Source organism: Microbacterium sp. Leaf288, from assembly GCF_001422925.1.
GTDB lineage: Bacteria > Actinomycetota > Actinomycetes > Actinomycetales > Microbacteriaceae > Microbacterium.
Genome location: NZ_LMNI01000011.1, coordinates 793,186 through 908,528 on the forward strand (window position 1 = coordinate 793,186; position 115,343 = coordinate 908,528).

At 68.1% G+C, this 115,343-nt stretch carries 95 protein-coding genes, 2 tRNA genes and 2 pseudogenes (1 of these 99 running past the window's edge); 44 read left to right on the top strand and 55 right to left on the bottom strand.

Annotation, left to right across the window (positions count from 1 at the left end):
- Positions 1-235 precede the first annotated feature (235 nt).
- Together ASF40_RS13000 and ASF40_RS13010 are read right to left on the bottom strand one after the other, a co-directional pair.
- Positions 236-724, bottom strand: a complete 489-nt coding sequence (locus ASF40_RS13000) for a GNAT family N-acetyltransferase (RefSeq protein WP_045298365.1) — start codon at positions 722-724, stop codon at positions 236-238.
- Between the two features lie 469 nt (positions 725-1,193).
- Positions 1,194-2,552, bottom strand: coding sequence for a cytochrome P450 (locus ASF40_RS13010; RefSeq protein ID WP_082497035.1), 1,359 nt, complete (start codon positions 2,550-2,552; stop codon positions 1,194-1,196).
- 162 nt (positions 2,553-2,714) lie between these two features.
- On the opposite strand from ASF40_RS13010, the gene ASF40_RS13015 reads away from it, so the two are divergent.
- Together ASF40_RS13015 and ASF40_RS13020 are read left to right on the top strand one after the other, a co-directional pair.
- Positions 2,715-3,170 carry an SRPBCC family protein gene (locus ASF40_RS13015; protein ID WP_056369975.1) on the top strand — a complete coding sequence of 152 codons (456 nt, stop codon included), beginning with the start codon at positions 2,715-2,717 and terminating at the stop codon, positions 3,168-3,170.
- Positions 3,171-3,197: 27 nt separating this feature from the next.
- On the top strand, positions 3,198-3,926 hold the full coding sequence (locus tag ASF40_RS13020) for a DUF72 domain-containing protein (RefSeq protein WP_056369628.1): 729 nt from the start codon (positions 3,198-3,200) through the stop codon (positions 3,924-3,926).
- A 173-nt stretch (positions 3,927-4,099) separates the two neighbouring features.
- Here ASF40_RS13020 and ASF40_RS21605 read toward each other — a convergent pair whose 3' ends face one another.
- On the bottom strand, positions 4,100-4,225 hold the full coding sequence (locus ASF40_RS21605; protein ID WP_268776129.1) for a hypothetical protein: 126 nt from the start codon (positions 4,223-4,225) through the stop codon (positions 4,100-4,102).
- 426 nt (positions 4,226-4,651) lie between these two features.
- On the opposite strand from ASF40_RS21605, the gene ASF40_RS13025 reads away from it, so the two are divergent.
- The gene (locus ASF40_RS13025; protein WP_056369631.1) at positions 4,652-5,257 is read left to right on the top strand and encodes a DUF998 domain-containing protein; all 606 of its coding nucleotides are present in this window, start codon (positions 4,652-4,654) and stop codon (positions 5,255-5,257) included.
- Between the two features lie 719 nt (positions 5,258-5,976).
- On the opposite strand, the gene ASF40_RS13030 is transcribed toward ASF40_RS13025, so the two are convergent.
- The gene (locus ASF40_RS13030; RefSeq protein ID WP_056369633.1) at positions 5,977-6,591 is read right to left on the bottom strand and encodes a hypothetical protein; all 615 of its coding nucleotides are present in this window, start codon (positions 6,589-6,591) and stop codon (positions 5,977-5,979) included.
- Positions 6,592-6,703: 112 nt separating this feature from the next.
- Between ASF40_RS13030 and ASF40_RS21260 the strand changes: the two genes are divergently transcribed.
- Positions 6,704-6,883: a helix-turn-helix domain-containing protein gene (locus ASF40_RS21260; RefSeq protein ID WP_056369635.1), complete on the top strand. Its 180-nt coding sequence runs from the start codon at positions 6,704-6,706 to the stop codon at positions 6,881-6,883.
- A gap of 75 nt (positions 6,884-6,958) precedes the next feature.
- Here ASF40_RS21260 and ASF40_RS21715 read toward each other — a convergent pair.
- Positions 6,959-7,063, bottom strand: a pseudogene (locus ASF40_RS21715) (helix-turn-helix domain-containing protein); the annotation flags it as partial.
- Between the two features lie 274 nt (positions 7,064-7,337).
- Between ASF40_RS21715 and ASF40_RS13040 the strand changes: the two are divergent.
- Positions 7,338-7,850, top strand: a complete 513-nt coding sequence (locus tag ASF40_RS13040; protein ID WP_157549652.1) for a hypothetical protein — start codon at positions 7,338-7,340, stop codon at positions 7,848-7,850.
- Between the two features lie 163 nt (positions 7,851-8,013).
- Here ASF40_RS13040 and ASF40_RS13045 read toward each other — a convergent pair whose 3' ends face one another.
- The 4 genes from ASF40_RS13045 to ASF40_RS13055 form a co-directional block, all read right to left on the bottom strand.
- Positions 8,014-8,328 (bottom strand): hypothetical protein, encoded by a 315-nt coding sequence (locus tag ASF40_RS13045; RefSeq protein ID WP_157549654.1) that lies wholly within the window; start codon positions 8,326-8,328, stop codon positions 8,014-8,016.
- Positions 8,329-8,618: 290 nt separating this feature from the next.
- Positions 8,619-9,920, bottom strand: coding sequence for a GmrSD restriction endonuclease domain-containing protein (locus ASF40_RS13050; protein ID WP_056369641.1), 1,302 nt, complete (start codon positions 9,918-9,920; stop codon positions 8,619-8,621).
- Positions 9,921-10,097: 177 nt separating this feature from the next.
- On the bottom strand, positions 10,098-10,439 hold the full coding sequence (locus ASF40_RS21135) for a hypothetical protein (RefSeq protein ID WP_157549656.1): 342 nt from the start codon (positions 10,437-10,439) through the stop codon (positions 10,098-10,100).
- Positions 10,440-10,563: 124 nt separating this feature from the next.
- Positions 10,564-10,941 carry a hypothetical protein gene (locus ASF40_RS13055; RefSeq protein WP_157549658.1) on the bottom strand — a complete coding sequence of 126 codons (378 nt, stop codon included), beginning with the start codon at positions 10,939-10,941 and terminating at the stop codon, positions 10,564-10,566.
- Positions 10,942-11,370: 429 nt separating this feature from the next.
- On the opposite strand from ASF40_RS13055, the gene ASF40_RS13060 reads away from it, so the two are divergent.
- From ASF40_RS13060 to ASF40_RS13080, 4 genes are all read left to right on the top strand, one after another.
- A complete protein-coding gene (locus ASF40_RS13060) occupies positions 11,371-11,655 on the top strand; it encodes a DUF1905 domain-containing protein (protein ID WP_056369644.1) in 285 nt (94 codons plus the stop codon).
- A 707-nt stretch (positions 11,656-12,362) separates the two neighbouring features.
- Positions 12,363-12,968: a hypothetical protein gene (locus ASF40_RS13070; protein ID WP_157549660.1), complete on the top strand. Its 606-nt coding sequence runs from the start codon at positions 12,363-12,365 to the stop codon at positions 12,966-12,968.
- Positions 12,969-13,287: 319 nt separating this feature from the next.
- On the top strand, positions 13,288-13,506 hold the full coding sequence (locus tag ASF40_RS13075) for a hypothetical protein (RefSeq protein ID WP_056369649.1): 219 nt from the start codon (positions 13,288-13,290) through the stop codon (positions 13,504-13,506).
- A 580-nt stretch (positions 13,507-14,086) separates the two neighbouring features.
- Positions 14,087-15,499, top strand: a complete 1,413-nt coding sequence (locus tag ASF40_RS13080) for a hypothetical protein (protein WP_200919489.1) — start codon at positions 14,087-14,089, stop codon at positions 15,497-15,499.
- A gap of 20 nt (positions 15,500-15,519) precedes the next feature.
- Here ASF40_RS13080 and ASF40_RS13085 read toward each other — a convergent pair whose 3' ends face one another.
- From ASF40_RS13085 to ASF40_RS13105, 5 genes are all read right to left on the bottom strand, one after another.
- Positions 15,520-16,914 (bottom strand): DUF6414 family protein, encoded by a 1,395-nt coding sequence (locus ASF40_RS13085; protein WP_056369653.1) that lies wholly within the window; start codon positions 16,912-16,914, stop codon positions 15,520-15,522.
- Positions 16,904-18,127, bottom strand: coding sequence for an ATP-binding protein (locus tag ASF40_RS13090; RefSeq protein ID WP_056369655.1), 1,224 nt, complete (start codon positions 18,125-18,127; stop codon positions 16,904-16,906). The genes ASF40_RS13085 and ASF40_RS13090 overlap by 11 nt, the downstream gene beginning before the upstream one ends.
- Before the next feature lie 275 nt (positions 18,128-18,402).
- Positions 18,403-19,065, bottom strand: a complete 663-nt coding sequence (locus ASF40_RS13095; protein WP_056369657.1) for a hypothetical protein — start codon at positions 19,063-19,065, stop codon at positions 18,403-18,405.
- Between the two features lie 246 nt (positions 19,066-19,311).
- The gene (locus ASF40_RS13100; RefSeq protein ID WP_157549662.1) at positions 19,312-19,962 is read right to left on the bottom strand and encodes a hypothetical protein; all 651 of its coding nucleotides are present in this window, start codon (positions 19,960-19,962) and stop codon (positions 19,312-19,314) included.
- 197 nt (positions 19,963-20,159) lie between these two features.
- Positions 20,160-22,898 (bottom strand): AAA family ATPase, encoded by a 2,739-nt coding sequence (locus ASF40_RS13105; RefSeq protein WP_056369661.1) that lies wholly within the window; start codon positions 22,896-22,898, stop codon positions 20,160-20,162.
- 367 nt (positions 22,899-23,265) lie between these two features.
- Between ASF40_RS13105 and ASF40_RS13115 the strand changes: the two genes are divergently transcribed.
- From ASF40_RS13115 to ASF40_RS13140, 6 genes are all read left to right on the top strand, one after another.
- Positions 23,266-28,050: a sacsin N-terminal ATP-binding-like domain-containing protein gene (locus ASF40_RS13115; RefSeq protein ID WP_082497037.1), complete on the top strand. Its 4,785-nt coding sequence runs from the start codon at positions 23,266-23,268 to the stop codon at positions 28,048-28,050.
- The gene (locus ASF40_RS13120) at positions 28,047-29,567 is read left to right on the top strand and encodes an NERD domain-containing protein (RefSeq protein WP_056369665.1); all 1,521 of its coding nucleotides are present in this window, start codon (positions 28,047-28,049) and stop codon (positions 29,565-29,567) included. Before ASF40_RS13115 ends, ASF40_RS13120 begins: the two co-directional genes overlap by 4 nt.
- Positions 29,568-29,647: 80 nt before the next feature.
- Entirely contained in the window at positions 29,648-32,752 is a 3,105-nt protein-coding gene (locus ASF40_RS13125) for a helicase-related protein (protein WP_082497038.1), read from the top strand.
- Complete coding sequence (gene drmB, locus ASF40_RS13130) at positions 32,733-34,541, top strand: DUF1998 domain-containing protein (RefSeq protein ID WP_056369669.1); 1,809 nt, start codon at positions 32,733-32,735, stop codon at positions 34,539-34,541. Before ASF40_RS13125 ends, drmB begins: the two co-directional genes overlap by 20 nt.
- 214 nt (positions 34,542-34,755) lie before the next feature.
- Positions 34,756-35,184, top strand: a complete 429-nt coding sequence (locus ASF40_RS13135; RefSeq protein WP_056369671.1) for a very short patch repair endonuclease — start codon at positions 34,756-34,758, stop codon at positions 35,182-35,184.
- Between the two features lie 10 nt (positions 35,185-35,194).
- Positions 35,195-36,157 (top strand): NaeI family type II restriction endonuclease, encoded by a 963-nt coding sequence (locus tag ASF40_RS13140; RefSeq protein ID WP_162239861.1) that lies wholly within the window; start codon positions 35,195-35,197, stop codon positions 36,155-36,157.
- On the opposite strand, the gene ASF40_RS13145 is transcribed toward ASF40_RS13140, so the two are convergent.
- Entirely contained in the window at positions 36,154-37,335 is a 1,182-nt protein-coding gene (locus ASF40_RS13145; protein WP_056369675.1) for a DNA cytosine methyltransferase, read from the bottom strand. The genes ASF40_RS13140 and ASF40_RS13145 overlap by 4 nt on opposite strands.
- A 215-nt stretch (positions 37,336-37,550) precedes the next feature.
- Between ASF40_RS13145 and ASF40_RS13150 the strand changes: the two genes are divergently transcribed.
- On the top strand, positions 37,551-37,880 hold the full coding sequence (locus ASF40_RS13150; RefSeq protein ID WP_026095586.1) for a hypothetical protein: 330 nt from the start codon (positions 37,551-37,553) through the stop codon (positions 37,878-37,880).
- Here ASF40_RS13150 and ASF40_RS20895 read toward each other — a convergent pair.
- A protein-coding gene (locus tag ASF40_RS20895) for an IS5 family transposase (protein WP_233449959.1) occupies positions 37,861-38,707 on the bottom strand; the annotation gives its coding sequence in 2 pieces (ribosomal slippage) (positions 37,861-38,400 and positions 38,402-38,707; 846 coding nt in all). The genes ASF40_RS13150 and ASF40_RS20895 overlap by 20 nt on opposite strands.
- Positions 38,708-39,012: 305 nt before the next feature.
- Between ASF40_RS20895 and ASF40_RS13165 the strand changes: the two genes are divergently transcribed.
- Entirely contained in the window at positions 39,013-39,678 is a 666-nt protein-coding gene (locus ASF40_RS13165) for a hypothetical protein (RefSeq protein ID WP_056369677.1), read from the top strand.
- Between the two features lie 37 nt (positions 39,679-39,715).
- On the top strand, positions 39,716-41,014 hold the full coding sequence (locus ASF40_RS13170) for a hypothetical protein (protein ID WP_056369678.1): 1,299 nt from the start codon (positions 39,716-39,718) through the stop codon (positions 41,012-41,014).
- Positions 41,015-41,300: 286 nt separating this feature from the next.
- Here ASF40_RS13170 and ASF40_RS13175 read toward each other — a convergent pair whose 3' ends face one another.
- Together ASF40_RS13175 and ASF40_RS13180 are read right to left on the bottom strand one after the other, a co-directional pair.
- Complete coding sequence (locus ASF40_RS13175) at positions 41,301-43,070, bottom strand: DUF2075 domain-containing protein (RefSeq protein ID WP_056369680.1); 1,770 nt, start codon at positions 43,068-43,070, stop codon at positions 41,301-41,303.
- A complete protein-coding gene (locus ASF40_RS13180) occupies positions 43,057-43,377 on the bottom strand; it encodes a nucleotide pyrophosphohydrolase (RefSeq protein WP_056369683.1) in 321 nt (106 codons plus the stop codon). Before ASF40_RS13180 ends, ASF40_RS13175 begins: the two co-directional genes overlap by 14 nt.
- Positions 43,378-43,697: 320 nt before the next feature.
- Here ASF40_RS13180 and ASF40_RS13185 point away from each other — a divergent pair, with 320 nt between their 5' ends.
- A complete protein-coding gene (locus tag ASF40_RS13185; RefSeq protein WP_056369685.1) occupies positions 43,698-44,828 on the top strand; it encodes a tyrosine-type recombinase/integrase in 1,131 nt (376 codons plus the stop codon).
- A 219-nt stretch (positions 44,829-45,047) separates the two neighbouring features.
- Here the strand turns inward: ASF40_RS13185 and ASF40_RS13190 are convergent.
- A tRNA-Arg gene (locus tag ASF40_RS13190) sits at positions 45,048-45,119 on the bottom strand.
- 135 nt (positions 45,120-45,254) lie between these two features.
- Between ASF40_RS13190 and ASF40_RS13195 the strand changes: the two genes are divergently transcribed.
- From ASF40_RS13195 to ASF40_RS13205, 3 genes are read left to right on the top strand one after another with little or no spacing between them, the layout of a single operon-like run.
- The gene (locus tag ASF40_RS13195; protein ID WP_056369687.1) at positions 45,255-46,058 is read left to right on the top strand and encodes an N-formylglutamate amidohydrolase; all 804 of its coding nucleotides are present in this window, start codon (positions 45,255-45,257) and stop codon (positions 46,056-46,058) included.
- Positions 46,055-47,269 carry a flavohemoglobin expression-modulating QEGLA motif protein gene (locus tag ASF40_RS13200; RefSeq protein WP_056369689.1) on the top strand — a complete coding sequence of 405 codons (1,215 nt, stop codon included), beginning with the start codon at positions 46,055-46,057 and terminating at the stop codon, positions 47,267-47,269. Before ASF40_RS13195 ends, ASF40_RS13200 begins: the two co-directional genes overlap by 4 nt.
- A 23-nt stretch (positions 47,270-47,292) precedes the next feature.
- Positions 47,293-48,336, top strand: a complete 1,044-nt coding sequence (locus ASF40_RS13205; RefSeq protein WP_056369691.1) for a glutathione synthetase — start codon at positions 47,293-47,295, stop codon at positions 48,334-48,336.
- 68 nt (positions 48,337-48,404) lie between these two features.
- On the opposite strand, the gene ASF40_RS13210 is transcribed toward ASF40_RS13205, so the two are convergent.
- From ASF40_RS13210 to ASF40_RS13235, 6 genes are all read right to left on the bottom strand, one after another.
- Entirely contained in the window at positions 48,405-48,686 is a 282-nt protein-coding gene (locus ASF40_RS13210) for a hypothetical protein (protein ID WP_056369693.1), read from the bottom strand.
- 152 nt (positions 48,687-48,838) lie between these two features.
- Positions 48,839-50,593 (bottom strand): carbohydrate-binding domain-containing protein, encoded by a 1,755-nt coding sequence (locus tag ASF40_RS13215; RefSeq protein ID WP_056369695.1) that lies wholly within the window; start codon positions 50,591-50,593, stop codon positions 48,839-48,841.
- On the bottom strand, positions 50,545-51,402 hold the full coding sequence (locus tag ASF40_RS13220; RefSeq protein ID WP_056369697.1) for a polyphosphate polymerase domain-containing protein: 858 nt from the start codon (positions 51,400-51,402) through the stop codon (positions 50,545-50,547). Before ASF40_RS13220 ends, ASF40_RS13215 begins: the two co-directional genes overlap by 49 nt.
- The gene (locus ASF40_RS13225; protein ID WP_082497040.1) at positions 51,399-52,022 is read right to left on the bottom strand and encodes a DUF4956 domain-containing protein; all 624 of its coding nucleotides are present in this window, start codon (positions 52,020-52,022) and stop codon (positions 51,399-51,401) included. Before ASF40_RS13225 ends, ASF40_RS13220 begins: the two co-directional genes overlap by 4 nt.
- Positions 52,019-53,173: a bifunctional glycosyltransferase family 2/GtrA family protein gene (locus ASF40_RS13230; RefSeq protein ID WP_082497041.1), complete on the bottom strand. Its 1,155-nt coding sequence runs from the start codon at positions 53,171-53,173 to the stop codon at positions 52,019-52,021. Before ASF40_RS13230 ends, ASF40_RS13225 begins: the two co-directional genes overlap by 4 nt.
- Before the next feature lie 4 nt (positions 53,174-53,177).
- A complete protein-coding gene (locus ASF40_RS13235) occupies positions 53,178-54,170 on the bottom strand; it encodes a phosphodiester glycosidase family protein (protein WP_056369698.1) in 993 nt (330 codons plus the stop codon).
- A gap of 286 nt (positions 54,171-54,456) precedes the next feature.
- Here ASF40_RS13235 and ASF40_RS13240 point away from each other — a divergent pair, with 286 nt between their 5' ends.
- Together ASF40_RS13240 and pntB are read left to right on the top strand one after the other, a co-directional pair.
- Positions 54,457-56,004, top strand: coding sequence for a Re/Si-specific NAD(P)(+) transhydrogenase subunit alpha (locus ASF40_RS13240; protein WP_056369701.1), 1,548 nt, complete (start codon positions 54,457-54,459; stop codon positions 56,002-56,004).
- Positions 56,001-57,416: a Re/Si-specific NAD(P)(+) transhydrogenase subunit beta gene (gene pntB, locus ASF40_RS13245; protein WP_056369703.1), complete on the top strand. Its 1,416-nt coding sequence runs from the start codon at positions 56,001-56,003 to the stop codon at positions 57,414-57,416. Before ASF40_RS13240 ends, pntB begins: the two co-directional genes overlap by 4 nt.
- Positions 57,417-57,461: 45 nt before the next feature.
- Here pntB and ASF40_RS13250 read toward each other — a convergent pair whose 3' ends face one another.
- The 3 genes from ASF40_RS13250 to ASF40_RS13260 form a co-directional block, all read right to left on the bottom strand.
- Positions 57,462-57,815, bottom strand: a complete 354-nt coding sequence (locus ASF40_RS13250; protein ID WP_056369705.1) for a histone-like nucleoid-structuring protein Lsr2 — start codon at positions 57,813-57,815, stop codon at positions 57,462-57,464.
- Between the two features lie 173 nt (positions 57,816-57,988).
- Positions 57,989-58,852 (bottom strand): LuxR C-terminal-related transcriptional regulator, encoded by an 864-nt coding sequence (locus ASF40_RS13255; protein ID WP_235560241.1) that lies wholly within the window; start codon positions 58,850-58,852, stop codon positions 57,989-57,991.
- A 253-nt stretch (positions 58,853-59,105) separates the two neighbouring features.
- Complete coding sequence (locus ASF40_RS13260; RefSeq protein ID WP_056369707.1) at positions 59,106-59,702, bottom strand: methylated-DNA--[protein]-cysteine S-methyltransferase; 597 nt, start codon at positions 59,700-59,702, stop codon at positions 59,106-59,108.
- Positions 59,703-59,913: 211 nt separating this feature from the next.
- Here ASF40_RS13260 and ASF40_RS13265 point away from each other — a divergent pair, with 211 nt between their 5' ends.
- Together ASF40_RS13265 and ASF40_RS13270 are read left to right on the top strand one after the other, a co-directional pair.
- Positions 59,914-63,660: an AAA family ATPase gene (locus ASF40_RS13265; RefSeq protein ID WP_442922702.1), complete on the top strand. Its 3,747-nt coding sequence runs from the start codon at positions 59,914-59,916 to the stop codon at positions 63,658-63,660.
- On the top strand, positions 63,647-63,862 hold the full coding sequence (locus ASF40_RS13270) for a hypothetical protein (protein WP_056369710.1): 216 nt from the start codon (positions 63,647-63,649) through the stop codon (positions 63,860-63,862). The genes ASF40_RS13265 and ASF40_RS13270 overlap by 14 nt, the downstream gene beginning before the upstream one ends.
- On the opposite strand, the gene mscL is transcribed toward ASF40_RS13270, so the two are convergent.
- Genes mscL through ASF40_RS13285 form a run of 3 tightly spaced genes read right to left on the bottom strand, consistent with a single transcriptional unit; the run spans position 63,856 to position 65,246 of the window.
- Complete coding sequence (gene mscL / locus ASF40_RS13275; protein WP_056369712.1) at positions 63,856-64,281, bottom strand: large conductance mechanosensitive channel protein MscL; 426 nt, start codon at positions 64,279-64,281, stop codon at positions 63,856-63,858. The genes ASF40_RS13270 and mscL overlap by 7 nt on opposite strands.
- A gap of 43 nt (positions 64,282-64,324) precedes the next feature.
- Entirely contained in the window at positions 64,325-64,630 is a 306-nt protein-coding gene (locus ASF40_RS13280) for an FmdB family zinc ribbon protein (RefSeq protein ID WP_056369715.1), read from the bottom strand.
- A 19-nt stretch (positions 64,631-64,649) separates the two neighbouring features.
- On the bottom strand, positions 64,650-65,246 hold the full coding sequence (locus tag ASF40_RS13285) for a 5-formyltetrahydrofolate cyclo-ligase (RefSeq protein WP_056369717.1): 597 nt from the start codon (positions 65,244-65,246) through the stop codon (positions 64,650-64,652).
- Between the two features lie 80 nt (positions 65,247-65,326).
- Here ASF40_RS13285 and galU point away from each other — a divergent pair, with 80 nt between their 5' ends.
- The 5 genes from galU to ASF40_RS13310 all read left to right on the top strand — a co-directional run bounded on the left by galU (position 65,327) and on the right by ASF40_RS13310 (position 69,344).
- Positions 65,327-66,214: a UTP--glucose-1-phosphate uridylyltransferase GalU gene (gene galU, locus ASF40_RS13290; protein ID WP_056369719.1), complete on the top strand. Its 888-nt coding sequence runs from the start codon at positions 65,327-65,329 to the stop codon at positions 66,212-66,214.
- A 23-nt stretch (positions 66,215-66,237) separates the two neighbouring features.
- Entirely contained in the window at positions 66,238-66,867 is a 630-nt protein-coding gene (locus ASF40_RS13295) for a GNAT family N-acetyltransferase (protein WP_056369721.1), read from the top strand.
- A 137-nt stretch (positions 66,868-67,004) separates the two neighbouring features.
- On the top strand, positions 67,005-68,030 hold the full coding sequence (locus ASF40_RS13300; protein ID WP_056369983.1) for a hypothetical protein: 1,026 nt from the start codon (positions 67,005-67,007) through the stop codon (positions 68,028-68,030).
- A gap of 66 nt (positions 68,031-68,096) precedes the next feature.
- A tRNA-Ala gene (locus tag ASF40_RS13305) sits at positions 68,097-68,169 on the top strand.
- An 83-nt stretch (positions 68,170-68,252) separates the two neighbouring features.
- Positions 68,253-69,344, top strand: coding sequence for a serine hydrolase domain-containing protein (locus ASF40_RS13310; protein ID WP_268776131.1), 1,092 nt, complete (start codon positions 68,253-68,255; stop codon positions 69,342-69,344).
- Positions 69,345-69,410: 66 nt separating this feature from the next.
- On the opposite strand, the gene hemL is transcribed toward ASF40_RS13310, so the two are convergent.
- From hemL to hemE, 6 genes are all read right to left on the bottom strand, one after another.
- Positions 69,411-70,745, bottom strand: a complete 1,335-nt coding sequence (hemL, locus tag ASF40_RS13315; RefSeq protein WP_056369725.1) for a glutamate-1-semialdehyde 2,1-aminomutase — start codon at positions 70,743-70,745, stop codon at positions 69,411-69,413.
- A complete protein-coding gene (gene hemB, locus ASF40_RS13320) occupies positions 70,742-71,719 on the bottom strand; it encodes a porphobilinogen synthase (RefSeq protein WP_082497043.1) in 978 nt (325 codons plus the stop codon). Before hemB ends, hemL begins: the two co-directional genes overlap by 4 nt.
- The gene (hemC, locus tag ASF40_RS13325) at positions 71,716-72,633 is read right to left on the bottom strand and encodes a hydroxymethylbilane synthase (RefSeq protein ID WP_056369727.1); all 918 of its coding nucleotides are present in this window, start codon (positions 72,631-72,633) and stop codon (positions 71,716-71,718) included. Before hemC ends, hemB begins: the two co-directional genes overlap by 4 nt.
- Positions 72,630-73,313, bottom strand: a complete 684-nt coding sequence (hemQ, locus tag ASF40_RS13330; RefSeq protein ID WP_056369730.1) for a hydrogen peroxide-dependent heme synthase — start codon at positions 73,311-73,313, stop codon at positions 72,630-72,632. The genes hemC and hemQ overlap by 4 nt, the downstream gene beginning before the upstream one ends.
- 427 nt (positions 73,314-73,740) lie before the next feature.
- Positions 73,741-74,946: a protoporphyrinogen/coproporphyrinogen oxidase gene (locus ASF40_RS13335; protein ID WP_056369732.1), complete on the bottom strand. Its 1,206-nt coding sequence runs from the start codon at positions 74,944-74,946 to the stop codon at positions 73,741-73,743.
- Positions 74,939-75,997 (bottom strand): uroporphyrinogen decarboxylase, encoded by a 1,059-nt coding sequence (gene hemE, locus ASF40_RS13340; protein WP_056369734.1) that lies wholly within the window; start codon positions 75,995-75,997, stop codon positions 74,939-74,941. Before hemE ends, ASF40_RS13335 begins: the two co-directional genes overlap by 8 nt.
- A 17-nt stretch (positions 75,998-76,014) precedes the next feature.
- Between hemE and ASF40_RS13345 the strand changes: the two genes are divergently transcribed.
- Positions 76,015-77,259, top strand: coding sequence for a glutamyl-tRNA reductase (locus tag ASF40_RS13345; protein ID WP_056369736.1), 1,245 nt, complete (start codon positions 76,015-76,017; stop codon positions 77,257-77,259).
- Positions 77,260-77,396: 137 nt separating this feature from the next.
- Here ASF40_RS13345 and ASF40_RS13350 read toward each other — a convergent pair whose 3' ends face one another.
- From ASF40_RS13350 to ASF40_RS13360, 3 genes are all read right to left on the bottom strand, one after another.
- Positions 77,397-78,209, bottom strand: a complete 813-nt coding sequence (locus tag ASF40_RS13350; protein WP_056369738.1) for a ZIP family metal transporter — start codon at positions 78,207-78,209, stop codon at positions 77,397-77,399.
- A 79-nt stretch (positions 78,210-78,288) separates the two neighbouring features.
- Positions 78,289-79,881, bottom strand: coding sequence for an AMP-binding protein (locus ASF40_RS13355; protein ID WP_056369740.1), 1,593 nt, complete (start codon positions 79,879-79,881; stop codon positions 78,289-78,291).
- Between the two features lie 176 nt (positions 79,882-80,057).
- On the bottom strand, positions 80,058-81,134 hold the full coding sequence (locus tag ASF40_RS13360) for a Glu/Leu/Phe/Val dehydrogenase family protein (protein ID WP_056369742.1): 1,077 nt from the start codon (positions 81,132-81,134) through the stop codon (positions 80,058-80,060).
- Positions 81,135-81,326: 192 nt separating this feature from the next.
- Between ASF40_RS13360 and ASF40_RS13365 the strand changes: the two genes are divergently transcribed.
- On the top strand, positions 81,327-82,124 hold the full coding sequence (locus ASF40_RS13365) for a methyltransferase domain-containing protein (RefSeq protein WP_056369745.1): 798 nt from the start codon (positions 81,327-81,329) through the stop codon (positions 82,122-82,124).
- 15 nt (positions 82,125-82,139) lie between these two features.
- Positions 82,140-82,616: a YbaK/EbsC family protein gene (locus ASF40_RS13370; RefSeq protein WP_056369987.1), complete on the top strand. Its 477-nt coding sequence runs from the start codon at positions 82,140-82,142 to the stop codon at positions 82,614-82,616.
- Positions 82,617-82,789: 173 nt separating this feature from the next.
- On the opposite strand, the gene ASF40_RS13375 is transcribed toward ASF40_RS13370, so the two are convergent.
- On the bottom strand, positions 82,790-83,542 hold the full coding sequence (locus ASF40_RS13375) for an IclR family transcriptional regulator (RefSeq protein WP_235560231.1): 753 nt from the start codon (positions 83,540-83,542) through the stop codon (positions 82,790-82,792).
- Positions 83,543-83,630: 88 nt separating this feature from the next.
- Between ASF40_RS13375 and hutH the strand changes: the two genes are divergently transcribed.
- From hutH to hutI, 3 genes are read left to right on the top strand one after another with little or no spacing between them, the layout of a single operon-like run.
- The gene (gene hutH, locus ASF40_RS13380; RefSeq protein ID WP_056369746.1) at positions 83,631-85,202 is read left to right on the top strand and encodes a histidine ammonia-lyase; all 1,572 of its coding nucleotides are present in this window, start codon (positions 83,631-83,633) and stop codon (positions 85,200-85,202) included.
- Positions 85,203-85,204: 2 nt separating this feature from the next.
- A complete protein-coding gene (locus tag ASF40_RS13385; RefSeq protein ID WP_056369748.1) occupies positions 85,205-86,938 on the top strand; it encodes a urocanate hydratase in 1,734 nt (577 codons plus the stop codon).
- A gap of 12 nt (positions 86,939-86,950) precedes the next feature.
- Positions 86,951-88,234 carry an imidazolonepropionase gene (gene hutI / locus ASF40_RS13390; RefSeq protein WP_056369751.1) on the top strand — a complete coding sequence of 428 codons (1,284 nt, stop codon included), beginning with the start codon at positions 86,951-86,953 and terminating at the stop codon, positions 88,232-88,234.
- A gap of 49 nt (positions 88,235-88,283) precedes the next feature.
- Here the strand turns inward: hutI and ASF40_RS13395 are convergent, their stop codons facing one another.
- From ASF40_RS13395 to ASF40_RS13425, 7 genes are all read right to left on the bottom strand, one after another.
- Entirely contained in the window at positions 88,284-90,662 is a 2,379-nt protein-coding gene (locus ASF40_RS13395) for a LamG-like jellyroll fold domain-containing protein (RefSeq protein WP_056369753.1), read from the bottom strand.
- A gap of 173 nt (positions 90,663-90,835) precedes the next feature.
- A complete protein-coding gene (locus ASF40_RS13400) occupies positions 90,836-91,306 on the bottom strand; it encodes a SixA phosphatase family protein (RefSeq protein WP_056369755.1) in 471 nt (156 codons plus the stop codon).
- Complete coding sequence (locus tag ASF40_RS13405; protein WP_056369757.1) at positions 91,303-92,199, bottom strand: agmatinase family protein; 897 nt, start codon at positions 92,197-92,199, stop codon at positions 91,303-91,305. Before ASF40_RS13405 ends, ASF40_RS13400 begins: the two co-directional genes overlap by 4 nt.
- Before the next feature lie 20 nt (positions 92,200-92,219).
- Entirely contained in the window at positions 92,220-92,570 is a 351-nt protein-coding gene (locus ASF40_RS13410; RefSeq protein ID WP_056369990.1) for a gamma-glutamylcyclotransferase family protein, read from the bottom strand.
- Positions 92,571-92,644: 74 nt separating this feature from the next.
- Complete coding sequence (locus tag ASF40_RS13415; protein WP_056369759.1) at positions 92,645-93,913, bottom strand: DUF445 domain-containing protein; 1,269 nt, start codon at positions 93,911-93,913, stop codon at positions 92,645-92,647.
- Between the two features lie 3 nt (positions 93,914-93,916).
- Positions 93,917-95,089, bottom strand: coding sequence for an acyl-CoA dehydrogenase family protein (locus ASF40_RS13420; RefSeq protein WP_056369760.1), 1,173 nt, complete (start codon positions 95,087-95,089; stop codon positions 93,917-93,919).
- Positions 95,090-95,131: 42 nt separating this feature from the next.
- The gene (locus ASF40_RS13425) at positions 95,132-95,890 is read right to left on the bottom strand and encodes an alpha/beta fold hydrolase (RefSeq protein WP_056369762.1); all 759 of its coding nucleotides are present in this window, start codon (positions 95,888-95,890) and stop codon (positions 95,132-95,134) included.
- Between the two features lie 67 nt (positions 95,891-95,957).
- Between ASF40_RS13425 and ASF40_RS13430 the strand changes: the two genes are divergently transcribed.
- Complete coding sequence (locus ASF40_RS13430) at positions 95,958-96,362, top strand: hypothetical protein (protein WP_056369763.1); 405 nt, start codon at positions 95,958-95,960, stop codon at positions 96,360-96,362.
- Positions 96,363-96,405: 43 nt separating this feature from the next.
- On the opposite strand, the gene ASF40_RS13435 is transcribed toward ASF40_RS13430, so the two are convergent.
- Positions 96,406-97,614: an MFS transporter gene (locus tag ASF40_RS13435; protein ID WP_056369765.1), complete on the bottom strand. Its 1,209-nt coding sequence runs from the start codon at positions 97,612-97,614 to the stop codon at positions 96,406-96,408.
- Between the two features lie 404 nt (positions 97,615-98,018).
- On the opposite strand from ASF40_RS13435, the gene nrdH reads away from it, so the two are divergent.
- The 6 genes from nrdH (at position 98,019) to ASF40_RS13465 (ending at position 103,982) form a co-directional block, all read left to right on the top strand.
- Complete coding sequence (nrdH, locus tag ASF40_RS13440) at positions 98,019-98,252, top strand: glutaredoxin-like protein NrdH (protein WP_045299982.1); 234 nt, start codon at positions 98,019-98,021, stop codon at positions 98,250-98,252.
- Position 98,253: 1 nt separating this feature from the next.
- Positions 98,254-98,700, top strand: coding sequence for a class Ib ribonucleoside-diphosphate reductase assembly flavoprotein NrdI (gene nrdI / locus ASF40_RS13445; RefSeq protein WP_082497045.1), 447 nt, complete (start codon positions 98,254-98,256; stop codon positions 98,698-98,700).
- Positions 98,701-98,738: 38 nt separating this feature from the next.
- The gene (nrdE, locus tag ASF40_RS13450; RefSeq protein WP_056369994.1) at positions 98,739-100,838 is read left to right on the top strand and encodes a class 1b ribonucleoside-diphosphate reductase subunit alpha; all 2,100 of its coding nucleotides are present in this window, start codon (positions 98,739-98,741) and stop codon (positions 100,836-100,838) included.
- 33 nt (positions 100,839-100,871) lie between these two features.
- A complete protein-coding gene (gene nrdF / locus ASF40_RS13455; RefSeq protein ID WP_045299980.1) occupies positions 100,872-101,846 on the top strand; it encodes a class 1b ribonucleoside-diphosphate reductase subunit beta in 975 nt (324 codons plus the stop codon).
- A 217-nt stretch (positions 101,847-102,063) separates the two neighbouring features.
- The gene (locus ASF40_RS13460) at positions 102,064-103,014 is read left to right on the top strand and encodes an alpha/beta hydrolase (protein ID WP_056369767.1); all 951 of its coding nucleotides are present in this window, start codon (positions 102,064-102,066) and stop codon (positions 103,012-103,014) included.
- 38 nt (positions 103,015-103,052) lie between these two features.
- On the top strand, positions 103,053-103,982 hold the full coding sequence (locus ASF40_RS13465) for an alpha/beta fold hydrolase (protein WP_056369769.1): 930 nt from the start codon (positions 103,053-103,055) through the stop codon (positions 103,980-103,982).
- Between the two features lie 48 nt (positions 103,983-104,030).
- Here the strand turns inward: ASF40_RS13465 and ASF40_RS21495 are convergent.
- The 6 genes and pseudogenes from ASF40_RS21495 to ASF40_RS13490 all read right to left on the bottom strand — a co-directional run.
- A pseudogene (locus tag ASF40_RS21495) lies at positions 104,031-104,276 on the bottom strand (substrate-binding domain-containing protein); the annotation flags it as partial.
- Positions 104,277-104,516: 240 nt separating this feature from the next.
- Positions 104,517-104,906 (bottom strand): hypothetical protein, encoded by a 390-nt coding sequence (locus ASF40_RS13470; RefSeq protein ID WP_056369771.1) that lies wholly within the window; start codon positions 104,904-104,906, stop codon positions 104,517-104,519.
- Positions 104,907-104,920: 14 nt separating this feature from the next.
- Positions 104,921-108,139 carry a DUF6519 domain-containing protein gene (locus tag ASF40_RS13475; protein ID WP_056369773.1) on the bottom strand — a complete coding sequence of 1,073 codons (3,219 nt, stop codon included), beginning with the start codon at positions 108,137-108,139 and terminating at the stop codon, positions 104,921-104,923.
- A gap of 21 nt (positions 108,140-108,160) precedes the next feature.
- Positions 108,161-110,341 carry a hypothetical protein gene (locus tag ASF40_RS13480; RefSeq protein ID WP_056369775.1) on the bottom strand — a complete coding sequence of 727 codons (2,181 nt, stop codon included), beginning with the start codon at positions 110,339-110,341 and terminating at the stop codon, positions 108,161-108,163.
- On the bottom strand, positions 110,338-112,887 hold the full coding sequence (locus ASF40_RS13485) for a baseplate J/gp47 family protein (protein ID WP_056369777.1): 2,550 nt from the start codon (positions 112,885-112,887) through the stop codon (positions 110,338-110,340). The genes ASF40_RS13480 and ASF40_RS13485 overlap by 4 nt, the downstream gene beginning before the upstream one ends.
- Positions 112,884-115,343: the 3' portion of a putative baseplate assembly protein gene (locus tag ASF40_RS13490; RefSeq protein WP_056369779.1), read on the bottom strand. Its footprint extends 264 nt past the window's final position; the window shows 2,460 of its 2,724 coding nt (coding positions 265-2,724); its start codon lies beyond the right edge, outside the window — the gene reads right to left on this strand; it ends in the stop codon at positions 112,884-112,886. The genes ASF40_RS13485 and ASF40_RS13490 overlap by 4 nt, the downstream gene beginning before the upstream one ends.

Consider the following 115,343-nt stretch of genomic DNA (forward strand, 5'->3'; position numbering starts at 1 on the left):
CACTCGTGATCATGATCCGACCTCCAGCGGGCGAGGGGCTGAGGCCCGTCTTGTCACTCGTGCCACGCGGGTTCCTCCTGATCATCGATGACGCTCTGCTCTCGGGCGAGCGTAGGTGGCCATCACGGCGGCGTCGCCGGCCTTGACACCGAGGGGCGCTGCATGCCAGGTTCATCGACCGCGGGGGACCGGGGAACCGCCCTGCCTCACCTGCGGATCGGCCGGGAAAGGGGGCCTAAGCCCCCGACGAGCCGGGGGAGGGGTCGTTGCGCAGCTGCTTGCGGAGGAAGATCTGAGCCGTACCGTCGCCCTGGTCGACCCGCTCCGTTTCGCGATACCCCCGCCTGGTGTAGAGCCGCACGTTGGCGTCGCTGTGCGAACCGGTGAAGAGCTCTGCCTCGCGGCATCCGACCGACCAGCCGCGCTCTTCGACCGCGTCGAGCAGCATCCCGCCGATTCCTTCGCCCTGCTGGTCGGGAGCGATCGCAATCCGCCCGATCAGCAGGAGGTCGCCGTCCGCGACAGCCCGAATGGCGCCGACGATCCGCTGTCGCCTTCCCGCCACGAATCCGAGGTTGTCAGCGAGCTCCGCTTCGAGTTCCTCGAGTGTCTGGGTGAGTGCGGGCATGTCAGGGTCGCGGTAGATCAGCGCCTCCTGGACGAACGCTGCTCGCTGCACGGTGAGCACTTCGCCCGCGTCGTCGGGGTGAATGGGACGGACCATCACCTCGTCCACGTCTCGGACCGGTTTCCCGGATCCCGCATTGCTCCGCAACGCGTCAGGAGCGTCAGTCATGATGACCGCCTTCCATACTCCGGCCACGGGCTGCACGGCATCTCCGACGGCCCGACGCGGAAGCATCATCGAAGCACGCTGGGGAAGGTTGTGGGCGGTGCTTGACAAACGGGCTCGACCCCATGCGCCGGTTGTCACCGGACATCTGGAGGACGGCGACGAGTGTGCCGGGCGCGAGGAAGATGGAGCAACTCCTCGTGGCTCACCTTCAGGACGTCGAACACGCCAGAGCCCGGAACGGATGCCGCCTACCTCGCGGACGGGTGGGTCGCTGTCATCGGCCTCGATCCGGTCTCCTCCGTGAAACTGGACTTCCTCGGCACCCGCGCCGCACTCCACCCGCGGTGAGCGCTGACACCCGACGAGGCGGGCGACGCCGGCGGCATGACGTTCCAGGCTAGTGAAAGGGACACCGCGACGCTGACGGCGCTGCACGGACGAGCCCTCCGGACCGCGGCTTGGTGGGCAGGCGTCGACGGTTCACACCCAGTCCGACTCCCGAGATCGAGATACGAGGGTCGCTGAGCGTTGCGATGGCGGTGGAGAGTCCGACGATCGCGAGCTTCTCGCCTGGGCACCGATGGCCGGTGCGGACCTCGGCTCCGCCGTGCGGAATGAACGCGGTGAGCGCTTCGTAATCGTCGACGCCGCGGAATCGCTCCGGATCGAACCGCTCCGCGCTCTCCCAAGACCGGTCATCCAGGTTCGTGCCGAGGATGTCCAGGACCACTCGGTCGCCCTTGGACAGCGTGACACCGTCCAGCTCGACGTCCTTCAGAGTCCAGCCGGGCAGCATCGGCACGAACGGTGCGGTGCGGCGCACTTCTTGCGCGAACATCGTGGCGGCCGGTCCCCCTTGCAATCGAGCTCGCTCGGACACCTCGGCCGCGATGCGCTCTCTCCACGCAGGGCGATCGTGCAGCTCCTTCGCCGCGAACGCCACGAACCTCGCAACGGCGATCATCGGTCGCATGGTGTTCTGCAGTTCCACCCCCGCGACGCGCGGCGGCAAGAGGTCGCCGTTCTCGTCGCGATGCCAAGCCCACAGGAACAGAGCCGTCTCTGCCCCAGGCGTAAGATCCCCCGCTCGCGTGGCCTCGACCAACTGCTGAGCGTGTCGATCCGACCACCAGCGGTTCACCATCGCCCTCGGAAACGCCGGCGAGTACGGCGCTCCGAATCCGTCGACGATCTGGGCGAGCCGTCGCGCCCACCGGGTCTGCGCATCCCGCGTTCCCGGCAGTGCCGCCCACCGCATGATGGCTCGTCCGAAGGCACCCACCGCAGCGTCGTATGCGCTGCGTCGTCCCCCTTCGAGCCAGTCGCCGAGCTCGCCCTCCCACTCGTGCTCGAGCAACGGCACGAGGCGTTCCACCTGCTCGTCCTCGTATGCGGCCTCGACGAACGTGCTCTTGCGGTGGAAGTGCGCCTCGCCATCGAGACTGTGCACGGAACCGTTGCCGAACAGCGTCTCCTGCACGATGGCCGGCATGGCGCCGTGGCGTGCGATCCGGTCCTGGTCGTAGAAAAGGTTCACCCCCTCCACCCCACGGACGAGCATCGCGTCCCCACCCAGCAGTCGCATGGGTGCGGCGCGCGCTCCACGCGCGACGCGACGCCAGACGTGAGCGCCAAAGCCGTAGCCGCGAAGAAGGACACCGGCCGCGTCATCCACCAGCCTCCCTTGCGTTTCGGCACGTGGCCGGCCTTCGGTGCGCGGGCTGTCGGACTGCGGTTCGGGCTCGGAGATCGCCATGCTTCACCCTCGCAACCGCCACCCAAAATGTGCAGGGGGAAGCGGTAGAGACGCGAGTGTGATAGCTGTCGCTCCACGACGTCCTTGTCAACCCCTGAGCACGGCCGAGCACGGTCCTGCCTAATAGGAGAACAGGATCCGACATCCAGCGAGGAGTACCCCATCGTGCAGATCATCGAGACGATCGACGTGGACGTTCCCGTCCGCACCGCCTATAACCAGTGGACCCAGTTCGAGACCTTCCCGAAGTTCCTCGACGAGGTCGAATCGATCACACAGACCAATGACACTCTGACCCACTGGACAGTGAAGGTGGGCGGCTTCACGCGCGAGTTCGATGCAGAGATCACGGAGCAGCACCCGGATGAGCGGGTCGCATGGACCAGCAAGGGCGGAGACACCGAACACGCCGGAGTGGTCACATTCCACAAGCTCACGGACACGACCAGTCGTGTCACCGTGCAGCTGGACTGGGCGCCCGAGGGCCTGGTCGAGAAACTGGGCGCCCTGGTGGGCGCGGGGGGCCATGCGGTGAAGAAGGATCTGAAGAACTTCAAGGAATTCATCGAGGCGCAGGGCAGCGCGAGCGGTGCGTGGCGCGGCGACGTCGACGCTTAGGCGACGACGCCCTTCAGCGGGCGTGCGATGACCATCCGGATCGGGACGTCCGGCTGGAGTTACGACCACTGGGAGGGCGTGCTCTATCCGGTCGGTCTTGCTTCCGGAGCGCGGCTCTCCACGTACGCGTCCGCGTTCGACACCGTGGAGCTCAACGCGAGTTTCTACCGCTGGCCGCCAGTCGGCGGCTTCCGCAGCTGGCGGCAACGGCTTCCTGACGGCTTCGCGATGTCGGTCAAGGCGCCCCGCGGCCTCACCCACGCGAAGAAGCTCTATTCCCCCGAGGTGTGGGTGCAGCGGATGTCGGAGGGCTGGCATGAGCTCGGCGACAAGCGGGCTGTGGTGCTGGTCCAGCTGCCGCCGACGCTGCCGCGCGACGACGCACGGTTGCGCCACTTCCTCGAACGAGTGCCCGACTGGATGCGGATCGCGGTGGAGCTGCGTCATCCGACCTGGGAGGTGGAGGAAGTGCTCCGGCTGCTCGAGGATCACGGCGCCGCGTACTGCGTGATGAGCGGTGCGGGCCTGTCGTGCATCCTGCGGGCGACGGCCGACTTCGTCTACATCCGGCTGCACGGCCCGCGCCATGACCATCTCTACCGTGGCTATTACTCCGACCAGGATCTGCAGTGGTGGGCGGAGCGCATCCGCGAATGGGATCGTTCGGGTCGGGACGTGTTCGCTTACTTCAACAACGACGGAGAGGGTAACGCCGTCCGCAACGCCCTCACCCTCAAACGCTTGCTCGGCGTCTAGAGGTCCGGGTTAGACGCTCGCGGGCCTATGAGGGAAGGCGAGGGATGGAGACCAGCCAGGTGGTGCCGGAGCTTAGGATCGGGCAATGCTCGTATCGCGAATGATCGATGCGAAGTTGACCACCGACTGGAGTCGGAAGTGCCGCCCGGCGAGGCGAATGCTGGGTTCGAGAATCACCAATCTTCGATCACCCCGGCATCGATCATCTCGGCGCGCAGTGCGTCCTCGAAGTCGTCGGCTTGATCACGCAGTTCGTCCTTGTCGAAGCCGTATCGGACGATGGGTCTGATCGTTCTCATCTTCTTGTGCCTCCACGCTGATCCAGCGAATAGATTCTGCTTCTGCGCGTGAGACCGACGATGGGGCTTGACAGCGGCCGGCCCTTCCGCCCCGAGCGCATCGCGTCACGCTCGGCCGTCACGCTGCCCCGGCGACGATGCGATCACCGACACGAAGGCGACCGCCGCCGTCACAGTCGATGACGAGTCCCGCGTTGGAGTTGGCCGCCAGCGCGAGCATCCCCTTCGGCGCGATATTCGTCGGCCTCGCCTTCTGGTCCTGACACCGACTCGAGGGCGCCGCCTTCTTTCGGACCGCCGGGGGATCGGGCGACCACTCACCCTAACGGGGGTGGTCCAGGCGGCTCAGCCGCGGATGGCGAGCTACGGTGGGGATAGAAAGCCGCGCAGGAGGATGCCCGTGGCCGCTACAGGTATGGCTGTCCGATGTTGAGCGCCACGGCCATCGCAGCCATGACTGCGCTCGTCGCCGGCGGCATCACGGCTGGGCTGATCGCGATCCTTCATGTCCTCAAGCCCGAATATGAGCCGTCTTGGCGGATGATCAGCGAGTACTCCGTCGGGCGATACGGGTGGGTCATGCGCCTCGCCTTCGTCACGATGGCCATCAGCCCTGCCGCGACGTGCGTCGCCTTGTGGCCGTTCGGCGGCGCGTGGACGATCGGACTTGCCGCCGTCGCGCTCGGCGCGCTCGGTGCAGCGTTCATCGACGCCGATCCGATCATGACTCCGCGTGCACAGGCCACGCCCGTGGGCAGGGCGCACACGGTCCTGGGCGGTGTGCTGCTGGCCGGCTTTCCGCCCGCGGCGCTGTTCGCAGGGGTTGGGGTGGCGAGCGCGCTCGGATGGGTGCTGGCAGTCGCTTCCGTTGTTCCGTTCGCCGGCCTGGTGTGGTTCCTCGTCGCCGCCGCCCCCGCGCACGGGAGGGGCGGCTCGCCTGGGATCCGAATCGGATGGCCGGACAGGTTCTGCTTTCTCGCCTACCTGGGATGGGTGGTGGTCGCCGCTACCGGTGTTCTGTCCGTCGTGTGATGCAGCAGCGCCGTCGCGAACGCGGGGGCGGCGTCAAGTGCTGCCTCGGCCGACACCTCCGCCGAACCTTCAGTGCCCTGTATGACGACGCACTTGAAGAAGGACTCGCCTCGGGCTTCACCCTCTCCGTCGCGGGGAGGGGATGACCTCGGCGCCACTCGGCCCGTTGTATCGATGGAAATCGAAGCTTCGAAAGCCGGAACGTGACCGGTTGCAATCGCGACGGGCTCGAGGGCTTGAACTACGCGGTCGGCCAGCAGACGGAGGCGGGGCCGCGGGCCATGGGCAGCGTGAACCCGTACGAGACGGCGAATGGCCGGCGCTACTGTGTCCGGCGAATGCCCGGGTCAGGCCTCCTAGCTCCGAAATAAACCCCTGGTCAAGAAGGTAAAGAATGGTGTTGCCCCTGGAGGGACTCGAACACGTTTTGAGCATTTTGCATAGCCACGTGAAACGACAACTTCCGCGGAATTACGCGGGTTCTCGAGTCTGGAGCGACATCCAGCTACGTCCGAAAACAGCCAGCAGCGAATGGAATGCGGCCAAAATGCGGGCAAGGCTTGCCAGTCCTGGAGCAGATCTCAGGCTCATCGCAGAACTGGGTGCGGGCAAGACGGTATTGGGTGCTAGCTGAAGTGCATGATTTTGGTCGCTCTGCTCGCGGATGCGCGTCTTGCTGTGCAAAGTGCTCAAATGCGGCTCAATGGATCCCGATGGTGTCAGCGACCGATCGAGGGCCCCGATGAACCTGGCCTGACCGAGGGGCTGGTGAGCTGCTCGCGGAGCTGCTGCTCGCGAGCCTGAACGAGGACCTCCCGACCGGTGGCCTCGTCGACAAGACCCGCAACGCGGGCGCGATTCATCATGCGCGTCGCGGTGCTGACACTGACGCCGAGCTGTTCGGAGACGAGCTTGAGTGGACCGTCGTTGATGACCGAGGCGAGCCGGTAGAGCCTGACCGCCTCGCGCAGGTTCTGATCCTCCGAGCGCGACTCGTCCGCCTTCAGCCGTGTCAGGTATTGTCCGTAGGTCTCCGGCTCAGACAGACCGCCGTCGATGCGGACGACGCGAGCTGCAGCCCACTTGACGATCGCCTGCACTCGGAGGTCGCGCAGCAGCGTGGTGGTCACCTCATCCCCCTGGCCGCTCCGATCCACTCGAATCGACTCAGCCGCTGCCCGCCGCAGCGTCGTGTCGTAAACGACGTGCGCACGCACGGCACCCGGAACGTCAGGAATGCCAGTAACGACGGCGACCCACGAGCGTGGAATGCGAATGCCGTCGCCGGCGTCGAGGATCTCGTCGTCGATCAGCTCGATCGAGAGTTCAGGCATGCTGCGAGTTTCTCAGTTTCGGGAGACGCGAGCAAGTGATGACATCGAGCACTCACGGGTGTAATGTGCGTGAGCAAGTGATGACATCAACCATCCAGCGAAGGAGAAAGTCATGAACTCATCGCCGAATTCGCTTGCCCTGACGATGAAGGATGCCGCGAAGCTTGTCGGCGTCGACTACCGCACGATCAAGCTCGGCATCGAGAGCGGGACGATCCCCACGGTCCAGCTCGGCCCGCGCCGGATGATCCCTCGCGTGCCGCTGTTGCGCGCGTTCGGCGTCGACGCCTGATAGCGGCGCGAGCGGGTCGAGCGGTGGCACGAACTTGACCGTGTCATCCTTCTGCCGCACCAGCCAGCCGCTCTTCCACCTGTTCCCCGACGACCGCGAGATGCCCAGCTTCGTGCACGCGCTGCGCACCGACCAACCTTGCGCGAGCAGCTCGAGAAGCTGCCGGCGCTTGTCCGTCATCGGGCGGCGACCCGGACCCTTCGGAACACGACGAGATGACAATTGAGAACCCCTTTCGGATGGTCCTCGTTGCGACCGTCACTGGAAACCACCACGTCGCAATGGCCTGCTTTTCGAGCGTCGTCGACAACCGCCGTGAACATCCGCGCAGCGTGTTCTGCGACGAGCACTTGGCGGCTGAAGAGAGTTCGCGATTTCGCAGCTCACGTCTACTGCCGATCAATCCACTCCAGCAGAATGAAGCCACGTGTGGAACGAGCGAGAGGCAACCGCGATGAACCCCGACGACGACGCGCGCACCTGGACCAAACGCCGCGGCGCTGCCGGTCCCGCCGAGGATGACTGGGCAGCTCGCGGCCTGCTCATCGAAGAGGTCTACCAGCTCGTCCAGATCAGTCCTGGAAAGACCGAGTCGCAGTGCTCGTCATGCGGGACGGGCAAGGAAGACAAGTGGTACCGCGCCGAAGACATCTCGGTCGTCTTCCACTGGCAGCCCAAGGCAGATGTCGCCGCACACGTATACGGCTGGTGGTACTGCCCCGACCATCTCGCGCGGACGAAACTGCCGTGGTCGCACTGGCAGGAAGCACCCGAGGCGCTCTGGGGCCCTCGACTTCGGTCGATCAAACACCCGGACTGCCAGCAGGCCATCGGCCTGGGGGCGTCGTGTGGTCAGCCTTACGCGGGTGTCCGCGACGGCCATCCAATGTGCGCTGAGCACATCGAACGCTTCGATACGGCCGAGCGACTATCCATCATGGAGCGTCGGTTGCTCGGCGACTCCTGATGTCGGCGGCGCGTGAACTCTAACTGTTTGGCGCCGCTCCTGACCAGTTCCGAGTACTGCCGACACCTGATCGCAAAGAAGCGCCGAGCGTCGCCGCCCGCTCTCGTCCCCTAAACGTTCAATGCTCGTGTGGGGATGGTTCGTGCAGCCGCTCGCTTACCGGCTAGCTCATGAATACATGCGTTCGGTGCCAGTCGAAGTAAACGGCAGCATCCGAATATCCGCTGGCGGTGCGGCCACGAATCTTGTCGATGTATCGCCCGATCGCGGTCTCCAGATCGACCGTCGTCGTTCCGATCACCGCTCCGTCCTTGACGCTGACGTATCCGTCTTCGAACAACGCATCGCACCCGAAAACGCATGCGAGCATCGCGATACGTGGAATGTCGCGTGCTTCACCATCGGCTGCAGCGGCTCGCTTCTTATATGGGAGGCCCAGAGGAACCGGCCGGGGCAGGTTTCTCCACAGAGCGCGCACGGAGCTTCTTCTCGGCCGCGAAGTAGCGCTACCCGGAGGCGCTGTTGTTCGCGCCGCTGCCTAACGGTGACCGGTCGATCCAGCGCACCTTGGAATGGGCCTGAGTCAACGTGGCACGCGGGCCACGCGCACATAAGAGGAGCTGCCCGACGATCTTTCCGCTGGGGCGCGTGGCGTGCCGGCCGGACTGCGTTCGATTGCCGGAGGTCAGTGTGCGTCGGCTGCGCGTTCGAGCGGAACACAACGCGCCCGCCGGGGTCCGGCGGGCGCGTTGAGCGTTGGGTCCGCTCTTACGTGTCGCAGCCGATTCCGTCGCCGTCGCGGTCCAGGTGTTTGCCGTAGCCGGGCTGGCCCTGCTGGATGGGGGCGGCTCCAGCGGCGCGGGCTGCGTCGCAGTTCTTGTAGTAGACCTCGACCGGTGCGGGGGCGGGTGCCGGTTGCGCAGGCGCGGGTGCCGGTTGGGCCGGAGCGGGCGCAGGTGCGGGGTTGACGGGAGTCGCGGGTGCGGGGGCAGGTTCCGGTGCAGTCTCGACGGGGACCGTGGCGTAGGTCGAGGTGACGGCCTTCTCGTCGGGGCACGCGCTCAGGATGTTCGCGATCGCGTCGTGCTCCGCCTGTGTCACCCACAGACCGTAGGTCGCCTTCACCGATACCTGCCGGGCGACGTACGCGCACCGGTAGGCCTTGTTCTTTGGCAGCCAGGTGGCGGCGTCCCCGTCGCCCTTCTGGGCGTTAGCGGAACCGTCGACTGCGAGGAGGTTCAGCGGGTCGTTCGCGAACGACGCTCGCTGGTTCGCGGTCAACTGCTGGGCACCCTTCTGCCAAGCGTCCGACAGCGCGACGACGTGGTCGATCTGCACCAGCTCGCTGGTGCCCTGGCCGCGGACGAAGTTGATCGTGGTCGCCGTGTACGGGTCGACGAGGACACCGGTGAGCACCTTGCACGGGCCGGACAGCGTCTCGTCGGTGAGGTCGCGGGCGAGGATGTCGTTGCGGGTGTCGCAGCCGTTGCGGTCCACGTCCAGCCACCGCTGGCCGAACTGGTCACGGTCGTATCCGGTCTTCGGGGCACGGCCTTTCACCTCGAGCGTGGCGAGCACGGCCAGTGCCGTCTGGTCGGCGGTGGCGCCGGCGCCCGCGGCCGTCTTGACCTCACCGGTGAACGGCTCCTGGGTGGCTTCCTCGTCGACCGACGGGGCAGTCGGCGTCGGAGTCGGCTGGGCGGCCACGGAAGGCTCGGCGGTGGGCAGGGCGGCTGCCTGCTGCGCTTCCCGACCGGAGGCGGCCGCGCTCGGGTAGACCACCGTCGTCATCAGACCCGCGGCGAAGAACACTACGGCGGAGATCGCGGTCGCCGTCATCGCGACCTTCGGGGTCCGGAACCGCAGCCATGTGCGTGTGTTCTTTGACAGCGCGACGATGCCGGTGATCAGGACGGTCAGTGCGATGAGCGCGATGATCGGGGCGAGGAAGACGAGTACGCCGAGTGCGACGATTCCGATGATCACCCACAGCCAGACGGGCAGTCGCTTCTGCTTCGGCGGCTCGAGTGCGGGTGCCGGTGGCGGCGTGAAAGAGGCGGTGGTCGCCATGTCGTGGAGCTCCTTGGCTGTGGGTGCAGTCGAGTAGGGCAGGTGGCTGCCGAGAGGATGGCCGCCCTACCCCAGAGGGCGACGATCTAAGTCTATGGGAGATCTATGAGGTACTTATGGGGCCTGTAATCGGTCATACAGTGACCTCACTGCGCGCTCTCAGCCACTGGCCGGCCGCTATGCGACGTCATCCCTGCCGCTGCACAGACGAACGTCGCTACGAACCCGAGATGTCGATCTGCGGCCACGTGGTACGGACAGATCTTCCTTCTGTGGTTTGTGCGTCCGCGCTTGTTTCCAAACCTGGAGGTCGAGGTCGTCCATTGCCGAGAAGTTCGGCGCACGGGCGTAGCCCTCACCGAGCACAACGAGGGATCGCACCGCGTCGGAGCCCTGACCGTGAATGGCGATCGCCTCGGCGAGAGACTGCTCGTACAGCTCGCGCTTCGGACCAAGTCGTCGTGCCTCCCACTCGATGAGCGCCTCAATCTGTTCCGGTGTGAGACCGTTGTTGCTCATGAAAGGACTCCGTTGCTAACACGCGTGTGAGTGGCTTCACCACGATGGCGATTCGTCGGCGCCCGCGCCCCCTACTTTCAGACGAGTAGGCTCGCGCGACCGAGCACCGCGGGCGCCGCAGTGGCTAGCGCCAATTGACCTCGATCGTGAGCTGGGGCGACCCGTCGAACGTCATTGGGGTGGGAATGTACGGCTCACCCAGCTCCCAGAGCTTCGCGTTTACCCCGTCGGGTCGATAGCGGATCGTTCGCGTATGCTCGCTGACCTTATCGAGGTGACACGTGATCGGGTGAACGTTGTACTGCAAGCCGCCGCGTGGAGATCGTGGGTGCGTGGCTTCGCCGGTGTAGGGGCGGACGGTCACCTCGATCAGGCGCGGCCACGGTCGGGGCACACGCCATTTGGGCACGTACAGTGAAAAATCGGTCCGACCGATCCGAGCGTCCCATCGAAGCTTGTTGTCGGTTTCCTTTGCTTCGGTCAGCATCACCATCTCGACCACGAGCGCCTCCATTCACGATCCGGCTTCGATCGCCTACTCCGCAGGATCGCGGGCGGGCTGAGGAGGTTCCGAAGATCCTCAAGGCACAGGCCCATCCGTACGACCGACCCCATGCAGGCTTGAAGCCAGCTCTCAGCGGAGGCTAACAGGTTCCTAAAGGAGCGTTATGGACGCTCTATTAAGATCGGCTCAGATCTTCGGCAAGCAACGTTACGTCCGGCCGCCGAACGTCAGTGGCGACGAGCGTCGCGATCGGCGCGCTGAGCGGTCGCTCCGCGAACGTTGAGATTGCCGCGAGGGGTGATCGCTGTCGATTGCGTGCACCATCGGTCGTCATCTCAATAAAGGCACATCATCACTCGAAGGAGACATCATGGCTAGGCCAGGTTCATCGGTGATCCCCCCGCATCGCGCAGGGAAGGACGCTTCATGAGTACGGTCGGCCCACTCGACATCACCTTCACCGCCACTCTCGGCCGGGTGAGAGCGGGTGACACGTGGATCTGCGCGCAGTTGCCGGACTCCGCGGCGATCTTCGGTACCCGTGGGCTGGTCAAGGTTTCGGGCACCGTGGATGATCACCCTTTCGACGGAGCATTCATGGCGCTCGGAGACGGAACTCACAAGCTGCCCATCTCCGCACAGATCCGCCGCGCGATCGGCAGGGATGAAGGCGACGATGTCACCATTCACCTCACCCACCGACGCAACTAGCACCACCCACTGACCGGTCGGCTACCGCACGCATGCCAGGTCCGTGATTGAAGCGGCGCGGATCGCGCGTCGTTGGACGGTAACCGTTACCCGGAACTGCGATCCCTTGACTGCGGTGACCTCAACATTGATTGGCCTATCGCCCGACTCGTCGGTATAGGTGCACATGACCTGCGTGCCCAACGCGACCTGGTACTCATCTTCGTCACAGGTCACCACGAACTCCCCGTCATCGTCGCGGGCGAGGATCGATGACGCGTTTGCGTTGCCCCGGAGGGTGACGTGGCCCTTCCCGCCACCACCACCTCGGGAAGGGGCACGAGCGGATAGCGGTCGGCGCGAGGGTGGTGCACGCTCGCGGCGCGTGGCGTGCCGGCCGAACTGCGTTCGGTTGACGGTCCCGCGGCGAGCGGGTCTCAGCATGCGCGATCGCCATCCGCACGCGGGCACTGCGCCTAAGTTGTGTGCGCCGCCCACGCTCGTCAGCGCGTACGAGCGGAGCTCCCTGGGGGGTGCCCGAGTCCGACTGCCAACTTCGGGATGAGAGCGACGGCGAGTCATGAGCCGCGAAATTACGGTACGTACCTTCAGCCCGAAGCGTGTCCACGCTGGTGTGGGCGACGATCGCTGGTCGTCGCTATGCTCGCGCGTGGGGACAGAACAACGCTGGGGAGTGTAGAAACTTGTTCGGACGTAAGTCGAGAGGCTTGAACCTGACGCAGACAACGTCACGCGAGATCGGTGCGGCATTCGATCGCGTGGGCATGACCTGGAGTTACGACAGCGACGGTGACGTTCGGTTCCGAACCCGCTCCAGTCAGCAGCCATGGACCGAGCCGGTGTTTTATGAGTTCGACGCGACGTCGACCAACTTCCGGATGCGGGGCCAGTTCCTGGAGGGTCGACGCATCCCCCACGCCAACGGGGTCAATTGGGAGGTCTCACTCGATCAGGGCTACCAGCCCACCGCGATCGCGCAGAAGGTCGTGACGGTGTACTTCTCACCGGGGCGTGGGAGTGTGCGATTGCAGATCCACGCCGCGATCGTCCCGCTGTCGCAGGCGCGTGTCATGCACATCCAGATCCTCCCTGGGCGCGAGCAGGTTGCCAGGATTGAGCGAAGGTATCCAGGGTTCGTAGGCACCGAGCAGACCGGACCAGGCGGCACTAAGCAACTCTGGATGTCGGGTGCCGTGGCAGGACAACAGTCTGATGACTCGGAGTTCGTCGACTTGATCCAGACGATCTCCACGGTCGGATTGGAAATGTTTGATGGGCCGTTCACAGGGTGGATGAACACGAACGCCATTTAGTCGGTGCAGGCAGCATCGGTGCCATGCGTTCAAGTTCAAAGTCGCCGTGGCAGCAATGTCCCGGCCCGTCGTTTTTCTCGGGGGTTTTGCTTGGTGACACAGGGGAGTGTGCAAGTTGTTCGGACGTAAGTCGACGTCGAAGTCGGTGACGGTGGGGTTCGGTGACCTCAATTACGGATTCGTTTTGCCCTTGGAGGGCGACGGCATCAGCAGCACGGGGATAGACCGGGCTTTCAACGGGTCTAAAGCTGTCAAACTGCACAACGGGTCCCGCGATGTCCAGCTTGGGGATGGCTCGCCGAGTGGGCACCACATCGTCATGAGCGTGCTCGATCAGCGCACCGTGATGATCCTGCTTGGCTCGAAACCTCGGGAGATCGGCGGTGTGATCCTCGAGTACGCCACTCCGGAGAAGCCGTACTGGGACAAGGTGGTCCGCGTCGTGAACCAGGGCGGCTCGCAGACCGTTGTGGGCATCGACGGCATCGCTCGCGTGAACCCCAACGGCACCGTGGGCATCTACGTCATAACGGGCTGACCACAGGTCAGCTGTCCACGCTGATGCCGTCTGGGAGAGCCGGGAATCCCCGGCGAGGGAGAGCGGCTACCCCCAACTCGGGCCAGAAGACCCCAGGGGTGCGAAGGTTCGTTCCGCGGGGAGTGGGGTCGGCGCACCCGCCCGTCGCACTGGGGGAGCGCGGTCCACGAGTGGCCGGGCCTACTGACAGAAGTCTTCGTCGGTGTCACTGGGCGAGCAAGCCGTCGCACCGGGCCGCGGCGGCGACCGTGAGGTATCCCCTTACGGGCGAAGCACGGTGAGGGGATCCTTGCGTACCGGAGGCGCTTGGCGACACCAGATTCCACCGATTTCGGCGGTCAGCCTCGACGATCGAACGGATCACTCGGCTAGTTGTGGAATCCGGCGCGGCTCGGTGTTACTCAGAAGACGATGCGAATTGCGATCAGTGGCGTGCGGGTCACACTTCGTCCACAGACAGGCGTCGAATCGCAGGCGTCGGGCGACAAGTGAGGTGCTCATGCTTTGACGAAATGGACACATCGCGTAAAATCAGAGCATAGAACTCTACTTCTCAGACCAGTTCAATGTCACGCCCGACGTGCTCGAAGAGTACGGCGCTTTCAACGTGAGCGTCGTCTCGGATTTACCCGTATTCATCGACCCGTTCCTGTTGTTCCACAGTGACAAGCCCGAGTACCAGGAACTCCACGAGAGCATCATCAAGTACCTCAAGTTCCTTCGGGACGAGGCGGACCCCAACCTAGACGATGCGGTCATCAAGAACCTGTACTCCTTCAAAGAGGTCAAGCAGAATTGGCTCGGGTTCACGGTCCTTGGCAACGGCGGGAGCGGCCTCGGCACAAAATTCGCGCGCGAACTTCACCGCGCGCTTGGATCAATCTTCAGCAACTTTGGCGACGAGTTGATCACACAGAGTCCACACCTCGAGAAGCTGGCGCTCATCGGCAAGGGTGTGGGCCGCGACAACATCAGCGACTTCACGACGAATCTCATCAAGGACTACCTCCTTCAGTACACGCAGACGTTCGCGCAGAACCACCTCACACCCGAGGACTGTGCGACCTTCGCCGTGACCCGAGCCGAGTTCGACTACACCACCAAGGCCTGGAAGACAAAGCGCTATTACTTGCCGAAGCTCGGCAACGACTTCGTGCTGCTCACGCCGTTCGACCTCCTCACGAGTGACGACACGTGGATCAACCACGGCGACATGATCCACAGCTTCCCTCATCTGCCCGATGCGATCGACGACGACCAGATGCGCGGCCAGATCGACAGTTACTTCCGCTCCCGACTGAGCGAACGCCCGTCGCCCAAGGAGTATGCGCAGGCTGCGCAGGACACGATCTGGAAGTTCCCGGAGCTAGTCGACTACTACATCCGCCGTCAGGAAGAGAACGGTGATCACGCCGAGGCCCTCAGCGCTGACCGTCGGCGCGAGGTATACGACGCGCTCGTCGAGCAAGTGCGCGAGGCGATCCCCGCGATCGAGCAGGGCAGCAGCCTTTACCAGTTGCCGCTTGGCAGCTATGAGGAGTCGCTCGTCCGCGCGAAGGCGTTCAAGGACTACATCGAGAACAACGACGGCTACCTGGTAATCAACCGTCGAGACCGTCCATTCTCGCGGGAGACGGACGTCCAGATCTTCTTCGGCCTGATTTGGTACCGGACCGAGTTCGACGTCAATCGAGAGGTGAACAACGGTCGCGGCCCCGTGGACTTCAAGATCAGCAAGGGCGCGTTCGACAAGTCCCTGATCGAATTCAAGCTCGCGAGTAACAGCCAACTCAAGCGCAATCTCGAGAATCAGGTTGCGATTTACGAGAAGGCCAACGGTGTGCGCAAGTCCGTCAAGGTCATCGTCTGCTACACCGCCGAACAACAGGCAAAAGTGGATCGCATCCTCGGCGAGCTGAAGCTTGGCGGCGAGGAGTCAATCGTGGTCATCGACGCCCGTAACGATAACAAGCCATCGGCCTCGAAGGCGTGATTCGAAGCCTGGCTGTCTCATCACCAATAGATTGCGATGATCTCCGTATCAAGAAGCCGCTCAGCCGGTCTAATGGGCGGAGGGTTCGATCCTGACCGGCTCGTAGTGTCAATCGCGAATGAGGGGAACAGCTCCAGTCCAGCACTTGCGCGACACTCTTGCCGGACTTTCAAATCGCGCTTTGGCTTTGGGGCAACTATTTCGAAGCGCGCAACAAGCAGATCGCGGATCTCGTCGAATGCTCGGCGCTGCCTCGACGCGTCCGTCGCGCCGCTTGCGAACTTCGACTTGAGCCTGGCGAAGGCCACCTGATCGGCGTCCTTCCAGTCTGCGTCTTCGGGTAGCAACGCGGTCTTGTATGCCTCGAGCGCGTTGCCGAACGCGATCTGCTGCTCCAGTTGGGAGCCTGTTGCCGAATCGGACGCTGTGGGCGAGCGGATCGCGTTTATCTGGTCGACGAAGCCCGGGGCGACCTCGCTGAAGAGGTCGGCTAGCTTCACGGGCGTCCAGGAATTCTGGATGTTGTCTCGAGCAACGCGAGCCAGGATGGTGAATCGTGCTCCGGAGAAGAGGACGCGACGAATGTCTTTCCAATAGCCGATGTGCTCGGTAACTCCCGCGATGTGTAGTGGATGCGTGTCCACTTCGAGACCCTCGATCGAGGTCTTGTGCACGATGTACTCGCGCCCCTCAACCTCGAGAACGACGTGATTCGTCGCCGTCGCCTTGATCGGGATAAGGCCCGCAAGGAAGCGGTCGAGCACCCTCATGATCGGCTCGCTGTCGCGGAGGAACCCCAGGAGGCCACCCGAGCCAAACATGGCTGGGAACTCGTCGGCCATGGCAGACCACTCTGTCATCATCGATCCGAGCTTGAAGACCGGGTCGACCGCGAGCGTCACCTCGACCTCGATCAACGTACCCCGCATGAAGGAGTAGCCGGCCTCTACAGCACGAGGGTTGTTGATCGTGGCGATGGACGGGACGTCGTTGATGCGGGTTGGCGGGTCTGCATCTTCGGAGAGCTTGAAGTCCAGCGGCAGCTCTCTCAGCTCCTTGAACAGCGTCTGAATGACGGCCTTACGTGAGCTCTGCGTGCTGTTGCTATTGCTCGTCTGATAGCGGGCGGATGAGTCCAGTTGCGCAGCTCCGCCTATTAGTTCAGAGCCCAGTTTCGTGCCAACCGATCCACTCAGCTCTGCCTCGTCAGCTCGAGAGATCGCCTGAGACACCTCATGCGGGATGGTTGCGTTCTGCGACACCAGGAGGCTGTGGAGGCTGACCGTATCGAGATAGACGAACTCGCGCAGCGGTCGGCGGTTCTTTGTCTCGTTGGCGGCTTCGTGCAGGCGCCTGTCAGACCGCCACGCCTTGAACGAAGTCAGCGGATGCCGAATCCACGACCTACGCGACACGGTCGCTTCCTTCCGCCCGCACGCGGGTTGGCCTTGTGCGCACGCGCTCAAATGCGAGTGCGAGGTCCTCATCGGCAATTGCCTTGCGCCCATCGCCTGCCGCGACTAGGGCAGCCTCAGTCCAGATCGCCGTCAACATTGCGCCAGACCAGCCATCGGTCAGCTGTGCGAGGTCCTCAAGCGGCAGCGGATCTACCGTCGTCAGCTGCGCGGCGCGCACTTGGAGGATCTTGTAGCGGTCTTCGACGGTGGGAAGGGGGAAGTCAATCTCCCAGTCGAATCGGCCTGGTCGCAACAACGCCTCATCGATGTCCTCGACTCGGTTGGTCGCGGCGATCACGATGACGTTGCTCTCTGCTTCGAATCCATCGAGCAGGGTCAGTAGCTGCGCCACGACGCGCTTGGACTCTCCGTTGGAGTCGTTCGTGCGGCGGCCGGCGATGCTATCGATCTCGTCGAAGAAGATGATGGCGCGCTCTTGCTTGGCAGCTTCTTCGAACAGTCGACGCAGCGTCTCTTCGCTGTCGCCGACCCACTTGCTGACGATTGAGGGACCGCTCACCAAGTAGAACTTCGCGTGAGACACCTGAGCGATGATGCGGGCGAGGTGCGTCTTCCCTGTGCCGGGCGCCCCCGTGAAGATCACGCCCTTCACAGGCTTGGCGCCAATCGCGTTCAATTCTTCGGCGCGGTCGAGCTGTGTCTCGATGAGCTCCTTGGCTCGCGAGACGACGTCCTCATATCCGCCGAATGAATCGAAGGAGAGCCCGTTCTCCGAAGGGTCGATGACATACTCGTGTAAGTCGTCGTCTACGCCCGCATCTCGATAGCGAAGAGGCGTCTCCGAGATCACCCTTACGATGCCGTCAATATCGTTGTACTCGACGGTGTTCCCGACGGCGACCTCGACTGACGGCTTGCCCTTCAACACGCGTATTCCAGCGCCACCTTCGAGTGCGACACCGTCATCAAGCAACTTTCGGATCACACCAACCGAGCTGTCCTCCGGCCAGGCGGTGTCAGGTGCCGGGTACCATCGCCCCTCTGTGATGAAGATGATGTCGCCACGAGAGAGCCCTACTGGCTCGGGCATCGAGAACCGCGCACTGCCGCCATTGGTGAGCCTCCCAAAGAAGACGTATCCGTCCTCGATGACGTCAATGACCTTGATGAACTGGCCATCGTCGCGGCTTTCGTACTCGGCGTCTGTCACTCACTTCCTCCGTTGATGACCTCGGGTGTGCTCTCAGGCTACTGGGGTACGGCGACATGGCTGGCTAGGAGGCCAGCGCCACGTGTCGCTGGTTCGAGGCCACGATCGGGGCGGGAGCGCTCGCGAGGTCGTTGCAGCGCGCGGGTCTCCGAGCGGGCCGATCTGGAGGTCGGTAGTAGCGGCGCGCGTTCGTTTCGACGGGCGACATCTCCGCTTAGCTCTGGACGAACGTCCGCGGCGAGAACATCGCGTGTCCGAGGCCCAGCGAGGCGAATCTAGGTGGTCGGAGGGTTGTCCTTGCGCCATTGCTCTTCTGCCGCGCGCATCTCAGACCAAGCGGCGAGACCTTTTGAACCGCAGTCGCAGTTGCGCGGGTAGGTTCCGTTACGGACCTCCTCCGGCGCGAGCTTTCGAGCGAGCCTCGTCCGACGCTGTACCTTCATGCCGAGCGCCGACGTTGACAGTCGCATCCTCCAACTCGGGTGCGTCAGCCATTGGCCAGTGCCCCAGATGGAAAGAGCGCTTTGTACGCTCCTTACCCGTCGCTGATAGGCGGTGTCGGCCTTCTCGTAGTTGCTGTCGCTCCACTCGTTGCGGTCGCGGTTGAAGTGCATCCACGAGTGCAGGGTGTTGTACTCGTCCCACAGTGTGAAGTGCCAGTCGTACAGCCACTGTCGCGCCCATGCGCTCCTCCGAGGTTGGAGCATCATAAGGTCGACCGACTCCTGGACCGCCCAGTTGATCGTGTGCATGTCGTAGTAGTGGGCACTTGCGCCGTAGGGCGGTACGAGTCGCATGAAGGCGACCTGCGGCCCGTCGCTCGATACCCACTCGTCGCCGATCCCGAACACGGTCTGGAGTTTGAGTTTGACCCACTCCTGCCGCGCGTCGATCGCTCTGTCGTTGCGACCGAACACACGCTGCATGATCGGGCCCACGATCGCGCCGATGACGCCCGAGAGAGCACCGACCAGGACGACTATCCACAGCGGCTCGGTGGGGTTGACGTCACTCAGAGTAGTGAGCGGTTGCGACAGCGCACCCCGCTGTGGGAGATGACCTGCCGCTATGTCTGGTGTTGGCGATCGGGCGGGGCATGCGCCAGGGCTGCGCGCATTGAGCGCGAGGCATACTGGCGAGACCGCGTTTGGTTGAGGGTCGCTGAGCGAAGCGCGAGTTGGGCTTCAGCTGGAGCGATAGATGTCCACGCTGCCGGTACGCACCCGAGTAGCGAGCACGAGGGCGAGGATCCCGAGGCCAAGAGTCCGCGACAAGAATCCGACGGTACCGAGGAGGACGGCGATCTCGGCGTACACCTGCGTGCCGGCAGAGCCCGCAGCGGAGAAGAGAATCTGCGGAATGACGCCGGCAGCGGCCGAAGCGATCAGCGCCCACAGGGGTGCCCAATTCCAAGGGCGCGGAACCACTCCGGCACGCGCAATCTGCACGGACGCGAGCAGTGACGCTGCGAGCGAAACCAGGAGGTTCGCGAAGAACACTGCCGTGAGCACGTTCTCGGCTTCGCGATAGGCAGCCATGCCCGCTTCGAACGTCGCGGCATCCATTGTCGGCAGGAACGGCTGCACAGCTCGGGTCATCAACGGCCAAAGCGCGACAACCGCGAGTGCGATGACCCCGAGTGGCCGGCGAGCCACGACGCTCGCTTCACGCGAGAGTCCGACCGCGAACAGCAGGACAGCGGCGGCGAAGACGACATCGAGCACGAACCCGGTGGTCTGCGCGATCCCGAACAGGGAATACTGCAGCATCCCCATCACCCCGCACACGATGAGGCCGATGCCACCGATCATCCAGGTCAGACGCCGCTGTCGCATTCTCCGACCATAGTCGGCGGAGCCGACGGGACGTTGCTTCGATCATACGGTTCGACCGCAACGACCGAGCGCTCGAGAAGGGTCCATCACCAAGACAGGCGAGGAGATGTCGCGAGCGCCTTACATGACGCATCCGACCTCGCCCGAATAGCCGGGCCGAAAGACTTCCCGCTGAGCGCCCCGCGGATGGGACGCCGCTACATCCCGATGCCGCGTCCCGCACTCGGCGCTCCAACCACCGGCCCCGTAGCCATCGCCGCCTCGCGGTTCCGCGCCGCGCGCCGCACCTCGGCCTGGGCAGCGCGCACAGCATCCTGCATCGTCAGCTCCGGAGTGCCGCGCTGCATCGACTCGGCGAGGCACTCGCGGGCCGCGGCATCCGTCCGCGCGACGACGATCGCGACGTTGCTCAGCCGCCCGCGCGTGAGGCCTACGTAGAGTCCCGCGGCATCGACATCCGGCCCGACCACTGACGCATCGGCGGTGTCGCCCTGCACGCCGTGCACGGTGGACGCGTAGGCGAGCTGCAGGTGCTCGCGCGCGTACTCGGTGGACACTCGCGCCACCTCGCCGCTGTCGCTCACGGAGACAAGAGACAGGTACTCGTCGCGGATGCCGCGCACGATCCACTGCGCGCGATTCTCGACTCCCGTGAGCCGGTCGTTGCGACGGGTCTGGACGGTGTCGCCGACGAGGATGCGCTGCTGCGCCATTCCCCACGCGGCGACGCGGACGTCGAGCTCGCCCTGATCGACTCGCCGCTGCTGGATAGCGTCGTTGATCGCATCGGCCTCAGCATTCGTGCCAGATACCAGCGTCACCCGCTTGCCGCGCGCGTGCCAGTCGAAGTACGCGTCGATCATCCGCTCACGCGCCGCGTCGTGATGGTCGACCCGGTCGACGTGACCGTGCTCGGCAAGCTCGCCCGCGACTACCAGCGCACGCGCGCGATCACCCGCATCCCGGAGCCGCAGTGTGAGCGCTGCGTAATCGGGATCGCGGAACCGGTGCACCGTGTCGAGCTCGACCGCAGCGTTCGCGTGCCGGATTGCGGAACCCATCGCGCCCGCATGCCCGACTGGCAACGCCTGATGCGTGTCACCCACGAAGGCCAGCCCGACACCCTGCTCGATCGCGAGCTCGACGAGGACGTTCGCCGTCTGCAGGTCGACCATGCCGGCTTCGTCGACGACGATCCGATCACGAGATCGCAACACGTACTGGGTTGGTCCGCCGTGTACGGCGCCCGTGCTGGGATCGACTTCTCCCACTCGAAGCCTGGTCCACACCTTCGCGCCGGCCTCGTCGGTGGCCCATCGGTAGCCGTGGTCCAAGAGAAGGGCATGAATACTGGATGCCGCGGCCCCGACCTCGCGAGACGCCACCGACGCCGCCTTCCGCGTGGGAGCAACAACGAGCATCCGCCGCCCTTGCGATGTGAGCGCCGCGAACGCCGCGCGCAGCATCGTCGTCTTGCCTGTGCCGGCGGGGCCGGTCACCGTTACGAGCCCATCCGTGCCGGCGATGGCGCATGCGGCAACGCTTTGCGACGCATCCAGCGCCGACAGATCCTCGTTCGGCGCGAGCCGACGCAACTCGTTCGGCAGCAGGCAGCGCCCCGGTCGGGCGAGCACGTCCAAGCGGCCGGCGAGTCGCACCTTGGCGCGCACGGTCTCGGTCGCCATGAACGCCTTGACGTGTGCTGGCGACTCCGCAACGAGCCGATAGACGGAACGCGTGGCACGCTCCGCAATCTCGGCGATCACGCCGTCGAGCCGGTCGCGCTCCGCAACGACGCCCGTGCGCGAGAGCGCGCGTATTGCGCCCGCGCGGATGTCGAAGATGCTGAACCTCCCGCCGCATGATGTGGACCGTTCGTCCGCGTCGACGACCGCCTGTGCAGCGAGCAGGTCCAGGTCGACGGCATGCGGGTCTGTGGCAGCAACCGGAATGGCCACGCGAGGGGTGGTCAGACTCGGATCGATTGCTGAGATTTCGTCGTGGACGCGCGCCTCCCACGACGCCTCATCGAGATCCGCCGGCTTGTTCGGACGCGACACCGCCCACGCCCGGCGATCGATCTGCTGCAGCGCCTCCACGCTCGGCGCAGACCTTCCGTGCCCCGCCGACCACTCCGCGATCAGGCGCGCGCGGTTGGCCTCGATCTGCGCCGACCGACGCGAGACGGGTCGGACGGCGCCGGCGAGCTCGGCGATCTCGCCAGTGTCGTCGAGCGTGTACCCGTGGCGGGCGAGCGCGGCGATCCAGACCGGATCCGTGCGGGCGGCGAGCTCACCCTCGGCGTTGACGACGGTGTGCAGTTTCATCGCAACGCGCGAGTCGAGGTTCGACCACTTGCCGTCCGCGCCGAGCACCTTGATGTTCAGCCAGAGGTGGCGGTGGATGTGCGGGTCGAGCGCGCGGGAGCGCCGATGCTGCAGCTCGACGACCTCGATGCGGGTGATCTCCTCGCGGATGAGCCCGCCGTGCCCGCGCCTCGCATTGAGCTCCGTCTGCCACGTGAGCAGGATGCGCTCACGCAGTCGGTCCTGGAGCGCTTCGAACTCGGCGGCGAGCTCAGGATGCAGCAGCGCGGCGATGCTGTACGACTTCGGGTGGTTGATCGTCCCGTCGAGCAGCAGGTCGGCGTCGGGGCTCAGCCGCTGATGCCCTCGCTCTTTCCCGGTGACCGGGTCGTGTCCGGTGAGCCAGACGCGAAGGCCGCCGGCAGTGAGCTCGTCGGAGGTGATGATCCCTTTCTCGACAATGAACCGCGAGACGGTCGAATCCGATGTTGCACTGTACGCTTCGAGCGCGTCAACGCCGGGGGAGTGCTGCAGGTGGGCGTCGCAGGTGCCCTTGAGCGCGTAGCCGATCGCGTGTCGAACCCCTCTGGATTCGACACCTCGCTTCCATCGCTCGAGGCCCCCGCGCATGCCGACAGGATAGGGTGCGTTTTGCCCATTATCCAGGGATTTTTATGGCGTGCAGGTATGTGCAGGGGAGTGCCGCTAAAGGGCGTCGCTCACCCATGGTGCCTGCGTGCATTGCTTCCTGTTCCTCGTGGATTGTCTCGTCTTTCGTCGTCTTCGTCGTCTTCGTCGTCTTCGTCGTCTTCGTCATCTACTTCCGGGCGTGCGGCGACTCGATGGCCCTGGTCGACAACCTGTTTTCTGCACTTGCGCCGCTGGGGATCTATGCGAGCTCTCGACACGTCGACGGGGAAAATCGTTGGCCCTCGACCGGAGTCTGGATCTGACCGGATAGCGTGCTGTCTAGACTGCCGTTTATTGGGGGTAAGTGGTGACCGACACTGCTCAGGCATGGACGCCTGAACCGATTCTCATCCGCGAAATCGAAGAGCAATTCGAGCGAGCCATCGGTTCGTATCGCGCAGACCCAAAGCTCATCGTCGAGCACGCGAACCTCGAGGAGTCAATCCGAGTTGGGGGCTACGCGAATCGCACCCTGCTGGAGCTGGTTCAAAACGCGGCTGATGCGATGGCTGGCACCACACCCGGTTCGGACGAGCTGGGTCGCGTAGAGATCGTGCTCGACCCAAGCTCGAAGACCCTGTACTGCGCCAACTCTGGGCGAGGGTTTTCGAAGCAAGGGCTTGAAGCGATGGCCCACGCCTACTTGAGCGCGAAGCGGGGCGATGAGATCGGGCGATTTGGTCTGGGATTCAAGTCCGTCCTCGCCCTGACCGACTCCCCGCAGGTGCTGAGCCGGAGTGTGTCTTTCGAATACAACTCGCCCATTGCGAAGACTGCGATTCGAGAGGTTGGATCAGGCGCTCGGCGCCTGCCGGTGCTGAGAACGGCAACGTTACTTGACGCTGGCGAATCCATCGCGCGCGATGCCACGCTGGGGGAGCTCGCGAGCTGGGCAACCACGGTGATCAGACTTCCCGGCATCCTTCACGTCGACCGCATTCAGGCCGAGATGAGGACCTTCGCTTCGGAGTTCCTACTGTTCGTGGGCGCCGTGAGAGAGATCCACCTCCGTGTCCTTGGCGACCAAGGCTTCGAAACGAGCCATGTCTCTCGTGACATGGGACTCGGGCGCTTCAAGATCGAAAGACCCGATGGCAGCGGCGACGAGTGGATCGTAGGAGACCGGATGCATGCACCGTCGCCTTCGGCACGCCGAGAGGTGGGAGAGGCGGTCTCGAGAGACGAGATCAAGATCAGCGTCGCTGTACCTTTGCGTCCGCGCCGAGCCGGCCTAAGGGAGAAGGACGATCGCGGTACGCAGGTTGGGCAGTTCTGGAGTTATTTTCCGCTGCAGGACAACACCTCAGCCACCGGTTTCTTCAATGCGCCCTGGAGTGTCAATGACGATCGCACGACATTGCTGCGCAATGAGTACAACCGAGAGATTCTCGCCACGATGGCGGAAGTCTTCCTCGAGCTTGTCCCGCAAGTCCGGACTGCCGAGGATCCGGCGGCTCACCTCGACTACCTCCCTGCTCGCGGTCGGGAGGAACGGTCGTACGGTGACTCGATCCTGTGCGCAGACGTGCCGCGCCTCGCTGGCCAAGGCGGATTAGTACCCGACAGTGCGGGGACGCTCCTATCAGCGGCTGAGCTGGTTCCGCTTGACTTCGCCGTCATCGACGATCTGAAAATCGATGAGTCGGTTCACAAAGCATGGATCGAATCGCCCAACACCGGCGGCGATGTCCCTCACTGGAAGTGTTATAGCTCCAGTCAGCGAGTACTCCGTCTTAGCGAGGTCTTCGCTGCGAGCAGCGATCCCGACCTGTTCTTCGAGGACGCCGGGCCGCGGGCGCGCCGTATCGAGATGGCTCTCAGATCTCTACCCAAGCGCGGGATGTTGTCCTGGCTTCGAGAGTGGGCGGAGGGAACGCACCTGATTTCCACCGCCAACGCATTGCGCTTCTGTTTCGACCGGCGGACGAATCCGACCGTCATCGAAGCTAAAGTCATTCCCACATCGAGCGGCGCCAAGGCCCTCAAGGATAAGGATCTGGTGTTCCTGCACCAGGTGGAGGACCTCGAGATCGAGGGTGCCGTCTTCGTCGACCCCGGCTTTCTCGCGCATGCCGAGATGGAGAAGCTGCTCCGCGAATGCGGATTCCGTGATCTAGATCCAATCGCGATCCTCAACGCTCGCACCGCGGTGCTCACCCCGAACGCCGATACATCTCTACAGGGCAAGTTCTGGGACGCCGCACTCGGTGTAAACCCGCGCGACGCGATGAAGGTCATCTCAGCTCACCCGCAAGCAGTCATTCTTGTGCCCACGAGGGGCGGCGGGTGGGCATGGCCGCAACAAACATTCGACCTCGATGAGACTCTCCCCGGTGCAGATGGCAACCTGCTGCTCGATCACGAGCGTTGCTTTCCGGCGGTCGCACATGCACTCGGCGTCGTCCGTGCGCCTCAGGCGGACTACCCGTTCGAGGATGAGTTCGCCGCCGCCGATTATGAGAAATGGGTGCTGCGGGAGCTGAACTCGCGCCTTACCCCCGACGATCGTCCGATCGAACGCATCACTCTCTACCCGAGGCGTGACTCATCGCCGGGACCGTTCTCCGTCCTCCTCATGCTCGCCGATTCAGATGCGAGCGCGCCTTCTCGCGAGCTCTGGACGCGAGGACTCATGGAGTTTGGCGACAGCGCGTGGGACTGCGAGGACATCGACACCGGAGCCTCGTATGCCGTTCCGTCGCCGGTCAGGTGGGCAGTGGACGCTGTGGGAATCGTGAACTCCAGCCGCGGATATCTCGCGCCCCGACAGACCGTCTCTGCATCTCTGGTGAGGTACGACGGCCTCGTCCCTCTGTTCCGTGGTCCGCGATCAATGGAAGAGTCGCTCGGGCTTCCCGAGGACCTCGAATCCATGTCCTTCGAGGTCGCGAGAACCGCCCTGGGGCAGGATCTGTATCCCGCCACACTGAAGGACGACGTCCTCGCCGAGTTCATTCTCATCGCAGCAAGGATCGTCCAGAACGAGGCACCGCTCACCTCTATACCGTCACGGGTGCACCGCGCGATCGAGTCTCGACCACCTGGGGCGGTGTACCTCGCCACCACAGACGAGCAGGAGTCGTTCCTGCGTGCGAAGCAGCGGCCCTACCTACGTGTGTCACCGGATCAGGCAGACCAATTCGTCGCCGACGTCGGTTGCCGACGATTCGAGGAGAGCTTTTCGTTCTCGATGGTTATCGAGGGCCAGCAGGACCTTCAAAGGATCCTCGACGCGTATCCCGGATTACGCACAGAGTTCTCGGTACGACTCGCTGGCGTTCGATTCGCAAGGGCGCTCCACATCGCTAAACGTGTGACAACTGAGGACGGCGTCGAGGACCAGCCGTTGGACTGGCATCTTGATGGTCACGATCTCGTCGTCCGTGCCGATGCGGACGACCGACGAGTCTTGTCGCTCTTGAGCGAGGCGTTCGAGCTGCGACTGAACAACGCGCAGTTGAGCGCCATTCTTCAGGCCGGCCAGGACCATCGGCTCGAAGTGCTACGCCAGCAAGCACGAACGATCGAGTCGGATGCCGACCGTTTGGATCTCTACATCGGCCCAGATGACTTGAAAGACGCCCTACCCACCGGCCTATGGACCGCGCTCGAAGCGCAGGGTCTTGTTGGCGAACACACGTCCGCGTCCGAGCTCTTTCTGACGGTGTACGGGTCGGACTCCCTGAAAACCCTTGCGGACCGTTTCCGGGAAGAGGGTTACTCAGACGTCCCCGACACCTGGGCGGGCTCACCAGCGGCGATCTCGTGGGTGCGGAAGATGGGATTCGCGTCGTCGTATGCGGGTCAGCGAAACCAGCCTCGCCCCGAAGAATTCGTCGTCGCGGGTGCAGTTCGGCTGAACAAGCTTCATACCTTTCAGAAGAAGATCAGCGAGGACCTGCGTACGGTCCTCACCCAGCCGTCGGCGGCAGGCCCCTCGCAAAAGGGAATGGTCGAACTGCCGACCGGTGCGGGCAAGACGCGCGTCGCAACGGAAACCGTTCTGAGACTGTTCGTCGACGAAGTACTTAGCGGCACTATCCTCTGGATCGCACAGTCTGCCGAGCTTTGCGAGCAGGCCGTTCAGACTTTCCAATCTGTGTGGCGCTATCTAGGCGACGAACGTCCGCTGACTATCGGCCGACTCTGGGACACCAACATGGTCCACGAGCCGGACACCGAGTTCGCCGTGATCGTCGCAACGGACGCCAAGATAGCGACCATCATGGACCGCGACGATTACGCATGGTTGAGCACGCCCGCCGCCGTATTCATCGACGAGGCACATCGCGCCGGAGGATCGGGACGCTACAGGAAGATCCTGAGTTGGCTCGGCGTCGACGGGCGCAGCTGGGAACGCCCTCTCGTCGGTCTGTCGGCAACACCGTTCAAGGGAAGCGCGGACGATTCGAGCGGCACCAGAGAACTTGTCGCCCGTTTCGGATCGAATCGGTTAACGGCCTTCGAGTCGGATGCCTACCGGCAATTGGTCGCTTTGGGGGTGCTTGCCAAGGTCCGGCACGAGGTACTCCCCTCCGGCATCAACGTGGAACTGAGCGAGCCCGAGCAGACCACGCTGCAGACAAATCGTCTGATCGACCGCAATCTCTATGAGCGGATCGGACGCAACGAGCAGCGAATGCGGGTGCTCGTCGATCACATCCTGAGCGTCCTCGGCTCGCACCCCGATTGGCCGATATTGGTCTTTACACCGAGCGTTCTCTCAGCACAGGTACTCGCGGCCTCCTTGCGCTACCGCGGCATAGAAGCGGCTTCGGTCAGTGGACAGACCGGCCGCCAGGAGCGACGAGATGTGATCCAGAAGTTCCAAGAGGGCAAGATTCGCGTACTCGCCAACTGTGACCTGCTCGTACAGGGTTTCGATGCCCCTGGTGTACGCGCTCTCTACATCGCACGCCCAACATTCAGCCCAAGCGCCTACATCCAGATGGCTGGTCGAGGGTTGCGCGGAAAAGAGAACGGCGGCAAGGAGGAGTGTCTGATTGTTGACGTTGCTGACAACTGGGGTGCGATGAATGACTTCCTCGGCTACAGGGACTACGAAGATCTGTGGGAGGAGCAGAGCGCATGATCCTCGTTCCAGACCTCGCTGACATTGAACGAGTCGCTAACAGCGACGCCGAACGCCGACTCGCGCGGCTCCTCCGACAAGTCGACTCAGATCCAGACGCTGTGGCGTTCTACTCGGTGCGGCTTCGCTCTCACGCATACAAGCAACAAGCGGAGGCCGACTTCGTCATCCTCTTCCACGGTGTCGTCGTCGTCGTCGAAGTCAAGGGCGGCGGTGTGAGGAAGCATGATGGTGTTTGGTACTCAGTCGATCGCCGCGGCGACTGGCACAAACTTGCGACCTCTCCGATGGAGCAGGCGCAGTCCGCGGCATTTGCTCTTCGAGACATCCTGAAGGATGAGGGGCTCGGCTGGTTCGCCCATGAAGCCATTGTCGTGACTCCGGACATCGACTCGCCGCCCCACTCCGTCGAGTGGCGTCCCACACATTGGGTTGCGAAAGACCGGATGAGCGTCGATGGCGTCGCGCACGCGCTGCAAGACGTTGTAAGTGCCGCGCGAAGTGCCCCCGTGAATCAGAAGCTCGCCCGCATCACTGACTTGAGGGCCCGGCTTTTTGGTGAGTTCACCCGTGTCCCAGTGATCGATGCACAGCGAGGCGCAGTGCTCGAGGAACAGAATCGCGCAACCGAGGGTCAAGCGCGTGTATTAGCATCGCTCGCACGCAATCCGCGAGTACTGGTGCAGGGAGGGGCTGGCACCGGGAAGTCCGTTGTCCTGGCGGAGGGCGCCAAGCAGGAATCAGACCAAGGTCGACGCGTCCTCATCACGTTCGGATCCCCTGGCCTTGTCGACTTCTTTGCGCCCCGAGTCGCGGGCAGAGACGTTGACGTCATACCGTTCCATTCCCTTGTTCAGGGGACGAGATATGACGTGGTGTTCGTCGATGAAGCACAAGACCTCATGACCGCGGACGGAATGGACGCTATCGACGCACTCCTCGTGGGTGGTCGCACGGGCGGCCGATGGCGAATGTTCCTCGACCCGAACAACCAGGCTCACATCGACGGTGCGTTTGATGGGGATGTGCTTGAGCTCATCGCGGCCGAGGCGACATCGCTGGATCTGGATCTGAACGTTCGCAACACTCGAGCAATCGTTCACGTGGTGCAGGAGTACCTCGGAGCAGACGTTGGGGACCCCGGCATAGTGCATGGGGAGAAAGTGCGGTGGCACACACCAACCGGCTCAGGGGGCGTTGAGGAGGGCGAGTCCGCGGCATCAGAGCTCGTGTCGGATGGTGCGAGCCGCTCGGGCGTCTGGATCATCAGAGCGGATTCAGTGGATCCTCCCGCGCTCACTGCCGGCGGATTCACGATCACAAGCCCACGCTTCGCGAAAGGACTGGAGGCAGAGCATGTCGTCGTGTGCTGCCTCCCAGCTGAGTATGACGTACCCGGCTTGGCCGCGTTCTACGTCGCCGTCACGCGTGCTCGGGTTTCGCTGACCATCGTCGCGTCTGCGGCGGACAAGCGACGTCTGCAAGTCCTCCTCAAGAGCCGCCTGGAGCAGAAGTGACATACACGTCAGCGCAGCGTCTTGCCCTTCGTCACCTCCGCGCCGCGTATGTCGGGCCGGAAGCAGGACCGGGCGAACTGATGACCAACCCGCCGAATAGGCAGTATTCGGTCGGAATGCTCTATCCATCCGAGGCCACCGATGCCACTGGGTCGCTCGAAGACAGCTATCCCGTTACAGATGCAGATGTTCAGTCCGGAGACGTCGACGAGGACGGAGCGACCGGGCCCGTCGCGGAGGACTGGCGCCCATCATCCGTTGCGCTGTCGTTCGTTTCGAGCATTCCGCACGTGCACTGCCAGTTGACAGGCGGCACCTACGAACGCGTCGTTGACGATGGGCCGCCTAGATGGCAGCGAACGGACTTCTCGTCGGGAGTCCTGGATCTATCAAGCACGGCCAAAATGCGGCAGCTGAGTGTCGGTGGGATTCCGGTCGAGGTGGGATCGAGGTGGAGGCAGTACGGCTCCGCATTCCTAGTGACGGTGCATGTCCGCGTCCTCGCGAAGAGCACGGGAGACGACCGACTCGACATCCCCCTCACGCTCTTCCAAGCCGGGCTGAGCGTCACGCCGCCGGAGGCCGGGGCGTTCCTCGAATACGACCCAGCACGCTCCTTCGACGTGGATTCGGAGTCGGCTGAAATCCGACTCCGCTATCGCGACCGAAAGGTCTACGCCGTCGGTCATGGGATGGCAGCGGACTGGGAGATCGACGACGGCGCAGTAACTCGAGTATTTCTCGAACCGGTTCCGAGCCTCGTCGTTGTCGGTATAGAAACCACGGGATTCGCCCCGGGCGCGCCGGAGTCGGAGGCTCTGCAGCTAAGCAGGCTCGCTCAGATCGACACAGACACATCTGGCGTAGCTGCGAACCTGAATGCGTTCGTGAACGCCTTCGAGCAGTGGGTTGGTACACAAGAAGGTCGGGTGCTCACCTTCGGCACTGAGTCGCACGTCGCCGCCAGGATAGTCGCCAGGTCGAGGGCCGCCGTCGAGCGAATGCGACAAAGCATCGAGCTTCTCAGTTCTCCGTCGAAGAAGGATCTGCGCGCCGCCTTCTCCCTCGGCATGGCCGCCATGCGCCTACAGATGAGACAGACCGCGGCTCACCAAGTTGCGACCGAGTGGCCACTTCCGGAACCAAAATGGCGACCGTTCCAACTCGGGTTCATTCTTGTCGCTCTCGCCTCGACCGTGGACGAACTTCATGAAGACCGCGACCTGGTCGACCTGATCTGGTTCCCGACGGGTGGCGGCAAGACAGAGGCATACCTCGGCTTGTCAGCGATCGAGATCTTTCGCCGGCGCATAGCCGATGGGCCCGAGGGCGGTGGGACGGCAATTCTCACCCGGTACACCTTGAGGCTTCTCACCACACAACAGTTCCAGCGGACAGCCGCATTGGTTTGCGCTATGGAACTGCTGCGGCGAGGTGGGCCGCACGCTGATCCTCGAGCAAGGCTCATGTCGCCGTTCACGATTGGCCTGTGGGTCGGAAACGAAGTCACCCCCGGCACGAAGAGCGAGGCCAAGGACGCGCTCAGCCGTTTGCATAATGCTGCGCGTCCCGAAGAAGCAAACCAATTTCAGGTCGAGAGCTGTCCGTGGTGTCGCACAGCGCTTCTTCCTGAACGAAAGGACACCAACCGCAGCCGATACGGATTCGAGTTCTCGGGCAACGATCTCAACATCCATTGCACCAACGCCGAATGTGAGTTCTCCAGCTCTCTACCCGTGTTGGTCGTCGACGATGAGATCTACGCGGAACCACCGACCATCTTGCTCGCGACGGTCGACAAATTCGCGCGGATCCAGTTTCGACCCGAGGCTGGAAGGCTACTAGGACTGGGCACGATCTTCCGCCCGCCCTCCATCGTTATTCAGGACGAGCTGCACCTCCTCTCCGGGCCGCTCGGCACAACAGTGGCCGTGTTCGATGCCGTGATCCGGCTGCTGCTTCGCCATGCGGGAGGCGTACCCAAGATCATCGCTTCGACTGCCACCATCCGCGCATCCGACGATCAGGTCAGAGGTCTCTACGGTAGGCCGGTGGGGCTCTACCCTCCCGCAGGTCTCGACGACGATCGAACCTTCTTCTCACAACCTGCAAAGTCGGGCATGGGCCGGCTCTTCGTCGGTCTGATGCCGCAATCTTTGTCGCAGGCATCGGGCGTCATCGCGGCGGCGTCGCCGCTCCTAGAGATCCCCGCGATCCTTGAACACGATCCTGCATCGGGCGCGACGCGCGATTCTTATTGGACCGCCGTGATGTACCACAACAGCCTTCGCGAGCTTGGTCGGACGGGCACCCTTGTCGTTGACGACATCAACGGCCGACTGGAGACACGGGCAGAGCGTCTCGGACTCGCGTTGCGCCAAGTGCGCGCGGACAGAGTCCTCGAACTGACTTCCCGAAGAGGACCTGAGGAGCTCCCGAACGACCTTCGCGAGTTGTCTCGTAGCGCGGATACCTCAGATCAAGCCGTGGACGTGGTCCTCTCCTCCAACATGCTGTCGGTTGGAATCGACATCCCGCGACTCGCCCTGATGCTGATGGTGGGGCAGCCGAAAACCACCGCGGAGTACATCCAGGCGACGAGTCGTGTCGGCCGAGGCAGCAATAGCGGCATCGTCACGACGCTGTTCCGATCCAATCGCGCTCGCGACCGATCGCATTTCGAGTCATTCCGCAGTTATCACGAGGCGTTGTACAGAAGCGTCGAGCCTACGAGCGTTACACCGTGGTCGCTTTCGTCGAGGGAGCGCTCTTTGGCCGGTGCTCTTGTCGCGCTAGCGAGGAACACGATCCCCGCTCTCGCGAGCAATGACTCAGCGGGGAACTTGAATCTTGCGGACCTTCAGATGCGGTCCTCCCTTGAGGCGCTCATCGCGGACTTCGTCGATGCGGTCACGCGGTCAGAACCAATGGAAGCCGCGGATACGGAGAGCGCGGTCTGGGCTCTCCTCAGGGAATGGGATCGGCGCGCGTCCGATGCGCGGTCGGCTGGACTCTCTCTCCGCTATGACCGCGCGAAGTCCGAGGATGAGTCACTCCTCAAGCGGTTCGGTCAAGGCGGTGAGGGATTTCTAGTGGCCGACTCCATGAGGTCCGTCGAACCGAATGTGGCGGTCGAAGTCGTTGAGCCCAGAGAAGAGGTGACAAGTGGAACGAATCAAGCATGATCTCCGTCTGTCGGAGATCGTTTCACCCTTCGGCGTCGGTGCGATTGTTGATGTGAGAGGGGAGTCGCTGATCGCAGCGGATACGTCGTGGTGGGACAAGAAGCACTCGCCCGAGATTCATTGCGAGCGCCTGCTACAGCGCATTGGCGCAGGCGAGCTTCGCGAGCCACCCACGCATTCGGGGAGAGTTGCGAAAGGCACCCCCAGCCTCCTCTACTGGCGATTCCCCGAGTGGCGGTTTTGCGAACGCTGCACGAAGCTTTCGGACCGATCGGGCAAGGATAAAGGCAAGTGGACCAATAAGTGCGCCTGCGGAGGCATCCTCGTGCCAATGCGCTACATCGCGATCTGCGAAAAGGGAAGCCACACCCAGGACATCCCCTGGTTCACGTGGGCACATCGCGGAAGTGATTCGGGGATAACCGACGCTGTGAGATTCTGTCGCGCGTACAAGGAACTGAGGTTTGTACGATCAGCGAAGTCCGGTGAAGGTCTGAAGTCGTTGCGAGTCGAGTGCGGGAGTTGCAAACGATCTCGATCCCTGTCGGACCTCGTCGCCAAGTCGGCGCTGGGTCGCGACGGTCTTCGTTGCAGCGGTCGACAGCCGTGGCAGGATCCGACTACAGCGGCCGTATGCGATCACGCTCTCGCTGCGGTTCAGCGCGGAGCGACAAGCAACTACATCGCCGAGCGACTCTCTGCGCTCGACATCCCGGAGGAGCGCCCGGCATCCGTCCAGCTCGCGGACAAGATTCGCGGACACGTCTATTTCGACAAACTCGTGGCGGACAACGGCGGCCCGCAGTCCGACATGGTGTCCGAATGGATCGCGGCCGAGCTGAACACCACGAAAGACGTCGTCCTCGCACTGGCCGCCCAAGACGGGACCGATCTCGATGAACCACTCATGGACTTGAAGGACGGAGAGTGGGCGGCATTCGTCAAGAAGCTCGAGCAAAGCGGGCGAGACGACAGCGGATCGGATTTCGTCGTCGACGGGTGGGATCTCTCACCGCGTCCCGACTGGCCGAGCACGCTGACAGGCCGCATCGACTCCATCGGTCAAGTCCGTCGTGTCAGGGAGGTGCGCGCGCTCCTCGGATTTCGACGCCACGACGGGAATGCGGAGCGCATCATGGCAGACCTCGGACCTGATCAACGACGGAAGCCGGTGTACCCAGCGATCGAGATGTTCGGTGAGGGTATTTTCCTGCGATTCAATGAAGCTGTCCTGGCTGAGTGGGAGCGGCGCCCCGAGGTACTCGCGCGCGCTGATGTACTAATCGGCCGCCGAAACGCTACCGAATGGGCTCACCGGCTACCAACCCCGGAACCAAGATTCATCGTCCTGCACACGATTGCTCATCTGTTGGTCCGGCGACTCGCATACGCGAGCGGTTACGCTTCGGCCTCCCTGCAGGAGCGGATCTACGCCAGCTCCGAAAGACCAGACAGGACGGCGGGCGTGCTCATCTACACTGCTGCCGGAGACGCGCAAGGCACCCTCGGCGGCCTCGTCCGCCTCGGAGCGCCGGACAAGCTGGTCCCGTTGCTGCTGGCCGCACTCAACGACGCCGACGTCTGCTCTAACGACCCGGTGTGTATTGAAAGCGACAGCCAGGGTTCCTCGAGTCTGAATCTGTCCGCATGCCACGGCTGCTCACTTGTTAGCGAGACCTCCTGCGAGTCAGGGAATAGGCTCCTGGACCGTCAGCTCGTGTTCGGCGGTCGTAGCGTTCCCGGCCTACTCGAAGGGGTTTTGGAGGAAGTCAGAACATCTGCGGCCTAACCATGAACGAGCCTCAATGACGTCTCGAGATGCAGGAACACTTTCGTTGGGGAAACAGCCCCTGCGCTCCTTCGAAAGAGGGCACAAACTAAGACCGTAGCCCTGCTAGCGAAACTCGAGGAAGTGGCGGTTGACATTCTCTGATCCTCGCCCTGAACGGAACCCACCCCGTTCCAATCCGTCCTGGGCGAGCAGTCCGGGCGTCGCGAGATCGATGCGCTCCAACCGCGGTCGCGACACGAGCCCTGAGCGTGCACTTCGTAAGGAGTTGCACGCGGCTGGTTACAGATACAGAGTCGACTTTGCCCCCGGCCCCGATCGGCGCCGACGCGCAGACATCGTTTTCACCAGACTGCGCATCGCGATCTTCGTCGACGGGTGCTTCTGGCACTCATGCCCGGTCCACGGAACGGTGCCTAAGACGAACGCCGACTACTGGGTGCCGAAGCTGGAGCGGAACCGGCTTCGCGACGTGGAGACAACCCGGGCGCTGGAAGCCGACGGCTGGGCGGTCATACGTGTCTGGGAGCACGAATCGGTCGCTGCCGCCTCCGCACGCGTCATCGACGCGGTGAACGAGAAACGAAGGATGTTCGGCGAGGCCGACCTGCGACAGTCGTCCCGCCCGCCGGGCGTGCGATAGCGTCTCGATGATGAGAAAGACGGCCGCGTTGCCAGGCAGTTTGTGCCTACCCGACGAGCGACGCGGGCGCACCTCCACTCCCCACGTGGTCCATGGGGTGGACGACGATACTGAGCTCCAGAAGGTGTGGTCATGGCTCGTCGCCCGCCCGCTGCCCGTCCAGCTGACGCGAGCGGTCGACGATGCCGTGAAGTACGTTCTCGATGGAGCTCGGACGGGACGGTTCGACCTGCTGAGTCCTGAGGTCGATTCCGACGAGCGAGCCTCGGTGGGCACGAAGCTTCAGTACCGCGTGCTGAATGAGCTGCGTCTCTACAAAGAGCCCCCGCTAGACACTTTGATCCTCGGGATCCCGGTCGAGCTCAAGGCCACGATCCGGTCGAACTGGATGATCCCGACAGAGGGCCAATGTGAGATCAGCGTCCTCATCCAGGTGGATGTCGCGAGGCGACGTCACCGGGCGTTCCTGATGCGGGTCCACCGGGTGTGGCTGAACGACGGTGCCAACAAGGACGGAAAGCGTGGCGTCGCAGCGGATGCGCTCGCGCAGTTCTCACTTCCCCTGATCGATTGGACCTCGCTTCCCGCGGAGCCATTGATCCAGCTCACGGCAGCACAACTCGCTGTCGTCTTCGCGCCAAGAGTCGGTCAGACCTCTCGGCTGGCTTCGCTCTTCGGGTTCCTGCCAGACACGGTGATTCCTCGGTCCTCGATCGAAACGGTGTGTTTCGGAAACAAGGATCCGATGCGCCGGGCACGCCAGGCGAAGGATGCTGTTCTCGCCGCGTCGGGCCTGGAGGTGCTTGTCGGGACCTGGCTCACCGATCGGCTGCGGGCGAAGGAGCTCGGGTTCGATCTAGGTGATGATGCCTGGGTGGCCGTGAGTCCTGCAAAGGCTCACGACCGCGTCGACGTGACGCCTGCTCAGCTTGAGATCGAGTGGGACCCGCAAATACCTGGCGCGGGCAGTTAGGCGACGGCGAGCTCGAGTTCTTGTTCGTCCGCGATCCGTGCGGCGACTAGGTGCGGCTTGATCTGCTGTGCGATGGCTTGCGCCAGACCTGAGGGCACCGCGTTCCCGATCTGTCGTGCGATTTGGATCTTGGTGCCCACCCATCGGTAGTCAGCCGGGAAATCCTGGATCAGCGATGCCTCGAAGTGGCTGATGACGCGGTCAACCGAGCGAACCGGGTCGCTGCGATGCTTGCCGTACTCCTCCACCCACTCGCCAGCCTCCCACTGCGGGTGCAGGTACTGCCCCTTCTCCGGCTTGAAGAACTCTGTCCGGATCGTCACCGATGGCATGTCCCAACGGAGCCGGCCCATGACGTCGGTGGTGCCGGTCGGCTTGTTGGCCCAGCAGTTAGGAAGCAGCGCATGCGGAAGGTCGAACCGTCCGCCGCCTGGTGGTATGAAGCTGTATCGGTCGAGGCTCTTGCTCGTCGGTGTGCGCCGGATGTGGAGGTCGAGCCCGCGGAAGACTCCAGGCATCGTCTCTCCGAAGAAAGCGGACCTGGTGTCCGGAAGCTCCGTCGTCAAAGGATGCGGAGGGATAGCGCCGATCACATCCCGCACCGTCCGCCAGGGCTTCAGGCCCGACCCCTCGGCGGGATCCTTCGTGTGAGTAGCGTTGGGTAGATCGATTCGACCGATCCGCGATCCGATCACAATGGTCCGCTTGCGGCGCTGAGCGACGCCGTAGTCTGCAGCATTGAGCACTGCGTGCTGAAGTTCGTACTCGGCCAGAGCGCCATGATCGGCCTCCGCCAGCAGCATCGCGAACTCCGGCGACTTGGCAAAGCGATCGACGTTCTCGATGACGAAGACCTTGGGGCGCGAGTGCTTCACGAACCGCATGAACTCGCGCCAGAGCTGATTCCGAGGGTCGTTGATATCCTTCAGCCCGAGGTTCGAGAATCCCTGGCACGGTGGACCACCGATGATGATGTCGGCCTCAGGGATGGCCTCGTTGGGTACGCCTGCGATGTCGCCCGCGATCACATGCTCTTCGCCGAAGTTCGCCGCATATGTGGCCGCCGCAGCTCGATCCCACTCAACCGCCAGCACTGAACGGAACCCCTCGGCCGCGAACCCGACTGTCATGCCTCCGCAACCGGCGAAAAGGTCAATCATGCGGAGGGATTTCGTCATAGACCGATGGTAAGCGCGGCCACCGACGTCGGCGTCATACCCCGCCGTTACCGGTCGAGTCGTAGGTGGAGGCGGCGGCGGCACGTGACGGGAGCTCGCGCCTACCCCCTCGGCAGCTCGGGAGCCGGCGCTAGCCCCTCCTCGTCCTCTAGGGCGTGTTGATCAAGAAGGTGCGGGGTGGCCAGCCGCCGCGAGTTGCGCGGGAGAATGGGCGTGTGAAGATCCAGGTGCTGCATATCGAGGATTGCCCGAATTGGCAGGAGGCGGGCGATCGAGTACGGCTGGTGCTCGACTCGATCGGACGGGGCGATGTTCCGGTGGAGTTCGTGTTGATCCGCACCGAGGCTGAGGCGGTGAGCTCTGGTTTCGCGGGCTCGCCCACGATTCTTCTGGACGGTCAGGACTTGTTCCCGTCCCAGGGGAACACTGCCGACTTGGCGTGCAGGGTCTATCTGACCGAGCGCGGCTTTGCGGGTGCGCCGACGGTGGGACAGCTTGAGCGCACGCTGCAGGAGCGCGAAGCGCTCAGCGGAGATCGGTCTTGATCCAGATCAGCGCCGCGGCGAGGCTGACGGCGGCTCGGTAGTTGCGGGCGAGTTTGTCCGAGCGCATCGCGATGCCGCGCCACTGCTTGAGACGGTTGAAGCAGCGTTCTACGACGTTGCGTCCCTTGTAGCGTTCCTTCTGCTTGTCGCCGAAAGCGATCGGCCGGCCCGGCTTCTTGCGGCGGTGCGCGATCTGGTCGTCCCGCTCGGGGATGGTCGCCGCGATCCTCCGGTCGCGGAGCCAGGCGCGGTTCGCCCTTGAGGGGTACCCCTTGTCGGCGAGCACCCGGTCGGGGCGGGTGCGGGGGCGGCCCTTCCCGTCGCGGGGAACGCGGATGTTCTCCAGCACCGCGCTCATCATCGTGGTGTCGTTGATGTTCCCGGCGGTGATCATCATGCTCAGCGGCCGGCCGCGGCCGTCGCAGACCAGGTGCAGTTTGGTCGTCAGCCCGCCGCGGGAGCGTCCGATCCCGTGATCAGGCGGCTCGGACCACGGATTCTTGTGATTCGGCACAGCCCCCTGTGTCCCGGGCGAGGGTCGCGCCGTGCTGATGCACGCGCGCGATCGTGGAGTCGATCGAGACGACCCAGTCGATTTCCCCAGCGGCGTCGGCCTGCTTCTGCACCTCGGTGAGCAGCTTCTGCCAGGTGCCGTCCCCGGCCCACCGGTTGAACCGCTTGTAGATCGAGTTCCACTTCCCGAACCGTTCCGGAACGTCACGCCACGGCGCACCGGTCCGGTACTTCCACGCCATCCCCTCGATAGCGAGCCGGTGATCCGTCCACGGCCGCGACCGACCGGTCACCGTCGGCATCAACGGCTCCATCACGGCCCACACCTCGTCAGAGATCTCCTGTCGCGTCACCGTTCAAGACTCACGCCCCACCCACCGAGGAGCGGAACCTCTTGATCAACACGCCCTAGCGCCAGGGCCCACCGCTCTCCAGCTATGTCCGAGCTGGCACGAGACTCTGCTCCGTGGACGCGGGCGACTCTGATGCTCATCCACTCGCCGCCGCCCAAACCGTCGACGCGGCTGCGTCGGAGGTCCGCCCTTGCGCATATAGGACGCCGCGACCGGATAGATTCACAAGACTGCACCGTCGCATGTATTTGGGGGATACACACCGCATGACCACTACGGCCGCGCCGCCTTCGGCGACCGCACCTGGACCAAAGCCCGTCAGGAAGACACCGGTATGGGCAAAGATTCTGCTCGTCGTATTCATCGTCGCCGCGATCGGCGCAGCTGCGGTCGCTGGGCTCACGATTGGAAAGTTCCTCGGCGCGGCGGAGTCGCGCGACACCCAGGTCATCCGATCGATCAAAGGTGAGGAGCAGGTCATCCTCGTCACGGCGGGGATCACGGATGTCCAGGAGGAGCGCGCGGACGGTCTGAAGCTCGCGATCGGCGACTTCCAGCTCTTCACCCTCCCAGGCACCGAGCGGTCTGTGCTCGTTCGCTACGAATACGACGCGAAGTTCGGCATCGAGGGGAAGGACGTCGCGATCGTCCCCGCGGGCGACAACGCTTACCGCATCACAATCCCCAAGTTCATCTACCTGGGTTACGCCAACTCCGATTTGAGCGTCGCCGAGGAAGAGAATGGCCTGCTCAGTTGGACGACTCCTGAGATCGACACGACCGAAGTGTTCGAGGAACTGCTGTCTGAGCAGGCCGTGGACGAGCATATCGACGGCTTCCGACCGGTGCTCGAAGAACAGGCAGAGCAGTTCTACACCAAGATCGTGAAGGCGATCGACCCCACCATCACCGTCGAGTTCGACTTTGAGTGATGACCGAACGCCGCGACCCACAGAAGGACAACCGCCCATGACCGACTCCGAACCGCTCGAGGCTACGGCAGCTCCGTCGGGCAACGAAGTTGAACTCATCAGCGACGGCGACGGACTCTTGATCATCGGTGAGCCCGCAACCGTCGAGCGGTTCGTCGCGTCGACGGGACTGCCATCGCGGGAACTCGATCTGCGGCGGCTGAGCCCCTCAGTGGCGAAGGGCGCGGCGGTGGTGCAGGCCGCATCCGAGGTATCGGCCAACGCCGGCCGATGGATGAAACTGACCGAGGAGTCAGCGAGGGCCGCCCAGAAGCTGCCGCTCGTCAAGAACTCGACGACCGACTTCCTGCACGCCACTACACGTGCGCCGAACGGACAGTTCGCGAAGAACCTTCAGTTCGTGGCAAAGCCGGGCGCGATGCTGACCAACCCCGCAATTCTCGCGGGTGTGGGCGGCATCATGGCTCAGTACGCGATGCAGCAGACGATGGAGGAGATCACCGACTACCTCGCGAAGATCGACGCCAAGGTCGACGACATTCTCCGCGCGCAGAAAGATGCAGTGCTTGCCGACATGATCGGCGTCGAACTGATGCTCGACGAAGCGATGGTCGTACGTGCGGAGGTCGGCCGGGTGTCCGAGGTGACGTGGTCGAAGGTGCAGGGCTCCGCGGCGACGATCGCGCGAACCCAGGCGTATGCCCTGCGGCAACTGGACGGACTCGCGGAGAAGCTCGAGCGTGAGACCAAGATCGGTGAACTCGCCGATCTGTCGAAGCATGCACAGGACACCGTGGTGGAGTGGCTGGCTGTGCTCGCTCGTTGCGTCCAACTGCAGGAGGCCATGGGGGTGCTGGAGCTCGACCGTGTACTCGATGCCTCGCCGGACGAGCTCGACAAGCATCGCGTCGCGCTGCAGACGGCTCGCCACCGGAGGCTCGAGCTCATCGCGACGACCACCATGCAGCTCGTCGCCCGTATGGACGCGGCCGCGAGCAGAGCGAACGCAAAGGTGCTGCTGAGCCCCGTCTCGGCTCGAGTCGTCGTCCACGCGAGCAACGACGTCGCCTCCGGTGTCGGTGAACTTCACGCGACACTTGGGGTCGCCGATGAGCGCGCCGCGCTCGAGGCTCGACGGTGGTCGGCGGCTGCAGCGGACGTGCGGGATGACGTGGTCGGTGCGGGCAGGGATGGCCTTCAGGCGGCGGGTCGATTTGGGACCGAGACGCTCGAGACCGCTCGGATGTCGACAGGGCGCTTCGCCGGCAAGATCGCGAACCGTCTTCAGCGCACCGGCGACACCAACACCACTGAAGCCGACCAACCTGAACCTTGAGGCGAAGTGGGATCAGATGTAGGGCGACTGCCGAACGAGCCGCGATGCGCTTGGGTCACGACGTCGTCGACCGGCAGCACCCTCACACTCGCATACGCCGCCGCTCGCCAGTCGGCTTTGTCCGCACGTCGGCCACTCTGTGGCGAGAGCGGCGCCGATTCAGTCCGATCGAAACGATCGACGAACCCCGAGATGCTGCGGGTCTTCGACTCAGACAGATCGAGGTGGAAACCGCTCCGCCTCAGTCGGCTCCCGCCGTCGCGAGAACCATTGACGGACTCGCGCCTTACACTCGCGGGCCGGTGCCCGATGTCGGATCGGCGCTCAGGACAGACGCGACGTAGTTGCGGAGAACCGGATCGCAAACGTACACGTAGGTTCCCAGGATTCCCCGCGTAAGGAGAACGCCGTAAATGTTCTGGATCAGTGTAAGGAGGTCCGCGTCGGTGGTCTGCCTGCGCAGTTTCTTGAGGTTCTCCTTCCCCTTCTTGTCGCGGTAAGAGTCACGGTCTACGACTACCTGCCCAGCAACCTCGTCGTATCGGAGGTCGCCGCCGATGATCACCCCGGCGTAGTTGAGGTCGTAGCCCTGCACCGTGTGAATCGAGCCGACCTCGTCGATCGATCCTGAGGAGTTGATCCAGTCCTTGTCTGTGCGGTTCCAGACGAACCCAGTTCCCTCGAGTTCGAAGTCGAAGCCGGGTCTGTTGCCGCGTGTCTTCCAGTCCCACGCGTAGCCCGCCACGAGCCGGGCGAGCCCCACCTCGCGGTCGCGGTCGAGGATGGCCTGCCGCATTTCTCCGACATTCTCGAAGAACCGCAGGTCGTACTCACCGAAGTCCGGGCCGTCGCCGGTGCGAAGTTCACCCCGAAGCAGCTGGCGGACGAATCCCACGTAGTCTGCGTCCGCCCTCACCCGCATCTGCCTCGCCAAAGGAAACCACCGATGCACTCGCTTTGCATCAGCGATCTCAGCGGCAAGAACCTCGCTCGGGAGGTCTGCCGGCCGCACACCCTGCTGCTCGTCGATGAGGAGGATCTGGTGCGTGCTCTGGGCGCGGATCCAGTCGAGTTGCGTCCTGCTGAGGTCATCTGATCCGAAGAGTCGTTCGTTGATGTCCGCGAAGTCGCGGTTGCGCATACCCGAGGATTGGTTCGCGCGGCGATTGAGTCGGTGCGTCTCGTCGACGATGAGCAGGTCGAACGGCATGGACGACTTGCCGACGTCGAACGGGTTCAGCACTAGCTCCTCACTGACCTTCGGCGTCTTCTTGAACACCCTCTTGATCGAGTTTCGAAGCGACTGCTGGGGTACGACCAGTCCGACGCGGACGCTCTTCAGTAGCTCGCGGTTCTCAGGGACGAAGAACTCGGAGAAGAGGGAGTCCTGCTCGATCTCATCTGTGTCTTCGTAGTCGCGGATGTCGGCCAGCAGCTTCATGAGGAAGATCGCCACGATCGTCTTTCCCGTACCCGGATTGCCCTGGATGACGCTGGTCGATCGTGTGCCCGTCGCGAGGTCCGCGAGCAGCGATTCAACGATCTGCTCGACGGCGATCGCCTGCTCTCGGGTGAGGACCTTGAAAGGCGAGAGCTTGAAGAGATCGCTGTTCTCGATGTCGGGGATGCTGCGCTGAAAGATCCCGTCCGATCGCAACTGCTCGAAGATGTCGCGGAAGCTCTCGCGGTACTGGTCGCGCTCGTAGTACCGCGCGTCGATGATGCCCTCGTTTCCATTGAGCACTGTGAAGTGCCCGTCGCCGGCGAGCCAGCGGATGAGGTGCGACTCGAGGTCGAGACAGGCCGACTTGTTGAACGTCTCGTCAATGACGACACGCACCCGGCGGAACCCCGCCTTTGATGGATTCTGGATGTGCTGACGCATGCGTGACACAGCACTGACCGTCTCGCCGACATAGACAGATGGCGCATCTGGGGACCCGGCGCTGTCGAGAACGTAGACGACTGGCCAGTTCGTCCGCCGTTCATCGCCGGACGCCCAAGTTGAGATCGCGGGCGTGGTGAAGTCGAGCCGTTCGATCTCAAAGGGCGTCATACTTCGTGCTCCGCCCTCTTGATCGATCGGCGGGGTACTTCGAGCCTGTTACCGCGAGCTTCTGGAGGACGATCTCGTCCAGGTCGACTCCCAGTTGAGCGGCGAGCAGTGTGCAGTATGTGACGACGTCGGCGAGTTCATCGCGAACGCGAACCTCGTCTGCATCGTCGCTCCACTGGAAGCACTCGAGCAGTTCGCCAGCCTCGATCGAAATGCTCTTCGCGAGGTTTGCCGGCGTATGAAACTGAGCCCAGTCGCGCTCGCGCACGAACTCCGACAAGGCTTCACGAACTCGCTCACTCGTCACGGTGTGACGGTATCGCACAGCGGCCTCCCCTCCGACAATCAGCCGTCCCAGCGCTCGGGCGCGGCGCAGTGCGCGTCGTGAGACGGCTGCTAAGCGACGCGCGCCAGCGCGGAGTCTGCAAGGAGTGAGCGGCGAGAACGGAGGCGCGACCGAGCGCTACGCTCTCGGCGTCGGGGGAGGCGCTCCTCTACCCCAACGCCAGTTGACGACGTCTTCCGACATCTATCCACATCTGTCATCGCCGGCGTTGACGGCGTCCAAGCCGTGTCCGACACTGGGCCGATACTGACCGTCGAGCCAGCATGAGCGGAGGTCGAGAGATGGGCACCATCACCCCGTACGAAACGGCGAAGGGCCGCCGCTACCGCGTGCGCTACCGCAAGCCTGATAGCACCGAAACGCAGAAGCGCGGCTTCACGACGATGCGCGAGGCGAAGCTCTACCTGTCCATGGTCACCGTGTCCAAATCGAAGGGCGAGTACATCGATCCCATGGCATCGCGGGTGCCGGTCCAGATGTTCGCCGACAGCTGGCTCCGGTCGAAACAGCCGCCTATGTCGAAGCCTTCGTACTACATGACGCTCGAGCGGGCGTGGAAGAACCACGTCGCTCCAGTCTGGGCAGACAGGGAGATCTGGTCGATCCGGCGGTCTGAAGTTCAGGACTGGGTGTCAGAGCTCGCGACGCAGAAGTCGCGCACGGTCGTGCTTCGCGCGCTGGGAGTCCTCGCAGGCATCCTCGATGTCGCCATCGATGATCGTCGCCTTGCGAACAATCCGGCGCGACACATCCGCAATCTCCCTCGAAGCGGACCAGGCAAGCGCCGCGTCTATCTCTCGCACGACCAGGTGGCAACGTTGGCGGCATGCTCGGCGTATCCGACGATGGTCCTGACCTTGGCCTACACCGGCCTGCGCTGGGGTGAGGCGACGGGGCTGCGCGTGCGGAGTGTGCATCGACTGCGTCGACGCTTCGTGATCGAGGAGAACGCGGTGATGATCGCGTACGAGATCCACGTCGGCACGCCAAAGACGCACGAGAGGCGCTCGGTGCCTTACCCTGCCCGACTCGCTCCGATGATCGAGCAGGCGTGCGCCGGCAAGGGACCGGATGGGCTGCTGTTCGGCGACGGCATCAACCACATGCGCAACTCAGGCGCACAGGGATGGTTCGCGAACGCGGTCCGCCGTGCGCAGGCTGTGGACCCATCGATCCCGAGGCTGACGCCTCACGACCTCCGCCACACCGCCGCATCGCTCGCGATCAGCTCGGGCGCAAACGTGAAGGCTGTGCAGCGGATGCTCGGCCACGCGTCGGCCGCGATGACGCTGGACACCTACGCCGACCTCTTCGACGACGATCTGGATGCCGTCGCATCGCGCCTCAACGACGCGATGCCGCTCGTGGCGCTGCCATCAGGTCCGCAGACCCGCTACGCCCGACCGACGTAACGCCGGAGAGCAGACTGCTCAACTTTTCGACGAGGCTCAGGACCCACGAAATGCTCGATTTCGTCGTTCTGTGGCGTCGAACGACGCTCCTTGAAGGGCGTCGAATCTGCCACGTTGTCCGCTCACACGTTTCTCAAATGCGGCCAAAAAGCGGCCAAAAAGGCATTCGGAGTGGTCTGACCGCAGAAGAAATACCTGGCCAGAGTCAAAAAGAGACTGTGCCCCTGGAGGGACTCGAACCCCCAACCGTTTCCTTAGGACGGAACTGCTCTTCCATTGAGCTACAGAGGCTGGCCCGACGAGTCTACCCAGCCGCGAGGGCTGTGACGTCTACCTGCCACGACTCCGATGGCGCGCGGGATACGGGGGCTCGCGGACCCTGTCAAGCCCTTGAGGCCCGTCTCCGCCCGGGAAAACAATGGGGTGATGGTCACTACGGAGCGCTCCGCGTTCGAATTCCTGGGCGACTGGAGCGGGCAGTTCATCGCCACGGCGATCCACAACGGGCACGACGTCCGACCGGAGGTCGCGGCCGAGCTGGTCCTGCCCGACGAGGATCGGCTGCGGGAGGAAGACCCCCACACCGACGTGATCGGCGCACTCGTGCCGGCCCGCGTCGTGGTGCATCGGTCGCGCTTCGAGGTCGACCTGAACCGCTCGCGCGAGAAGGCCGTCTACCGGTCGGCGGAGGAGGCGTGGGGGCTGGAGGTCGTCCGCGATCCACCGCTTGAACCGGCCATCGTCGGGGGATCTCTCGAGGTGTACGACGGGTTCTACGCGGAGCTCGGCCGGCGACTGGACGTGGTCGCCGAGCGCGGCCCGTTCGTGGTGTTCGACATCCACTCCTACAACCACCGCCGCGGCGGGGCGGAGGCGCCCGAGGCCCCATGGGCTGAGAACCCCGAGGTGAACGTCGGTACGGGATCCCTCGACCGCGGCCGCTTCGGATCCGTCGCGGACGCCTTCATCGAGTCGCTCACGCAGGCGGGAACGTCCGCGGGGCCGCTCGATGTGCGCGAGAACATCCGCTTCCGCGGGCAGCAGCTCGCCGCCTGGACTCACGCTCGCTATCCCGGCAGGGCTGCCGTGCTCGCGCTGGAGTTCAAGAAGACGTTCATGGACGAGTGGACCGGCGAGGCGGATCACGCTCGCCTCGACGAGCTCGCACGCGCCGTGGCGTCGACGATCCCTGCGCTCCAGGAAGCGCTCGTCGAGGTGGCGACACCGTGACGACGGACCCGGCGAATGCCCCCGGCGCCGGCGGACCCGAGACCGACGTCATCGAGAAGGGCGCGTTCTCGGCCGCCGACCTCGCCGCGGACCATGCGATGGCGTCGCTCGCCGGGACGGTGCGATTCCTGCTCGAGATGACACCGGTGAACGCGGACGACATCCGTGCGCAGTTCCTTGCCGACCCCGAGGTCGACCCCGTGTTCGAGTATCGCGCCCTGGATGTCGACCCCGCGGTGCTCGATGCCCAGGTGGCTGCACTGCCGCTCGACGCCGTCAGCGACACCACCCTTGCGGCGCTGCTGCGCAACCGGCAGCGCGAGATGACGCTGCGCGTGGAGATGCTGCGCGCGCGGAACACACCCGACTTCCTGCAGCTGTCGATCGCGCAGTACGGCCCGGTGCTGCCGGCGCTCGTGGACATCGCCGACGATCTGCTCAGCCGGCTGCCGTACGGGAAACTCGAACAGGAATCCGTGGGCGCGGAGACGTTCCTCGCGGCTGCGAAGGCCGAGATCGCCCACTACCGGTCGATCGACCCCGATGCGCAGCTGCACGCCGAAATCCGCGACGACGTCTCGGGTGTCCTGGTCGAAGGCGATACGCTCCTGATCTCGCGCAACGCCGCGGTGGCCGGTCCGCGCGTCAACGCCCTGCTGCAGCACGAAGTGGGCACGCACCTCGTGACACAGGTCAACGGCCTGGCGCAGCCCATCCGCATGCTCGGCGCCGGGCTCGCTCACTACGACGAGACGCAGGAGGGCCTCGCGGTGCTCGCAGAGATCGCGTGCGGCGGGCTCACGGCTTCTCGGCTGCGTCAGCTCGCGGCGCGGGTGGTGGCCGTGCACGCGCTGGTGGGCGGCGCGAGCTTCGTCGAGACGCACCGTCTGCTCACCGGCCACGGCCTGCCTGCGGGCAGCGCCTACAGCGTCGCCATGCGGGTGTACCGCGCCGGCGGATTCACCAAGGACGCCATCTATCTGCGCGGGCTGCTGGCGCTGCTGGAGCACGTGGCGCACGGCGGGGCGCTCGACCTCCTCTTCCTCGGCAAATTCTCGCTCGAGGACCTGCCCCTCGTGCAGGACCTCGCGGACCGCGGGCTCCTCGCACCGGCGCGCCTCATCCCGCGCTACCTGTCGGAGGCGGAGTCCGCCGACAGGATCCACCATGCCGCTCGCACCAGCGACCTGGTGTCGCTGGTCAACGCCTAGCAATCCAAGCTTGAGGAGTCCCGATGAGAATCGGTTTCGTCGTCAACGACATCGCCACGGAACAGCCCATCTACTCGACGACCCGCCTCGCCATGAGTGCTGCCGCGCGAGGGCACGACGTGCACCTCATGGGTCTTCGGGACTTCGGCTACGAACCCGACGGATCGCTCTCGGCGATCACTGCGACCTCGACCGCGGGCAAGCGGTACCGGTCCCTCGAGCGCTATCTCGAGGACGTGCAGTCCGCGACCCGGGCGCGCACCGAGCTCGACGGCTTCGATGTGCTCATGCTCCGCGCCGACCCGGCGGCCGAAGCCGCAGACTCGGCGTGGGCGAGCACGGCCGAACTGGCGTTCGGGCGGATGGTCGCCGAGACCGGCGTCCTCGTCGTCAACGACCCCCGCTCCCTGGCGGACGCCATGTCGAAGGCGTACTTCCAGCACTTCCCCGAGGTGGTGCGTCCGCGCACACTGATCACCCGCGACGAGGACAGGGTCCGCGAGTTCATCGACGAGCTCGGGGGCCGTGCGGTGCTCAAGCCCCTGCAGGGCTCGGGCGGTTCGGGGGTGTTCCTGGTCGATCTGAAGCGGGAGCGGAACATCGCCCAGATCGTCGAGGCGATCGCCCGTGACGGCTATGTGGTGGCTCAGGAGTACCTTCCCGCCGCCAAGAACGGCGACGTGCGGATGTTCGTCATGAACGGCCGAGCACTCGAGATCGACGGTGTGCACGCCGCATTCCGCCGGCGGCCGGGGGAGAAGGATGTGCGCTCCAACATGTCGGTCGGCGGGAAGGCCGAGGCCGTGAAGGTGACCGAGGAGATGCTGCAGCTGGTGGATGCCGTCCGCCCGAAGCTCCTGTCCGACGGCATGTTCCTCGTCGGGCTGGACATCGCGGGCGACAAGCTGATGGAGGTGAACGTGTTCTCGCCCGGCGGCCTCGGGTCCTGTGCCGCGCTGTACGGCATCGACTTCGCCGCGGCCGTCATCGACGACCTCGAGCGCAAGACGGGGATGCGGGCGCACTACGGCAGCGAATTCCCCAACGTCCAGCTCGCGACCGCGTGACGGTCGGAAGCGTAGACGACGAGAGCCCCGACATCCGATGACGGATGCCGGGGCCCGAAGCGCTGCGATCAGCCCTGGGTTCCGAGGGCGAAGCGAACCGCGCCGTCGTTCGACAGCTCGGCGTCCAGCACCCGGTCGTCGAGGGCGGCCGCAGCCCTCTCGTCGAGGAAGACGCGGGCGCCTCCTTCGGTGACGACCGTGTCGGCGGGCGCCGGGGCAGGAGCGACACTCAGCTCGAATCCTTCCGAGCCTCCGGTGTCGCGGATTCGCACACCGCCCTCTTCAGCAAGGGGCACCCGGGCGACGAGTTCTTCGACGGCCTCGGCGGCGGTCTGGGTCAGCGTAAGCATGCTTTTCCTTTCCGTTTGCGGTTCCGGACCGGCCACGATTCCGAGATCGGCGGCGGGATGCAACCTCTACGCGCCGTGCGGCCCGCATTCGGAGGGACTTCCCACGTTCGGTCGCCGCCCGCAACAGGAGCGTGCGGCGACCGAGCCGAGGATCAGGGACGGCGACCGCCGCCACCGCCCATGCCTCCACCTGACACGTTGACCCCCTCCGACACCGTCGCCGCCGTCACGCCGTTCACCGCGATCGTGAACGACCCGCCGTCGGCGACCCCCGGCCCGCTGTAGAACACGGCGCCGAAGCTCTGGTCGGCCTCGAAGCTCGCGATCACGGTGCCCGAGGCATCCGTCACCGTGACGGTGTCGCCGGCCGAACCGCTGGCGGTCGCGGCGACCCACTGCTGCGAACCCGTCGGCGCCACCAGGACGGACCCTGCGACGAACACCTCGCCGCCGTCGATCGTGGTCGTGCCGTTGGAGTCGAGCGCGCCCTGACCGCCGGCCGAGCTCGGACCGCTGACGACCGTGGTGCCACCGGTGATCGAGATCGTTCCGTTGGAGTCGAGGCCGTCGCCGACCGCGGTCACGCGCACGCTGCCGCCGGAGATCGTGACGGTCTCGCCGGTGTCCTGCTCGCCTCCGCCGCCCATGCCGCCGCCCTGCGTGTCGGAGGCGGTTCCGCCGGCTGCGTTCACGCCGTCGTCGCTCGACGTGATGTCGACCGTGCCGCCCGAGATGGCGACATCCGTCGCCTCGAGGCCTTCGTACGACTCCGTGACCGTCACGCGGCCGTCACGGATCTCGAGGCGCTGTTCGGCGTGGATGCCGTCGTCGCCCGCAGAGACGGTGACGGTGCCGCCGGCGATGCCGACCGAACCGTCGGAGTGTACGGCGTCGTCCGCCGCCTCGATCTCGATGTCGCCGCCGTCGATCGCGACGACGACGCCCGCGGTCACGCCCTTGGGGGAGTCGTCCGAGGCCGAGGCGCTCGTGCCCGCGGCCAGCGATACGGTGCCGCCCGTGACGACGGCATCCGTCGCCGCGGCGATGCCGTCGTCACCGCTCGTCGCCGTCACCGTGCCGCCGGTGATCGCGACGAAGCCCTGCGTGGCGTCGTCGGCCTGGTCGCTCTTGAGGGCGTCGCCGCCGGCGGTGAGTTCGAGCGTGCCGCCTTCGACGGTGAGCGAGTCCTTGCCGCGCAGTGCGTCGTCAGTCGCGTCGACGGCGATCTCGCCCGACAGGATCACCAGGTCGTCGGTGCTCGTGATGCCGTCGTTCCCGTTGCCCGAGACCGAGAGCGCGCCGGTGCCCGAGATCGTCAGGTCGGTGTCGGCGTAGATCGCGGCGTTCGCGTCCGCGCCGTCGGCGTACGACGACGCGTCCGAGACACTGTTGTCGCTCCCGGCCGCCAGTGAGATGGCGACGTCGTCCGCACTCGTCACGGTGATGGCGGGGGAGTCGGATGCTGCGATCTCGGCGTCGTCGAGGATGAGCACGACCTGCGCATCCTCGGGTGCGGCGACCACCACCTGGCCGTCGAGCGACCCGGAGAGCCGGAACACACCCGCCTCCGTGATGGTGACCGTGGAGCCGTCGACGGTCACGGCGTCGGAGTCGCTCGACGCGGTGCTGCCCGAGAGCGTGATGTCCGCAGCATCCGTCTCGCTCCACTCGTCGTCCTTCACCACCGTCACATCTGCGTTCGCGGCGAGCACGGCCGCCGCGCTGAGGTCGGAGTCGACGACGGCCGCGGTCTCGGTGGTCGTGTCGTCGGTGGTCGCGGTGTTCGTCGATGCGGCGGTCTGCGTCGCGCACCCGGCGAGCACCAGCGCGGCGACGGCCAGAGGCGCGGCCGCGAGGATCAGGCGGCTACGGCGCTCGAGAGGGCGGTGGTGGGGGTGTCGGCGCATGATGCGTCCTCCTTGGGGGTGGCGATGGTCGGGTGGGTCGTGGGCGCCGTGCGCTGCGAGGAATCGAACGGGCCGCGTAGCAGCCGCGCCCACCGGTTGCGGGGGAGGGCGGGGTGAAGCGCCGCGAGCCCGGTGGCGTACTTGCTCACCGTCGCGGGCCGATGGCCGGCCCGCCACAGCGCACGGTCGACGTCGGACGGCCGGGCGCCCGACTTCGTCTCGACGATGGTGAGCCCCGGAAGGGCGAAGCCCTGTCCGTCGGGCTCGATCCACTCGAGCGCGATGTCGACGGTGGCGCGGCCGGTGCTGTCAGCGGCGAGCAAGGTGGCCCGCCGGTACCGGGTCAGCAGCGTCGCGTCGAGTTCATCGGCCCGGTCGGAGGCGACCCCGATGGTCGCGAGCGCGTTCGCCACATCGTCGCGGGCGTCGTCGGTGAGCCGGTCGCGGTGCCTTGGGTCGTACTCGTCGCGGTCTTTGACGGTCGTGCCGCGCGCCCCGCGCGTCTTGATCTCGAGGTACGACGTGCCCGTATCGAGGTAGCTGCGCGTGCGCAGCTTGAAGCGTCGTCGCCGGGGCTGCGCGGCCATGCGGAAGCTCAGCAGGTCGGGGGTGTCGAAGTACACGGACTCGTAGGCGAAGTCGCGCGCGCCGTCGATCTCGAGCACGCGCGTGCCGGGGTCGAGTGCGGCGAGCACCGGGTCGAGGCCCGCGCGCGGCACGACGTACTTCCTGTCGACGCGAGTGAGGAGGGATGCCTCGGCCACGAGCGCGTCGAGCGAGACCGGGTCGAAGCGGCCGAACGCGGTCATCGCGCCGCTCCCTGCATCGCGGGCGCGCTCGACGCGGTGGTTCGGCTCGTCGTGGTGGGTCGCGTGGCTGCCCGCGGGATCCGGTAGCGGACGTCGACCAGCGTCGTGTCGTTCACGAGGTCGAGCTCCTGGACGGTGGTCGAGGCGACTGTGCCGCCGAGGCGCTCTTCGAGTTCGGCGCGCAGCTCGCGCTCGTCGGCCACGGCGCGGTCGAGGCGGACGACCTGGTGGCGCGCGCGCGAGAGCAGCAGCGGGTGGTCGGCCCCCCACAGCACCGCGAGGATCAGGGCGACGAGCGCCGCGACCGGCCACGGGTCGGTCTGGGGGAGTCCGGTGACGAGACCGATCGCGAGCGCAGCGAAGTAGTACGCCACCTCGCGCTGCGAGATCTCGGACGAGCGCAGCCGGATGATCGACAGCACGCCGAACAGGCCGAGCCCGAGTCCCAGCGCGACCTCTGCGGTGCCGAGGACTGCGGCGACGACCATCACCCCGACGTTCACCCCCAGGAAGGCGACCACGAGGTCGCGGCGGTGGTGCCGGCGGTAGTACAGGCCGAGGCTCAGCACGAGGGCGGCAGCCAGGTCGATGCCGATCAGGATCAGCGCGCTGGTGGTCATGGGTTCCTCCCGATGGGGTGTTCGCTCTGATCCATTCGAGCCGCGGCCGCTATGGGGTTCCTATGGCGGGCATCAGACCGGCTTACGAGTTCGGCACGGGGCTGCTGAGTGCCGAACACGAAGGTGCGCTGCACGCCGTAGCTCGTCACGAACAGCACCGCCTCGGTCGCGACCTTGGCCACGACGAGGGGCACCCCGTAGCGCGTGAGCGCATCGAGCCACACGATGTTCGACGCCAGGAGCGCGATGGCCAGCACGGCGTAGCGGGCGGCCTGGCGCAGCATCCGTCCCCGTTCGGAGAGCGAGCCGGTCGAACCGGCGCGGAAGACCACGCGTCGGTTGATGGTGAAGTTCACGGATGCGCTCACGACGCGCGCCGCCACGATGGACGGCACGAGCAGGCCGGTGAGCGCGTGGAGAACCAGCAGCATCACGGTGTCGACGGCGAACGCCAGCAGCGACGACCCCGCGAAGAGCAGCAGCGGAAGCATGATGCGCAGCGAATCCACGATCGGGCGGAAGTGACTCGACGCGTTGCCGTCGAGGTACACCGTCTCGATCGGCACCTCGCGCGTCGCGACGCCGTCGCGCCGGCAGCGCAGCAGCACGTTCTGCTCGTACGCGAAGCGCTCGCCCGGCTGGTCGCGCACCCACGCGAGCAGTTCCGAGGGGATGCCGCGCAGCCCTGTCTGCGTGTCGCTCAGCGGCCACCCGGCAGCGAGCCGGAACACGCCGCGGGCCACCGCATTTCCCGCACGGGATCTCAGCGGAACCCGCCCGGTGAACGCCCGGCAGCCGAGGATCAGCGTCGGGGCTCCGTCGGCGGCGTCCGCGCGGAGGGCGACGGAGACCCGGTGGATGTCGTGCACCGTGTGCTGCCCGTCCGCATCGGCGGTGACGACGTCGTCACCAGGATGCGCGGCCATCACGTGGTCGAACCCGGTACGCAGCGCGGCCGCCTTGCCACGGTTCGTGTCGTGGTGCAGCACCGTTGCTCCCTGTGCCTCGACGCCGGCGAAGATCGGCGCGAACGCCGCACCGCTTCCGTCGTCGACGACGACCACCTCGACGTCGGGGTCGGCGGCGAACAGGCCCGCGACGACCGGTTCGAGGCGCGAACCCGGCTCGTAGGCCGGGATGAGGACGATCACGGCATCACTCCGCGTCGGCCGCGGACGCGTCGGCGATGTAGAGGATGTCGCTCGTGCCGCGCTCGCCGCCGTTGGAGGGCGAGTTGACCACCTCGCCGTTGAAGTACATCGTCGACGAGCCGCCGCCGTCGAGGTTGTACGCGGTGGTGGCGCCGAGGTCGATCATGATGTCGGCGAGCTCGGTGAGGGTGACGCCGGCGCTGTACCCGGATTGGCGTCCGTCGACGACGACGAAGACGAGGTGGTTCTCGTCGATGACGCCGACGGCCGTGCGCGGCTGGTCGCCCTGAATGGAGTGGTTGCCGAAGTTCGTGTCGATCTCCGTCGCCTCGATGCCGTCGACGACGGTGCCGTCCTCGACGATCGCGGGGCCGAAGCTCAGGGTGTTCCACGCGCCGTCGGCCAGCAGCTCATCGGCGGTCGTCGTCGTCTCGTCGTACACCTCGACGCGGCCGTCCGTGTAGAACACGAGCCCCTCGCGGGCGGGCTCGTCGCGGAAGGCCACCCCGTTGCGGATCACGATGCCGGTGTCGCGGAACCCGTGGTAGTCGCCGTTGATCGCGAAGATCGCGCCGTTGTCGGCGGCGATGCTGCTGGTGAGTTCGGTGATGTTCTCGCCGAACTGGTCCTTCGCGAAGGCGCTCTGCAGCGTGGTCGCGTCCGACAGGGTCACGTCGGCGACGTAGTAGGTCACGGTGTCGGAGCCCGAACCTTCGGTGACGGTCGAGATCGTGATCGATGTGGCGCCGTCCGCGTACGACGTGCCGGTGACGGTGGCCGCGGCATCCGTCGTCGATTCCGCCGTGGAGTCGACCGCGGAGTTCTGCGCCTCGTACTCCGACACGTCGGCGATCTCGACGTGCTCGACGAGGAAGCGGTCGGTCGCCCACACGGCCCCTGCGCCGCCCGACAGGGCGACGACGAGGCCGGAGGCGATGACGGCGTTCCGCGCCCGGCGCTTGCGGGTGCCCTTGTTCGCACTGCTCTTGTTGTCCATGCCTCCATGGATATGAGTCCGACTTACGACGACCTTCGCCGTGCGCTATGAACCGCCTGGCGCGAGCATGTGCGTTCGGCCAGATCGGAGCGCGCGACACAAGAAGGGGGAAAGTGGTGCGTGGTGAGCAAATTCTGTGATTCTTGTCATCGTGTCGGGGCGCAATGCACGGCGTATCTGCATCGCGGTCTGACATGGTGGAGGCGTCGCCGCGAGCACCGAAGAGGGTCTCGCGGACCTCCCCGTCGCCGCAGCCGACGCTGTCGCACCCGACCCAGAGGAACGCATGACCCGCATTGGCATCGTCGCCGAGGCGCCCGGAGAGACCCGGGTCGCCGCGACTCCGACCACCGTCCCGAAACTCATCGCCCTGGGCTACGACGTCGTCGTCGAAGCCGGGGCCGGGTCCGCCTCGTCGTTCCCGGACGCCGCGTTCGTGAAGGCCGGCGCGGCCGTCGTCGACGGTGCCACGGCGTGGTCAGCGCCGGTGGTGCTGAAGGTCAACGCGCCGATGCCTGGCGAGATCGACCGGCTCGCCGACGGGGCGACGATCGTCGCGACGCTGAGTCCGGCGCTGCGGCCGGATCTCGTCGAGTCGCTCGCGACGCGGGGGATCACCGCGATCGCGCTGGACGCGGTGCCGCGCATCTCTCGCGCGCAGTCGATGGATGTGCTGAGCTCGATGGCGAACATCGCCGGCTACCGCGCGGTGGTGGAGGCGGCGCACGAGTTCGGGCGGTTCTTCACCGGCCAGGTCACGGCGGCGGGCAAGGTGCCGCCGGCGAAGGTGCTGGTCGCGGGCGCGGGTGTCGCAGGGCTTGCGGCGATCGGCGCGGCCTCCAGCCTTGGTGCGATCGTGCGGGCCACCGACCCGCGGCCGGAGGTGGCCGACCAGGTCGCGTCGATCGGCGGCGAGTATCTCGAGGTCGTCGTGCCGGAGGAGGCGAAGCAGGTCTCGTCCGACGGGTACGCGAAGGCGACCAGCGAGGCGTACGACAAACGCGCGGCCGAGATCTACTCGGAGCAGGCGGCCGACGTCGACATCATCATCACGACCGCGCTCATTCCCGGGCGCCCGGCGCCGCGCCTGATCACCGCCGCGGACGTGGCCTCGATGCGCGCGGGCAGCGTCATCGTCGACATGGCGGCGGGGCAGGGCGGCAACGTCGAAGGCTCGGTCGCCGGCGAGAAGGTCGTGACCGAGAACGGCGTCGTGATCCTCGGCTACACCGACCTGCCCGGTCGGCTTCCCCAGCAGGCGTCGCAGCTGTTCGCGACCAACCTCGTCAATCTGCTGAAGCTCCTCACCCCGGGCAAGGACGGTGAGCTCGCCCTGGACTTCGACGACGTCGTGCAGCGCACGGTCACCGTCGTGCAGGACGGCGCGGTCACGTGGCCGCCGCCGCCCGTGCAGGTGTCGGCCGCGCCGGCGAAGGCAGCGGCCGCCGCCCCGGCGGTGGTCACCCCGAAGAAGACCATGTCGGCGGGCGCCCGCACCGGCCTCATCGTCGCCGGGATCGCCGCCCTGTTCGCGATCTGCGCGTTCGCGCCGCCGCCGCTGCCGCAGCACTTCCTGGTGCTGACGCTCGCGATCGTCGTCGGCTTCTACGTCATCGGCCACGTCGCGCACGCGCTGCACACGCCGCTGATGAGTGTCACGAACGCGATCTCGGGCATCATCGTGGTCGGCGCCATGGTGCAGATCACGGTTCCCGACCTCACCGTGCAGATCCTCTCCGCCGTCGCGGTGCTGCTCGCGTCCATCAACATCTTCGGCGGCTTCGCCGTGACGCGGCGCATGCTCGCGATGTTCCAGAAGGGTGAAACGCGATGATCGCGGTCGCCGGCCAGGTCGCAGGCGCCGCGTACATCGTCGCGGCGCTGCTGTTCATCCTGAGTCTCGCGGGGCTCAGCAAGCACGAGACCAGCCGTCGTGGGGTGGTGTTCGGGATCGTCGGCATGGCGATCGCGCTCATCGCGACGGTCGTCCTGGTGGCGGCGGGCGCCTGGGGCGAGTCGTCGGGTGCGCTCGGGTTGACGCTGCTCGTCGTCGCCGTGCTCGTCGGCGCCGCGATCGGGCTCTGGCGCGCGCGGATCGTCCAGATGACCGGGATGCCGGAGCTCATCGCGCTGCTGCACTCCTTCGTCGGCCTCGCCGCGGTGCTGGTCGGCTGGAACGGCGCCCTGTATGACACCGGACTCACCGGGGCGCTCGCCGACATCCACCACGCCGAGGTCTTCATCGGGGTCTTCATCGGCGGTGTGACCTTCACCGGGTCGATCGTCGCGTTCCTCAAGCTGTCGGCGCGCATCTCGTCTAAGCCGCTCATGCTGCCGGGCAAGAACGCCCTCAACATCGGCGCGCTCGCCGCGTTCCTCGTCCTCACGGTCTGGTACGTCATCACGCCGGAGTTGTGGCTCCTGATCGCGGTGACCCTGCTCGCTCTGGCCCTCGGCTGGCACCTGGTCGCCTCGATCGGCGGCGGTGACATGCCTGTCGTCGTGTCGATGCTCAACAGCTACTCGGGGTGGGCGGCCGCCGCGGCGGGCTTCCTGCTGAACAACGACCTGCTCATCGTCACCGGTGCGCTCGTCGGCTCGTCGGGTGCGTACCTGAGTTACATCATGTGCAAGGCGATGAACCGGTCGTTCTTGTCGGTGATCGCCGGCGGCTTCGGCATCGAGGCGCCGAAGGGCGGCGACGAGGAGTACGGCGAACATCGCGAGATCGACGCCGAGGCCGCCGCCGACCTGCTCGCCGGCGCCTCCACCGTCGTGATCACGCCCGGCTACGGGATGGCCGTCGCGCAGGCCCAGCACGGCGTCGCCGACCTCGTGCAGAAGCTGCGCGAGCGCGGGGTCGACGTGCGGTTCGGCATCCATCCCGTCGCGGGACGCCTTCCCGGCCACATGAACGTGCTCCTCGCCGAGGCGAAGGTGCCCTACGACATCGTGCTCGAGATGGACGAGATCAACGACGACCTGTCGGGCGTCGACGTCGTGCTGGTGATCGGCGCGAACGACACCGTCAATCCCGCCGCCGCGGAGGATCCGTCCAGCCCGATCGCCGGAATGCCGGTGCTGCGTGTGTGGGAGGCCGGCAACGTCATCGTGTTCAAGCGCTCGATGGCATCCGGGTACGCGGGCGTGCAGAATCCGCTGTTCTACCGCGACAACGCGCAGATGCTCTTCGGCGACGCCAAAGAGAAAGTCGACGAGATTCTCTTCCAGCTCTCACGCTCGTGAGAGCGGGAAGAGAATCGTCGATGAAGGGCCGCGAGGCGGCGTGCGTCAGTGCGCCGCCTCGTAGGCTTCGAGGACGGATGCCGGAACCCGGCCCCGCTCGGACACCTGATAGCCGTTCTGCTTCGCCCATTCGCGGACGCCGCTGTAGTCCTGCTGTCCGCTGCGGCGACGCTTGCGGCCGGCAGCGGCGGCGCTCGAGGTCGCGCGGGCGGACGAGACGGCGCGGGCTGCCTTCGTGTAGCGCTCGAGAGCGCCGCGCAGTGCGGCGGCATTCTCGTCGGTGAGGTCGATCTCGTATGCGACGCCGTCGAGCGAGAACAGCACGGTCTCGCCTTCGCCGGCTTCCAAAAGGGTTCCGTCGATGTCGTCGACGAGCTGGTGAACGATTCTGCGGGCCATGAGGGAACAATACGCTGAATTGTCGCCGTAGCCTATTGATGAATTCCCTGGCGGTGGATAACCGTCATCCCACGAGGAGAATTCGAAATCGCGAGAATTCGGACGCCACTGTCCGGAAATGGTCGCGGGAGGCGATACGGCGGGTCCCCTGCCCGCAGCGTCCGGCGGCGGAGTCAGGGAAGGATGCCGGCGCGACGCGCGGTGACGACCGCGGCGTGCCGGGTCGAGGCATCCAGCTTCGCCATCGCGGACTGCAGATACGACTTGACCGTGCCTTCTTTGAGGTCGAGGGTCGCCGCGATCTCGGCATTCGTCGAGCCGAGAGCAGCGCACGCGAGCACGTCGACCTCGCGCGGCGACAGCCGGACGTCGAGCTCGACCGACGGCTCCGATGCGTCGTGCGAGAGCGCGGCCAATCGCTGCTCGAGGCGGTCCAGGCGCGCACGCAGCGCGGGGTCGTCGATGATCGCCGCGATGCTTCGCAGCTCGGCGTACGTCTCGCGCAACTCCTCGCGCGTGGTCGCAGGCATGGCGGCCGGCGCGGTGCGCGTGGGAGAGAGGGTCAGTCGCCGTTGCACCTCTTCGCGGATGCGCAGCTCGCTCGACAGCTCCTCCGCGACCGCGAAGGCCGGGCGGGCGACGACGTCTCCGACGGGGGATTCGGCCCACGATCCGCAGTAGATGACGCCGCGCGCGCGCCCGCCCACCATGACGGGGACGGCGAACAGCGTCGCGATGCCCTCACCGAGGACGGCGCGGTCGTAGTCGTGCGTGATGCTGCGTGACGAGCCGTAGTCCAGCGCAAGCCGCGGTCGCTTCTCGACGAGCGCCCGCCCACCGAGACCACGGGAGGCCTCCACGACGAGCCCCTGGAGGTTGCGGGTGCGGGCACCGTGGATGGACGTGACGTGGATCGCGTCGCCGAGCGCGAGTCCGCCGAAGGCGACCGGGAAGCGAGTGCGACGGACGAGTTCGGCCACCGCGTGATCGAGCGCCTGTGCGTCGCCGGGGTCCCCGTCGAGCGCGTCCACGACGATGCGGACCCCCGCGCCTGTGCGCTCGGGGGTCGGTGCGCGATGCGGGACAGACGCGCCCACGGCTACCTGCTTCCGGCGTGACGGCGTCCTCGCCGCCTCTTTCGTAGCGTCGACTTTACCAGTCAGGGCGATCGCCCCCGGGCGGGCGGGCCTCTCGTCGAGGCGGATCGCGAGACCCGCGGGCAGCGCCGTGCCGCGCGGGCCTCGCGGCATGCGGGCGGCCTACACGCCCGCAGCCTCGACCGGCTCGGCCTCAGTGCGGAGCCGGAGTCTCGGCGGCACCGGCGGCGGTCGGCGCGGCCGGAATGCTGGGCCCCTGTTCGAGGTCGACGAGGAACCGCTTCACCTCGGGTCGCCCACCGTATTCGCCGAGCGAGCCGTCGGCGCGGACGACGCGATGCACCGGCACGACGACGGAGAACGGCGTAGTGGCGCACGCCGTCCCGACAGCGCGCGCCGCGCGGGGGATGCCGGCCGCGATCGCGACCTCTCCGTAGCTGGCGGTCTCGCCGTAGGGGATGTCGCACACGGCCTCCAGCGCGGCGCGTGTGAAGCCGCGGACGAGCCGCCAGTCCAGCGGCAGATCGAACTCTTCGCGGTCGCCGTCGAAGTATTCGTCGAGCTGCGTCACCGCGCTCTCGAACGCGGCGGCGGCTCCAGGCGCGGCGGCGTCCGTGTCGTCATCGGGCACGGGGAGGGCGCGCAGCTGCAGGGCGACGCGCTCGATCTCGGCGTGCAGGGGGCCTTCGAACGGGTGCAGGGTCACGATGCCGTCGTCGGTCGTGACGATCAGGATGTCGCCGATGGGCGACGGGTGGACGCGGTAGCGGGGCGGGTCCTCGGGGCTCATGCGACCATCCTGGCGCGGGTCGCGGACGCCGTCGCGGGTCGTCGGCGGGATCTGTGGGAACGACGCGCGGAACGTCCGCGGGGGAGGAGGGGGCGTTGGCCGGGGCTGTCCCGTGGCGGTCCGATACCGCGAAACTCAGGTCCATTGCAAGAGCCGGGCACACGTCGCCTTTAGGGTGGCACGTGTGTGGCGAGCAGAACGCAGCGCCGTGTTGGGCTCAGGAGATGCCGAGCGCGGGTACGACGTGACCCCGGGTGATCTGGGTCTCGCCGAACCCGACGTCACCGTCGTGCACGTCGCCGAGACCGAGCGCGACCGGCTCCGGCTGCAGTCCGCCGCCCTGGGCGGCCGATCGACTCTGCTGCACTTCGTCGACGGGCAGGACGCCGCGATCGAGATCACGAAGGCGCACCCCGGTAGCCTGCCCCAGTTCATCACCGGGCGGTCGACGCTGCTTTCGAACCTGTTCCGCGACGAGGTCGCGCTGCGCAACGCCCGGCTTGCGGCGCAGAGCATCACCGCGAAGGACCAGGAGCTGCGCACGACCCGCGGTCTCGACACCGTGCGGCTCGCGGTCGGTCTGGCGACCTGGCGCGTCGCCGGGATCACGTGGAGCGCACCCGTGCTGCTCCGCCCGCTCGCGATCCGGCGCCACCACGGCGATTTCGAGCTCAAGCTGCACGGCACGTTCGAGGTCAACCCCGAGCTGATCCGCGCGATGCGCACGCACTTCGGCATCATGATCGACGCCGGCGGCCTCGCCGCGCTGGCGTATGAGGGCGGAGTCTTCAAGCCGCAGCCGGTCATCGACCACATCCGTGCGCTCACCGCGTCGATCGACAGCTACGCGGTGAAGCCCCGTCTGCTCGTGTCGACTTTCGCCGATGTCGGCGGCGACATGGCGCTCGACGCGTCGGATCTCGACCACCGCGTGCTCAACGCGCTCGCCGGTCACGTCGCCGACCGCGAATCGCTCACGATCCGCCGAGACGGACCCGTGCCGACGAGCCCCGACGACCGTGCCCCCGCCGCCGACATGCTGCTCCTCGATGCCGACTCGGAGCAGGAGCGCGTGCTCGCCCGGATCGCCGACGGCCAGTCCCTCGTCATCCACACGCTGCCCGGCACCGGCGGCACGCAGACCGTCATCAACGCCGTGGGCGCGCTCGTGCGAGACGGCAAGCGCGTCCTCGTGGTGAGCGCGCGCCGTTCGACGCTCGACGGAGTGCGGCACCGCCTCGCGGGCATCGGGCTCCCCGGCCTGGCGGTATCGCCCGACCGCCTGCAGCGCGATCTCATCCGTGCGATCGGCCGGAACGAGAAGGCCGAGACGCCGAAGGTCTCGGACATCGACGACGCGCTGGTGCGGCTGCGGGGCGTGCTCCGGGACTACCGCTCGGCCGTGACCGCCAAGCACCCCGATTTCGACGTGTCGGTGCTCGACATCCTCCGAGAGCTCGCCGAACTCGCCGAGCGGGGCGTCGCCCCGGCGACCGAGGCCCGCTTCGACGCGGACGCCCTCGCGAGCCTCGCTTCGACACGGCAGGAGGCGGCGGCGAAACTCTCCGCCGCCGCGCGACTGGGCGAGTTCCGCTTCGGCCCCGACGACTCGCCCTGGTACGGCGTCACGTTCGCGACCGTGGAGGAGGCCCGCGGGGCGCACGCGCTCGCCGGCAAGCTGCACCGCAGCGACGTGCCGACGCTGCTGGAGCGCGGCTACGAGCTCATCGCGCAGACGCGCATGCGGCCGTTCCAGACCGTCGCCGAGCTCGGCGTGTACCTGCGCCTGCTGCGCGGCATCCGCGACTCGCTCGACAAGTTCAGCCTCACCGTGTTCGAGCGGCCGCTGGCCGAGCTCATCCAGGCGCACGCGCCGCGTCGCGACGCACCGGAGATGAACGGCGCGAACCGGCGCCGCCTGCGCCGCCTCTCCCGTGAGTATCTGCGCCCCGGCGTGCACGTGCCCGACATGTACGAGGCGCTGGTGCGGATCCAGCAGCAGCGCACGGAGTGGCAGCGCTACGTCGACGCGGGCGTGACCCCAGAGGTGCCGCTGGGTCTCGGCGACGTCCAGGTCGCCTGGCAGCGCGTCGACGCCGAACTCGGCGAGGTCGACGCCGTGCTCGGCCGCACCGGTGCCGACCGGCTCTCGACCCTCCCCGTGAAGCAGCTCGTGCGCACGCTCGCCGGCCTCGCCGCGGACTCCGACGTGTTCGACAACCTCAAGGAGCGCGCGACGCTGCGCTCCGAGCTCGCCGCGATGGGCCTCGAACCGCTCCTCCTCGAGCTGTCGGTGCGGCACGTGCCCGAAGACGAGGTGGCCGCCGAACTGGAGTACGCGTGGTGGCAGTCCGCGCTCGAGCTGCTGCTGCGCACCGACCGTGCCGTGCTCGGCGCGAACACCGCCGTCGTCGACCGGCTGGAGCGCGACTTCCGGCTCGTCGACGAGGCCCATGCCGCAGCATCCGGTCCGCTCCTCGCCGCCCATCTCGCCACGCAGTGGCGGATCGGGATCGTCGACCACCGCTCCGAGGCGGACGGGCTGAAGCAGGCGCTGAAGCGCGGCGCCATCACGCCCGCCGAGCTCGCGACGGTGGCGCCCACGCTCTCGCGCACGGTGGCGCCCGTCTGGCTGGCTTCGCCCTATGAGGTGCCCCGCATCCCCGAGACGGTCCAGTTCGACGTCGTGGTGCTGGCGGATGCCGGGGCCCTGTGTCTCGCCGAGGCCTCCCCGGCGCTCCGCCGCGCGGGCCAGGTGGTGGCGTTCGGCGACCCCGTGACGCAGAAGCCCACGCCGTTCCGCGTCTCGGCAGGCTCCGCGATGTCGGCCGCCGTGCCGCCGCCCTCGATCGACGGCGATGGCGCGCCGGCCGACGCCGATGACGACGAGGTGCCGTTCGATGGGACGAGCGTCTTCGAGCGTCTCGCCGAGCTGCTGCCCGTCGAGACGCTCACCCGCAGCTACCGGGCCGGTGGAGAGGACCTCGCGGCGCTCGTGAACGACGCGTTCTACGGCGGCGAGCTCGTGTCGCTGCCGTGGGCGGGGTCGTACCTGGGCCGTGGGAGCCTCGCGGTCGATTACGTCGAAGGCGGCCACGGCACCCCCGACCCGATCACCGGGGCCGTCGAGAGCCCTGCCTCCGAGGTCGCCCGCGTCGTGACCCTGGTCGTCGAGCACGCGGTCAACCGGGGCACCGAATCGCTCATGGTCGTGACCGCGAGCGTGCGGCACGCCGAGCGCATCCGCGCGGCCGTCGAGGCGGCGTTCGCCGGACGCTCCGACGTGGCCGACTTCGTCTCGCGCGACACCGCGGAGCCGTTCGCGGTGCTGACGCTCGAGGAGTCCGTGGCCGAGAGTCGTGACCGTGTGATCTTCTCGCTGGGCTTCGGCCTCACCAAGCACGGCCGCGTGCTGAGCGACTTCGGCGACCTGTCGTCGCCCGACGGCGAGCGGCTGCTCACGGTCGGCATGACCCGCGCGCGGCGGTCTATGGTCATCGTGTCGTCGATCCGTCCGTCGGCCTTCGACGACGGGCGCCTCGAGTACGGAGCCGCGACGCTGATGTCGATCCTGGGCGGCATCGCCGCCCGATCCCGCGAAGCGCGTCTGGAGGATCTCGCCGACCCGCTCACACGCGCGCTCGCCCGGGAGCTCCGCCGCGCGGGCCTCTCCGTCGACGTGCACTACCGCGGCCTGCTGCCGCTCGTCGCGCAGTACGACGGCAAGGCGGTCGTGGTCGAGAGCGACCCCGAGACGATCGGCGAGTCGCTGCGCGAATCGCTTCGGCTGCGCCCGCAGATCCTGCGGCGCCTCGGCTGGCACTACGTGCGCGTGCACTCGTTCGACCTGTATCGCGACCCGGCCGACGTCGCGCAGCGCATCGCGGCCATGCTGGGCGTGCCGCCGGACGCGCCCCGGGTCGACAACGAGACCCAGCCCATCGATGTCATCGAGTGACCGCCAGCGGATCGAACGCGTCAAGGGCTCCCGCCGCGCCAAGCTGACGCCCGCGCCGGGGACCACGGCCGAGCCGGTCCCGGCCGATGAGACGACGGATGCCGCGCCCCCGACCGGCCGCAAGGGCCAGGGGAACGCGGCATCCGATTCAGCCGGTCCGAACGATGAGCGCCTGCGGCGCGACGTCCCGCCGCACTACTGAGCGCGAGGCGCGGTGCCCTGCTTCTCGAGGATGTCGCGGATCTGCACCAGGATCTCCTGCTCGGTCGGGAGCTTCGGCTCCTCGTCGGCGGGGGTGATGCCGGCCTTCGCGGCGGCGCGCTCCTTGAGCACGTTCATCGGGTGCACGAAGACGAAGTAGACGACGATCGCGACGGCGAGGAAAGCGATCACTGCGTTGATGAGGTCGTTGATCGGGAAGGTCACCGGACCCCACAGCCCCTGCACGGTGATGCCGATCGTGCCGTCCTCAGCCGGCTTCCACACGAGCTCGATGAGCGGGTTGATGATGCTCGCGACGATCGCGTTGACGACCGCCGTGAACGCGGCGCCGATGACGACCGCGACCGCCAGGTCGATGACGTTGCCGCGGAGAATGAATTCCTTGAAGCCCTTGATCACGTGTACCCCCTGGGTGTCGTTCCGCGTCTGGGGCGCCGGAGGATCAGGCTCCGGACGACGCGGGCGAGGCCTTCGCCTCGGTCTTCGATGATGTCGAAGTCGACGAGGACGCGCCACCCGAGGCATCCGATCCACCGCTCGAGCCCGAGCCCGAGCCCGAGGGCTTGGCACCCGCGCGGGAATCGGTGCGGTAGAAACCCGAACCGTTGAAGGTGACGCCGATCGAGCCGTACTCCTTGCGGAGCGCTCCGCCGCACTCCGGGCACTCGGTCAGGGTCGGGTCGGCGAAGGACTGCACGGCGTCGAAGCGGTGACCGCACTGCTTGCAGGCGTAGGCGTAGGTGGGCATGGCTCTCTCGGTTCGGCTGTCAGCGCCGCGTGGGCGCGAGGGTGATGGTGCGCGTGGGGGTGACGACGCCCGTCACGCGCTCGTCGAGTTCGTCGCTCGGCAGTTCGTCCACGAACTCGGAGTCGAAGACGACCGCGTAGACGGGAGGGCATCGCTCCATCGACCCGAGCGTCTTGTCGTAGAAGCCGCGTCCCCAGCCGAGCCGCATCCCGGTGCGGTCGACGGAGGCGGCGGGGATGACGAGGAGGTCGACGTCGTTGACCGCGATCGGGCCGAGCAGTTCGCCGACGGGCTCGGGGAGTCCGTACATGCCCTCGGCGATGTCGTCCTCGCCGGTGGCGACCGCCCAGTCCAGCAGGCCGTCCGCCCGCGTCACGGGGAGGAGGACACGGATGCCGCGGCTCACGGCATCCGCCACGAAAGAGCGGGTGCCCGGCTCGGCCGTGGTCGACAGGAAGCACGAGATGGAGCGGGCGCCGTGCTCGGCGACGAGGGAGTCGAGCTGCGCGTGGATGCCCGCCTCGGCGGTCTCGCGCGCCTGCGGCGAGAGGCACTGGCGTCGCTCGCGGAGCTCGGCGCGCAGTGCGCGCTTGGCATCGGCGATGGCGTCGGACATGGTGTCGATTGTACGGCGCGCAGTATCGCACACCGTCCGTTCGGGCGAGAGGGTCTCATCGTCGCACCTAGACTCTCACCATGGCGCACACCTCCATCAAGGCAGTCATCCCCGCTGCGGGCCTGGGCACCCGCTTCCTCCCCGCGACGAAGGCGATGCCGAAAGAGATGCTTCCCGTCGTCGACAAGCCGGCGATCCAGTACGTCGTCGAAGAGGCGGCGCAGGCGGGCATCGACGACATCCTGGTGATCATCGGGCGCAACAAGAACGCGATCTCGAACCACTTCGACTCGGTTCCCGAGCTCGAGGAGAAGCTGAAGGACAAGGGCGACACCGACCGCCTGCATCGCGTGCTGGAGTCGAGCGATCTCGCCGACATCCACTTCGTGCGCCAGGGCGAGCCCAAGGGTCTCGGCCACGCGGTGCTGCGGGCCAAGGCCCACGTCGGCGGCTCGTCGTTCGCCGTCATGCTCGGTGACGACCTCATCGACGAGCGCGACGAGCTGCTGACCACCATGATCGAGGAGCACGAGCGCACCGGAGCGGCGATCATCGCCCTCATGGAGGTCGACCCCGAGCACATCCACCTGTACGGCGTCGCATCGGTGGAGTCGACCGACGGCAACGGCATCGTGAAGGTCAACGGTCTCGTCGAGAAGCCCAAGGCGGAGGACGCGCCGTCGAACCTGGCCGTGATCGGCCGTTACGTGCTGTCGCCGAACGTGTTCGAGATCCTCGAGCGCACCGAGCCCGGCAAGGGGGGCGAGATCCAGCTCACCGACGCGCTCCAGGAGCTCGCGAGCGACCCCGATGGCCCCGGCGTCTACGGCGTGGTTTTCCGTGGCCGCCGCTACGACACCGGCGATAGGGTGGATTACATCAAGGCCATCGTGCAGTTGGCGGCCGATCGCGAAGATCTCGGTCCCGCACTGCGTCCCTGGTTCAAGGATTTCGCGGCGAACCTCTGACGCCGCCCGTTCGAGGGGGTCTCGTGGATCTGTCGGCTCCCCGCAGGCACGGGTCGGTGGCGATCCGCCTCGTCCGCCAGCGCGACGCGCGCGTGCTGCAGAACGAGCTGCTCTCGAACCGCGGCTGGCTGCGCCCCTGGGAGGCGACCAGTCCCGATGGGCCGGTGTCGTTCGACATGCGCGTCGGCATCCGCCGGCTGCTGCAGCAGTACCGTGACGGCGCCGGCGTGCCGTTCGTCATGGAGTCCGACGGCGAGGTCGCGGGCCAGCTGAACGTGTGGGGGGTCGCCCGCGGCTCGCTCGCATCCGCGACGATCGGGTACTGGGTGAGCGAGCGGTTCGCCGGGCGGGGCATCACCCCGACGGCGGTGGCTCTCGCGACCGACATCTGCTTCTCGGAACTGCGGCTGCACCGCATGGAGATCTGCATCCGTCCCGAGAACCGGGCCAGCCTGCGCGTGGTCGAGAAGCTCGGCTTCCGCTACGAAGGGCTGCGCCGCCGCTTCATCCACATCGACGGCGACTGGCGCGACCACTACGCGTTCGCCCTGGTCCGTGAGGACGTCCCCGAGGGCGTGCTCCAGCGCTGGGTGTCGGGTCGTGTGCCCCAGGACGCGGCCACGGTTCCGCCCGCGGACCGGCTGCACGCATAGGTCGTCCGGTTGCCGTTTTCCACCCCCGCCGGTGGGCCGCCGCGCATCACCGTGCCTGACCACGCAAGAAATCCGTCTTGCGTGACACGCGCGCGGATGTTCGGGACACCGCCGTCCGGTCGCTTACCGTGGTGACCATGGGCGGGCAGGTGTGGGGTGGGGGAGTCATCGTTCTCGTCGCGGTCGCCCTGTGGCTGGTGTATCTGTTGCCCTCGTGGCACAGTCGTCGCCAGTTCGACGCGGCCGAGCGCAACGCCGTCCGCCTGAATCAGGCTCTCCGCGTGCTCGCTGAGACGAGCGAGACACCCGAAGAGGTGCGGCTCGAGCTCAACGCCCGCACCGCCGCCGCGCAGCAGAAGCTCGCGAAGCGGGCCCTGGCCGAGCGCGAGCACGCGGCTCTCGAGGGTGCCCGCGTCGAACTCGAGATCGCCAAGGGCGAGCGCGAGGCCGCCGAGGCCGCCGCCCGCCTCGGCGTGGAACGTGCACGCACCGACCGGGTCGCCGCCGAGGCTGCCGCGCGCGTCGATCTGGAGCGGGCCCGTGCCGAACGTGCGCAGGCTGCTGCAGCCGCACGTTCCGACCTCGCCTCGGTCCGTTCCCTCCCGGCGGCGCGCCGCGCGCGCGCACGGCGCCGGTTCCGACTCGCAGCGACGTTCGCGGCCGTCATCGGCATGGGGATCGCCGTGTGGGGCGTGTACGAGACGATCACCGCCGGCGCGCAGACCCTGATGTGGGCCGGAGTCGGCCTGGTGGCAGCATCGGGTCTGATCCTTCACCGTCTGTCCCGCGTCGCCGCGCGCGCCGTGTCGCGGGCGACGGATGCCGCGCCCCGCCGCACCGCGGAACTGCAGGATGTGGCCCTCGAGCGCGAGCAGCGCGAGTGGGCGCCGCGCGATCTTCCCCGCCCTCTCACGGCGTCGGCGGGCTCGCGGGCCGCCGCGGTGCTGGATGGCGAAGCCGCTCGGGCGGCATTGCGTCAGGCCGCCCTCGAAGAGGCCATGGCGGCCCGTGCGGCGGCGCAGCAGCCGCCCTCGATCGACGTCGCGCGGACCGCGCGGACGGCCTCCGCCGAGTCCGAATACGCCCGCATGGGGTATGTCGACGACGCCGAGATCGAGGCGCACGTGCGGCAGTTGCTGACCCGCCGTGCGGTCGGCGAATAGGGGCCCCGCGGGGGCTCCGCCGATTCGGAGCGCCTCTCGAACCGTGATAGTGTTTTCGAGGTTCACGGGCCTGTAGCGCAGTTGGTAGCGCGCCTCGTTCGCATCGAGGAGGTCAGGGGTTCGATTCCCCTCAGGTCCACCGAAAGAAGGCCCCCACAGTGTGGGGGCCTTCGGCTTTTCCATCCTCTCCGGGCAGCCTGCGGGCAGTGTGAGCGCCGAGACATCCGGCGACCCGAGTCCTGCGCTCCGGGCGCCGTCATGGCGATCCGCACCCCCGAGGGCACGTGGGCGGCGACGATCGGCTACCAGGACTGGGACAAGACGATCCCGATGACCGCAGACGTCAACCAGCGGGTCGGCAGCGTCACCAAGACCTTCACGATCACCGCGTTGCTGCAGCTCGCCGAGCAGGGCGAGCTCTCGCTGGACGACCCCATCGAGATGTACATCCCCGGCATGCCCAACGGCGACGCGACGCTGTACGACCTCGCATCCATGCGCAGCGGCATCCCGTCGTACACCTTCGACCAGTCCTTCCAAGACACGCTGTTCAGCGACCCGAACCACGTGTGGACGCCGCAGGAACTGGTCGACCTGGTCAAGGGGACCGAGCCGATGTACCCGCCGGGGACGATGACGTTCTACTCGAACACGAACACCGTGCTCCTGGGCATGGTCATCGAGCAGGTCGCCGGCAAGCCCATCCAGGACGTCATGCGCGAGCAGATCACCGAGCCGCTCGGGCTGTCGGCCACCTTCTTCCCGACGGACGCCTCGTTCCCCGACCCGCACGCGCACGGGTACACGACCCAGGGGACCGACGACAACCTGCCGGTCGAGGCCACGGACTGGAACCCCTCGTGGGGCTGGTCGGCGGGCGCGATGATCTCCGATCTCGACGACCTCCTGACGTGGGGCGAAGCGCTGGCCACGGGGGAGGGCATCCTGTCGCCGCAGTGGCAGGCGACGCGCCTCGACTCGTTCGACTTCGACATCCCGGTCTACCTCGGGCCCGACAAGGACGCTCCGCAGTCCGAGGCGCGGGCCTACGGGCTCGGGCTCGGACTCGCGCTCGGCTGGTACGGCCACACCGGGGAGCTGATGGGATACAACACCGTCGTGCAGCACCACGCCGAGTCGGGGACCACACTGATCGTCATGGTCGACAGCGACATCAAGTCGGGAGAGTGCCCGGCTGACGCGCCGACCACGCCCGGTGGCCGCACGACCGGTCCCTGCGAAGACCCCGCCGTCCACATCGCCAACGCGCTCGCCGACGCCGCGGGCCACCCACTGGTCGCGTCCGGCAGCTGAAGCCGGCACGGCGTCGGCGGGTGGACCGCCGGCGCCGTGACCGCGACGTCTCGAGGCCCGGAAGCCTCAGTCGGGAGTGGCCTCGGCAGCGGCGCGCGCGGCGGCCGGGAGGGCCTCGACGATGCGCGACACGGCGGTGTCGTCGTGCGCGGCCGACACGAACCAGGCCTCGAACACCGACGGCGGCAGCGAGACGCCCTGCGCGAGCATCGCGCGGAAGAACGGCGGGTAGCGGAACGCCTCCTGCGCCTTCACCGTGTCGTAGTCCGTCGGCGCCTCCGCCGCGAACTGGATCGAGAACAGGCTGCCCGAGCGCTGCACGACGTGCGTGACGCCGGCTTCGGAGAGGGCGGATGCTGCGGCATCGGCGATCGTCGTCGCCGCGCCGTCGATGCGGGCATACGCGGCGGCGTCGAGGTGGTCGAGCGTCGTGCGCCCCGCGGCGACGGCGAGCGGGTTCCCGCTCAGCGTGCCGGCCTGGTACACGGGTCCGAGCGGTGCGAGCAGCTCCATGAGCGCGGCGGAGCCGCCGATCGCGGCGAGCGGGAGCCCGCCGCCCACCACCTTGCCGAACGTGATGAGGTCGGGCGAGAACAGCACCGGGTCGATGCCGTACCACCCGGCGGGCCCGACGCGGAAGCCGGTGAGCACCTCGTCGAGGATGAGCAGCGCCCCGTGCGCGTGCGCGATCTCCGCGAGCGCGGCGTTGAAGCCGTGCGCGGGCGGGACGATGCCCATGTTCGCGGGTGCCGCCTCCACGATGACGGCGGCGATGTCGTCGCCGCGCGCCGCGAACACCTCGCGGACGGCGTCGAGGTCGTTGTACGCGATGACCAGCGTCTGCGCGGCGATCGCGGCGGGAACGCCCGCGGACCCTGGCATCGCGAGCGTCGCGACGCCCGACCCCGCCTCGGCCAGCAGGCCGTCGGAGTGGCCGTGGTAGTGCCCGGCGAACTTCACGATGAGGTCGCGCCCGGTCGCCCCGCGCGCGAGGCGGATCGCGGTCATCGTCGCCTCGGTGCCCGTGGAGACGAGGCGCACCCGCTCCACCGGATGCGTTTCGACGGGCTCAACGACCGAAGAGGGGCGCGAGACCCGCGCGGCGATCAGCTCCGCCAGCTCCGTCTCGCCCGGCGTGCTCGCACCGAAGCCGAGGCCGTGGGCCGCGGCATCCTGAACCGCCTTCACGACCGCGGGGTGGGCGTGCCCGAGGATCGCGGGACCCCACGAGCCGACGAGGTCGACGTATTCGCGCCCCTCGACGTCGGTGACGTACGGGCCGGACGCCGACACGAAGAAGCGCGGCGTCTCGTGGACCGAGCCGAAGGCGCGCACGGGCGAGTTCACGCCGCCCGGCATGGCGCCGCGGGCGCGGGCGAATTCCTGTGCGTTCGTCGTCATCGGATCCACTCCGCAAGCTCCAGGGCCCAGTAGGTCAGCACGGCGTCGGCGCCGGCGCGGCGGATGCCGATCACCGACTCCTCGATCGCGCGGCGGCGGTCGATCCACCCGTGGGCGGCGGCCGCCTCGATCATGGCGTACTCGCCCGACACCTGGTAGGCCCAGACGGGGACGGGGCTGGTCGCCGCGGCGTCCGCCAGCACGTCGAGGTAACTCATCGCGGGCTTGACCATCACGATGTCGGCGCCCTCCGCGATGTCGAGCTCGAGCTCGCGGGCTCCCTCGCGGCGGTTCGCCGGGTCCTGCTGGTAGGTGCGGCGGTCGCCCTCGAGCGAGGACTGCACGGCCTCGCGGAACGGTCCGTAGAACGCCGAGGCGTACTTCGCCGCGTAGGCGAGGATCGGGGTGTTGCCGTAGCCGGAGTCGTCGAGCGCGTCGCGTACGGCGGCGACCTGGCCGTCCATCATGCCCGAGAGCCCCAGCAGCTGCGAGCCCGCTTCTGCCTGGGCCACACCCATGTCGCGGTAGCGCTCCAGGGTCGCGTCGTTGTCGACGTACCCCTTCGCGTCGAGGACGCCGCAGTGACCGTGGTCGGTGAACTCGTCGAGGCACAGGTCGGTCTGCACGACGAGCGCGTCGCCCGCCTCGGCGACGGCGATGCGCGTCGCGACGTTGAGGATGCCGTCGGGATCCGTCGCGCCGGAGCCCACCGCGTCCTTGTGCTCGGGCACGCCGAACAGCATGATGCCGCCGATGCCGGCGGCCGCGGCATCCGCCACCACACGCTTCAGGCTCTCGGTCGAGTGCTGCACGACACCCGGCATGGACGTGATCGGCACCGGCTCGCCCGCGCCCTCGCGGACGAAGAGCGGCAGGATCAACTCGGCCGGGTGCAGGCGCGTCTCGGCGACGAGGCGCCGCATCGCGGGGGTCGCGCGCAGGCGGCGCGGGCGGTCTGCCGGTGCGTAACTCATGGGCGTTCTCCCGTCAGGCCGGCGGCGCCGGCATCGAGCAGTTCACGGGCGACGGATGCTGCGACCTCGCGCGACGGATCGCCCTCGTCTTCGGGCCACACGGTGGCGTGCGACGAGGTGAGGGTCGTCGTGCCGTCGAGGCTGTACACGCTCGCCGAGAGGAGGAGCAGCCCGGCGTCGACGACGGCGCGCGCGCCGACCGGAGCCGAGCAGCCGGCCTCGAGGAGGGCGAGCACTTCGCGCTCTGCTTCGACGGCTGCGCGGGTCTCGGCGTGGTCGAGCCGGTCGACGAGGTGCTCCTCGCCGCGGCGCACCTCGACCGCGAGCGCGCCCTGGCCGGGGGCCGTCGGCCAGCGGTCCGCGTCGAGGAACTCGGTCACCACGTCGGTGCGGCCGATGCGCGTGAGGCCGGCGGCGGCCAGGATCACGGCATCCAGCTCTCCGCTGGTCACCTTGCCGAGGCGCGTGTCGACGTTGCCGCGGATGTCGACGACCTCGAGGTCGGGACGACGGGAGCGCAGCTGCGCCATACGGCGAGGGGAGCCGGTGCCGACGCGCGCGCCGGCCGGAAGCTCGTCGAGCGTGAGGCCATCGCGCGCGATGAGCGCGTCGCGTGGGTCTTCGCGCGCGGGCGTGGCTGCGACGACGAGGTGCTCGTGGGGAGCGGTCGGGAGGTCCTTGAGCGAGTGGACGATGACGTCGCACTCGCCGGCGAGCAGTGCATCGCGAAGCGCCCCGGTGAAGAGCCCGGTGCCGCCGGCGCGCGACAGCGGCTCGTTGGAGCGGTCGCCGTCGGTCGTGATGGTGACGAGCTCGGTCGTGACGCCGTACGCGTCGGCGAGATCGTCGGCGACCATGCCGGTCTGCGTCAGCGCGAGCGTGCTGCCGCGTGTGCCGATGCGCAGCGTGGTCACGCCAGCACCTCGGTGATCTCGTCGAGGCCGATGCGGCGTCCGGTGTAGAACGGCACTTCCTCGCGCACGTGGCGACGTGCCTCGGTCTGTCGGAGGTCGCGCATGAGGTCCACCAGTTCGACGAGTTCGGGCGCCTCGAGGGCGAGGATCCACTCGTAGTCGCCGAGCGCGAACGACGCGACGGTGTTACTCAGCACGCTGCGGTGCGCGGCGCCCTTGCGGCCGTGGTCGGCGAGCATCTGGCGGCGCTCGTCGTCGGGGAGGATGTACCAGTCGTACGACCGCACGAACGGGTAGACCGTGAGCCACGTCTCGGGATCCTTGTCGCGCATGAACGCGGGCAGGTGGCTGGCGGTGAACTCGGCGTCGCGGTGCACGCCCATCGCGTTCCAGACCGGCACGAGCGAGGCGAGCGGCTCGGTGCGGCGGAGCGTACGGAGCGCCGACTGCAGCACCTCGGGTGCGATGCCCACGCCGGTGAGCCAGATCATGAGGTCGGCGTCGGCGCGCAGGCCCGACACGTCGTAGAACCCGCGGACGGTGACCCCGGATGCCTCGACCTCGGCGACCGCCGCAGCCAGATCGCCGGCGGGGGCGGGCGCAGAGGCGTCGCGGCGGAAGACGGCCCACAGGGTGTAGCCGAGGGTTTCAGTGGGGGAGTTCGCCGCGGGGTCGGTCATGCGTCCATCTTTCCATCCCCGGCATGGGCGGTTTCCGGGAGCGCCGTTTCAATCCGCCCCGCCCGCAGGCCGGGGTCCATCCTCCGCCCCCTCCCGCGCGAAGTCCGGACTTCGCAGGATTCGGCGTCGGAGGTCCCGCGTTGTCCGGACCGTGCGGGTGGGTCCCCGTCGTGCTCCTCCCGCGCGAAGTCCGGACTTCGCAGGATTCGGCGGCGGAGGTCCCGCGTTGTCCGGACCGTGCGGGTGGGTCCCCGTCCTGCTCCTCCCGCGCGAAGTCCGGACTTCGCAGGGTGGGGGCCCGGAGAGGATGCGAAGTCCGGACTTCGCGGGTTTGGGTCCCGGAAGGATGCGAAGTCCGGACTTCGCAGGGTGGGGGGCCCGGAGAGGATGCGAAGTCCGGACTGAGTGAGTTCAGCGGGAACGCCGGTCAGCGCGCCAGCAGCTCCGTCGCCGTGCGCTCCGCGTGGGCCACGATGCCGGCGAGGCCGGATCCCGCCACTGTCTCGCCGACGACCGTGAGACCGGAAGGAACAGTGGATGCTGCGGCCGGCCGAACCCAGAACACCTGGGCTGCGTCGACCAGGACCGGCAGGCGCACGCCCAGCAGCGTCTCCGCGTCGGCACGTGCGGCGGCGACGGGGTCGGCGGGCGTCGCGTCGTACGAGAGCCGCACCACGTGACGCCCGGCGGCGGCTTCGCGGAGCCACTCCCACTTGGCCGTGGCGTGCGTGAGGGCGCGGGCGCCCACCGGTGCTCCGGCGGCGACGAGCAGTCCGGTGCCGCGGGGTGCGGCATCCAACTCGTCCTGCTCCACCACGAGCGTCACGAGGTCGATGCGACGACCCGGTGCGGCAGGGGCGGCCACACCCGGGGCGGCCACGACCACGGTGCCATCGAGAGCGCCGAGGTCGCCGACCCGCGTTCCGAGGCGGATGTCGCCCCCGCGCCGCGCGAGGTCGTCGGCGAGGACGGGGACGAGCCGGTTGATGCCGCCGCGGATCCCCGCGACCGCCGCGCCCGGGGGAGCGGCAGCACGCAGTCGCGCGACGGCTCCGCCGAGCGAACCCGCATTCGCGACGGCGTCGGAAAGCCCGGGGTGGGCGCGTGCGACCGGGAGCTGGTCGGGGTGTTGAGAGTGCACGCCGTGCACGACGGGTGCGACGAGTCGATCGAGCACCTCGGCTCCGAGACGCTCCCGCACGAGGGGACCGAGCATCGCGGGCACCTCGCCGACGCGCCGGGCGTCGAGCGCGACGGCTCGTTCCGCCGCCGCGAGTCCGACCACGCGTACGACGTCGTCGGCGAGGGGGTCCGCCGGAATGCCGAGCAGTGCGGTCGCGGGCAGGGGGACGGCATCGCCCGTGACGGGCTGCAGCCACGCCGGTCCCGGAGCGGGAGCGACGATGTCGCCGGCGAGGCCCAGGTCCACGAGCAGTGCCTGGACCGCGCCGCCGCGGACCGCGAAGCTCTCGGCCCCGGCGTCGAGCGCGAGCCCTCCGACCTCGTGCCGCGCGACCGTGCCGCCGAGATGATCGGATGCCTCCCACACCGTCACCGAGGCGCCCGAGGCAGCCAGCCGCCGGGCGACGACGAGCCCGGCGACGCCGCCGCCGACGACGCTGAAGTCAGCCATTCGCGTGGACGAACTCCACGATGCGCGTGAGCACGGTCGGGTCGGTGTCGGGCGGGACGCCGTGCCCGAGGTTCACGACATGCGCCCGGGCGGCGCGGCCGCGCTCGAGCACGTCGAGAATGTGCGCCTCCAGCACCGGCCACGGGGCGCGCAGCAGCGCCGGGTCGATGTTGCCCTGCACCGAGACGTCGGGGCCGAGCCGGCGTACGGCCTCGTCGAGCGGGAGACGCCAGTCGACGCCCACGGTGTCGACGCCGACGTCGCGCATCGCGGCGAGCAGTTCGCCGGTGCCGACGCCGAAGTGCACCAGGGGCACGTCGAGGTGCCGCACGGCGTCGAGTGCCAGAGCGGAGAACGGCGCGACGTGCTGCGTGTAGTCAGCGAGACTGAGCGAGCCCGCCCACGAGTCGAAGAGCTGCCCGGCCGACGCCCCCGCCTCGATCTGCGCGGCGAGGAACTGCCCGGTGATCGCGGCGCACCACGTCAGCAGCGCCGCCCAGGTGTCGGGGTCGGAGTGCATGAGCGCGCGCGTCTTCAGCTGTTCCTTCGACGGGCCGCCCTCGACGAGATACGACGCGAGCGTGTACGGCGCACCCGCGAAGCCGATGAGCGGAGTCGTGCCGAGTTCTGCGACGGTGAGCGCGACCGCATCGCGGATCGGGGCGAGCGCCGCCGGGTCGAGCGGGGGCAGGGACGCGACATCCTCCGCCGTCCGCACCGGGTTCTCGAGCACCGGGCCGCGCCCCGCGACGATGCGCACGTCGACGCCCGACAGGCGCACCGGGATCACGATGTCGCTGAAGAAGATTCCCGCGTCCACGCCGTGCCGGCGCACCGGCTGCAGCGTGATCTCGCTGGCGAGCTCGGGATTCAGGCAGGCGTCGAGCATGTCGGTGCCCACCCGCAGCTCGCGGTACTCGGGCAGCGAGCGCCCCGCCTGGCGCATGAACCACACCGGCGTCCGCGGCGGACGATCACCTCGATACGCGCGTATCAGCGCAGGGGGATCGTTTCTCTGAAGGACGGAAGGGTGAGAGTCATGCAACGACACACGTTAAGATTAGGTCTGTGCTCCTCTGTCTGACCGCGAACCATCGGAACGCGAGCCTCGACATCCTGGAGCGTCTCTCTGTGGGGGCGCCCGCGGCGACGCGCGCCCTCGTGGACGACGAGATCTTCGTCTCCGGCGCCGTCGTGCTCGCGACGTGCAACCGCTTCGAGGCCTATCTCGACATCGACGAGCCGCTCACGGGCGGCGAGGCCGTCGCGGCCGAGTCCGTCATCGAGGCGATGGCCGACGCATCCGGCGTCTCCGTCGATCTGCTGCGCGCGTCGGTCGCGGTCCATCAGGGGGCGGATGCTGCGGCCCACCTCTTCGCCGTCACCAGCGGCCTCGAATCGATGTCGGTCGGCGAAGACGAGATCTCGGGTCAGGTGCGTCGCGCGCTCGACGCCGCCCGCGCCGACGGCATGACCTCGAGCGAGCTGGAGCGCCTGTTTCAGAAGGCCACCCACACCAGCCGCGGCGTGCGCAACCGCACCCAGCTGCGCGGAGCGCACCGTTCGCTCGTGCGCCTCGCCCTCGAACTGGCGTCGAGCCGCGTCGCCGAGTGGGCCGCTGCGAAGATCGTGCTGGTGGGCACCGGAAAGTACGCCGTCCGCACGGTCGAGGCGCTGCGCGCCCGCGGTGCCGGCGACATCCATGTCTTCTCCCCGTCGGGCCGCGCCGAGGCGTTCGCCGCGCAGCACGGGCTGATCCCCGTGTCGGATTTCGCGGCCGCCGTCGCCCAGGCCGACGTCGTCATCACCTGCACGGCAGACGCCGTCGTGCACGCGGACGCGTTCACCCCCGGACGACGCGTGCTCGTGATCGACCTCGGGCTCCCGCGCAACGTCGACCCCGCCGTCGGCGCGGTCGACGCGGTCGAACTGCTCGATCTCGAGACCATCCGCCTGCACGCACCGCTCGCCGAGTTCAGCGCGCACGCCGACGCGCGCGCGATCGTGGGCGACGCAGCCACCGAGTTCCACGCCGACCGCGAGGCCGGCCCCGCAATCACGGCTCTCCGCGGCGACGTGCTGCGGATCGTCGACGCCGAGATCGCCCGAGCGCGCGCGCGCGGCGCGGGCGACGATGTCGAGGCGGCGCTGCGCCACCTCGCGGGCGTCCTTCTGCACCAGCCGTCGGTGCGTATTCGCGAGCTGGCCGTCGAAGGCCGCATCGACGAGGCGCGTGCCGCCCTCGAACTGCTGCACGGCCTGTCGGTCGAGGCGCCCGGCGCCGCAGACGACGACCTCTGGGCGACCGCGTAAGGGCGTCATTCGACCACGCGCCGCCCATCGGTCCGGGGCGTTTCGTCTCGCTCGTTCCTCGCTCGCTCAACGACCGGTGGTCAGGGGCGGTGCCGTTGCCCCGCCCGAAGACGAAACGCCTCGAGTGTTCGGGGTACTCAGGCGAGCTCGTGCAGGAGGAACGCGGCGAGGAAGCCGATCGTCGCCCACAGGCCGGTGAGCGCGTGCTGCTCGTCGAACGCCTCCGGGATCATCGTGTTGCACACCATCGCGAGCAGGCCACCCGCGGCGATGGTCGTGATGAGCGCGATGAGGTTCGGCGACGCCGACTGGAAGGCGACGTAGCCGAGCACCGACGCGACGACGGTGATCAGCGCGATCCCGCTCCACAGCAGGGCGACGTATCTCCCGCTCGAGCCGCCGCGCTTGAGGGCGGCGGTCGAGCCGAGTCCCTCGGGGAAGTTGCTGATGGCGATCGCCGCGACGATCGGGATGCTGATCCCACCCTGCAGCACCGACAGGCCCATGACGATGGACTCCGGGATGCCGTCGATCAGCGCGCCGACAGCGATCACCAAACCCGCTCCGCTCACCGCCTGCGCTCCGGCGCGGCGGGCGACGATGCTCGCGGAGACCTCGGAGCCGTCGGAGTACCCGGTCACCGAGGAGACATCGATCTGAGGCGGAGCGGCGGCCGCCCGCTTGCTGCGTCGAGAGATCAGCTGGTCCGCCACGATGTAGAGGATCGCGCCGCCCAGGAACCCGACGGTCGTCGGCACGAGACCGCCGTCTGCCGCGGCTTCTTCGACGAGCTCGAACGCCAGCGTCGAGATGAGCACGCCCGCGCCGACGGCCATGATCCCGGCGACGATGCGCTGCGGGATGTCGACGTACCACGCGACCGCGGCCCCGACGAGCAGCGCTCCGCCGCCGATGAGTCCGCTCAGGGCAGCGAGCCAGAGTCCTTCCATGGCGCCAAACTAGTGGCCGCGCGCACGGATGCCGCGGCGAAACGCGTTCGCCGCGGCATCCGTGCGTCCGAGGAGGAGCTCAGACCGGGGCGGCCTCACGGGCGCGCAGGTCCTTGCGGAGGATCTTGCCGGCGCTGGACTTCGGGATCGCCTCGATGAACTCCACGCGGCGCACCTTCTTGTGCGGGGCGACGTGCTCGGCGACGAAGGCCATGACCTCGTCCTCGGTGAGGCCGGAGTCGGGGGCGGCGACGATGAAGGCCTTGGGGATCTCCTGCTTGTCGTCGTCGAGCACGCCGATGACCGCGGCATCCATCACCTTCGGATGGCCGAGCAGCAGCGCCTCGAGCTCGGCGGGAGCGATCTGGTAGCCCTTGTACTTGATGAGCTCCTTGACCCGGTCGACGATCGAGAAGTAGCCGCCCTCGTGGTAGACGGCGATGTCGCCGGTGTGGAGGAATCCGTCCGCATCGAGCGTCTCGGACGTCGCCTGCGGCTGGTTCAGGTAGCCGAGCATGACGTTGGGTCCCTTGACCCAGAGCTCGCCCGCCTTCGTGACGCCGTCCGGGCCGAGCTCGGTGATCTCCTCGCCCGTCTCGGTGTCGATGAGCTTGTTGAGCGTGTTGGGCAGCATCACGCCGACCGAGCTCACCGGGATGTCGTAGCGGTCCACCGGCATCGCGTGCGAGACGGGGCTCAGCTCGCTCATGCCGTATCCCTGCATCATGCGCGCGTTGATGCGGCGCCCCGCCGTCTCTGCGGTCTCGCCGTCGAGCGGGGCCGCTCCCGAGAACACCGTGCGGACGCTCGAGATGTCGAACTGGTCGACGATCGGGTGCTTGGCCAGCGCGACCGCGATCGGCGGCGCGATGTACAGGTAGGTGCACTGGAACTTCTGGATGTTCGTGAGGAACTCGACGAGGTCGAACTTCGGCATCGTCACGAGGCTCGCGCGCTGACGCAGCGCGAGGTTGAGCAGCACCGTCATGCCGTAGATGTGGAAGAAGGGCAGCACCGCCAGCACGCGGTCGGTCTCGGCGAGGTCGAGCGCGACGCGGCACTGTGCGACGTTCGCGACGAGGTTCTGGTGCGTGAGCATCACGCCCTTGGGGATGCCGGTCGTGCCCGATGAGTAGGGGAGCACCGCGATGTGCGTCGCCGGGTCGAACGAGACGTCGGGTGCGGGCGCGCCCTCGGTGAGCAGCTCCCGGAGGTTCGGGTGACCCGAGGCGCCGTCGAGTACGATGACGCGTTCGTGGGGGATACCGACGGCCTCGGCGGCGGCCTGGGCCTGGGGGAGGAGCGGGCTCACGGTGACGAGCCACGTGGCCCCGGCATCGCGCAGCTGCTTCTCGATCTCGCCCGCCGTGTACAGCGAGTTGACGGTCGTCACGGTGGCGCCCGCGCGCAGGATGCCGTGGAACACCGTCGCGAAGGCGGGGACGTTCGGGCAGAGGAGGCCCAGCACGGTCCCGACGCCGACGCCGCGAGCTGCGAGCGCGCCCGCGAACAGGTCGACGTGCGCGCGCAGCGTGCCGTACGTGGTCTCGGCCCCGGTCGCGGGATCGATGAGCGCGATGCGCCCCAGCTCCTCGTCGGTCAGGCTCGCGAAGAGGTAGTCGTAGACGTCGAGTTCGGGAATCTCGATATCGGCTTCGGGACTGGTGAACACCGGATCTCCTTCGATCGGGCGGCATGACGGTCGTCGTCGGCGGGCTGAGCCCGGCCGTGCGACCATCATGCCACCCGCATCGAGGATTGTGGAACGCGATTCCGCGATCGGTGGGACGCAGTCTCAAGCCTGCACCGCGCCCGGCCATCCCCTCCGGTGGCCGGGCGCGTGCCGGTTCAGTGCGCGAGTGCGGGCTGGCGGCCGCCGGCGGCCAGGCGCTCCGCGGCGAGGCCCTCGGCGGCCTCGAGCGGCGTGACGCCGCGCGAGGAGGCCTCGTCGAAGATGCGGCGCACGGTGTCGCCGATCTGGCCCACGCGCTCCATGATCTCGGTGCGCGTGCCCAGGTGCTTCGCCTCGAGGTCGAGGTAGATCACGCCGCCCGCGTTGACGACGAAGTCGGGGGCGTACAGGATGCCGCGACCGGCGAGGCGGGCCGCGCCGCTGTGGTCGGCGAGCGGGTTGTTCGCGGGGCCGCACACGGCCTTCGCGTCGAGGGCGTCGATGACCTCGTCGGTGAGGAGTCCGCCGATGCCGGCCGGCACGAACACGTCGGCGGGGACGAGGTGCTCCTCGCCCGGGGCGATCCACTCCGCACCGAGTTCGGTGGCGAGGTCGCGCTTGGCGGGGTTCACGTCGGTCACGGTGAGGCGCGCGCCCTCGGCCGAGAGGCGCACCGCGAGACGGCTGCCGACCTGGCCGAGGCCGGAGATCGTGATGCGGCGTCCCTCAGCGTCGGCGGTGCCTGCGACGCGCTCGAGCGTCGCGCGCAGCGACTCGTACACGCCGAGGCTCGTGGGGCCGGCGGGCTCGCCCGAGCCGCCCACGGCGTCGGGCAGGCCCACGACGTGCTCCGTGCGCTCGCTGACGACGAGCATGTCCTCGGTCGTCGAGCCGACGTCCTCGGCGGTGCGGTACAGCCCGTGCAGCGACTCGACGGCGTCGCCGAGGTCGAGGAACGCGGCGCGGCGCCGGTCGGTGTCGAGCGTGGTGCCGGGAGGCAGGGCGATGACGGACTTGCCGCCGCCGGCGTCGAGGCCGGCCGCGGCGTTCTTGAGGGTCATGGCGGCCGACAGACGCAGTGCGTCGCCGAGGGCGTCGCTCCAGTGCGGGTACGTCCACAGGCGCGCGCCGCCGAGGGCGGAGCCGAGCACGGACGAGTGCAGCGCGACGGCGATGAACAGGCCGCTGCGGCGGCCGGTGATCACCTCCACCCGCTCGTGTGCGAAATCGGGCAGGGGCAGGGTGTGCGTCATCGCGGTTCTTCCTTCGGCGGGCCTCGTGGGCAGTGCGCTGCGGACGCCGCGGCGTTGCGGCATCCATTCTCATTGGACACCGATTCTGCGAATTGTTCAACCGTGTCGACGGCGAGTGGGCACATTGCGTGGTCATCGGCGTGAGTTCTGCACACGCGTCAGCAGTGTGTGCGCCGTCGGTAGCATCGACGAATGCCAGACGCCTACACCCACGGCCACCACGAGAGCGTTCTGCGGTCGCACCGCTGGCGCACCGCCGAGAACTCCGCGGCATATCTGCTGCCGCACCTCGGGCCAGGCGTCTCGGTCCTCGATGTGGGCAGCGGGCCCGGCACGATCACCGCGGACCTCGCGGCCCGCGTCGCACCCGCTCGGGTGGTCGGGACGGATGCCTCGGCCGGCGTCGTCGCGCAGGCCGCGGCCGACCACGCGGCGCCGAACCTGTCGTTCGAGGTGGGTGACGCGTACGCGCTGCCCTTCGACGACGGCGGCTTCGACGTCGTGCACGCGCACCAGGTGCTGCAGCACGTGGATCGACCGGTCGACATGCTGCGCGAGCTCGGGCGCGTCGCCGGCCCCGACGGCGTGGTCGCCGCGCGCGACGTCGACTACGAAGGCGTGATCTGGTACCCGCTGATCCCCGCGCTCGACGAGTGGCTCGCGCTGTACCTGGCGACGCACCGCAGCGTCGCGGGCGAGCCGGCGGCCGGACGCCGGCTGAAGGCGTGGGCGCAGGAGGCCGGTCTCGCCGATATCCGTGCCACGGCCTCGCTGTGGCTCTTCGAGGACGAGGCCGACCGCGCGTGGTGGGGCGGGATGTGGGCGGACCGCGTGCTGCAGTCGGCGTTCGCCGATTCGGCGCGCGCGACCGGCGCCGACGACGCGCTGCTGCAGCGCATCTCGGACGGCTGGCGTGAGTGGGCCGCCGCCGACGACGGCTGGCTCCTCATGCCCCACGGCGAGATCCTCGCGCGCGGACCGCGTCGTTAGGCTGAGCCGGTGACCATCCCCGACTCGCTCCCCGCCCGCAGTCGCCTCGTCCACGATGCGATCCGCGCCGCCGGCATTCCCGGCGACATCGTGGTGCTTCCGGATGCCGCCTCCACCGCGGTCCTCGCCGCCCAGGCGCTCGGGGTCGAGGTCGGTGCGATCGCCAACAGCCTGGTGTTCTACAGCGATGGCGCACCACTGCTCGTGATGACGAGCGGCGCGCACCGCGTCGACACGGCGGCGCTCGCCGAGCGCCTCGGCCACGGGAAGATCCAGCGCGCGACGCCCGAGCAGGTGCGAGAGGCCACCGGCCAGGCCATCGGCGGTGTCGCGCCGACGGGGCATCCATCGGCGCTCCGCACGATCGTCGACGAGGACCTCGCGGGCTACCCCGAGATCTGGGCCGCCGGCGGTACGCCGCACACCGTCTTCCCGATGACCTACGACGAACTGGTGCGCCTGACGGGCGGCACCGTCATGAAGGTCGACTGACACCCGCACCCGAACGCTCTACCCCTGCGCGCTGCGCTCTGTGCGCTGCGCGCTGCGCCCTGCGCCGTCGGGGGCGCCGCAATCGTGGCGAGACCTCACAACAGCACCGGACCAGCGGGGATGCCGGTGCTATCGTGCGGTCTCATCGCGAAAGGCCCCACCCCGACCCCGGGTCAGCGCACGCGGGCGCGGCCGATGCGGCGCTCGAGTTCGGCGGCGGCCGTGGTGGGGGCGGCAGCGAGGTCGTCGGGCGCACGGTCGCTCTCCTCGGGCCAGGTCACCGCGATGGCCGCGGCCGGCCAGCCGGCGTGGTCGCGCACGACCACGCCGATCGAGCGCAGTCCGAGGGTGACCTCGCCGTCCTCGGTCGCATAGCCCCGCTCCCGCACGCTGCGGAGCAGCTCCCGCAACTCTCCCGGCCGCTGCGGACCCCGGCCCGTGCGGTCCGCGAAGGCCGCGGCATCCGGGAACAGCGCCCGCACCTGCTCGCGCGGCAGCGCCGCGAGCATCGCCCGGCCCGTCGCGGTGAGGTGCGACGGCAGGCGGACGCCGACATCCGTCACCAGCGCGGGTCGGCGCGGCGCGCGTTCCTCGACGATGTAGAGCACGTCGCGTCCATGCATGACGGCGAGGTGCGCGCTCTCGCCGGCGCGATCGACGAGGTCGGCGAGCACGGGCCGGCCGAGCCGCGCGAGCGGCTCCTGGCGCGAGTACCCGCCGGCGAGCTCGAACGCGGCGATGCCGAGCCCCCAGCGTCGCTCCTCGGGCAGGTGCACGACGAACTGGTGCTCCTGCAGCGCCGCGAGCAGGTGGTACACGGTGGAGCGCGGGAGCTCCAGCGCGGTCGCGATCGTGCGCGCCGGGACCGGCCCGCGCTGGCGTGCGAGGTACGACAGGATCCGCAGCGTCTGGTCTGCGGCGGGCACCTGGGGTCTCGTGCCGCTGTCTGGAATCACAGACAGAGGATGCCACGACCCGCTGTCGCGCGCCACCGCACGGGTGTGGAATCGGAGCATGACCATCGTCACGCCCACCTCCGCCACCGACGTCGCCGCCGTCACCGTCGGCGCGGCGCCGCTGCGTCCCGACGAGGTCGTCGCCGTCGCCCGTCACGGTGCCCCCGTCGAGCTCGCCCCCGAAGCCCTCGCCCGCGTCGCGGCGACCCGCGCCCTCGTGGAGGGCCTCGCTGACGACCCCGAGCCGCACTACGGCATCTCGACCGGTTTCGGCGCCCTCGCCACCACGTTCATCGCCCCCGAGCGGCGCATGCAGCTGCAGGCCAGCCTGATCCGCTCGCACGCGGCGGGCACCGGCGCCGAGGTCGAGCGCGAGGTCGTGCGCGCCCTCATGCTGCTGCGCCTGCAGACGCTGGCGACGGGTCACACGGGTGTCCGCCCCGTCGTCGTGGAGACCTACGCGGCGATGCTCAACGCCGGCATCACGCCGATCGTGCGCGAGTACGGCTCGCTCGGCTGCTCGGGCGACCTCGCGCCGCTGTCGCATGTCGCGCTCGCCGCGATGGGCGAGGGACGTGTGCGCACCGCGACCGGCGAAGAGGTCGACGCGGCCGAGGCGCTGGCGGCAGCATCCGTGACCCCGCTCGTGCTGCGAGAGAAGGAGGGACTCGCGCTCATCAACGGCACCGACGGCATGCTCGGGATGCTGCTGCTCGCACTCCACGATCTCTCGGTGCTGCTCGACACGGCCGATGTCGCCGCGGGCATGTCGGTCGAGTCGCAGCTCGGCACGGATGCCGTGTTCGCCGCCGACCTGCAGGCGCTGCGGCCGCAGGTGGGGCAGGCCGTCTCGGCCTCGAACCTTCGGGCCGTGCTCGCGGGCTCGGGGATCATGGCGTCGCACCGCGACCCCGCCGTCTGCACCCGCGTGCAGGACGCGTACTCGCTGCGCTGCTCGCCGCAGGTGCACGGCGCCGCCCGCGACACCGCCGACCACGCGCTGCTCATCGCCTCGCGCGAGCTCGCCGCGGCCGTCGACAACCCCGTGATCACCGACGACGGGCGCGTCGAGTCGAACGGCAACTTCCACGGCGCGCCGGTCGCATATGTGCTGGACTTCCTCGCGATCGCGGTGGCCGACGTGGCCTCGATCTCGGAGCGCCGCACCGACCACGCCCTCGACCGCGCGCGCAGCAACGGCCTGCCGCCCTTCCTCGCCGACGAGGTCGGCGTCGACTCGGGCTTCATGATCGCCCAGTACGCCGCGGCGGGGATCGTCTCGGAGCTGAAGCGGCTGGCGGTTCCGGCATCCGTCGACTCGATCCCGTCGTCCGCGATGCAGGAGGATCACGTGTCGATGGGGTGGGCCGCCGCGCGCAAGCTGCGCCGGGCGATCGACGGGCTCTCGCGCGTGCTCGCGATCGAGGTGCTCACCGCCTCGCGCGCCCTCGACCTGCGGGCGCCGCTCGAGCCGGCAGCTGCCACGGGCGCCGTGCGCGATCTCGTGCGCACCGTCGCCGGAGGACCCGGCCCCGACCGCTACCTGTCGCCCGAGATGGAGGCCGTGACCGTGCTCGTCGCGTCGGGCGCCGTCGCGGCGGCCGCCTACCAGACCACCACGAAGGAGTGACGATGTCCGTTCCGACAAGCTCAACGACCGCGCCGGCCGTCCGGGGGCTCGGCGAAGGGGCGGTGCGCGCGCCCCGTGGCCCCGAGCGCACCGCCAAGAGCTGGGGCGCCGAAGCCGCCAAGCGCATGCTCATGAACAACCTCGACCCTGAGGTCGCCGAGCACCCCGAGGACCTCGTCGTCTATGGCGGCACCGGGCGCGCGGCCCGGTCGTGGGAGGCGTTCGACGCCATCGTCCGCACGCTCGACGAGCTCGAGCCCGACGAGACGCTGCTCGTGCAGTCGGGAAAGCCGGTCGGCGTCTTCCGCACGCACGAGTGGGCACCGCGCGTGCTGATCGCCAACTCGAACCTCGTGGGGGACTGGGCGACGTGGCCCGAGTTCCGCCGCCTCGAGGAGCTCGGCCTCACGATGTACGGCCAGATGACCGCGGGGTCGTGGATCTACATCGGCACGCAGGGGATCCTCCAGGGCACGTATGAGACGTTCGCCGCTGTCGCGCGCTCCCTCGCTGAGAGGAACGGAACGGATGCCGCGACCGCGAGCCTCGCCGGAACCCTCACGCTCACCGGCGGCGCCGGGGGCATGGGCGGCGCGCAGCCGCTCGCCGTGACCCTCAACGGGGGAGCGGTGCTCATCGTCGACGTCGACGAGTCGCGCCTGGCCCGCCGCGTCCAGTACGGCTACCTCGACGAGTACACGACCGACCTCGACGCCGCTCTCGCGCGCGTCGTCGCGGCGAAGGAGGCCGGCGAGGCGCTGTCGGTCGGTGTCGTGGGCAACGCCGCCGAGGTGTTCGGCGACGTGCTGCTGCGCCACCGCACGGGGGAGGTCGCCGTCGACATCGTCACCGACCAGACCAGCGCCCACGACCCGCTGGCGTACCTGCCCGTGGGCATCGCATTCGAGGACTGGAAGGCCGAGGCGGCCCGTGACCCCGAGGGCTTCACCGCCCGTGCGCGCGGCTCGATGGCCAAGCACGTCGCGGCGATGGTGGGATTCCAGGACGCCGGTGCGGAGGTCTTCGACTACGGCAACTCGATCCGCGCCGAGGCGCAGCTCGGCGGCTTCGACCGGGCGTTCGCCTTCCCGGGTTTCGTTCCCGCCTACATCCGCCCGCAGTTCGCCGAGGGACGCGGACCGTTCCGCTGGGTCGCGCTTTCGGGAGACCCCGAGGACATCCGCAAGACCGACGAGGCCGTCAAGGCGCTGTTCCCCGACAATGCGGGTCTGGTGCGCTGGCTCGACAAGGCCGGCGACGCGGTCCACTTCGAGGGCCTCCCGGCGCGCATCTGCTGGCTCGGCTACAAGGAGCGCCACCTCGCGGGACTGAAGTTCAACGAGATGGTCGCCTCGGGCGAGCTGTCGGGACCGATCGTGATCGGCCGGGACCACCTCGACGCCGGCTCGGTCGCGAGCCCGTACCGCGAGACCGAGGCCATGGCCGACGGATCCGATGCGATCGCCGACTGGCCGCTCCTCAACGCGCTGCTCAACACGGCGTCGGGTGCGGCCTGGGTGTCGATCCACCACGGCGGCGGCGTCGGCATCGGCCGCAGCATCCATGCCGGTCAGGTGACCGTGGCCGACGGCACCCCGCTCGCCGCGGAGAAGCTCGAGCGCGTGCTCACCAACGACCCCGGCACCGGCGTGATGCGCCACGTCGACGCGGGCTACGACCGCGCGAAGGAGGTCGCGCGCGAGCGCGGCCTGAACGTGCCCATGCTCGGTGACTGACGGACGGATGCTGTGACCACGACGCTGATCACGAACATCGGCGAGCTGACCACCAACGTCGCCGCCGACGGCGATGCGCTCGGCACGCTCCACGACGCCGCCGTGGTGCTCGTGGGTGACCGCATCGCCTGGATCGGCCCCGCGTCCGCCGCCCCCGCCGCCCCCGCCGCTCTAGCCGCCCCCGCCGCTCTCGACCGTGAGACGACAGTCGGAGGACGAGACCGTGGGGTTCACCCTGGGTCTCGTCCCGACCCTGTCGCTTCACCGGGCGAGGAGCGGGTTCACATCGTCGACGCCGGGGGCCGCGCGGTCATCCCCGGATTCGTCGACAGCCACACGCACCTGGTGTTCGGGGGCGACCGCGCCGACGAGTTCGAGGCGCGCATGACCGGTACGCCGTATGCCGCAGGGGGCATACGGCGTACCGTCGCGGCGACGCGCTCCGCGAGCGACGAGGAGCTGCGGGCGCGCCTCGCGGGGTTCGTGGCCGAGCTCCACCGTCAGGGGACGACGACGTTCGAGATCAAGACGGGCTACGGACTCACCGTCGCCGACGAGGCGCGGCTCGCTCGCCTCGCCGCAGAAGTCACACCCGAGGTCACGTTCCTCGGAGCCCACGTCGTGCCCGCCGAGTACAGCGAGCGACGCGAGGAGTACGTCGAGCTCGTGTGCGACGCGATGCTCCGCTCCTGTGCTCCTCACAGCCGGTGGATCGACGTGTTCTGCGAGCGCGGCGCCTTCACGCCTGACGAGTCGCGGCGCATCCTCGCCGCGGGCGTCGCGCACGGCCTCGAGCCCCGTGTGCACGGCAACCAGCTCGGACCGGGCGAGGGGGTGGGGCTCGCCGTCGAGCTGGGCGCAGCATCCGTCGATCACTGCACGTATCTGTCCGACGACGATGTCACCGCGCTCGCGGGAGCGACCACGGTCGCGACGCTGCTGCCGGGCGTCGAGTTCTCGACCCGCCAGCCGTACCCCGACGCGCGGCGCCTGATCGACGCGGGAGCGACCGTCGCTCTCGCGAGCGACTGCAACCCGGGGTCGAGTTTCACGAGCTCGATGCCCCTCATGATCGCGCTCGCGGTGCGCGAGATGGGGATGACGCCCGCCGAGGCGGTGTGGGCCGCGACCGCCGGCGGCGCGAAGGCGCTGCGCCGCGACGACGTGGGCGCACTGGCCCCGGGGATGCGCGCCGACCTCGTGATGCTCGACGCGCCGACCCGCGTGCATCTCGCGTACCGCCCCGGTGTGCCGCTCGTGCACACCGTGTGGATCGGCGGCGCCGCGTCCGCATGAAGAGGAGCCGCCCGGCACGAGGCCGGGCGGCTCCTCGTCGACGGCCGCGTCAAGGCGCGGCGAGCTGGGCGACGTCGTCGGGCGCGAGCGCCGAGCTCCACACGCTCAGCTCGTCGACGTCGCCGCGGAACGGGGTGTCCCACCAGTTGACGCCGAGGGCGAAGACGTTGCCCGGTCCCGAGAGCGCATCGGGGAAGCCGGTGCCCTGGAAGCGCAGCTCTCCGTCGATGTACACGGAGGCCGCGCCCGAGTCGACGACGAACGCGACGTGCGACCACTCGCCGAGCGGCAGGCTGCGTCCGGTGCCCGCGTCGTACCACTGCGCTCCCGACCACAGCATGGTCGAACCGCCGACGCCGTCGTGGCCGCGCGGGACGAGGCTCACCCACGACGTCGGGCTCGCCGCCCCGAAGAACGCGGTCGTGTAGGACGTGAGCGCCTCGGGCCGCAGCCAGAGGCTCACCGAGTACGAGGAGCCCTGTAGGAGGCCATCGGGCAGTCGCACACCCGCGGTGCCGTCGAGGTGCAGCGCGCCGCCGTCGATGCCGTCGGCGACGAACGTCGCCGGGCCCGCCGCGGGCGCGTCGACGCGCGCTCCGGTGGGCACGGCGTCGGCGAAAGCCCCTGCCGCATCGGCCAGCGAGCCGTCGAACGCCCAGGCGCCCGCGAGCGCGCCGGGAGTGCGCGCGAGGACGACGACGTCGAAGGTGACGGATGCCTCGGCCCCGCCGTTCTCGATGGTCGCGGTCAGCGTGGCGTGTGCGTCGGGCTCGCCGATGTCCGGCCGCGTCACCGTCCCGTCGACATCGACGGTGCCCGCGTCGGAGGTCGCCCACGTGATGGTCGTGCCGCCCGTGCCCGACGTCGGCAGCACCAGGTCGACCGTCACCCCCGACGTGTCGCCGAGCGAGAGGTCGGCGGCGACGGCGTCCACCGCTGCGGCACCGGCCGGCTCGACGGACTTGCGTCCCCACAGTGTGACGCCTCCCTCCGAGACCGCGGTGAAGCCCGTCGACCATGCCTCCACGTCGGGATCCCAGACGGGTGCGAACACGCCCCGGTAGACCACGCCGCCGACGGTGAGGGTCGCGGTGTGCTGCCCGGTGAGCTTCCAATCGCCGTCGACGGACCCCGTGATGCGGCCGGTCTTGCCGAAGGAGACGTCGGATGCCTCGGCCGCCGTCGCCGTGATGTCCTTACCCATGTCGACCAGCTGCCACGTGCCCACCACGTCGTCGCGCTTCACCTTGCCCGCTGTCTCACCCGCGTAGCGCATCGGTGAGACCACCGGCCAGCCGTCGGCGTTCATCCACATCTGGTGCACACGCACCTCGTGCAGCTCCCCCGTGCCGGGGAAGCGTGCGTGGAAGACCATGAACATGCGTCCTGTGCCGGGGTCGCGGTACCACGACGTGTGACCGGGGGAGACGTAACCGATGCCGGCGCCGGTGCCCGGGTCGCCGAGCTCGCGGCCGAAGAGGTGGCCGCCCATCAGCTTGACGCCGTACGGCTCGATCGTTACGTCGTCGAACAGCGGCAGGGACGGGTCCGCCTTCACCTCGCGCATGTCGTTGCCCTGCGCATCGAGATACGGACCGGTCACGGACTTCGAGCGCGCCACGCGCACGTCGTACCCGCCGGTCACCCCCAGGCCGCCGAACGACAGGTACAGGTAGTAGTAGCCGGTCTCGGCGTCGTACTGGATGGTGGGGGCCTCGATGCGGCTGTGGTTTCCGCCGACGAGGTGCGTGCCGTAACCCTGTCCAGGCAGGGGCGCGCCGGTCGCGGCATCCATCTCGAGCAGGAAGATTCCGCCCGAGTACGAGCCGTAGACCATCCACAGCTTGCCGTCGGCGTCGTAGAACGCGTCCGGGTCGACCGTGTTGGGGTGCCGGCGCGCGTCGTACACCTCGCCGGGGTTCTCGGACTCTCCCTCCATGCCGCTCTTGAGCAGGACGCCATGGTTCTCGTACGGACCGTCGACGGTGTCGGAGGTGGCGAGCCCCAGTGCCGACCGCGGAGACGACCCCTCGCACGCGTTGTAGTACATCGCATAGCGGCCATCGGGCAGCTGGATGACGTCCGCGGCCCACAGGGTGGAGGTCCGCGCCCACTCGAAGGTCTCGGCGAGCTCGGTGTAGATGTCGTCGAAGAGCGCGTTGTCGGGCTCTTGCGACAGATCGGTCGTGTACTGCTGCCACGACATGAGGTCGGACGTGTGCGCCGAAGCGCCGTGCGAGCCGAACGCCCAGATGTCCTCGCCGGAGGTGACGATCGACGGATCGTGCACGGTGACGTCGTCGAACACAGGGGCGGGCAGCGGAGCCGGCGGTTGCGCCCAGGCGGGGCCCGCGCTCAGCGCGCCCGCGACGAGCAATCCGGCAGTGGTCAGGGCGAGCGCGGTGCGAGGGCGTGCGCGGCGCGTCATGGGGTCTCCAGTTCGACAGTGGACGGGATGGACGGATGCCTCGACTCGGCGCCGAGTCGGAGGACCGTCGAAACGCAATCTACAACGATGTAGAGTCCGAGTACAACGATGTAGACGGAGATTTCGCCACAGGCGCGGAATGCACGCGCCGACGGCTCGCGGCTGCGGGCGCGTCAGCGAGGCGCGTCGAACGTCCAGTTGTCGGGGTCTGTGGCGCTGGCGACGTCCCAGTCGTCCTGCGCCCAGATGAACGTCGCGACGGCGCACGTCGGCATGTGGTCGATGTCGCCGTCCGACAGGCTCGCCGCGAGGGCGCTCATTCCGGGATCGTGCGCGACCACCATGACCGTCGGTGCGCGCGTGGCCGCGGCCGCGGCGATCAGGGTGCGCGCCGTGGCGCCGTACAGCTCGGGGTCGAGCGAGACGGCCACCCCGAGCTCGGCGGCGAAGGCTTCGGCGGTCGTCCGCGCACGCACGGCGGTGCTCGAGAGGATGACGTCCGGGCGGATTCCGGTCGCCGCGAGCCGCGCGGCCATGCGCGGCGCATCGCGCATGCCCCGGTCGTTCAGCGGGCGGTCGTGGTCGTCGAGGCCGGGGTTGCCCCATTCGGACTTGGCGTGCCGCACCAGTGCGAGACGGATCATGACGTCACCTTTCCTGAGGCCTTGGCGGCGAGAAGCTCGAGTACGCAGAGCGCCGCGAGGCGCACCGTGCGCCCGTCGGGGGCATCCGCCGTGGCATCGACCTCGGCGATGTCGGCGCTGTGCAGGCGGGAGTCGGCGGCGAGCGCGCGTACGAGCGCCCGCAGCTCCCAGGCGGCGAGTCCGCCCGGGACGGATGCCGGGCACCCGGGCGCCACGGACCGGTCGCACACGTCCACGTCGATGTCGAGGTGCACCGGGCCGCCGCCGGCGCCGGCGATCTCGAGCGCCTCGGCGGCGACGTCGGCGGCGCCGCGGCGGCGCAGGTCGTCCATCGTCACGACGGTGATGCCGTAGTCCGCCGCGCGCTCGGCGTAGGCGACGGAGTTGGCGAAATCGGCGATGCCGAGCTGGACGATCCGCCGCCCGTCGAGGCCGTCCTCGACCAGCCGGCGCACCGGCGAGCCGTTCGAGACGCCGTCGCGCAGATCGAAGTGCGCGTCGATGGTGATGAGCCCCGTCGCCCGGGCACCCTGCGCCACCGCGTAGGTCAGCGAGTTGTCGCCGCCGAGCGCGACGACGAGATCCGCGCGCTCGCGCAGCTCCGACACCCTGGAGCGGACGGATGCCTCGCCCTCCGGTCCGTCAGGCTCGGCCACGTCGCCCGCATCCGCGATGCGCAGCACGTCGTTCAGGTCGACCGGCGCGGGGCCCAGGAGTGTCGGGCTGTAGCGTCGCAGCGCTTCGCGGATCGCTGCGGGCGTCGCGTGCGCACCGGTGGGGGACAGGGAGGTGCGGAATGCGGGAACGCCGAGGATCGCGGCATCCCAGCTCCCGCCTTCGAGAGGGGGCCACGCACCTGCGCGTGGCCACGAGGGATCGTGGGAAAGCGTCACGTGACGACGCTACCGGGCGCTCACGCTGCGACGTAGACCCACGCGGAGCGACCGCTCGCGAGCACCACGGCGCAGCGTCGATACAGCGCCACTTCGTACTCGTCGGCCGCGTCGAGCTCGTCCTCGGTCACGAGGAGCGCCTTGCCCACGACCTTGTCGAGGGGGTTCCCCGTCTCGCGCACGATCGGGTGCACGGTCAGACCCGACAGGTCGACGACGCGTGTGTCTTCGATCTCGGCGTAGTCGACCGTGTACCCGGGCAGCGCGTCCGGCTCGCTCTCGACCAGGCGGCCGAACGTGTCGAGCTGCACGTCGGCGTTCTGCAGCGTGCCGTAGCTGAAGAGGTAGTGGGTGGGCTCGTCCGCGGACACGGCATCAGGGTAACCCTCGGCGGCCTCGATCGACCCGGACTTCACGCACTCTTAACACGGCTCGCCGCGGCGCGTCACCCGAGCAGGGCGTGGGCGATCGAGAAGATCGCGAGTCCTGCCAGCGCGCCGACGATCGTGCCGTTGAGGCGTATGTACTGCAGATCGCGCCCGACCATGAGCTCGATCTTCTCCGTCGTCTCGACGGGGTCCCACCGCTCGACCGTGTCGGTGATGATCGACGCGATGTCGTGGCGGTAGCGGTCGACGAGGAAGACGGCGGCGTCCGTCACCCAGGTGTCCACGCGGCGCTGGAGCGCAGCATCCGTCGTCAATCGCTCGCCGATCTCGACCAGCGCCTCCACGCCCCGTCGCCGCAGTCCGCTGTCGGGGTCGGCGAGCGAGCGCAGCAGACCGGCCTTGGCCGTCGCCCAGGCTTCGCCCGCCAGCTCGCGCACGCGGGGGCTGTCGAACACGGCGAGCTTCGCGTCTTCGAAGCGTCCGATCGTCGCAGGGTCGTGCTGCAGGTTGCCGGCGAGACGCGCGAGGTAGCCGTCGATCGCGACGCGGGCCGGATGCCGCGGGTCGGCCTGCACGGCGGCGACGAACTTGACCGCCTCGTTGTAGACCGTGTCGTCGACGAAGCGGTGGGCGACCGACGGCACCCACGACGGCAGTCGGCGTGAGACGACGCCGGTGAAGGCGACTTTGTTGGCGGCGAGCCACGCTGCGATGGTGTCGGCGGCGAGGTCGACGGCGCCGTGGTGCGCGCCGGCGTCGATGATGCGCTCGAGCCATTCGCCCAGCGGCGGACCCCACTCCGGTGCGATGAGGTGCTCGCGGGCGAGCTCCTCGATCACGTCGCGGACGTCGTCGTCGCTGAGCGCCCGCAGCACACTTCCCGCCATCACGGATGCCTCGGCGGCGACCCGCTCCGCATGCACCGGCGCGCTCAGCCATTCGCCGAGCCGGGCGGCGATCGCGGTCTGGTCGAGCTTCGTGCGCACGACGTCGGCGCGCAGGAACTCGGTCTCGACGAACTCGCCGAGGTTGCGCCCGATCTCGTCCTTGCGGCTCGGGATGATCGCGGTGTGCGGGATCGGGATCCCCAGCGGATGGCGGAACAGCGCGGTGACCGCGAACCAGTCGGCGAGCGCACCGACCATGCCTCCCTCGGCTGCCGCCCGCAGGTAGGCGAGCGCAGGGATCTCCTGCTGGAACGCGAACGAGAAGGCGAACAGCACCGCCATGAAGATCAGCGCGCCGAGGGCGACGCCCTTCATCGTGCGGAGCCCTCGGCGGCGCTCCTGGTCGGCGGGGCTGAGGAGGCGTGTCGGCGTGGACATGTCTCAGTCCTCGATCGGCCCGAGCCAGGCGGTCGCGACCGTCGAGTGCGCCGATTCCGGGTCGGACGGGTGGAACAGGCCGGCCAGCACGTCACGGTAGAGGCGGCTCAGCTCGCTGGACGAGAAGTACGAGGATCCGCCGGCGACGAGCACGGCCTCGTCGACGATCTGCTTCGCAGCCGTCACAGCCCGGTGCTTGAGTCCTGCGAGCAGCGAGAACCACCTCGCGCCGTGGTCGGCGAGGTCGTCGACGTCGCGGGCGAGCGTGTCGATCTGCGGCGGAAGGGCATCGTAGGCGAGCGCCATGCCGGCGATGCGCCAGCGGATGTCGGGATCCTGGCTGTATTCCTTGCCGGTGCGCCTCGACGTGCGTGTGCCGGCCGCCGCGACCGCGAGGTCGAGCGCTCGCCGGGCGATGCCGGTGTACACGGACGCCAAGAGGATCTCGAACACGCTGAAGATGCCGAACACCAGTGGGTCGGGGTTGGGGCCCGGGGCGAGTCGCCGCACGATCCGGTCGGCGGGCGCGACGGCGCCCTGAAGCTCCGTCGTGCGCGATTGCGTGCCCCGCATGCCGAGGGTGTCCCAGTCGTCGCAGACGACGACGCGGCCCGCCTGCACCTCCGAGCGCGGCACGAACGCGTAGACCATCCGCGGGGCGTCCTCTGACGAGGTGTCGAGCCCGTGCAGGCCGAGCTGCGTCCACACCGGCGCGAGCGACGTGAAGATCTTGGTGCCGGTGAACGAGTACCCGCCGTCGGGGAGGGGTGCAGCATCCGTTCCGCTCCCGAACAGCACGAGGTCGTTACCGGCCTCGCTGATTCCGAACGCGAAGACCTCGCCGGCGACCGCGCCCTCCTGTACGAACCGCAGCGCGTCGATCCCGCGGTCGGCGAGCACCTTCGCGACGCCCGTCCACACCAGGTGCATGTTGATCGCGAGGGCCGTCGCAGGGGCCGCGCCCGCGAGGCGCTGCTGGAGGACGGATGCCTCGGCCAGCCCCAGACCGGATCCGCCGAGCTCTTCCGGCACGAGGATCGCGAGGTACCCGGCAGCTTTCAGGTCGGCGAGGTCGTCGTCGGGGAAGGTGTTCTCCCGGTCGTGCACGGCCGCCCGCGCGCGGAAGCGCTCCAGCAATTCGTCGTTCAGGATCTCGCTCGGTTCGAAGGACGCCACCCCGCCATTCTCACCCCGGCCCGACCGAACGGCGCGGCATCGTCAGGCGAGTGCGGCGAACAGCGCCTCGATCGTCGCCTCCGGCTCATCGCGGTGCGGGGAGTGGCCGGCATCGGCGACGACCGACACCGTGAAGTTCGGGTTGGGCGCCACCGCAGCCTCCGCCGGCTTGCCGCGGAAGATGGAGTACACGCCCGGATCGGACGCGATCACGTGGGTCGGCACCGCGATGCGCAGCGCAGCATCCGTGACGTCCCAATCCGGGTTCTGAGCGCTCGTCTGCTCGACCGCCCATCGGCTCGCCTGCTGCGCCGACAGCGCCTTCAGCTCGACGTCCTGCGGGTGCCAGTGCGGGTGCTCCGCGCGCACGGCCGCCTGCGAAGGGTCCTCGAACGAGCGGGTCTGGCTGTCGCGCACGATGTCGCGGTCATGGTCGGTGAGCAGGAGCGCGGGGTCGACGAGGACGAGACGGCGCGTCCACGAGGAGTCGGCCGCGGCGGCGAGGACGGATGCTGCGCCCCCGAGTGAGTGGCCGATCACGAGGTCCCACGGGCCGGCGCCGACCGGACGGGTCGCCGCGACGTCCGCGGCATAGGCCGCCAGCGTGTAGTCGAGCGTACGCGGGGCTGTGCCGTGCCCGCGGAGGTCGACAGCATCCGTCCGCCATCCGGCATCCGCGAGGGCCGAGCCGTAGCGCCACATCAGCGCACCGTTGGACCCGAGGCCGTGGATGAGGAGGGCACGACGATCGGCCGAGGCCGAACCCCACGACAGACGGGGGAGGGTGACGGCAGTGGGCATACGCTCAAGCCTAGGAGAGCCGCCCGGTGCGTCCAGGCGCACCGGCAGGATGGGAGCGGAGGTTGGCATGATCTCGACGGAACTGGCGCTCGCGCTGCGGGAGGCGGGGCTGGTGTGGCACCCGCACTCGGGCGACCGCTTCCAGCTGGACGAGCCGGAGTTCGAGGCCGACATCTTCACCGTCAGCGAGATGACCATCGAGCCGCGCGAGTACCCGACCGGGCGCATCCTGGCCTTCAACGGCACGACCGAGTGGGCGCTGGATTCCGTCGCCCTCGAGGACGCGCTGTGGCTGCCGTACGAGCACCAGCTGCGCGAGATGCTGCGCGGTGCCTTCCGGTCGCTGCGGCGGCTGCCCGACAACCACGAGGTCGAGATCGTGCTCGGCGGCGAGCGGCGGGTGTTCGAGCACCCCGAGCCCGCCGACGCCTACGCGCTCGCCCTGCTGGAGATGCTCCGGCGTCTGGCGTGACGGCGGGAAGCCGGGGCTCCGACCTCCGCAACCGCCTCCCCGTTCAGCCGATCGTCGTGACCGGCTCGGTGTCGGGGATCGGGCTCGCACCGCGCACGCGCAGGTCGGGAAGACCCCGCGCGAAGACGATCGCGACGAGCAGTCCGAGTGCGCAGAACACGGCGGCGGAGGTGTACGCGGCCGTCACGCCGCCCGGGCCGTCGATGAGGATGCCGGCGACGGCCGAGCCCGCTGCGGCGCCGATGAGCTGACCCGTGCCGACCCATCCGAACGCCTCGGCCGTGTCGCTGAACTTGACGCTCGCGGTGGTCACGGCCGACAGCACGGCCAGTGCCGGCGCGATGCCGATGCCGGCGACGAACAGCGTGGCGCCGATCCACCACACGTTGACCCACAGCGCGGTGAGCGCGAGCCCGACGGCCACGACCGTCAGGCGGCGCGCCATGGCCCAGCGGCCCATCGGCAGGTGCCCGAAGGTGAGCCCGCCGGCGAGGCTGCCGATCGAGAAGACGGCGAGCACGAGGCCCGCTTCGAGTCCGCCGTGGTCGAAGGTCGCCACGACGCTCGCCTCGACGGCCGCGAACGAGCCGATGAGGAGGAAGCCGATCACGGTCGCGAGGAGGATCGGCGGGCGGGTGAGCACGGTGCCGAAGGAGCGCTTGCTGCGCGGGATGCGCACGCGCCCGACCTCGGGGGAGAGGATGAACCAGGCGCCACCGGCCACCAGGATCACCACGACCAGCATGAGACCGACGACGGTGCCGGCCTGCGTCGCCACGAAGGTGATGAGCACCGGCGCGAGGATCCAGATGAACTCCTGCAGCGAGGCATCCAGGGAGTAGAGCGCCGTCAGCTGTGTGGAGTTGACCATCTTGGCGTAGATCGTGCGCACCGCCGCGACGATCGGCGGGGTCGCGGCGCCCGCGATGAACCCGAGGACGATGTAGACCGGCACCGGGACGACGAGGAGTGCGATCGCGGTGAGGGATGCCGCGGCCACGACGGTCGTGAGGGTCAGCACGCGGCGCATGCCCCAGCGGCCCATCCAGCGGCTCGTGACCGGACCGGCGAGCGCCTGGCCGATCGACACCGCCGCGAGCACGATGCCGGCGGCGCCGTACGAGCCGGTGATCCCCTCGATGTGCAGGAGGATCACGAGGCTGATCATCCCGTTGGGGAAGCGCGCGGTGAGCTGCGCCGCGATGATGCGGGCCACCCCGGGGGTGCGCAGAAGTTCCCGGTAGCCGGCCACCCGACAACGTTACGGCACGCCCTGCGTCGTCCTCGCACGGCCCCGCCGACGGCCTCGACGCACACCCGTTCGCGACACGCCCGCGACACGCCGGGAGCGTTGTCCACAGGCGAATCCGATGTCGGAGGGGCTGGCTAGCCTGCAACCTGTGGACGGACGCGGCCGTGGCGTTCGAAAGCCCCGTGATCCTGGCCTTTTCCAGACCCTGGCGGCTGTGGATGAATCCGTGGACAACCTGTGTTGTACATGGGGAGAACGGTGGAAAATCACACCGATGTAACTACTAGCCCTTGTGGTGCTATCGAATGTCGGTACCCATATGTAGTATTGGACTCCCGGTGGGGGGACTACCGGGAAAGAGCACCGGATGCCACCGGGGGAAGCACTGAGGAGACGGAATCGACATGGCGATCACGGTTTACACGAAGCCCGCGTGCGTGCAGTGCACGGCGACGTATCGAGCACTCGACTCCAAGGGGATCGAGTACGAAATCCACGACCTCTCAGAGGACCCCACGGCCCTCGAGCAGGTCAAGGCGCTGGGCTACCTCCAGGCGCCGGTCGTCATCACCGATGAGGACCACTGGTCGGGCTTCCGTCCCGACAAGATCGACGAGCTCGCCTCGCGTCTGGCCTGACATGTCGGCGGTCGTGACGCAGCGCGTCGCGACGGACGCGCCACTGCTGGTCTACTTCTCGAGCGTGTCGGGCAACACCGCACGCTTCATCGAGAAACTCGGCGCTCGAGCGGTCCGGATCCCGCTTCACTCCACGGATCCGGCGCTCGTGGTCGACGAGCCGTACGTCCTCGTGACACCCACCTATGGCGGCGGCCAGGGCAGGGGAGTCGAGAAGGGCGCTGTTCCGAAGCAGGTCATCCGCTTCCTCAACGACGAGCGCAATCGGAGCCTCATCCGCGGAGTCATCTCCGCGGGGAACACCAACTTCGGCGAGCATTTCTGCGTCGCCGGCGACATCATCAGCCGCAAGTGTCACGTGCCGCACTTGTACCGGCTAGAGGTATTCGGCACGCCTGAAGATGTGGAACGCGTGAGCGCGGGATTGGAACGCTGGTGGGAACTCTGACGGAGACCGACTTCAAGACGCAGGCACGCTTCGAGGGCATGGACTACCACGCCCTCAACGCGATGCTCAACCTGTACGACGCGGACGGCAAGATCCAGTTCGACGCCGACAAGCGCGCTGCGCGGGAGTACTTCCTGCAGCACGTGAACCAGAACACGGTGTTCTTCCACTCTCTCAAGGAGCGTCTCGACTACCTCGTCGAGAAGGAGTACTACGAGCCCGCCGTGCTCGAGCGGTACTCGTTCGCGTTCATCCAGCAGCTCAACGACTTCGCGTACGGCAAGAAGTTCCGCTTCGAGACATTCCTGGGCGCGTTCAAGTACTACACGAGCTACACGCTCAAGACCTTCGACGGCAAGCGCTACCTCGAGCGCTTCGAGGACCGCGTCGTCATGACCGCGCTCGCCCTCGCCGACGGCGACGAGCTGCTGGCCACCAACCTCGTCGACGAGATCCTCTCGGGGCGCTTCCAGCCTGCGACGCCGACGTTCCTCAACGCCGGCAAGGCGCAGCGCGGCGAGCTCGTCTCGTGCTTCCTGTTGCGCATCGAAGACAACATGGAGTCGATCTCGCGCGGCATCAACTCGTCGCTGCAGCTGTCCAAGCGCGGCGGCGGCGTGGCGCTGCTGCTGTCGAACATCCGCGAGGCGGGTGCGCCGATCAAGCAGATCGAGAACCAGTCCAGCGGCATCATCCCCGTGATGAAGCTCCTCGAAGACTCCTTCTCGTACGCCAACCAGCTCGGCGCGCGTCAGGGTGCGGGTGCGGTGTACCTCAACGCCCACCACCCCGACATCATGAAGTTCCTCGACACCAAGCGCGAGAACGCCGACGAGAAGATCCGCATCAAGACGCTGTCGCTGGGCGTCGTCGTCCCCGACATCACGTTCGAGCTCGCGAAGAACGGCGAGGACATGTACCTGTTCTCCCCGTACGACGTCGAGCGCGTCTATGGCGTGCCGTTCGGCGACATCTCGGTCAGCGAGAAGTACCGCGAGATGGTCGACGACCCGCGCATCAAGAAGACGAAGATCAACGCGCGCGAGTTCTTCCAGACCCTCGCCGAGATCCAGTTCGAGTCGGGCTACCCGTACATCATGTTCGAGGACACGGTGAACAAGGCCAACCCGATCAAGGGCCGGATCAACATGTCCAACCTGTGCTCCGAGATCCTGCAGGTGAACACGCCCACCACGTACAACGAGGACCTGTCCTACGCCCAGATCGGCAAGGACATCTCGTGCAACCTGGGCTCGCTCAACATCGCCCTGGCGATGGACGGCGGCGACCTCGCGAAGACCGTGGACACCAGCATCCGTGCGCTCACGGCGGTCAGCCAGCAGAGCCACATCGCCTCGGTCCGCTCGATCGAGGACGGCAACGACCGCTCGCACGCGATCGGTCTCGGCCAGATGAACCTCCACGGCTACCTCGCCCGCGAGCACGTCTACTACGGGTCGGAAGAGGGTGTCGACTTCACGAACATCTACTTCTACTCGGTGCTATTCCACGCGCTGACCGCGTCGAACAAGATCGCGATCGAGCGCGGCGAGACCTTCGACGGGTTCGAGGACTCGACGTACGCATCGGGCGAGTTCTTCGACAAGTACATCGAGCAGGAGTGGGTGCCCGCGACGACCAAGGTCGCCGAGATGTTCGCCGGCCACCACATCCCCACGCAGGACGACTGGCGCGCGCTCAAGGCCTCGATCCAGCAGCACGGCATCTACAACCAGAACCTGCAGGCGGTGCCGCCGACCGGCTCGATCTCGTACATCAACAACTCGACGTCGTCGATCCACCCGATCGCGGCGAAGATCGAGATCCGCAAGGAAGGCAAGCTCGGCCGCGTCTACTACCCGGCGGCGTTCATGACGAACGACAACCTGGAGTACTACCAGGACGCGTACGAGATCGGCTACGAGAAGGTCATCGACACGTACGCCGCCGCCACCCAGCACGTCGACCAGGGTCTGTCGCTCACGCTGTTCTTCAAGGACACCGCGACCACGCGCGACATCAACAAGGCCCAGATCTACGCCTGGCGCAAGGGCATCAAGACGATCTACTACATCCGCCTCCGCCAGATGGCGCTGGAGGGGACCGACATGAGCGAGTGCGTCAGCTGCACGCTCTGACGGTCTGATCAGGATTCCGAGAGAAGAAGGACGATGAGCGAGAAGCTCCAGCTCCTGGACCACGTCCAGGCCATCAACTGGAACCGCATCCAGGACGACAAGGACCTCGAGGTGTGGAACCGCCTCGTGAACAACTTCTGGCTGCCCGAGAAGGTGCCGCTGTCCAACGACATCCAGTCGTGGAACACGCTCACCCCCGAGGAGCAGACCCTCACGATGCGCGTGTTCACGGGGCTCACGCTCCTCGACACGATCCAGGGCACGGTGGGCGCGGTGTCGCTCATCCCCGATGCCATCACTCCGCACGAGGAGGCCGTCTACACGAACATCGCGTTCATGGAGTCGGTGCACGCGAAGTCGTACTCGTCGATCTTCTCGACGCTGTGCTCCACGAAGGAGATCGACGAGGCGTTCCGCTGGTCCGTCGAGAACGAGAACCTTCAGAAGAAGGCTCAGATCGTCATGGAGTACTACCGCGGCGACGAGCCCCTCAAGCGCAAGGTCGCCTCGACCCTGCTCGAGTCGTTCCTCTTCTACTCGGGGTTCTACCTCCCGATGCACTGGTCGAGCCGCGCCAAGCTCACCAACACGGCCGACCTCATCCGCCTCATCATCCGTGACGAGGCCGTGCATGGGTACTACATCGGCTACAAGTTCCAGCGCGGACTCGAAACGGTCGACCAGGCCAAGCGCGACGAGATCAAGGACTACACGTTCTCGCTGCTCTACGAGCTCTACGACAACGAGGTGCAGTACACGCAGGACCTCTACGACGGCGTCGGTCTCACCGAGGACGTCAAGAAGTTCCTGCACTACAACGCCAACAAGGCCCTCATGAACCTGGGCTACGAGGCGATGTTCCCCTCGACGGTCACGAACGTGAACCCGGCCATCCTGTCGGCGCTGTCGCCGAATGCCGACGAGAACCACGACTTCTTCTCCGGGTCTGGTTCGTCGTACGTCATCGGCAAGGCCGAGGCGACCGAGGATGAGGACTGGGACTTCTGAGACCCGAACCATCGAAAGCCCGCGGTTTCCGCGGGCTTTCGTGTTTTCAGCCCGCCCGATCCTCGTGCAGCGATCTGATCTGTGACGCCGGCATCCCGCGGAACGCTGATCGCCGTGCGGTCGTCACAACTGCGCGCTCTGCCCGGTCTTTGTGTTCAAGCCGGTGAATGCCGGCGGATCCGACGAACCGATCACCACACACAGATGGGCCTGCGACATGACCGAACACATCCTGCAACCGGAGGCACGCGCGTTCGCAGAGGCGGCGGCAGCCCCGCCCACCCTCGTCGAACGCGGCGTCGACGGGGCGCGAAAGCTGCTCGACGACGTGCAGTCGGGGCCGGTCGACCTGCCCGATGTCGAGGACGAGTGGATCACCGTGCCGGCTGCTGTCGGCGACGTCAGGGTCCGGATCGTCAAGCCGGCCGCCACGACGGGGTCGCTTCCCGTGGTGCTCTACGTCCACGGCGGCGGCTGGGTTCTGGGCAACGCGGGCACCCACGACCGCCTGGTGCGCGACCTCGCCACGGGCGCCCGCGCTGCGATCGTGTTCGTCGAGTACACGCGTTCGCCTGAGGCGCAGCATCCCGTCGCCATCGAACAGGCGTACGCGACCGCCCGGTGGATCATGGACAACGGTCGGCAGAAGGGACTGGATGCTGCGCGCCTGGCCGTCGCCGGAGATTCTGTCGGCGGCAACATGGCGGCGGTGCTCGCGATCCTCGCGAAGAAGCGCGGCGATGTCAGATTCATCCACCAGTCGCTGTACTACCCGGTCACCGACGCGCGGCAGGACACCGCCAGCTATCGCGAGTTCGCGGAGGGCTTCCACCTGCGTGCCGACGCGATGGCGTGGTTCTGGGACAACTACCTCCCCGACGTGCACAAGCGCAGCGACGTGACCGCGTCACCGCTTCAGGCGCCCGTCGACGAGCTCAAGGGGCTGCCCGAGACTCTGCTGATCGTCGACGAGAACGACGTGCTGCGCGACGAGGGCGAAGCCTACGGGCGCAAGCTCATCGAAGCGGGTGTGTCGACGACGCTCGTGCGCTACGACGCCACCATCCACGACTTCATGATGCTCAACCCGCTGCGCCCGTCGGCCGCGACGACCGCCGCGATCGACCAGGCGATCCACACGCTCCGCAAGGCGTTCGCCCGCGACTGACCCCATCGGACCCGACCCACCCTCCCGAGGAGTTCCTCATGATCGATGCGAACGTGCGGATCCGCCATGTCCCCGCCGGCGTCCTCGACGTCGCTTACTACGACCTCGGGCCTGCAGGCGGCGAACCCGTCGTGCTGCTGCATGGATTCCCATACGACGTCCACAGCTATGCCGAAGTGGCTCCGCTCCTCGTCGAGGCGGGCTTCCGCGTTCTCGTGCCCTACCTTCGCGGACACGGTCCGACGCGCTTCCTGAGCGCGGACACGCCCCGAAGCGGACAGCAGGGGGCGCTCGGAGCCGACCTGCTCGCCTTCCTCGACGCGCTCGGACTCCACGAGCCGATCCTCGCGGGGTACGACTGGGGTGGACGTGCCGCCGGGGTGGTGGCCGCCCTGCACCCCGATCGGATCGGCGGGCTCGTCTCGGCAGGCGGCTATCTCATTCAGGACATCGCCTCCGCGAACACCCCCATCGATCCGGACCGCGAAGCCGGCTTCTGGTACTTCTGGTACTTCGCGACCGCCCGCGGCCGGGCGGGTCTGGAGCGCAACCGGCGCGAGATCGCCCGCGTGATCTGGCGACGCAACTCGCCCGAGTGGGACTTCAGCGAAGGGGAGCTGGTACGTGCTGCTCGTGCGTTCGACAACCCCGACTACGTCGACGTCGTGATCCACTCCTACCGGCATCGACTCGGCCTCGCCGAGGGCGCCGACGCCTACGCGGACGTCGAGGCGCAGCTCGCCGCGCTTCCGCCGATCAGCGTGCCGACGATCACCCTCGACGGGACAGCGGACGGCAACTTCCCGGCATCCGACGGCAGCCACGACGCCCAACTCTTCGCAGGTTGGCGCGAGCACCGCAAGGTTCCCCACGCCGGTCATCACCTGCCCGCCGAGGCGCCGCGGGCGTTCGCCGATGCGATCCTCGCCGTCGCCGAGACCCCCGGTGACGGCGCGGGAACGCCCTGACCGCAACCGCAGGACACCGGTCCGCGTCAGCCTCGCAGTGGAGCGGATGACCAGCGTCGTCGACAGCTCGGTGCGCGCCGCGGGGTGCGGGTGACGGCCGGCGCGCACGCGGACGATCACGTCGACGGCGGCGCTGCCCATCTGCGCGAGCGGCTGGCGGATGGTGGTCAGGGGCGGGTCGATCCAGGATGAGTGCGGGAGATCGTCGAAGCCGATCACCGACCCGGGCGCAGCTGTCCGGCTGAGCGGCGGTTCCCACTGGACCGGGAGGACGGATGCCGCGGGCCGCGGCATCCGTCCTCCCGTTGCCGTCGAAATCGGCCCGGATCAGCCATTCACCTCCGGCCCGATATTGCGCCGGTGAACCCGTTCCAGAAAGCCGCCCGAAACTCGCGTAATAGATTCCCTAGGGCGTTGTCTCTTCAGTGGGGGATAGCGCCGGAGCCCCGGTCCGGCACCCCGGCCGTGGGTCCCGAGCTCGCGGCTACCGGGGGCGCCGGCATTCTCGCGTCGGCCCCCCGGTCAACCCCCGCGTCATGCGCCCGGGTCACGCAGCGCCTTGAGGGCCATGAGCCACTCCTTGCTCGCATCGTGCAGCTGGGACCGCGCCTGTTCGGCGGCCGTGTCCTGGCGATCCAGCTCCGCGCGGGCTGACTCGATGCTCGTGCCGAGTTCGGGCACGCGTCGCGCCGCTGCCCTGAGCTCACGGGAGCTGAGCAGTCCGCGGGCTGACTCGGCGCGAGCGCGGCGGGCCTCCTCACCGCGTTCGAGAACTTCGGGCAACGCCGCGACGCTGTCGGTCAGCACGTCGAGCAGCGCGGTGACGGCCGCATCGTCGGCGACGCGATCCTCGCGCGGCGCCTCGTCAGCCTTCGACCGGCGGCGGGGCTTGGGCTGAGGCTTGGGCTTGGACGTGGGAGTCATGATGGCTGCCTCTCTCAGATGCCGATGACGTTGAGGGCGTCCCATGGCGGGGGGACGGGCGCGCCGTTGAGGAACAGGATCCCGGTCGAGATGTTGCCGAGGACCGACGCCCCCGAGAGGAACAGGTCGGCCGTGGGCTCCCTGCCGCCCCAGAACCGGTTCTGGGCGATGGTGCCGGTCTCCGCGCGCAGGCGCAGCGCGGTCGTGCCGAACTCCCGGTTGCCGCGGATCTGGTTCGAGGTGACGATCGCATCGCCGCGCAGCCCGACGATCATCGCGGGGGGCGCATCGGCGGCTCCGCCAGCGACGATGTTCGCGTCGACGGTCACGAGCGGGGCGACGATGCGGGCCGATCCGACCGCCGCCGCGGCGGCGACTCCGAAGACCAACGGGCCGAGTCCGGTCACGATGCCGCCCGCTTTCGTGAGGCCGAAGTCGAGTTCGCGTTCGTCGCCGCTGCCGACGAGCAGCCCGGTGAAGCGACCGCCGTTGGGGTCGAAATCGGGGTCCGCGGGGTACCTGCGCGACGCGTTGCCTTCGATCTGAGAGCGGGCGAAGCCACGCACGGCGATGCCGATCTCGCCGCGGCCGCCGTCCACCGGACCCACGCGCTCCACGGTGTTGCCTGCGACGCGCGACTCTGTGACGGCGACGACGTCGATCCCGATCGATTCGCCGCCCATGCTGCGCGCCGTGCCGACACCGCGCACGGTGTTCGATTCGACGGAGGCGTGCGCGGCGTTGACGACGCGGATCGCGAAGACCCCCGCCGCCTCGTCGGTGTCGCGGGAGCCGATGTCCATCAGCGTGTTCCCCGAGACCGTGGCGATCTCGACCGTGGCCTTCTCGTCGATGACGATGCCGTGCTGGGCGAGCTCCACGCGGTTGTGGGTGACCTCGAGCGTCTGCACCGACGCGTAGTCGACGATGCCGTGGCCGCCCACGCCGCGGACGCGATTGCCGTCGATGCGCACCACGTCGCGCACGAGCTCGCCCGGGGGTGTCGGCACGATGGCGATGCCGTCGGTGCGAGCCGGCTGGTCGGAGCGTGGCGCGCCGATCTGGTTGCGGGTGATCGCGAATCCGCCCTCCGAGACCGAGATCCCGGTGCCGCCGACGATCACCGTGTTGTCCTCGATCGCGAAGGAGCTGCCGGGGATGACCGTGCTGGGATAGACGAAGCCGGTGGCGACGATGCCGCCTTCGCGCGCCCGGATGACGGTGTTGTCGGCGACGCGGTTGGCGAGCAGGAACGCGGTGGTGCCATCGAGCCGCATCCCGAAGTCGCGGCCGATGACGATGTTGTCGCTCGCCTCGAACTCGGCGACGAGCAGCACACGTCGCCGATCCTCCGCGCCGGCGCCTGCATGGCCGATGCCGGTCGGACCGGCGACGATGTTGTCGCGCAGGGTGGTGAGCAGCGCGGTCCCGGCGAGCGCGATGGCGGATCGCGACGGGCCCTCCTGTGCGAGGACGAGGGCGGTGACGCGCTCCACTCTTGCCGCGACCGTCGTGTCGAGCACCACGGCGGAATCGTTCGCGGCGAGGACCGCGAGATCCTCGATCGTGACGAACCTGCTCTTGGTGACGACGAACCCGTCCGAGGCCGACGCCACGACGATGGATCCGGTGCCCTGTCCGCGGATGCGCAGCGACGTCGCACCGTCGACGCGCACCGGCTCACGGAGCGGGTACAGCCCGATCGCGAGGCAGACGGTGCCGCCGCCGGCGGCCTTGACCTTGTCGACCGCGTTCTGGATGGTGAGCGCGCCGCTGACGTGCGACACCGGCGTCACGCAGACGGTGCACTCGCAGCCGCATTCGTCGCAGTTGCCTTCACCGGGCGTCGGCCACTTCGGCCGGCAGTCGGTGACACCCCCTGAGGTGAGGATGCCGAGCCGGACGTAGTGGTGATGGATGCCGAGCGGCGGCGCCGCATCGAGCAGCGGGTCCGCACCCGAGATGTCGCCCGCGGCATCCGCCGCTCGTGCGGGCACGATCCAGTGGTCGCCGGTGCGGAACGCTCCGCCGGCGGAGGAGAACCCGACGACGAGCCCGTGCTCGAGCACGATCCGATCGGCCGCCGTCGCCGGAACCGGGATCGCGCCGGTCGCGGCGGCCTGGTCGAGGTCGACGACCGTGCCGCCCGCGGTGTTCTTGACGACGCCCACCTGATCCCAGCGGCGCACGCGGAGGTGGCGCTCGGCCGCCTCGTCGATCGTCAGTCGGAGGTCGGCGGGAAGCGCCGACCCGGCGAAGGCGATCGTCCCCTCGGCGTCGTCGACCTCGATGCGGCGCAGCTCGCCGGGCTCGCCCCGCAGCTCGCGGTGGTCGTCGACGACCTCGACCCAGTCGCCGTCGTGGAAGCCCAGCACGTCGTCTCGGCCCAACGACGCGGGGCGCGCCGCGGCGCCGGCGTCCAGGACTTCGACGACGGCGCTCGCCACGGACCCGTTGTCGCGCGACCACTTGAACGACGCGGTTCCCGGTTCGCCGGGATCGTGGATCTCGATCCGGTACGTCTGGTGCTCGAGCCCGCGGTACCCGCCGGTCGGCGGCAGCTCGCACGGGTCGTCGTCGGCGACCGAGATCGTCTCCACCGTGAGCCGTGCGCCGGAGGCCGCGGTCAACGCGGTCCACCCCTCGATGTCGTCGTCGGGGGTCCCGCACGTCGTGCCGGCGGGCGCCGCGAAGTGCTTGACCTGCCACACCGTCTGCGTGCGCGCCGTCGTGTCGACGCCGATCGCGGGCTCGATCAGACCCGGCTCCTCGAGGTGTGTGACCTCGCGCGGCCATACGTCGAGGTACACGAGGCGGGTGCCGTCGGCGGGGAGAGCCGGTGGGTCGGGCAGGTACGGCTGCGCCGAATAGGTCACGGTGTCAGACCCCACCGATTCGGCGAGGATCGGGTCGAACGTGTCGTCGGGTTCGGCGCCGTGGTTCTCGGCCAGGAGGCCGTCGACGTAGAGCCGCCCTCGGCCGATCGCAAGATCCCCGCCCGCAAGCGAGAGCGCGAAGGCGTCCGGCGTCACTTTCGACACCGCGGCCGTGCCCTGGATGCCCGGCTGGGGCCCGGGTCCGTCCAGGTCGGCGACGTTCGCGCGCAGCCGCCGCTCGAGGATGGCGACGAGTTCGTTCCAATCGCCGTCCAACAGCAGACGGCCCTGCTGCAGCACGACGCCGGAGTGATCCTTGCGTGCGTCGAACGGCACACTGCTGAGGTCAGCACCCATCAGTTCGTCCCCTTCCCGGATTCATGTCGCGAAGATGCGGTCGGCCGCGAGGCCGAACCGCAGGTACTCGTCGAGGCGGATGCGCAGGTTCGCCTCGCGCTGCGGCGCGTAGAGGCGGTGCGTCACACCCATCTCGCCCTCGTCGTCGGCGCCCAGCCGGATGCGGTCGGGCGTGCCCTCGTGCAGCCGCAGGTAGTCGTGGTCGCCGTAGCGCATCGAGCCGAAGCGCGGGCGAGAGGCCCGCTGCACCGCGAGAGGGTCGTCGGGTCGGGGCGTGCAGTGGAAACGACGCCCGGTGCGCGACCCGTCCGGCAGGAACGAGTACCGCACGCACCCTTGCTGCTTCCGCTCGGCGTGCACGGGGTGGGGCCGAGGGTCGCCTGCGGCCGGGGCAGCGACGAGCAGCGAGTTCGAGGCATCCAATCGGATGCAACGGATGCTGCCGACGACCGTCGACGCGACGATGTCGAGGTCGCCGGCGGCCGCGGTGCCGTCGCCCGTCTCCCAGTCGGCGACGGAGGACACCGAACGCGGCGACGTGCCGTCGCGGCCGGTGATGGCCACGCCCGTCCGCGACGAGGCGTCCACGATGGAGTCGACGATCTCGATCGCCGCGCCCTCGACCGCGATGATCGGTCCCATGACGCTGCGTTCGATCCGTACACAGGCGAACGGGTCGAGCACGATCAGGCTGGCCCCGGTCGGCGAGGCCGGCGCCCCGGTGGTCGTCCGGGTGATGCCCGGCACGAGCGTCGTGTCGCGGATGACGATGGTGCGGCGCTCGCGATCAGGCGGGTCGATCTCGTCGAGCACGACGGGGGCACCCGAGACGAGCAGGCCGTCGAGCACCACCGTGCTCTTCGCCGCCATGTCGAGCCTCAGCGGCGACGAGAGCTCCAGCGAGGGCCGCGCGACAGCATCGGCGGCGAGGCACACCGCCGCGTCGTCGTCGCCGGCCGTCGGATCGGGCGTGAGCGCGGTGATCGTCACACTCTGCGCATAGCGATCGGAATCGACGATGAGCACGGTGCCCGCCTCTTGCGAGAGGTCGAGTGCCGCCTGCAGGGATCCGCCCGCCGAGGCCGTGCGGCGGGGGAAGGGGAGCGGGTCGTCGCCCCGGCGGCGGTTGCCCGCCCCGACGGGCACCGCCATGCCGATCGAGAAGGTCGCGAGCACCCGTTCGTCGGCGGCGAGCGGGTCGCCGAACCAGACGCGGCCGAGAGAGGGGTCGATGTGCACGTCGCCCGCCGCGGGCTCGTGCGCCCAGGCCCCGCCGCCGCCCGGCACGTCGGAGAGGTCGGCGAATCGGACCACCGCGAGCGGGATGGGGGCAGGTTCGCCGCCACCCGTCTGCCGTTCGAGAAAGATCGACCGGCGCGCCCGCGACATCGTCGGCCCGTAGACGGCGGGTTCGTGGTCGGCGGCCCACCGCACGGTGAGAGGCTGCGGCACGTCGGGCGGCTCCGCGAGGTGCGCGATGTCGGTCTCGATCCGCGGCTGGCTGAACAGCCGCACATCGGCGCCGAGCGGGTCGAACCGGAACCTGCGGCCATCGGCGGCGGGGTCGGGGGCGAGGGGCGAGCGCTCGATGAGCACCGGCTGCGTGCGCCAGAGGAAGATCGGCACCTTCACGATGCCGTAGCGACCCCGCCGCTCCCGCCAGTTCGAAGCAAGGGGACGGGCGTGGGCCGTGTGCGCGAGGTCGTCGAACGCGGCGCCCTGCTGCACGACGTGGTGGAGGGCTTCGTGGTCCCGCAGTCCCGCGCTCGCCGCCGCATGCGGACGCGTGTGGTTCAGGTACTGCGTCGTCGCGACGCGTTCGAACGACTCGTACACGCGGGCGGGCCACCCGGTGACATCCCGGGCGAGCTGCTCGATGACCGCGGCGGTCCCTTTGCGACGGCGATAGGCGACCGTGTTCGCGACCTCGGCGCGCGGCGAGACCACCTCGGGCACGACGCCGTGGATCGGCCGGTACCCGACGACGCCGCCGACGTACGGTGTCGCCCATGGCGCGGCCGTCTCGACGAACTGGTCGTCGTACAGCTGCGCGAGCTCCTCCGCGAGCACCTCGAGCTGATCGCCGAAGACATCGAGGAGCTCGGCGAGCACGCCTCCCGCCTCGCCGTCGCGGAGGCGATAGACCGCCGGCAGAAGCTGCCAGAGGTGCGCGGCGGCCGTTCCGGCCTCGGGCTCGGTCATGGCATCTCCTGGAGGGGCGGGAAGGGGTCGGACGAGAGCGCCAGCAGCTCGGCACCGAGCGGATCGGGCACCGCGAGAGCCGCGGATGCCGCGACCAGGCGCTTCGCGAGACCCGGTCCGGTTCCGCGGTGGAACTGGTCGAGATCGATCCCGGCGACGCCGACGACGGATGCGGCGACCGCGACGAGCTCGGAGGCATGGACCGGATCGCCCAGCTCGCGGGCGACCGCGCCGAACGTGTCGCGCAGAGCATGCTCGAGCGACACGAGCACCTTCCCGCGCTCGCGATCGGGGTCGCTGTCGACCTTGAGGGCGATCCGGAAGTCCACCAGCCGGACGGGCACGACCGAGACCCGCACGAGCGGATCGCCCCACCGCCGGAGTTCGCGCTCGAGCCGCTCGACGATCTGTGCGGGCGGCGCCGCGCCCGCAGCATCCGTCACCGTCACGACGATGAGCGGTCCGCCGTTCGCCGGCAGCACGTCCGCCCGGGCCTTGCCGATGCCGGCGAACGCGAGCGAGAAGTCGGCGTAGTCGAGGAGCGAAACCGTGCGGCCGAGGGTGCGCACGGGGATCGGGATGGCCCGCCGTGCGTCGGCTTCGGTCTCAGGGTCCACGCCGCCGACGGCGGGCGCGGGGTTCGTCACACCCCGCAGTCCGAGCGGTCGGTCGAGGGCGATTCCCAGCTGGTCCTTGCGGACGTTGCCCGCCGCCCCGACGCCCTTGCGGTGGCGGGCCCGCACGTTCGTCGATCCCGACGACGGCCGCGCGCCGTGGACGCCGTCGCCGAACACGACGCTGATGCCGCCGTCCGGGTCGTCCCGGGTCTCGTACACGCGATCGGTCGCGCCGGCGGTGGCTGTCGTCGGCACCTCGGTCCAGCGCACATCGTCGACGCGCACTTCGAGGGTCGACGCGGTGCCGCGCGGTGTCGCGGCACGGACGAAGGTGAGGGGGGACTGCTGCAGGCGGTACGCGGCGAACGGCACTCGGGCGTCACCCGAGCCGAGCAGCTGCGTCACGGTCTCGCCGTGCGTCGCGCGGGCGGCGTTGCCGAAGACGACGGCGGAGGAGCGGGTGGGGGCGATCGTCGGCGCGGACGCGAGCGTCAGAAGCGTCCTGCCGCTCGCGACGGGGTCGGCGGATGCGACCAGGACCGGCTCGCTGACCGCCGTGCCCGCAGCATCCGTCCCCGACAGGATCACCGTGCGTCCCGCGATCATCTCGTGCGCGTCCCCGTCGACGAGGAGCGTGGTGCCCGAGATCGCGGAGGTGACGGGAACCCCGGCGAGCGTCAGAGGCTCGGGGACGGCGAGCACCGTCACGTCACGCGGGGAGAGGTCGACGCCCAGGGCGGGTCCCGTCAGGCCGAGTGCCGTCGTCCTGCCGGCGACGCCCCAGATCGCGAGCGAGGCCTCGCGCACGGTCGCGACGCGGAACCGGCCGTTGGTCGCCGCCGCGTCGAGCACGAGCCACGATCCGATCGGTATCTCGGGGTGGGCGCCGTCGAGGAACGTCGAGGTCGTGTCGCCGGAGGACGTGGTCGCGAGGAAGCCGCTGTCGGTGTCGGGATTGAGGTACGTCGGCGGGTCGGCCTCGGGGTCGGCGAGCACCCAGACGGGGGCGTTGTGGGCGAAGACGGCGAACCGGCGGCGGAAGACGAACACCCGCAGGTCGGTGATGGGCATCGAGGGCGGCATGGTGGACGCGACGCCGCCGGTCCACGTGACGTGCGTCACGCCGGCCTTCTCGACCACATCCACGGAGTCGAGGGTGCGAAGGTCCCACTCGGTGCCGAGCTCAGGCCCCGTGAACAGGAGAACGTCGCCACGCGCGAGCCCCAGGGTGGTGCCTTCGAACCACGCCTCGGTCGGCGCGGCCACCTGAGGGAAGGGGAGGGTCGGCACGACGGGCAGGGCGTTCCACTCGGGGCGCGCCTCGATCTCTTCGACGGTCTCGAACGTCTGCGGCTGCTCGTCCGGCCCGGGCACGCTCTGCACCCGCAGCCCGACGGGCAGCGTGAGCGCGGTGGGCACGGCGGGCGGAGCGATCCCGGGATCCTTCATCGACTCGGGCAGGGGTGCCGGCGGCTTCTCGAGCGAGAACGCGAGGGCGGCCTCGGCGGCCGCACCACGACCGAGGCGATACGCGACGAGGGCGCCGAGCTCCTGCAGCGACGTGCGCTCGGCCGCGGTGCCGAGATACGCCTCGTTCGCGAGGCGCTCCGTGTAGAACGTGAGGATGTCGGCGGTCACGGCGAACGCATCGAGGAGCGCGATGGTCGCGTCGTCGGCGTCGCGCGTGCGCAGCCCCCGCAGCGCCGGCCGCGCCTCGTGCGGCTGGGGCGGGTCGATGGCGGGAGGGATCGCCTGCGTCGGCGGACTGGTGTCGCGGGAGAGCCCCGCGATCATGGCCGAGAGGAAGTCGCCGTGCGTGCCCGCGCGGTACCGGATGGACCGCAGGCCCGGACGGTTGGCGACCGGCAGCGGCGGTGCGGCAGCCGCGCGGCACGCGGCGCAGCCGCAGGCCGAGTGATGGGCGCTCATGATCCGCCTCCGTAGGTCAGCGCGAGCACCCCGCGCTCGGGGAAGTCGGGATCGTCGTCGAGTCTCGCGATCTCGAGGCGCCCCATCGGCAGGACGCCCGAATCGATGCCGCTCGACCAGGGCTCGTGCTGTCGCTGGAAGCTCAGGACCTCCACGGACTCGACGCCCGGCACCGCGTGAGCGGCCGCGAGGATCGTCGAGAGGTAGACGGGCCTGCCGAACGTGAAGCGGTCGGGGTGGAACAGCCCCAACCGCCCGTCGGGCAGAACCGCGTCCGACAGCGCCGCCCGCAGCTCGCGGGCGACCGAGGAACGGTGGTGGCCGTGCTCGACGCACACGAACAGCGAGACGTCGAGCGGCACGAACGCCGGCCCGTCGACCTCGAGGTCGTACCCCGCCATGCGATAGCGCTCGAGCTGTGCGCGCAGCGCCGCCTCGAACCCGGCGTCGACCCCGCGTCCGCCCCGGCGATCCGCCGTCACGAACACCGTGTGCCACGACCCGGTCCAGCGGAACGTCGCCTCGGCCTTCTCGACTCCGGGATGCAGCTGCGCTCTGGCCGCGTAGTCCGAGGTCGTCACCGCCCGTTCCTGGATCGACAGGGTCGCCGGGGCGTCGCGCCGGATCTCGTCCCCGGTCTCGGCGTCGACGCCGCCGAACGCCGCCATCGGGTTCACGACTGCGACGAGGTCGGTCTCGTCGCCCACGAGGTACGCGAGGCTCTCGCGCCCGATGTTGCCGGCGACGCCGTTGCCGACGCGGTAGGTCGCGCGGAACGCGGTGCCCTCCGGTGGCCGGGCGCCGTGCTCGTCGTCGCCGAACCTGAGCAGCACCGTCCCGTCGTGCTCCTGCTCGACCACGAACGCGCGGTGCTCGCCGTCGCTCGCGATGAGATCGGGGCTCGGGTGCCAGTCGTGCCCGGCGCCGCCGGGCTCTTCGCCCGTGAGCGTCACCGCCGGCGCCGCGGAGCGGAGATCCCCGGACCAGGCCGCGGAGGCCGACTCCCACTCCTCGAGAACCTCGAGCGTGTCGTCGGTGACGTTCTCGCGCAGCAGCCAGGCGCGTCCGCCGAAGCTCAGGGAGTGCAGCATCCCTGATCCCCGCACGATGGCCTCGTCCCCGATCTGCGCGATGCCCGCGGCGGCGAAGAGCGCCTGCAGCTCATCCTTCGACGCGCTGCCCTGCAGCTCCGCTCGCAGAGCCGCGGTGTACGGGGCCGTCGCAAGCACCTCGCGATCATGGACGACCGTGCGCGTGAGCGGCAGCTGCATCAGCGAAGGGCGGTACCGGGCGGGAACGCGCTCGCCCTCGTCGTCGCAGTCGGCGCCGGCCCGCACGAGTCGCGAGAGCGGCACGGCCCCCAGCGGCTCGCCGTCTCCGCTCTCGCCGGCGACGGTCGCCCCGTGATCGGCGAGCACGATGTTGCCCCACGCGGCCGCGGTCTCGATCCCGTCCACGGCGATGCACAGCGCGGCGGGAAGGGCATCGTCCTCGTGCCAGCGGATCTCGGTGACGTCCTCCTCGCCGCCGTCGAAGAGGGTGCCGGAGGGGTCCTTCGAAGCCCGCACCTCGACCAGTCGCACGGCGAAACGGCGGCTCGGGTCGGCATCCGCCGCAACGCGCGTCGAGGGGGAGACGGTCTCGGCGAGCACGAGCACCTCGCCCGCGCGCAGCGCAGGGTGATCGCCCCGCAGCGTCGCCGATGTCGTACCGGGCCTCAGCGTCTCGTCGAGGCGCCCCCAGGTCCAGAAGCGCAGCTCGGAGAGGTCGTGGTCGAGCAGCGCGCCGTGCACGGTCTGGAACTCGACAGGCTGCGCGTCGATGACCCGCTCGTAGTCGCGCGTGTCCTTCTCCAGGCGCTGGTCGTCGACTCCGGGAACGCGCGTGAGCAGCCGAGTGCCCGCCGCGAGGGGGACGTCGACGGCGCCCTCGCCCACGAGGAGCCGCGCCCAGACCCGGGCGCTCGCGCCGTCGTGCACGCGGTAGTCGACGAGGCGCGCGTGGCGGCGAAGTGAGATGCGGCTGCGGGCAGTGCCGAGGTAGGCCTCGGTCGCCACGGCGTCCTGCCGATACGACAGCTCGTCGGCGGCGTAGGCGAGCAGCTCGACGAGCATGACGCCGATGTCGGCCGACGACCGCTCCGTCCATCCCGGTGCGAGCAGCGCCATCCGCTCCAGCATGACCCGGCGGAAGCCCTGATAGTCCTTCGCGAGGTAGTCGATCGGCGGCGGATGGTGCACGCCCGCCGGGCAGGTGCACGGCCGGAGGCAGTCGAGGTCGCTCGGGCACTCCACCTTGAACGAGAAGGGCACACCTGCCAGCAGCGGGTCGAAGCCCGTCGGCGGGTCGGTGGTTCCGGGCGTGCGCACGCGGAGCGTGTACAGGGAGAAGTCGCCCCACCGTGCCGTGCGCACGACGAGCAGCGTCGCGGGGTCGTCGTACCCGTCGATGAGGTC

Excerpts from the sequence above, each read along its gene's own strand:
- ASF40_RS13000 (WP_045298365.1), bottom strand. The coding sequence starts at position 724 with ATGGTCCGTCCCATTCACCCCGACGACGCGGGCGAAGTGCTCACCGTG.
- ASF40_RS13010 (WP_082497035.1), bottom strand. The coding sequence starts at position 2,552 with ATGGCGATCTCCGAGCCCGAACCGCAGTCCGACAGCCCGCGCACCGAA.
- ASF40_RS13020 (WP_056369628.1), top strand. The coding sequence starts at position 3,198 with ATGACCATCCGGATCGGGACGTCCGGCTGGAGTTACGACCACTGGGAG.
- ASF40_RS21605 (WP_268776129.1), bottom strand. The coding sequence starts at position 4,225 with ATGAGAACGATCAGACCCATCGTCCGATACGGCTTCGACAAGGACGAA.
- ASF40_RS13025 (WP_056369631.1), top strand. The coding sequence starts at position 4,652 with ATGTTGAGCGCCACGGCCATCGCAGCCATGACTGCGCTCGTCGCCGGC.
- ASF40_RS13030 (WP_056369633.1), bottom strand. The coding sequence starts at position 6,591 with ATGCCTGAACTCTCGATCGAGCTGATCGACGACGAGATCCTCGACGCC.
- ASF40_RS21260 (WP_056369635.1), top strand. The coding sequence starts at position 6,704 with ATGAACTCATCGCCGAATTCGCTTGCCCTGACGATGAAGGATGCCGCG.
- ASF40_RS13040 (WP_157549652.1), top strand. The coding sequence starts at position 7,338 with ATGAACCCCGACGACGACGCGCGCACCTGGACCAAACGCCGCGGCGCT.
- ASF40_RS13050 (WP_056369641.1), bottom strand. The coding sequence starts at position 9,920 with ATGGCGACCACCGCCTCTTTCACGCCGCCACCGGCACCCGCACTCGAG.
- ASF40_RS21135 (WP_157549656.1), bottom strand. The coding sequence starts at position 10,439 with ATGAGCAACAACGGTCTCACACCGGAACAGATTGAGGCGCTCATCGAG.
- ASF40_RS13060 (WP_056369644.1), top strand. The coding sequence starts at position 11,371 with ATGAGTACGGTCGGCCCACTCGACATCACCTTCACCGCCACTCTCGGC.
- ASF40_RS13075 (WP_056369649.1), top strand. The coding sequence starts at position 13,288 with ATGAGCGTGCTCGATCAGCGCACCGTGATGATCCTGCTTGGCTCGAAA.
- ASF40_RS13100 (WP_157549662.1), bottom strand. The coding sequence starts at position 19,962 with ATGCGACAGCGGCGTCTGACCTGGATGATCGGTGGCATCGGCCTCATC.
- ASF40_RS13105 (WP_056369661.1), bottom strand. The coding sequence starts at position 22,898 with ATGCGCGGGGGCCTCGAGCGATGGAAGCGAGGTGTCGAATCCAGAGGG.
- ASF40_RS13120 (WP_056369665.1), top strand. The coding sequence starts at position 28,047 with ATGATCCTCGTTCCAGACCTCGCTGACATTGAACGAGTCGCTAACAGC.
- ASF40_RS13125 (WP_082497038.1), top strand. The coding sequence starts at position 29,648 with ATGACCAACCCGCCGAATAGGCAGTATTCGGTCGGAATGCTCTATCCA.
- ASF40_RS13135 (WP_056369671.1), top strand. The coding sequence starts at position 34,756 with ATGCGCTCCAACCGCGGTCGCGACACGAGCCCTGAGCGTGCACTTCGT.
- ASF40_RS13140 (WP_162239861.1), top strand. The coding sequence starts at position 35,195 with ATGAGAAAGACGGCCGCGTTGCCAGGCAGTTTGTGCCTACCCGACGAG.
- ASF40_RS13145 (WP_056369675.1), bottom strand. The coding sequence starts at position 37,335 with ATGACGAAATCCCTCCGCATGATTGACCTTTTCGCCGGTTGCGGAGGC.
- ASF40_RS13165 (WP_056369677.1), top strand. The coding sequence starts at position 39,013 with ATGACCACTACGGCCGCGCCGCCTTCGGCGACCGCACCTGGACCAAAG.
- ASF40_RS13170 (WP_056369678.1), top strand. The coding sequence starts at position 39,716 with ATGACCGACTCCGAACCGCTCGAGGCTACGGCAGCTCCGTCGGGCAAC.
- ASF40_RS13175 (WP_056369680.1), bottom strand. The coding sequence starts at position 43,070 with ATGACGCCCTTTGAGATCGAACGGCTCGACTTCACCACGCCCGCGATC.
- ASF40_RS13185 (WP_056369685.1), top strand. The coding sequence starts at position 43,698 with ATGGGCACCATCACCCCGTACGAAACGGCGAAGGGCCGCCGCTACCGC.
- ASF40_RS13195 (WP_056369687.1), top strand. The coding sequence starts at position 45,255 with ATGGTCACTACGGAGCGCTCCGCGTTCGAATTCCTGGGCGACTGGAGC.
- ASF40_RS13205 (WP_056369691.1), top strand. The coding sequence starts at position 47,293 with ATGAGAATCGGTTTCGTCGTCAACGACATCGCCACGGAACAGCCCATC.
- ASF40_RS13210 (WP_056369693.1), bottom strand. The coding sequence starts at position 48,686 with ATGCTTACGCTGACCCAGACCGCCGCCGAGGCCGTCGAAGAACTCGTC.
- ASF40_RS13215 (WP_056369695.1), bottom strand. The coding sequence starts at position 50,593 with ATGCGCCGACACCCCCACCACCGCCCTCTCGAGCGCCGTAGCCGCCTG.
- ASF40_RS13220 (WP_056369697.1), bottom strand. The coding sequence starts at position 51,402 with ATGACCGCGTTCGGCCGCTTCGACCCGGTCTCGCTCGACGCGCTCGTG.
- ASF40_RS13225 (WP_082497040.1), bottom strand. The coding sequence starts at position 52,022 with ATGACCACCAGCGCGCTGATCCTGATCGGCATCGACCTGGCTGCCGCC.
- ASF40_RS13235 (WP_056369698.1), bottom strand. The coding sequence starts at position 54,170 with ATGGACAACAAGAGCAGTGCGAACAAGGGCACCCGCAAGCGCCGGGCG.
- ASF40_RS13240 (WP_056369701.1), top strand. The coding sequence starts at position 54,457 with ATGACCCGCATTGGCATCGTCGCCGAGGCGCCCGGAGAGACCCGGGTC.
- pntB (WP_056369703.1), top strand. The coding sequence starts at position 56,001 with ATGATCGCGGTCGCCGGCCAGGTCGCAGGCGCCGCGTACATCGTCGCG.
- ASF40_RS13250 (WP_056369705.1), bottom strand. The coding sequence starts at position 57,815 with ATGGCCCGCAGAATCGTTCACCAGCTCGTCGACGACATCGACGGAACC.
- ASF40_RS13260 (WP_056369707.1), bottom strand. The coding sequence starts at position 59,702 with ATGAGCCCCGAGGACCCGCCCCGCTACCGCGTCCACCCGTCGCCCATC.
- ASF40_RS13270 (WP_056369710.1), top strand. The coding sequence starts at position 63,647 with ATGTCATCGAGTGACCGCCAGCGGATCGAACGCGTCAAGGGCTCCCGC.
- ASF40_RS13280 (WP_056369715.1), bottom strand. The coding sequence starts at position 64,630 with ATGCCCACCTACGCCTACGCCTGCAAGCAGTGCGGTCACCGCTTCGAC.
- ASF40_RS13285 (WP_056369717.1), bottom strand. The coding sequence starts at position 65,246 with ATGTCCGACGCCATCGCCGATGCCAAGCGCGCACTGCGCGCCGAGCTC.
- galU (WP_056369719.1), top strand. The coding sequence starts at position 65,327 with ATGGCGCACACCTCCATCAAGGCAGTCATCCCCGCTGCGGGCCTGGGC.
- ASF40_RS13300 (WP_056369983.1), top strand. The coding sequence starts at position 67,005 with ATGGGCGGGCAGGTGTGGGGTGGGGGAGTCATCGTTCTCGTCGCGGTC.
- hemL (WP_056369725.1), bottom strand. The coding sequence starts at position 70,745 with ATGACGACGAACGCACAGGAATTCGCCCGCGCCCGCGGCGCCATGCCG.
- hemB (WP_082497043.1), bottom strand. The coding sequence starts at position 71,719 with ATGAGTTACGCACCGGCAGACCGCCCGCGCCGCCTGCGCGCGACCCCC.
- hemQ (WP_056369730.1), bottom strand. The coding sequence starts at position 73,313 with ATGACCGACCCCGCGGCGAACTCCCCCACTGAAACCCTCGGCTACACC.
- ASF40_RS13335 (WP_056369732.1), bottom strand. The coding sequence starts at position 74,946 with ATGGCTGACTTCAGCGTCGTCGGCGGCGGCGTCGCCGGGCTCGTCGTC.
- ASF40_RS13350 (WP_056369738.1), bottom strand. The coding sequence starts at position 78,209 with ATGGAAGGACTCTGGCTCGCTGCCCTGAGCGGACTCATCGGCGGCGGA.
- ASF40_RS13360 (WP_056369742.1), bottom strand. The coding sequence starts at position 81,134 with ATGACGCACACCCTGCCCCTGCCCGATTTCGCACACGAGCGGGTGGAG.
- ASF40_RS13365 (WP_056369745.1), top strand. The coding sequence starts at position 81,327 with ATGCCAGACGCCTACACCCACGGCCACCACGAGAGCGTTCTGCGGTCG.
- hutH (WP_056369746.1), top strand. The coding sequence starts at position 83,631 with ATGACCATCGTCACGCCCACCTCCGCCACCGACGTCGCCGCCGTCACC.
- ASF40_RS13385 (WP_056369748.1), top strand. The coding sequence starts at position 85,205 with ATGTCCGTTCCGACAAGCTCAACGACCGCGCCGGCCGTCCGGGGGCTC.
- ASF40_RS13395 (WP_056369753.1), bottom strand. The coding sequence starts at position 90,662 with ATGACGCGCCGCGCACGCCCTCGCACCGCGCTCGCCCTGACCACTGCC.
- ASF40_RS13400 (WP_056369755.1), bottom strand. The coding sequence starts at position 91,306 with ATGATCCGTCTCGCACTGGTGCGGCACGCCAAGTCCGAATGGGGCAAC.
- ASF40_RS13415 (WP_056369759.1), bottom strand. The coding sequence starts at position 93,913 with ATGTCCACGCCGACACGCCTCCTCAGCCCCGCCGACCAGGAGCGCCGC.
- ASF40_RS13425 (WP_056369762.1), bottom strand. The coding sequence starts at position 95,890 with ATGCCCACTGCCGTCACCCTCCCCCGTCTGTCGTGGGGTTCGGCCTCG.
- ASF40_RS13430 (WP_056369763.1), top strand. The coding sequence starts at position 95,958 with ATGATCTCGACGGAACTGGCGCTCGCGCTGCGGGAGGCGGGGCTGGTG.
- nrdH (WP_045299982.1), top strand. The coding sequence starts at position 98,019 with ATGGCGATCACGGTTTACACGAAGCCCGCGTGCGTGCAGTGCACGGCG.
- nrdI (WP_082497045.1), top strand. The coding sequence starts at position 98,254 with ATGTCGGCGGTCGTGACGCAGCGCGTCGCGACGGACGCGCCACTGCTG.
- nrdE (WP_056369994.1), top strand. The coding sequence starts at position 98,739 with ATGGACTACCACGCCCTCAACGCGATGCTCAACCTGTACGACGCGGAC.
- nrdF (WP_045299980.1), top strand. The coding sequence starts at position 100,872 with ATGAGCGAGAAGCTCCAGCTCCTGGACCACGTCCAGGCCATCAACTGG.
- ASF40_RS13460 (WP_056369767.1), top strand. The coding sequence starts at position 102,064 with ATGACCGAACACATCCTGCAACCGGAGGCACGCGCGTTCGCAGAGGCG.
- ASF40_RS13465 (WP_056369769.1), top strand. The coding sequence starts at position 103,053 with ATGATCGATGCGAACGTGCGGATCCGCCATGTCCCCGCCGGCGTCCTC.
- ASF40_RS13470 (WP_056369771.1), bottom strand. The coding sequence starts at position 104,906 with ATGACTCCCACGTCCAAGCCCAAGCCTCAGCCCAAGCCCCGCCGCCGG.
- ASF40_RS13475 (WP_056369773.1), bottom strand. The coding sequence starts at position 108,139 with ATGGGTGCTGACCTCAGCAGTGTGCCGTTCGACGCACGCAAGGATCAC.
- ASF40_RS13480 (WP_056369775.1), bottom strand. The coding sequence starts at position 110,341 with ATGACCGAGCCCGAGGCCGGAACGGCCGCCGCGCACCTCTGGCAGCTT.
- ASF40_RS13485 (WP_056369777.1), bottom strand. The coding sequence starts at position 112,887 with ATGAGCGCCCATCACTCGGCCTGCGGCTGCGCCGCGTGCCGCGCGGCT.